The sequence below is a fragment of the Streptomyces sp. NPDC048111 genome (genome assembly GCF_043202815.1).
Classification (GTDB): Bacteria; Actinomycetota; Actinomycetes; order Streptomycetales; family Streptomycetaceae; genus Streptomyces.
In genome coordinates this window covers 818,965-934,307 of record NZ_JBIDBD010000001.1, presented here as the reverse complement: position 1 = coordinate 934,307, position 115,343 = coordinate 818,965, and the positions used below count along the sequence as shown (strand labels likewise).

86 protein-coding genes and 1 pseudogene (1 of these 87 running past the window's edge) are annotated in these 115,343 nt (G+C 71.6%); 39 read left to right on the top strand and 48 right to left on the bottom strand.

All coding sequences use genetic code 11. The annotated features are described in order from the left end of the window. On the top strand, positions 1–808 hold the 3' portion of the coding sequence (locus tag ACGF3I_RS04120) for an alpha/beta hydrolase (RefSeq protein ID WP_393129119.1). 719 nt of this gene lie to the left of the window's left edge; only the last 808 of its 1,527 coding nucleotides appear in the window; its start codon lies off the left edge, out of view; the stop codon is at positions 806–808. 114 nt (positions 809–922) lie between these two features. Here the strand turns inward: ACGF3I_RS04120 and ACGF3I_RS04115 are convergent, their stop codons facing one another. The 7 genes from ACGF3I_RS04115 to ACGF3I_RS04085 all read right to left on the bottom strand — a co-directional run bounded on the left by ACGF3I_RS04115 (position 923) and on the right by ACGF3I_RS04085 (position 7,410). Then, the gene (locus ACGF3I_RS04115; protein ID WP_393128960.1) at positions 923–1,975 is read right to left on the bottom strand and encodes an NAD-dependent epimerase/dehydratase family protein; all 1,053 of its coding nucleotides are present in this window, start codon (positions 1,973–1,975) and stop codon (positions 923–925) included. A gap of 104 nt (positions 1,976–2,079) precedes the next feature. Then, positions 2,080–2,781 (bottom strand): lysophospholipid acyltransferase family protein, encoded by a 702-nt coding sequence (locus ACGF3I_RS04110; RefSeq protein WP_393129118.1) that lies wholly within the window; start codon positions 2,779–2,781, stop codon positions 2,080–2,082. A gap of 157 nt (positions 2,782–2,938) precedes the next feature. Next, the gene (locus ACGF3I_RS04105; RefSeq protein ID WP_393128959.1) at positions 2,939–3,100 is read right to left on the bottom strand and encodes a hypothetical protein; all 162 of its coding nucleotides are present in this window, start codon (positions 3,098–3,100) and stop codon (positions 2,939–2,941) included. 63 nt (positions 3,101–3,163) lie between these two features. Then, positions 3,164–4,120: a cytochrome c oxidase assembly protein gene (locus ACGF3I_RS04100; protein ID WP_393128958.1), complete on the bottom strand. Its 957-nt coding sequence runs from the start codon at positions 4,118–4,120 to the stop codon at positions 3,164–3,166. A 104-nt stretch (positions 4,121–4,224) separates the two neighbouring features. Beyond that, on the bottom strand, positions 4,225–5,250 hold the full coding sequence (locus ACGF3I_RS04095; RefSeq protein ID WP_393128957.1) for a 6-phosphofructokinase: 1,026 nt from the start codon (positions 5,248–5,250) through the stop codon (positions 4,225–4,227). 160 nt (positions 5,251–5,410) lie between these two features. Then, positions 5,411–6,139, bottom strand: coding sequence for a type 1 glutamine amidotransferase (locus ACGF3I_RS04090; RefSeq protein ID WP_393128956.1), 729 nt, complete (start codon positions 6,137–6,139; stop codon positions 5,411–5,413). Positions 6,140–6,162: 23 nt separating this feature from the next. Further along, positions 6,163–7,410: a MurT ligase domain-containing protein gene (locus ACGF3I_RS04085; protein ID WP_393128955.1), complete on the bottom strand. Its 1,248-nt coding sequence runs from the start codon at positions 7,408–7,410 to the stop codon at positions 6,163–6,165. Between the two features lie 117 nt (positions 7,411–7,527). Here ACGF3I_RS04085 and def point away from each other — a divergent pair, with 117 nt between their 5' ends. Next, entirely contained in the window at positions 7,528–8,064 is a 537-nt protein-coding gene (gene def, locus ACGF3I_RS04080; protein ID WP_393128954.1) for a peptide deformylase, read from the top strand. 93 nt (positions 8,065–8,157) lie between these two features. Here def and ACGF3I_RS04075 read toward each other — a convergent pair whose 3' ends face one another. Next, positions 8,158–8,811, bottom strand: a complete 654-nt coding sequence (locus ACGF3I_RS04075; RefSeq protein WP_393128953.1) for a TetR family transcriptional regulator — start codon at positions 8,809–8,811, stop codon at positions 8,158–8,160. A 197-nt stretch (positions 8,812–9,008) separates the two neighbouring features. Between ACGF3I_RS04075 and ACGF3I_RS04070 the strand changes: the two genes are divergently transcribed. Continuing rightward, complete coding sequence (locus ACGF3I_RS04070) at positions 9,009–10,238, top strand: acyl-CoA dehydrogenase family protein (protein WP_393128952.1); 1,230 nt, start codon at positions 9,009–9,011, stop codon at positions 10,236–10,238. Positions 10,239–10,322: 84 nt separating this feature from the next. On the opposite strand, the gene ACGF3I_RS04065 is transcribed toward ACGF3I_RS04070, so the two are convergent. Genes ACGF3I_RS04065 through ACGF3I_RS04055 form a run of 3 tightly spaced genes read right to left on the bottom strand, consistent with a single transcriptional unit; the run spans position 10,323 to position 14,348 of the window. Next, entirely contained in the window at positions 10,323–10,811 is a 489-nt protein-coding gene (locus ACGF3I_RS04065; protein WP_393128951.1) for a glutathione peroxidase, read from the bottom strand. A 31-nt stretch (positions 10,812–10,842) separates the two neighbouring features. Next, positions 10,843–11,724 (bottom strand): acyl-CoA thioesterase, encoded by an 882-nt coding sequence (locus ACGF3I_RS04060; RefSeq protein WP_393128950.1) that lies wholly within the window; start codon positions 11,722–11,724, stop codon positions 10,843–10,845. A gap of 50 nt (positions 11,725–11,774) precedes the next feature. Beyond that, positions 11,775–14,348: a DEAD/DEAH box helicase gene (locus ACGF3I_RS04055; protein ID WP_393128949.1), complete on the bottom strand. Its 2,574-nt coding sequence runs from the start codon at positions 14,346–14,348 to the stop codon at positions 11,775–11,777. Between the two features lie 84 nt (positions 14,349–14,432). On the opposite strand from ACGF3I_RS04055, the gene ACGF3I_RS04050 reads away from it, so the two are divergent. After that, complete coding sequence (locus ACGF3I_RS04050; RefSeq protein WP_393128948.1) at positions 14,433–15,224, top strand: metal-dependent hydrolase; 792 nt, start codon at positions 14,433–14,435, stop codon at positions 15,222–15,224. Positions 15,225–15,795: 571 nt separating this feature from the next. Here the strand turns inward: ACGF3I_RS04050 and ACGF3I_RS04045 are convergent. Both ACGF3I_RS04045 and ACGF3I_RS04040 read right to left on the bottom strand, forming a co-directional pair. Then, a complete protein-coding gene (locus ACGF3I_RS04045) occupies positions 15,796–17,577 on the bottom strand; it encodes an ABC transporter ATP-binding protein (protein ID WP_393128947.1) in 1,782 nt (593 codons plus the stop codon). Further along, entirely contained in the window at positions 17,574–19,370 is a 1,797-nt protein-coding gene (locus ACGF3I_RS04040; protein ID WP_393128946.1) for an ABC transporter transmembrane domain-containing protein, read from the bottom strand. Before ACGF3I_RS04040 ends, ACGF3I_RS04045 begins: the two co-directional genes overlap by 4 nt. Positions 19,371–19,530: 160 nt before the next feature. Here ACGF3I_RS04040 and ACGF3I_RS04035 point away from each other — a divergent pair, with 160 nt between their 5' ends. Then, the gene (locus ACGF3I_RS04035) at positions 19,531–21,138 is read left to right on the top strand and encodes a peptide-N4-asparagine amidase (protein ID WP_393128945.1); all 1,608 of its coding nucleotides are present in this window, start codon (positions 19,531–19,533) and stop codon (positions 21,136–21,138) included. 46 nt (positions 21,139–21,184) lie between these two features. On the opposite strand, the gene ACGF3I_RS04030 is transcribed toward ACGF3I_RS04035, so the two are convergent. After that, the gene (locus ACGF3I_RS04030) at positions 21,185–22,630 is read right to left on the bottom strand and encodes a Gfo/Idh/MocA family protein (protein ID WP_393128944.1); all 1,446 of its coding nucleotides are present in this window, start codon (positions 22,628–22,630) and stop codon (positions 21,185–21,187) included. 193 nt (positions 22,631–22,823) lie between these two features. Then, a complete protein-coding gene (locus tag ACGF3I_RS04025) occupies positions 22,824–23,282 on the bottom strand; it encodes a MarR family winged helix-turn-helix transcriptional regulator (protein ID WP_393128943.1) in 459 nt (152 codons plus the stop codon). A gap of 116 nt (positions 23,283–23,398) precedes the next feature. On the opposite strand from ACGF3I_RS04025, the gene ACGF3I_RS04020 reads away from it, so the two are divergent. Continuing rightward, positions 23,399–25,210 (top strand): ABC transporter ATP-binding protein, encoded by a 1,812-nt coding sequence (locus ACGF3I_RS04020; RefSeq protein ID WP_393128942.1) that lies wholly within the window; start codon positions 23,399–23,401, stop codon positions 25,208–25,210. 406 nt (positions 25,211–25,616) lie between these two features. Further along, a complete protein-coding gene (gene mltG / locus ACGF3I_RS04015; RefSeq protein ID WP_393128941.1) occupies positions 25,617–26,450 on the top strand; it encodes an endolytic transglycosylase MltG in 834 nt (277 codons plus the stop codon). 59 nt (positions 26,451–26,509) lie between these two features. On the opposite strand, the gene ACGF3I_RS04010 is transcribed toward mltG, so the two are convergent. Next, entirely contained in the window at positions 26,510–27,592 is a 1,083-nt protein-coding gene (locus tag ACGF3I_RS04010; protein ID WP_393128940.1) for an NAD(P)-binding domain-containing protein, read from the bottom strand. 81 nt (positions 27,593–27,673) lie between these two features. On the opposite strand from ACGF3I_RS04010, the gene ACGF3I_RS04005 reads away from it, so the two are divergent. From ACGF3I_RS04005 to ACGF3I_RS03985, 5 genes are all read left to right on the top strand, one after another. After that, on the top strand, positions 27,674–28,099 hold the full coding sequence (locus ACGF3I_RS04005) for a YjbQ family protein (RefSeq protein WP_393128939.1): 426 nt from the start codon (positions 27,674–27,676) through the stop codon (positions 28,097–28,099). 156 nt (positions 28,100–28,255) lie between these two features. Continuing rightward, the gene (locus ACGF3I_RS04000; RefSeq protein WP_393128938.1) at positions 28,256–28,831 is read left to right on the top strand and encodes a hypothetical protein; all 576 of its coding nucleotides are present in this window, start codon (positions 28,256–28,258) and stop codon (positions 28,829–28,831) included. Then, positions 28,828–30,042 carry an MAB_1171c family putative transporter gene (locus tag ACGF3I_RS03995; RefSeq protein WP_393128937.1) on the top strand — a complete coding sequence of 405 codons (1,215 nt, stop codon included), beginning with the start codon at positions 28,828–28,830 and terminating at the stop codon, positions 30,040–30,042. Before ACGF3I_RS04000 ends, ACGF3I_RS03995 begins: the two co-directional genes overlap by 4 nt. Then, positions 30,039–30,995 carry a DNA-binding protein gene (locus tag ACGF3I_RS03990; RefSeq protein WP_393128936.1) on the top strand — a complete coding sequence of 319 codons (957 nt, stop codon included), beginning with the start codon at positions 30,039–30,041 and terminating at the stop codon, positions 30,993–30,995. Before ACGF3I_RS03995 ends, ACGF3I_RS03990 begins: the two co-directional genes overlap by 4 nt. A gap of 57 nt (positions 30,996–31,052) precedes the next feature. Next, the gene (locus tag ACGF3I_RS03985; protein WP_393128935.1) at positions 31,053–31,535 is read left to right on the top strand and encodes a DUF3574 domain-containing protein; all 483 of its coding nucleotides are present in this window, start codon (positions 31,053–31,055) and stop codon (positions 31,533–31,535) included. Positions 31,536–31,581: 46 nt separating this feature from the next. Here the strand turns inward: ACGF3I_RS03985 and ACGF3I_RS03980 are convergent, their stop codons facing one another. From ACGF3I_RS03980 to ACGF3I_RS03940, 9 genes are all read right to left on the bottom strand, one after another. After that, positions 31,582–32,133 carry a phospholipase domain-containing protein gene (locus ACGF3I_RS03980; protein WP_393128934.1) on the bottom strand — a complete coding sequence of 184 codons (552 nt, stop codon included), beginning with the start codon at positions 32,131–32,133 and terminating at the stop codon, positions 31,582–31,584. A gap of 126 nt (positions 32,134–32,259) precedes the next feature. Then, positions 32,260–35,103 carry an NHLP bacteriocin export ABC transporter permease/ATPase subunit gene (locus ACGF3I_RS03975; RefSeq protein WP_393128933.1) on the bottom strand — a complete coding sequence of 948 codons (2,844 nt, stop codon included), beginning with the start codon at positions 35,101–35,103 and terminating at the stop codon, positions 32,260–32,262. A gap of 1 nt (position 35,104) precedes the next feature. Next, entirely contained in the window at positions 35,105–37,384 is a 2,280-nt protein-coding gene (locus ACGF3I_RS03970; protein WP_393128932.1) for an NHLP family bacteriocin export ABC transporter peptidase/permease/ATPase subunit, read from the bottom strand. Then, complete coding sequence (locus ACGF3I_RS03965; RefSeq protein ID WP_393128931.1) at positions 37,381–38,187, bottom strand: HlyD family efflux transporter periplasmic adaptor subunit; 807 nt, start codon at positions 38,185–38,187, stop codon at positions 37,381–37,383. Before ACGF3I_RS03965 ends, ACGF3I_RS03970 begins: the two co-directional genes overlap by 4 nt. 150 nt (positions 38,188–38,337) lie before the next feature. Continuing rightward, positions 38,338–38,565: a type A2 lantipeptide gene (locus ACGF3I_RS03960; RefSeq protein WP_393129117.1), complete on the bottom strand. Its 228-nt coding sequence runs from the start codon at positions 38,563–38,565 to the stop codon at positions 38,338–38,340. 695 nt (positions 38,566–39,260) lie between these two features. Beyond that, complete coding sequence (locus tag ACGF3I_RS03955; RefSeq protein ID WP_393128930.1) at positions 39,261–42,401, bottom strand: pPIWI_RE module domain-containing protein; 3,141 nt, start codon at positions 42,399–42,401, stop codon at positions 39,261–39,263. Between the two features lie 85 nt (positions 42,402–42,486). Then, positions 42,487–46,161 carry a hypothetical protein gene (locus tag ACGF3I_RS03950; protein ID WP_393128929.1) on the bottom strand — a complete coding sequence of 1,225 codons (3,675 nt, stop codon included), beginning with the start codon at positions 46,159–46,161 and terminating at the stop codon, positions 42,487–42,489. Continuing rightward, positions 46,154–47,362 carry a hypothetical protein gene (locus ACGF3I_RS03945; RefSeq protein ID WP_393128928.1) on the bottom strand — a complete coding sequence of 403 codons (1,209 nt, stop codon included), beginning with the start codon at positions 47,360–47,362 and terminating at the stop codon, positions 46,154–46,156. The genes ACGF3I_RS03950 and ACGF3I_RS03945 overlap by 8 nt, the downstream gene beginning before the upstream one ends. After that, positions 47,362–49,092 (bottom strand): PD-(D/E)XK nuclease family protein, encoded by a 1,731-nt coding sequence (locus tag ACGF3I_RS03940; protein ID WP_393128927.1) that lies wholly within the window; start codon positions 49,090–49,092, stop codon positions 47,362–47,364. The genes ACGF3I_RS03945 and ACGF3I_RS03940 overlap by 1 nt, the downstream gene beginning before the upstream one ends. Before the next feature lie 239 nt (positions 49,093–49,331). On the opposite strand from ACGF3I_RS03940, the gene ACGF3I_RS03935 reads away from it, so the two are divergent. Then, complete coding sequence (locus tag ACGF3I_RS03935) at positions 49,332–50,822, top strand: serine/threonine-protein kinase (protein ID WP_393128926.1); 1,491 nt, start codon at positions 49,332–49,334, stop codon at positions 50,820–50,822. 62 nt (positions 50,823–50,884) lie between these two features. Here the strand turns inward: ACGF3I_RS03935 and ACGF3I_RS03930 are convergent, their stop codons facing one another. After that, positions 50,885–53,068 carry an N-6 DNA methylase gene (locus tag ACGF3I_RS03930; RefSeq protein ID WP_393128925.1) on the bottom strand — a complete coding sequence of 728 codons (2,184 nt, stop codon included), beginning with the start codon at positions 53,066–53,068 and terminating at the stop codon, positions 50,885–50,887. A gap of 182 nt (positions 53,069–53,250) precedes the next feature. Between ACGF3I_RS03930 and ACGF3I_RS03925 the strand changes: the two genes are divergently transcribed. The 4 genes from ACGF3I_RS03925 (at position 53,251) to ACGF3I_RS03910 (ending at position 63,638) form a co-directional block, all read left to right on the top strand. Next, positions 53,251–54,192 (top strand): serine/threonine-protein kinase, encoded by a 942-nt coding sequence (locus tag ACGF3I_RS03925; protein WP_393128924.1) that lies wholly within the window; start codon positions 53,251–53,253, stop codon positions 54,190–54,192. A 116-nt stretch (positions 54,193–54,308) separates the two neighbouring features. Continuing rightward, positions 54,309–55,847 carry a serine/threonine-protein kinase gene (locus ACGF3I_RS03920; protein ID WP_393128923.1) on the top strand — a complete coding sequence of 513 codons (1,539 nt, stop codon included), beginning with the start codon at positions 54,309–54,311 and terminating at the stop codon, positions 55,845–55,847. Positions 55,848–55,968: 121 nt separating this feature from the next. After that, the gene (gene drmD / locus ACGF3I_RS03915; protein ID WP_393128922.1) at positions 55,969–59,226 is read left to right on the top strand and encodes a DISARM system SNF2-like helicase DrmD; all 3,258 of its coding nucleotides are present in this window, start codon (positions 55,969–55,971) and stop codon (positions 59,224–59,226) included. After that, positions 59,223–63,638, top strand: coding sequence for an Eco57I restriction-modification methylase domain-containing protein (locus ACGF3I_RS03910; protein WP_393128921.1), 4,416 nt, complete (start codon positions 59,223–59,225; stop codon positions 63,636–63,638). Before drmD ends, ACGF3I_RS03910 begins: the two co-directional genes overlap by 4 nt. Before the next feature lie 66 nt (positions 63,639–63,704). On the opposite strand, the gene ACGF3I_RS03905 is transcribed toward ACGF3I_RS03910, so the two are convergent. Next, the gene (locus ACGF3I_RS03905; RefSeq protein WP_393128920.1) at positions 63,705–63,926 is read right to left on the bottom strand and encodes a DUF397 domain-containing protein; all 222 of its coding nucleotides are present in this window, start codon (positions 63,924–63,926) and stop codon (positions 63,705–63,707) included. Further along, positions 63,923–64,630 (bottom strand): DUF5753 domain-containing protein, encoded by a 708-nt coding sequence (locus tag ACGF3I_RS03900; RefSeq protein ID WP_393128919.1) that lies wholly within the window; start codon positions 64,628–64,630, stop codon positions 63,923–63,925. The genes ACGF3I_RS03905 and ACGF3I_RS03900 overlap by 4 nt, the downstream gene beginning before the upstream one ends. 497 nt (positions 64,631–65,127) lie before the next feature. Here ACGF3I_RS03900 and ACGF3I_RS03895 point away from each other — a divergent pair, with 497 nt between their 5' ends. The 6 genes from ACGF3I_RS03895 (at position 65,128) to ACGF3I_RS03870 (ending at position 78,741) form a co-directional block, all read left to right on the top strand. Beyond that, positions 65,128–65,433 (top strand): ATP-binding protein, encoded by a 306-nt coding sequence (locus ACGF3I_RS03895; RefSeq protein ID WP_393128918.1) that lies wholly within the window; start codon positions 65,128–65,130, stop codon positions 65,431–65,433. A gap of 113 nt (positions 65,434–65,546) precedes the next feature. Next, on the top strand, positions 65,547–69,590 hold the full coding sequence (gene drmA / locus ACGF3I_RS03890; RefSeq protein WP_393128917.1) for a DISARM system helicase DrmA: 4,044 nt from the start codon (positions 65,547–65,549) through the stop codon (positions 69,588–69,590). Next, positions 69,587–71,512, top strand: coding sequence for a DrmB family protein (gene drmB / locus ACGF3I_RS03885; RefSeq protein ID WP_393128916.1), 1,926 nt, complete (start codon positions 69,587–69,589; stop codon positions 71,510–71,512). The genes drmA and drmB overlap by 4 nt, the downstream gene beginning before the upstream one ends. Continuing rightward, a complete protein-coding gene (gene drmC, locus ACGF3I_RS03880) occupies positions 71,509–72,285 on the top strand; it encodes a DISARM system phospholipase D-like protein DrmC (RefSeq protein WP_393128915.1) in 777 nt (258 codons plus the stop codon). The genes drmB and drmC overlap by 4 nt, the downstream gene beginning before the upstream one ends. Before the next feature lie 106 nt (positions 72,286–72,391). Next, positions 72,392–72,808 carry a hypothetical protein gene (locus ACGF3I_RS03875; RefSeq protein WP_393128914.1) on the top strand — a complete coding sequence of 139 codons (417 nt, stop codon included), beginning with the start codon at positions 72,392–72,394 and terminating at the stop codon, positions 72,806–72,808. A gap of 224 nt (positions 72,809–73,032) precedes the next feature. Then, on the top strand, positions 73,033–78,741 hold the full coding sequence (locus ACGF3I_RS03870) for an AAA domain-containing protein (protein WP_393128913.1): 5,709 nt from the start codon (positions 73,033–73,035) through the stop codon (positions 78,739–78,741). A gap of 57 nt (positions 78,742–78,798) precedes the next feature. Here the strand turns inward: ACGF3I_RS03870 and ACGF3I_RS03865 are convergent, their stop codons facing one another. Continuing rightward, positions 78,799–80,997, bottom strand: coding sequence for a UvrD-helicase domain-containing protein (locus ACGF3I_RS03865; protein WP_393128912.1), 2,199 nt, complete (start codon positions 80,995–80,997; stop codon positions 78,799–78,801). Positions 80,998–81,181: 184 nt separating this feature from the next. Between ACGF3I_RS03865 and ACGF3I_RS03860 the strand changes: the two are divergent. Continuing rightward, positions 81,182–82,270: pseudogene (locus ACGF3I_RS03860) on the top strand (class I SAM-dependent DNA methyltransferase); the annotation flags it as partial. A 619-nt stretch (positions 82,271–82,889) separates the two neighbouring features. Here the strand turns inward: ACGF3I_RS03860 and ACGF3I_RS03855 are convergent. Next, positions 82,890–83,942, bottom strand: a complete 1,053-nt coding sequence (locus ACGF3I_RS03855; protein ID WP_393128911.1) for a chitinase — start codon at positions 83,940–83,942, stop codon at positions 82,890–82,892. A 271-nt stretch (positions 83,943–84,213) separates the two neighbouring features. After that, complete coding sequence (locus tag ACGF3I_RS03850) at positions 84,214–84,693, bottom strand: Lrp/AsnC family transcriptional regulator (protein WP_393128910.1); 480 nt, start codon at positions 84,691–84,693, stop codon at positions 84,214–84,216. Positions 84,694–84,931: 238 nt separating this feature from the next. On the opposite strand from ACGF3I_RS03850, the gene ACGF3I_RS03845 reads away from it, so the two are divergent. Together ACGF3I_RS03845 and ACGF3I_RS03840 are read left to right on the top strand one after the other, a co-directional pair. After that, entirely contained in the window at positions 84,932–86,425 is a 1,494-nt protein-coding gene (locus ACGF3I_RS03845) for an FUSC family protein (protein ID WP_393128909.1), read from the top strand. Positions 86,426–86,710: 285 nt separating this feature from the next. After that, the gene (locus ACGF3I_RS03840; protein WP_393128908.1) at positions 86,711–87,754 is read left to right on the top strand and encodes a lactonase family protein; all 1,044 of its coding nucleotides are present in this window, start codon (positions 86,711–86,713) and stop codon (positions 87,752–87,754) included. A 74-nt stretch (positions 87,755–87,828) separates the two neighbouring features. Here ACGF3I_RS03840 and ACGF3I_RS03835 read toward each other — a convergent pair whose 3' ends face one another. From ACGF3I_RS03835 to ACGF3I_RS03815, 5 genes are all read right to left on the bottom strand, one after another. Further along, positions 87,829–88,758, bottom strand: a complete 930-nt coding sequence (locus ACGF3I_RS03835) for a sirohydrochlorin chelatase (RefSeq protein WP_393128906.1) — start codon at positions 88,756–88,758, stop codon at positions 87,829–87,831. 121 nt (positions 88,759–88,879) lie between these two features. After that, positions 88,880–89,863 carry an N-acetylglucosamine kinase gene (locus ACGF3I_RS03830; RefSeq protein WP_393128904.1) on the bottom strand — a complete coding sequence of 328 codons (984 nt, stop codon included), beginning with the start codon at positions 89,861–89,863 and terminating at the stop codon, positions 88,880–88,882. Next, positions 89,860–90,537 carry a uracil-DNA glycosylase gene (locus ACGF3I_RS03825; RefSeq protein ID WP_393128902.1) on the bottom strand — a complete coding sequence of 226 codons (678 nt, stop codon included), beginning with the start codon at positions 90,535–90,537 and terminating at the stop codon, positions 89,860–89,862. The genes ACGF3I_RS03830 and ACGF3I_RS03825 overlap by 4 nt, the downstream gene beginning before the upstream one ends. A 108-nt stretch (positions 90,538–90,645) precedes the next feature. Further along, positions 90,646–91,734 carry a WD40/YVTN/BNR-like repeat-containing protein gene (locus ACGF3I_RS03820; RefSeq protein ID WP_393128901.1) on the bottom strand — a complete coding sequence of 363 codons (1,089 nt, stop codon included), beginning with the start codon at positions 91,732–91,734 and terminating at the stop codon, positions 90,646–90,648. An 89-nt stretch (positions 91,735–91,823) separates the two neighbouring features. Beyond that, on the bottom strand, positions 91,824–92,465 hold the full coding sequence (locus ACGF3I_RS03815) for a TetR/AcrR family transcriptional regulator (RefSeq protein WP_393128900.1): 642 nt from the start codon (positions 92,463–92,465) through the stop codon (positions 91,824–91,826). Positions 92,466–92,581: 116 nt separating this feature from the next. On the opposite strand from ACGF3I_RS03815, the gene ACGF3I_RS03810 reads away from it, so the two are divergent. Next, positions 92,582–93,403, top strand: a complete 822-nt coding sequence (locus ACGF3I_RS03810) for a class II aldolase/adducin family protein (protein WP_393128899.1) — start codon at positions 92,582–92,584, stop codon at positions 93,401–93,403. 17 nt (positions 93,404–93,420) lie between these two features. Here the strand turns inward: ACGF3I_RS03810 and ACGF3I_RS03805 are convergent, their stop codons facing one another. Next, on the bottom strand, positions 93,421–94,512 hold the full coding sequence (locus tag ACGF3I_RS03805; RefSeq protein WP_393128897.1) for an NADH:flavin oxidoreductase/NADH oxidase: 1,092 nt from the start codon (positions 94,510–94,512) through the stop codon (positions 93,421–93,423). Between the two features lie 107 nt (positions 94,513–94,619). Here ACGF3I_RS03805 and ACGF3I_RS03800 point away from each other — a divergent pair, with 107 nt between their 5' ends. Beyond that, positions 94,620–94,982, top strand: coding sequence for an ArsR/SmtB family transcription factor (locus ACGF3I_RS03800; protein ID WP_393128896.1), 363 nt, complete (start codon positions 94,620–94,622; stop codon positions 94,980–94,982). A 147-nt stretch (positions 94,983–95,129) separates the two neighbouring features. Here ACGF3I_RS03800 and ACGF3I_RS03795 read toward each other — a convergent pair whose 3' ends face one another. The 7 genes from ACGF3I_RS03795 to ACGF3I_RS03765 all read right to left on the bottom strand — a co-directional run bounded on the left by ACGF3I_RS03795 (position 95,130) and on the right by ACGF3I_RS03765 (position 101,094). After that, on the bottom strand, positions 95,130–96,479 hold the full coding sequence (locus ACGF3I_RS03795) for an FAD-dependent oxidoreductase (protein ID WP_393128895.1): 1,350 nt from the start codon (positions 96,477–96,479) through the stop codon (positions 95,130–95,132). Positions 96,480–96,573: 94 nt separating this feature from the next. After that, on the bottom strand, positions 96,574–97,176 hold the full coding sequence (locus tag ACGF3I_RS03790) for a TetR/AcrR family transcriptional regulator (protein ID WP_393128894.1): 603 nt from the start codon (positions 97,174–97,176) through the stop codon (positions 96,574–96,576). A 165-nt stretch (positions 97,177–97,341) separates the two neighbouring features. Then, entirely contained in the window at positions 97,342–98,046 is a 705-nt protein-coding gene (locus ACGF3I_RS03785; RefSeq protein ID WP_393128893.1) for an HAD family hydrolase, read from the bottom strand. A 47-nt stretch (positions 98,047–98,093) separates the two neighbouring features. Beyond that, complete coding sequence (locus tag ACGF3I_RS03780; protein WP_393128892.1) at positions 98,094–98,795, bottom strand: phosphatase PAP2 family protein; 702 nt, start codon at positions 98,793–98,795, stop codon at positions 98,094–98,096. A 151-nt stretch (positions 98,796–98,946) separates the two neighbouring features. Continuing rightward, positions 98,947–99,882 (bottom strand): M56 family metallopeptidase, encoded by a 936-nt coding sequence (locus ACGF3I_RS03775; RefSeq protein ID WP_393128891.1) that lies wholly within the window; start codon positions 99,880–99,882, stop codon positions 98,947–98,949. 93 nt (positions 99,883–99,975) lie between these two features. Beyond that, entirely contained in the window at positions 99,976–100,551 is a 576-nt protein-coding gene (locus ACGF3I_RS03770; RefSeq protein ID WP_393128890.1) for a DUF5134 domain-containing protein, read from the bottom strand. A gap of 156 nt (positions 100,552–100,707) precedes the next feature. Then, complete coding sequence (locus tag ACGF3I_RS03765) at positions 100,708–101,094, bottom strand: VOC family protein (protein ID WP_393128889.1); 387 nt, start codon at positions 101,092–101,094, stop codon at positions 100,708–100,710. A 73-nt stretch (positions 101,095–101,167) separates the two neighbouring features. Here ACGF3I_RS03765 and ACGF3I_RS03760 point away from each other — a divergent pair, with 73 nt between their 5' ends. After that, complete coding sequence (locus ACGF3I_RS03760; protein WP_393128888.1) at positions 101,168–101,716, top strand: GNAT family N-acetyltransferase; 549 nt, start codon at positions 101,168–101,170, stop codon at positions 101,714–101,716. 7 nt (positions 101,717–101,723) lie between these two features. Here ACGF3I_RS03760 and ACGF3I_RS03755 read toward each other — a convergent pair whose 3' ends face one another. The 3 genes from ACGF3I_RS03755 to ACGF3I_RS03745 all read right to left on the bottom strand — a co-directional run bounded on the left by ACGF3I_RS03755 (position 101,724) and on the right by ACGF3I_RS03745 (position 103,373). After that, positions 101,724–102,374: a glycerophosphodiester phosphodiesterase gene (locus ACGF3I_RS03755; RefSeq protein ID WP_393128887.1), complete on the bottom strand. Its 651-nt coding sequence runs from the start codon at positions 102,372–102,374 to the stop codon at positions 101,724–101,726. 109 nt (positions 102,375–102,483) lie between these two features. Continuing rightward, positions 102,484–102,609 (bottom strand): hypothetical protein, encoded by a 126-nt coding sequence (locus ACGF3I_RS03750; RefSeq protein WP_393128886.1) that lies wholly within the window; start codon positions 102,607–102,609, stop codon positions 102,484–102,486. A gap of 44 nt (positions 102,610–102,653) precedes the next feature. Next, positions 102,654–103,373 (bottom strand): PadR family transcriptional regulator, encoded by a 720-nt coding sequence (locus tag ACGF3I_RS03745; protein ID WP_393128885.1) that lies wholly within the window; start codon positions 103,371–103,373, stop codon positions 102,654–102,656. Positions 103,374–103,681: 308 nt separating this feature from the next. Between ACGF3I_RS03745 and ACGF3I_RS03740 the strand changes: the two genes are divergently transcribed. The 4 genes from ACGF3I_RS03740 (at position 103,682) to ACGF3I_RS03725 (ending at position 107,922) form a co-directional block, all read left to right on the top strand. Next, positions 103,682–105,082, top strand: coding sequence for a DUF6421 family protein (locus ACGF3I_RS03740; protein ID WP_393128884.1), 1,401 nt, complete (start codon positions 103,682–103,684; stop codon positions 105,080–105,082). Between the two features lie 35 nt (positions 105,083–105,117). After that, positions 105,118–105,873 (top strand): SDR family NAD(P)-dependent oxidoreductase, encoded by a 756-nt coding sequence (locus ACGF3I_RS03735; protein WP_393128883.1) that lies wholly within the window; start codon positions 105,118–105,120, stop codon positions 105,871–105,873. Beyond that, on the top strand, positions 105,870–106,931 hold the full coding sequence (locus tag ACGF3I_RS03730) for a threonine aldolase family protein (RefSeq protein ID WP_393128881.1): 1,062 nt from the start codon (positions 105,870–105,872) through the stop codon (positions 106,929–106,931). The genes ACGF3I_RS03735 and ACGF3I_RS03730 overlap by 4 nt, the downstream gene beginning before the upstream one ends. A 286-nt stretch (positions 106,932–107,217) precedes the next feature. After that, entirely contained in the window at positions 107,218–107,922 is a 705-nt protein-coding gene (locus ACGF3I_RS03725; protein WP_393128880.1) for a B3/4 domain-containing protein, read from the top strand. A gap of 4 nt (positions 107,923–107,926) precedes the next feature. Here ACGF3I_RS03725 and ACGF3I_RS03720 read toward each other — a convergent pair whose 3' ends face one another. Continuing rightward, a complete protein-coding gene (locus ACGF3I_RS03720; protein WP_393128878.1) occupies positions 107,927–108,658 on the bottom strand; it encodes a lysophospholipid acyltransferase family protein in 732 nt (243 codons plus the stop codon). 263 nt (positions 108,659–108,921) lie between these two features. Between ACGF3I_RS03720 and ACGF3I_RS03715 the strand changes: the two genes are divergently transcribed. The 6 genes from ACGF3I_RS03715 to ACGF3I_RS03690 all read left to right on the top strand — a co-directional run bounded on the left by ACGF3I_RS03715 (position 108,922) and on the right by ACGF3I_RS03690 (position 115,253). Continuing rightward, the gene (locus ACGF3I_RS03715; protein ID WP_393128877.1) at positions 108,922–109,245 is read left to right on the top strand and encodes a TlpA family protein disulfide reductase; all 324 of its coding nucleotides are present in this window, start codon (positions 108,922–108,924) and stop codon (positions 109,243–109,245) included. A 219-nt stretch (positions 109,246–109,464) separates the two neighbouring features. After that, complete coding sequence (locus ACGF3I_RS03710) at positions 109,465–109,974, top strand: flavin reductase family protein (RefSeq protein WP_393128876.1); 510 nt, start codon at positions 109,465–109,467, stop codon at positions 109,972–109,974. 199 nt (positions 109,975–110,173) lie between these two features. After that, complete coding sequence (locus tag ACGF3I_RS03705; RefSeq protein WP_393128875.1) at positions 110,174–110,959, top strand: electron transfer flavoprotein subunit beta/FixA family protein; 786 nt, start codon at positions 110,174–110,176, stop codon at positions 110,957–110,959. A 103-nt stretch (positions 110,960–111,062) separates the two neighbouring features. Beyond that, positions 111,063–112,025: an electron transfer flavoprotein subunit alpha/FixB family protein gene (locus ACGF3I_RS03700; RefSeq protein WP_393128873.1), complete on the top strand. Its 963-nt coding sequence runs from the start codon at positions 111,063–111,065 to the stop codon at positions 112,023–112,025. Between the two features lie 162 nt (positions 112,026–112,187). Then, positions 112,188–113,486, top strand: a complete 1,299-nt coding sequence (locus tag ACGF3I_RS03695; RefSeq protein ID WP_393128872.1) for a DUF6986 family protein — start codon at positions 112,188–112,190, stop codon at positions 113,484–113,486. 90 nt (positions 113,487–113,576) lie between these two features. Continuing rightward, the gene (locus ACGF3I_RS03690; protein ID WP_393128871.1) at positions 113,577–115,253 is read left to right on the top strand and encodes a serine/threonine-protein kinase; all 1,677 of its coding nucleotides are present in this window, start codon (positions 113,577–113,579) and stop codon (positions 115,251–115,253) included. The last annotated feature ends 90 nt before the right edge of the window (positions 115,254–115,343 follow it).

Genomic DNA, 115,343 nt, shown 5'->3' with positions numbered 1-115,343 from the left:
GGTCAACCCGGACCAGGACAACATCTGGTACCAGGCGAACCTGGAGCAGGACGTCGCCTTCCAGGCCCGCTGGAACGAGTGGGAGGACTGGGTCGCCAAGTACGACGCCACCTTCCACCTCGGCACCACCAGGGCCGCGGTCGAGAAGCAGTGGCTCAAGCTGCGCGCCGACGCCAAGAAGAGCCCGCTCGACGGCAAGGTCGGCCCGGCCGAGCTGCTCGGGTTCTTCCAGAAGGCCCCGTACTACGACTCGTACTGGGTGCCGGTCGCCAAGGCGCTCAGCGCCTACGCGGCGGGTGACTCCAAGCCGGTCGTCGAGGCCTCCGCCTCGGACATGACGGACGTCGCGGGCAACATCGCCTCCGAGAACGGCAACGCCGTCTACACCGCCGTCGAGTGCGCGGACGCCCAGTGGCCCACCAGCTGGCGCAAGTGGGACCGCGACAACACGCGTCTGAACAAGGACTACCCGTTCCTGACCTGGTCCAACGCGTGGATGAACCTGCCGTGTGCCACCTGGCCGAGCAAGCAGCAGAACCACCCGGTCAAGGTCAAGACCGGCAAGGGCCTGCCGCAGGTCCTGATCGTGCAGTCCACCAATGACGCCGCCACCCCGTTCCAGGGCGCCGTCGAGCTGCACAAGGCGTTCAAGAACTCGCGCCTCATCATCGAGAAGGGCGCCGGTTCGCACGGTGTGACCGGTCTCGTCAACCCGTGCATCAACGCGCGCGTGGACGCCTACCTGCTCACCGGCAAGACCGACAAGGCCGACTTCACGTGCACCCCGCACGCGACGCCCGTGCCGTAACCGTCGAGAGCTGAACCCGTCGGCGGCTGGACGAGTCGACGGGCGAGCGAGGAGAAGGGGCGGCCGGATTCCCGGTCGTCCCTTCTCCCTGTGTGCCGGGCGTCGCCCGTCCCGCTACGCCCCTCGTGCCGCGGCCCGGTCGGCGAGCCAGGCGTCCTCGGCCGCGTAGTCGAACAGGCCCGCGTCCGCATAGGCCCTGGCCATCTTCGGGAACGCCTCGCTCCACTCCCGCCCCGCGAGCCGGTCCGCCAGCCACTCGACCGTCGCCGGCAGGGACTGGACATAGCCCGTCACCGGCCGGTAGCCCAACTCCCGCTCGGCCGCCCTCATGTCGTAGACGACCGGATGCGGGAGCGACCACGGCGTGCTGCCGATCGTGCCGCGCGGTGGGGGCCCGTCCACCAGGACGAGTTCGGAACGCACGCCGAGCACCTCGTCGATCGCCGCGCTGATCTCGGCGACGCTCAAGGACTCGCCGTCCGCCGCGTTGAGCACCCGGTCCCCGGGCCGGCGCGCCGCCAGCCGGATCAGCTCCGCGATGTTGGAGACATGGGCCGTATGGAACCGGCTCTCGCCGCGATGGGCGAGCACCCGCACCGGCCGGCCGTCCAACGCCCGCTTCACGAAGTGCAGTTCGCGCGGACTCTGGCAGTGCGGGCCGTGGATCGCACCCGCCCGCAGCAGCGTGGCGGGGATGGGGGAGTCGAGCAACTCCCGTTCCAGCGCCACCTTCCGTGTGGCGTACGTCGCATCGCCCGGAGCCACGGTGGGCTGGGACTCCGGGATGGGGAGCGGGTAGTGCGGTGACCCGTCGGGCTCGTCCTGGGTGTCGAAACCGCGGCCCCGGTCGTCCTCGTACACGGCGCCGCTGGAGATGACCACCGCCGACCCGATCCGATCGGCGAACCCGGCCAGTTGACGCCCGTGCTCCTTCCCGTACGCCACCATGTCGACCAGGACGTCCACCCCGTCCCCGAGCGCCGCGCCCAGGGCCGCGTCGTCCTCGCGGTCGAGCCGCAGCCGGCGGACGTCCGCCGGCCAGCCGGTGTCCTCGGCCGGGCCTCTCGACACGGCCCGCACCTCCCAGCCGTCCTCGGCGAGGGCGCGCACCGCGGCCCTGCCGATCTGTCCGGTGGCGCCTATGACGAACGCGGTTCCTGTGCTCATGACCGGGACGCTACGCGCGCGCCGATCACGGCGGCCAGCCCGTTTCGCCGTGCGCGGATCCGCTCAGGGCCGAGCGGTGCGGGGAACCTTCCGGGGGCTCGGGCTCAGCGCATGAGGCCCCGGAAGCGCCGTGACTCCTCGGCCTTCACATCGGCCGCGTACCGGTCCACGTACTCCTGGCCCGACAGTTCCATGATCTTGTACATGATCTCGTCGGTGACCGCGCGCAGGATGGCCTTGTCGCCCTCCATGCCCGCGTAGCGGGAGAAGTCGAGCGGCTCGCCGAAGCGGATCGACACCCGCTTGATCTTCGGCAGCGTCTGGCCCGGCGGCTGGATCTCGAAGGTGCCGACCATCGCGCACGGGATCACGGGCGCCCCGGCCTTGAGCGCCATGACCGCGACGCCGACCTTGCCCTTGTACAGCTTGCCGTCGTGCGAGCGGGTGCCCTCCGGGTAGATGCCGAGCAGCTCGTCCCTGGACAGGACGCCGAGTCCCTCGCGGATCGCTGCCTGCCCGGCCTCCTTGCCCGACCGGTCCACCGGGATCTGTCCGACCGCCCGGAAGAACGCGGCGGTCAGCCGCCCTTTGACGCCGGGCCCGGTGAAGTACTCCTGCTTGGCCAGGAAGGTGATGCGCCGCTTGAGCATCGCCGGCATCAAGAAGTGGTCGGAGAAGGAGAGGTGGTTGCCCGCGATGATCGCCGCGCCCTCGTCGGGAACGTACTCGAGGCCTTCAAGTCTCGGACGGAACAGCAGTCTCAACAGGGGCCCGAAGACTGCGAACTTGAGGACGTAATAGAGCACCCGCGAACTCCTCACCATGCAGAAGGGTGGCCAGTGTAGGCGCGGGCCCGGTCCGCTGTAACCACCGTCGACCGGCACGCCGACGCCATGGGCGCGCCCGTGGCGGGTACACCGCCTCCCGGCGAGCCGCCCTGCTCGTGCGGCCTGCGGCGCGGGCTCAGGTGCTGCGTGACACCGCGGCCGTCCCGATCGCGGTGAGGCCGAGCACCACCCAGCCGAACCACAGCCAGCCGCTGCTGCCGAGCGCCACCGTGTAGCCCGTGATCACCACGAGCATCACCAGGGTGAGCACCATCATCGACTTCGTCGCACGGGGCATCGCGTCCCCTTCCTCCCGGCAGGTGCCGTGAGGTCCATCGTCCCCCCGCGACGGGGCGCGGCGCTACTGGCCGCGCGTGTTCAATGAGGCGAGGTAGGCGTTGTAGGCCTGCAGCTCCTTGTCACCGTCGCGCTCGGCGGCCCGGTCGGTGCGGCGCGCCTGGCGCTTCTCGGTGGCGTACCACTGGAAGACGAGGGCGATCAGGACGAGCACCGAGGGGATCTCGCTGAACGCCCAGGCGATGCCGCCGGCCGCCTGCTGGTCGCTCAGGGCGTCGATGCCGAGCGAGGACACCGGGTTCCTGTACGTGCCGATCATGGGCTCGGTCGCCATCATCAGGGCGATGCCGAAGAAGGCGTGGAAGGGCATGCCCGCGAAGAGCTCCAGCATCCGCATCACATAGCCGGGGCGGTGCGGCCCCGGGTCCACGCCCATGATCGGCCAGAAGAAGACCAGGCCGACCGCGAGGAAGTGGACCATCATCGCGATGTGCCCGGTCCGCGACTCCATCAGGAAGTCGAAGATCGGCGTGAAGTAGAGCCCGTACAGGCTCGCGATGAAGAGCGGGATGGTGAACGCCGGGTGCGTGATGATCTTCATGTACCGGCTGTGCAGCAGCATCAGGAGCAGTTCGCGCGGGCCCTTGCGGCCACGGGCGGCGACCGGCAGCGCACGCAGCGCGAGGGTCACCGGCGCGCCGAGCAGCAGCAGGATCGGCGACAGCATGCTGATCACCATGTGCTGCACCATGTGCACGCTGAACATGACCATGCCGTAGTCGTTGAGCTTGGTGCACATGACGAGCCCGATGGTCAGCACACCCACGGTCCAGAAGACCATCCGGCTGACCGGCCAGCTGTCCCCGCGCCGCCTGAGCCGGATCACGCCCCAGGCGTACAGGGCGAGGCCGAGCAGGCACCCGATCAGGAAGAAGGAGTCGGCCGACCACTCCAGGCCCCGCGCCAGCGTGAACGGCGGCAGGTCCATGTTCATGTCCATGCCGTGTCCGCTGTGATCCATCCGCTGACTCCTGATTCGTACCGGTTGTCCCGCACCAGACTAGAACCGCCCCCGGCCGCTGGTGCGGCCGGGGGCGGTTCCTCGCGTGCACAACCGTCCGGAAGCTAGAGGACGCACTCCGCCTCGGCGTACCGCTCGGCCGGGACGGTCTTGAGGGTGGCGGTCGCCTCGGCGAGCGGGACCATGACGATGTCGGTGCCGCGCAGCGCGGTCAGCATCCCGAACTCGCCGCGGTGGGCGGCCTCCACGGCGTGCCAGCCGAAGCGGGTGGCGAGCACCCGGTCGTACGCGGTGGGCGTGCCGCCGCGCTGGACGTGCCCGAGGATGACCGGGCGGGCCTCCTTGTTCAGCCGCTGCTCCAGCTCGATGGAGAGCTGGCGGGCGACGCCGGCGAACCGCTCGTGGCCGTAGACGTCGGTGCCGCCCACGTCGAACTGCATCGAGCCCTCGCGCGGCTTGGCGCCCTCGGCCACGACGACGATCGCGAACTTCTTGCCCGCCGAGAAGCGCCGGCCGACCAGCTCGGTCAGCTCGTCGATGTCGAAGGGGCGCTCGGGGACGACGATGGCGTGCGCGCCGGCCGCCATGCCCGAGTGCAGTGCGATCCAGCCGGTGTGGCGGCCCATGACCTCGACGATCAGCACCCGCTGGTGCGATTCGGCGGTGGTCTTCAGCCGGTCGAGCGCCTCGGTCGCCACGCCCACGGCGGTGTCGAAGCCGAAGGTGACGTCGGTCGAGGCGATGTCGTTGTCGATCGTCTTCGGCACGCCGACGATCGGCAGACCCGCGTCGGACAGCAGGGTCGCGGCCTTGAGGGTGCCTTCGCCGCCGATGGGGATGATCGCGTCGAGGCCCAGCTCGGCGACATGGCCCCTGGCCCGCTCCACGCCGTCGCGCAGATGCGCGGGCTGGACGCGGGAGGAGCCGAGGATGGTGCCGCCGCGGGCGAGGATGCCGCCGACCGCGTCCAGGTCGAGCTTGCGGTAGTCGGCTTCGAGCAGGCCCCTCCAGCCGTCGTGGAAGCCGATGACCTCGTCGCCGTGGTCGACCACCGCACGGTGCACGACGGATCGGATGACGGCGTTCAGGCCGGGGCAGTCGCCGCCGGAGGTGAGCACACCAATTCGCATTGCCCGGAGAACCTTTGCAACGTGGGCCGACGACCGGACCACGTCGTCCGGTTGGATCCCCGTCACCCTACCGGCGCAGGATGACGGGGCCGAATCGGAGGTCCGACTGATGGACGTCGTACGAAGGTACGAAGTGCACCGGGCGGGCCGGGCCGTGCGGCTACGCGGGGGCGGTCGCCGACGCGATGCGCTCGGCGCGCAGCGCCTCGTACCAGCGGTCGTCGGTGGGCGGCAGCGCGTTCACGTCGAGGGCGAGCTTGAGGAGCATGTCCGCGATCTGCGGGTTGCGCGCCAGGACCGGGCCGTGCATGTAGGTGCCGAACACGGTGTCGTTGTACGCGCCCTCCGTGCCGTCGCCCGTGCCGTTGCCCTTGCCCAGGCGCACCCGGGCGAACGGGCGGGCCGTCGGACCGAGGTGGGTGACGCCCTGGTGGTTCTCGAAACCGGTCAGCTGGGGGAGCCCGAGCCGCTCGTCGATGTCACCGAGCACGTCGCCCACGCAGCGCTCGCCCTCGCCGCGGGTCGAGATCACGTCGAGCAGGCCGAGGCCCTCCTGGCGCTCGCCGACGTCGTTGATGAACTCGTGGCCGAGGATCTGGTACCCGGCGCAGACCGAGAAGATGATCGCGCCGTTGGATGCGGCGCGGCTCAGGCCGGTGTCGCGGCGCAGCCGCTCGGCCGCGAGCCGCTGCGGCCGGTCCTCGCCGCCGCCGATGAGGTAGATGTCACCGGACGTCGGGATCGGCTGGTCGCTGCGGACGTCGAGCCGGTGCACGTCCAGGCCGCGCTGGCGGGCCCGGCGCTCCACGACCAGCGCGTTGCCCTGGTCGCCGTAGGTGCTCAGCAGGTCGGGGTAGACCCACACGAGGCGCAGGCTGTTGTCTGCCATCGCTTGCTTGCTCCTTGCTGGGGTCAGTTGCCGACGACGCGGCGGACGTCCTGGAACGCGGTGTAGTTGGCGATCAGCTCGATCCGCCCGGGCGGCGCCAACTGGGCGCATTCCTCCAGGCTTTCGCAGACCCGGAAGTCCAGGTTCGCGACTTCGAGGCGTACCGCCAGGTCCAGCTTGCGGTCGCCGATCACGAAGATCGGGTGGCCGGCGAGCCGGGTGTAGTCGACGTCCCACAGCCAGGAGGTGTCCGTGCCGTCGGCGCCGCGGGCGTTGACGGACAGGACGACCGGGGTCGGCGGCGGGTCGATCAGGGAAAACGTTTCGAGCCAGCCCGCCGGGTTCTTCGCGAGCAGCAGCCGCAGCTCACGGCCCTGGAAGGTGACCACGTCGTAGCGGCCCGCCACCGCCTGCACCTGGTACATGCGCTCCAGGGCGACCTGCGGCGGCACCCCGAACACCGCGGCGACCGCGGCGGAGGTGGCGGCGTTCGCCTTGTTGGCGCGGCCGGGCAGCTGGAGGTGGATCGGCCAGGCCGAGCCGTGCGGGTCGAGGACGTAGTCGCCGTTGAGGACCCAACTGGGCGCCGGGCGGCGGAAACCGCACTCGCCGCAGAACCAGTCGTCGCCGGGGCGCTGCATCACACCGCCGCAGGCGGGGCACGACCAGGCGTCGTCCTTCCACTCCTGGCCGGCCGCCACCCACACCACGTTGGGCGACGAGGACGCCGCCCACACGACCAGCGGGTCGTCCGCGTTGGCGATCACCACGGCCTTGGAACCGGACAGGCCCTCGCGCCACCTCTCGGCGAGCATCCGGGTCTCGGCGGCGCGGTCGAGCTGGTCGCGCGAGAGGTTGAGGAGCGCGATCGCCTTCGGCGTGACATCGCGCGCGACGCCCGCCAGATACTTCTCGTCCACCTCGATCACGCCGTACTTGGCGTCCGAACCGCCCGCGAGCGCCGACGTGATGCCGGCCGGCATGTTGGCGCCGAGCGCGTTCGACACCACGGGGCCGCTGGCCCGCAGTGCCTCGGCGATCAGCCGGGTCGTGGTCGTCTTGCCGTTCGTCGCCGACACCAGGACGACGTCCAGATGAGTGGCGAGCCGCCCGAGCAGATCGGGGTCGAGCTTGAGCGCGACGCGCCCGCCGATCACCGATCCACTGCCCCGGCCCGCCGCGCGCGACACCGCCGCGGCGGCCTTGCCCGCGGTCACCGCCAGCTTGGCTCGCGGTGACAGGGGCCCGGCACCTCCAACGTGTCCTGACATCGTCCTTGATCCTCCTTGCGCCTGGGTCGGGTGTCAGCCTATCGAGATCCGGTCGGCGGCCCGAACCGCGCCACCATCCGGAACGGCTTCCACCCCTTGGAACGTACTCTTGCGGCCATGCGCCACCGTCCCATTCCCGGCAGTTCCGGTTCCGTACGAGAGATGAGTCTCCTCGGCGACCGGGTCCTGCACGCCCCCTGCGAGCCCGTCACCGACTTCGGGCCCGCCCTGCGCCGCCTCGTCGAGGACATGTTCGCCACGATGTACGCGGCCGACGGCGTCGGCCTGGCGGCCAACCAGATCGGGGTGGCCCAGCGGGTGTTCGTGTACGACTGCCCCGACGACGAGGACGTGCGGCACCTCGGGTACGTCGTCAATCCGCGCCTGGTCGAGGCGGACGGAGTGGAGGTGCGCGGGCCCGAAGGCTGCCTCTCCCTGCCGGGGTTGGAGGCGCCGACCGCCCGTTTCGACCGGGCGGTGGTGGAGGGGGTGGACCTCTCCGGCGCGCCGGTGCGGGTCGAGGGCACCGGGTTCTTCGCGCGGTGCCTCCAGCACGAGTGCGATCACCTGGAGGGCACGGTGTACGCCGACCGGGTCACGGGCCGCCACGGACGCCGCCTCCAGCGCGCGATCCGCAGAGCCGGCTGGAGCTGACCTCCCCGGGGCTCCGCCCCCGGCTGCGCGAGGAGCGAGCACGGTCCGCAGCCGGAGTCGTTGCCGCCGGAGGGATCTCGGGCAGGGGCGGGGTCAGAAGCCGGGGCCGCCCACCCGGTCGCCCGCCCCGGCCAGCCGGCCCCACAGCAGGTCGGCCAGTGCCCGCACCAACTCCGTGCGGGAGCAAGGGCGTTCACCCAGCCACCAGTCGCCCGCCGCGTGCATCATGCCGACGATCCCGTGCCCCCACACCCGCGCGAGCACCTCGCCGCCCGGCCCGAGGTCGATCCGCTCGGCGATGACGACACCCAGGTCCTCGCCCATGCGGCGCAGCAGCGGCGCCGAGTGCCGGCCCACGTCGAAGCCCTGCTCGGATTCGGGCGCCGGGCTGTCCTCGGCGGGGTGCATCAGGAACCGGTAGACCTGCGGGCGGGCCTCGATGGCCGCGAGGTAGGTCTCCAGGGTCGCCTCGACCCGCTCGCGCCGCTCGGCCGGCGCGTCGAGCGCGGCCCGCAGCGCGGAGAGCAGGGCGTCGGTGTGGCGCTTGGCGAGCGCGCGGTAGAGGCCGCCCTTGTCGCCGAAGTGCCGGTAGAGGATGGGCTTGGTGATGCCCGCCTCGGCGGCGATCGCGTTCATCGACGCCTGGGGGCCGTCCCGGAGGACCACCCGGTCCGCCGCCTCCAGCAGTTCGCGCCGCCGGCGCTCCGCCGCCGTGCGCTGCCGGCCGCCCTGCTGTGTGGTCTCCATGGGTCTTCTCCCCGCCCGTACTGCGCGTCCCGCACTGTGTCCTGCGTCTTCCGTGGGTTTCCCGGTCTCGGAAGCCTTGCGCAACGTAACACTCCACCCGCACGTGGTGCTGCGGGGCCGGTCGTCGGTTGACAGGTGCTACCCGCCGGTAACAGACTGTGGTTACCGCAAGTAACGCTTGAAGTGGTGGAGGGGACATGGCCGAGTTCACGATGGATCTCAACGACGACCAGAAGCAGGTCCGGGACTGGCTGCACGGCTTCGCCAAGGACGTGATCCGTCCCGCCGCCGCCGAGTGGGACGAGCGCGAGGAGACCCCCTGGCCGGTGATCCAGGAAGCCGCCAAGGTGGGAATCTACTCCCTCGACTTCTACGCGCAGCAGTTCTTCGACCCGACCGGTCTCGGCATCCCGGTCGCCATGGAGGAGCTTTTCTGGGGCGATGCGGGCATCGCGCTCTCCATCGTCGGCACGGGCCTCGCCGCGGTCGGCGTCCTCGCCAACGGCACCGAGGAGCAGATCGGCACCTGGATCCCCCAGATGTACGGCGATGTGAACGACGTCAAGGTCGCCGCCTTCTGCTCCTCCGAGCCGGACGCCGGATCCGACGTCGCCTCGATGCGCACCCGGGCCGTGTACGACGAGGCCAAGGACGAGTGGGTCCTCAACGGCACCAAGACCTGGGCCACCAACGGCGGCATCGCGGCCGTCCACGTCGTCGTCGCGGTGGTCGACCCCGAGCTCGGCTCCAAGGGCCACGCCTCCTTCATCGTGCCGCCGAACACCCCCGGGCTCAGCCAGGGCCAGAAGTTCAAGAAGCACGGCATCCGCGCCTCGCACACCGCCGAGGTCGTCCTGGAGGACGTGCGCGTCCCGGGCAGCTGCCTGCTCGGTGGCAAGGAGAAGCTCGACGAGCGGCTCGCCCGCTCCCGCGAGCGGGCGAAGGCGGGCGGCGGCGAGCGCGTGAAGAACGCCGCGATGGCCACCTTCGAGGCCTCCCGCCCCGCCGTCGGCGCCATGGCGGTCGGCACCGCTCGGGCCGCGTACGACTACGCCCTCGAATACGCCAGGACCCGCGAGCAGTTCGGCCGTCCCATCATCGACAACCAGGGCATCGCCTTCCAGCTCGCCGACATGCGCACCCAGATCGACGCGGCCCGCCTCCTCGTGTGGCGCGCCTCCTGGATGGCGACCACGGGCAAGAAGTTCGAGTCGGCCGAGGGCTCGATGTCCAAGCTGTACGCGAGCGAGACCGCCAAGAAGGTCACCGCCCAGGCGATCCAGATCCTCGGCGGCAACGGCTTCACCCGCGAGTACCCGGTGGAGCGCATGCACAGGGACGCCGCGATCTACACCATTTTCGAGGGCACCAGCGAGATCCAGCGGCTGGTCATCGCCCGCACGCTGTCGGGCATGCCGATCCGCTGACCACGTACGCCACGCGAAGGCGCCCCTCCCTCGGACGAGGAAGGGGCGCCTTCACGTCGGCCCCGCCGGATGCGGCAGGCCGGATCAGGCCGGCAGGTTCGCCTCGATGAGGGCGACGACCTCCGGGGCGTCCGGCTCGGTGCGCGGGCGGATGCGGGCGGCCACCTCGCCCTGCGGGGAGAGCAGGAACTTCTCGAAGTTCCACTGGATGTCGCCGGCCTCGCCGTCCGCGTCCGCTGTCTTCGTCAGCTCCGCGTACAGCGGGTGGCGGCCCTCGCCGTTCACCTCGGTCTTCTCCAGGAGCGGGAAGGTCACGCCGTACGTGGCCGAGCAGAAGGTGCCGATCTCCTCGGCGGTGCCGGGCTCCTGGCCGCCGAACTGGTTGCAGGGCACGCCGAGCACGGTCAGGCCGCGCTCGCCGTACTGCTCCTGGAGTCGTTCGAGGCCCGCGTACTGCGGGGTCAGACCGCACTTGGACGCCACGTTCACCACGAGCACGGCGCGGCCCTTGTAGTCGGCGAGCGAGGTCGGCTCGCCGGTCAGGGTGCGCAGCGGGATGTCGTACAGGCTCATCGGTAACTCCTTCTGGAAAAAGGTGAGTTGATCACTCGGCGGCGGAGGTGAGAGGACGGAAGAGGCCTTCCTGGACCACCGACACCAGCAGTTCGCCCGCACGGTTGTAGATCCGGCCGCGGGCCAGGCCCCGCCCGCCCGTCGAGATCGGGGACTCCTGGTCGTACAGGAACCACTCGTCGGCGCGGAACGGGCGGTGGAACCACATCGCGTGGTCCAGCGAGGCCATGTCGAAGCCGCGCGGCCCCCACAGCGGCTCGACCGGGATGCGCACCGCGTCCAGGAGCGTCATGTCGCTCGCGTACGTCAGCGCGCAGGTGTGCACCAGCGGGTCGTCGCCGAGCGGGCCGACCGCCCGCATCCACACCGCGCTGCGCGGATCCGCGTCCTTGATCTCGCCGGGCGTCCAGCGCAGCCGGTCCACGTAGCGGATGTCGAACGGCTGGCGGCGGGCCATCCGCTCCAGCGCCTCCGGCAGCGCACCCAGGTGCTCGCGGATCTCCTCGGTCACCGTGGGCAGCGACTCCGGCTCGGGGAAGGCCAGGCGCGGCGGGAGCTGGTGCTCGATGCTGCCGGGCTCCGGGCGGTGGAAGGACGCGGTCAGGGTGAAGATGGTGCGGCCCTGCTGGACCGCGGTGACCCGCCGCGTGGTGAACGAGCGCCCGTCACGGACCCGCTCCACCTGGTAGACGATCGGCACGCCGGGACGGCCCGGACGCAGGAAGTACGCGTGCAGCGAGTGCACCGGGCGCTCGCCGTCCGTCGTGCGCCCGGCCGCGACCAGGGCCTGGCCGGCGACCTGCCCGCCGAAGACCCGCTGGAGGGACTCCTCGGGGCTGCGGCCGCGGAAGATGTTGACCTCGATCTGCTCCAGGTCGAGCAGGTCGACGAGTCTCTCCGCCGGGTTGGTCATGTCGTCGCGGTCCTCTCGGAACAGGGGGAGCGGGGGGCGGGGGAGCGGGGTCAGAGCTCGCCGACGGCGGTCACGCGCAGCACCGCGCGGCCCTCTTCGTCGGAGGCCGCCAGATCGACCTCCGCGCTGATGCCCCAGCCATGGTCGCCGTTCGGATCGGCGAACGTCTGGCGGACGCGCCACAGGCCGTGCGCCGCGTCCTCCTCGATCGAGAGGAGCTTGGGGCCGCGCGCGTCCGGGCCGGTGCCGAGGTCGTCGTACTCGTCCCAGTACGTGTCCATCGCCTCGCCCCACGCGTCCGCGTCCCAGCCGGACTCCCCGTCCAGCTCGCCCAGCGCCGTGAGGTTGTCCAGGGCCGCCAGCTCCACCCGGCGGAACATCGCGTTGCGCACCAGTACGCGGAAGGCCCGGGCGTTGGCCGTGACCGGCTTGACCTCGTCGGCCTTCTCCTGCGCCTCCTCGGCGGTCTGCACCTCGGGGTTGGCGAGCTGCTCCCACTCGTCGAGGAGCGAGGAGTCCACCTGGCGCACCATCTCGCCGAGCCAGGCGATCAGGTCTTCGAGGTCCTCGGTCTTCAGGTCGTCCGGGATGGTGTGGTCGAGCGCCTTGTACGCGCTCGCCAGATAGCGCAGGACGATGCCCTCGGTACGGGCCAGCTCGTACCAGGACGTGAACTCCGTGAAGGTGAGCGCCCGTTCGTACATGTCGCGGATGACGGACTTCGGCGACACCGGGTGGTCGCCGACCCAGGGGTGCGACTTCTTGTAGACGTTGTACGCGTGCCACAGGAGCTCTTCGAGGGGCTTGGGGTACGAGATCTCCTGGAGCCGCTCCATCCGCTCCTCGTACTCGACGCCGTCCGCCTTCATCCGCCCGACGGCCTCGCCGCGCGCCTTGTTCTGCATCGCGGCGAGGATCTGGCGCGGATCGTCGAGCGTCGACTCGACGACCGAGACCATGTCGAGCGCGTACGACGGCGACTCCGGGTCGAGCAGGTCGAAGGCCGCGAGGGCGAACGTCGACAGGGGCTGGTTCAGCGCGAAGTCCTGCTGGAGGTCGACGGTGAGCCGGATCGTGCGGCCCTCCGCGTCCGGGGTGTCCAGCTGCTCCACCACTCCGCCGTCGAGCAGGGAGCGGTAGATCGCGATGGCCCGCCGGATGTGCCGCAGCTGCGCCTTGCGCGGCTCGTGGTTGTCCTCCAGGAGGTGGCGCATCGCCTCGAAGGCGTTGCCCGGGCGGGCGATCACCGAGAGCAGCATGATGTTGGTGACCCGGAAGCGCGAGGTCAGCGGCTCGGGCTCGGAGCCGATCAGCTTCTCGAAGGTGGTGTCCGACCACGCCACGAAGCCCTCGGGCGCCTTCTTGCGGACCACCTTGCGGCGCTTCTTCGGGTCGTCGCCCGCCTTGGCGAGCGCCTTCTCGTTCTCGATGACGTGCTCGGGCGCCTGCGCGACGACATAGCCGGCCGTATCGAAGCCGGCCCGGCCCGCGCGGCCTGCGATCTGGTGGAACTCGCGGGCCCGCAGGGTGCGCACGCGGGTGCCGTCGTACTTGGTGAGCGCGGTGAACAGGACTGTGCGGATGGGCACGTTGACGCCGACGCCGAGGGTGTCGGTGCCGCAGATGACCTTCAACAGGCCCGCCTGCGCCAGCTTTTCGACCAGACGGCGGTACTTGGGCAGCATCCCCGCGTGGTGCACGCCGATGCCGTGCCGGACGTAACGCGACAGGTTCTGGCCGAACTTGGTGGTGAAGCGGAAGCTGCCGATCAGGTCGGCGATCTTGTCCTTCTCCTCGCGCGTGCACATGTTGATCGACATCAGCGACTGCGCCCGCTCGACCGCCTGCGCCTGGGTGAAGTGCACGATGTAGACGGGGGCCTGCCGGGTTTCGAGCAGCTCGGTCAGCGTCTCGGTGATCGGCGTCGTCACGTACTCGTACGACAGCGGCACGGGCCGGGTCGCCGAGCGGACGACGGTGGTCTCGCGGCCGGTGCGGCGGGTCAGGTCCTTCTCGAACATCGAGACGTCGCCGAGGGTGGCGGACATCAGGACGAACTGGGCCTGCGGGAGCTCCAGGATCGGGATCTGCCACGCCCAGCCGCGGTCGGCCTCGGCGTAGAAGTGGAACTCGTCCATCACGACCTGGCCGACGTCCGCGTGCTTGCCGTCGCGCAGCGCGATCGAGGCGAGGACCTCGGCGGTGCAGCAGATGACCGGCGCGTCCGCGTTGACGGAGGCGTCACCGGTCAGCATGCCGACGTTCTCGGTGCCGAAGAGCTTGCACAGGTCGAAGAACTTCTCCGAGACCAGGGCCTTGATCGGCGCGGTGTAGAAGGTCACCTCGTCCCGCGCGAGCGCGGCAAAGTGCGCACCCGCCGCCACCAGGCTCTTTCCCGAGCCGGTGGGGGTGGACAGGATGACGTTCGCCCCCGACACGACCTCGATCAGCGCCTCCTCCTGGGCCGGGTACAGGTTGATGCCCTGGCCCTCGGCCCAGGTCGAGAAGGCTTCGAAAAGGGCATCGGGGTCGGCACTCGGCGGCAGCTGATCGATAAGGGTCACGCCCCCATCTTGCCTGGCTCGGCACCGGAAGCGGGAACCGGCCGCCGAAGCGAAGATCATCGCAGGTAGGCTGCCCCGGCGGCCCGTCTGCGGACGGGGCGTCAACTGGGCGCGAGAGCACGAGGAATGGGGCGGGGCACGGCCATGATGGGACCAGCTCACTCACTGTCGGGAGCCGCGGCCTGGCTCGGCGTGGGCGCGGCCGCGGCCGCCGCCGGGCACGCGATGCCGTGGCCGGTGCTCGCGGTGGGGGCCCTGATCACCGCCGGTGCGGCCCTCGCCCCCGACCTCGACCACAAGTCCGCGACCATCTCGCGCGCCTTCGGGCCGATCTCGCGGGGTCTGTGCGGCATCGTCGACGAGCTGTCGCACGCGGTCTACAAGGCGACCCGGGGTCCCGGTGACCCCCGCCGCAACGGCGGTCACCGCACGCTCACGCACACCTGGCTGTGGGCCGTCCTGATCGGCGCGGGGGCCTCGGCGGCGGCGGTGTTCGGCGGGCGCTGGGCGGTGCTCGGCATCCTCTTCGTGCATCTGGTCCTCGCGGTGGAGGGCCTGCTGTGGCGGGCCGCCCGCGTCTCCAGCGACGTCCTGGTGTGGTTGCTCGGCGCGACCAGCGCGTGGATCCTGGCGGGCGTCCTGGACAAGCCGGGCAACGGCTCCGACTGGCTGTTCTCGGGGCCCGGCCAGGAGTACCTGTGGCTCGGCCTGCCGATCGTCCTCGGCGCGCTGGTCCACGACATCGGGGACGCGCTGACGGTCTCGGGGTGCCCGATCCTGTGGCCCATTCCGGTGGGGCGCAAGCGGTGGCATCCCGTGGGGCCGCCCAAGGGGATGCGGTTCCGGGCGGGGAGCTGGGTGGAGCTGAAGGTGTTGATGCCGGTGTTCATGGTGCTGGGTGGGGTGGGGGCGGCGGGGGCCCTGAACTTCATCTGACCCCGCCCCGCCCCTTCCCTAAACCCTCCGGGGGGATGGGTGCGTCGCGGGTGCGGGTGCGGGTGCGGGTGCGGGTGCGGGTGGGGGTGCGTCTGCGTTTGCGTCTGCGGATCGTGCGTGGCCGGGCGCGCAGTTCCCCGCGCCCCTGGGGAGCGGGCGTGGCCTGTGCGTCTGCATGCGGTACGTGGCCGACCGCGCAGTTCCCCGCGCCCCTGAGCCGCCCGCCGAAGCGACTCCGCAAGGCGCGGCCCCCTGGGGGCGCGAGGGCCTGCGCGCTCAGTTACGCACGACTCGCGGCCGGGCGAGGCGTGTGGGGCCGGCCCCGTCGGCGCTGCGGGCGCAGGGTTGCCTGGAGGGGCGCGGGGAACTGCGCGCTCAGCCACGCACGGTCCGCGGTCGGACGAGGGGTGTGGGCCGGGCCCGTCGGCGCTGCCGGCGCAGGGTTGCCTGGAGGGGCGCGGGGAACTGCGCGACCAGCCACGCACGGTCCGCGGCCGGATGACGGTCGGGGCCCCCGGGCCCGGGCGGGGGGCGCGTCCCGCACCGGGGTGGCGGCCCCGCGCCGCAGGGGCTAGCCGTGCCAGGAGTGCCACAGGGACGCGTACGCCCCGCCCGCAGCCACGAGCTCGTCATGGCTGCCCAGCTCCACGATCCGCCCCCGCTCCACCACCGCGATGACGTCCGCGTCGTGCGCGGTGTGCAGGCGGTGGGCGATCGCCACCACCGTGCGCCCGTCCAGGACCCGGGCCAGCGAGCGTTCCAGATGGCGGGCCGCGCGCGGGTCGAGGAGCGAGGTCGCCTCGTCCAGGACCAGCGTGTGCGGGTCCGCCAGGACCAGCCGGGCCAGCGCGATCTGCTGGGCCTGGGCCGGGGTGAGGGACAGCCCGCCCGAGCCGACCTCCGTATCGAGCCCCTCGTCCAGCCCCCGCGCCCACCCGTCCGCGTCGACCGCCCCGAGGGCCGCCCACAGCTCGGCGTCCCGCGCCCCCGTACGGGCGAGCAGCAGGTTGTCGCGCAGCGAGCCCACGAACACGTGGTGCTCCTGATTGACCAGCGCCACGTGCTCGCGCACCCGCTCGGCCGGCATCCGCGACAGCTCGGCCGCGCCGAGCGTGACCCGCCCCGCGCGCGGCGCGTAGATCCCGGCGAGCAGCCGCCCCAGGGTCGACTTGCCTGCCCCCGAGGGGCCGACCAGGGCGACCCGGGAGCCCGGCGCCACCGAGAGCGTGACGTCGTGCAGGACGTCCACGCCCTCGCGGTAGCCGAAGCGGACGCCGTCCGCCTCGACGTGCCGCCCCTTCGGACGGGCCTCCGCGTCCCCCGCCGCCGGCTCGATGTCCCGCACGCCGACCAGGCGCCCGATCGACACCTGGGCCACCTGCAGCTCGTCGTACCAGCGCAGGATCAGCCCCACCGGCTCCACCAGCATCTGTGCCAGCAGCGCGCCCGTGGTGAGCTGCCCGACGCTCATCCAGCCCTTGAGCACGAACACCCCGCCGATGGTCAGCACCGACACCATGATCAGCATGTGCGTGACGCTGACCACCGGGAACAGCACCGAGCGCAGGAACAGGGTGTACCGCTCCCAGGCCGTCCACTCCTCGACCCGCCGGTCCGACAGGGCGATGCGGCGCGCACCCAGGCGGTGCGCCTCCACGGTGCGCCCCGCGTCGACGGTCTCGGTCAGGGCCGAGGCGACCGCCGCGTACCCGGCCGCCTCCGAGCGGTAGGCCGAGGGCGCCCTGCGGAAGTACCAGCGACAGCCCACCACCAGGACGGGCAGCGCGATCAGGACCGCGAGGGCCAGCGGCGGGGCCGTGACGCCGATCGCGCCGAGCAGCAGCAACGCCCACACGACGCCGATCGCCAGCTGCGGCACCGCCTCGCGCATCGCGTTGGCCAGGCGGTCGATGTCCGTGGTGATCCGGGACAGCAGATCGCCGGTCCCGGCCCGCTCCAGGACGCTCGGCGGTAGCCCCACCGACCGCACCAGGAAGTCCTCGCGCAGATCCGCCAGCATCTCCTCGCCGAGCATCCCGCCGCGCAGCCGCACCGTCCGTACGAACACCGTCTGCACGGCGAGCGCCACCGCGAACAGGGCCGCCACCCAACCCAGTTGAAGATCGCGCGAGCCCGACGACAGGTCCTCGACGACGCCGCCCAGGAGGTACGGGCCGACCATCGACGCGATCACGGCGACGGCGTTGGTGGCGACCAGGACCGTGAACGCGCGGCGGTGGCGCCGCAGGAGCTCGCGCACATACGCGCGGACCGTCGCCGGAGTGCCCACCGGCAGGGTGGTGGCCGACTGCGGGGCCGCCGGGTCGTACGCGGGTACCGCCACGCCCCTCATGCCGATTCCTCCACCTTCTGCATCGTCTTGGACTCCTCGTCGGTCTCCCGCGTGACCACCGCGCGGTAGCGGGCGTCGGTGTGCAGCAGTTCGCGGTGGACGCCCACCGATGCCACCTCGCCCTCGTGCACGAACACGATCCGCTCGGCCAGGTCGAGCAGGAGCGGCGACGACGTGAACACGACCGTCGTGCGCCCCGCCCGCACCCTCTTGATGCCCTCGGCGACCCGGGCCTCGGTGTGCGAGTCGACCGCCGAGGTCGGCTCGTCGAGCACCAGCACCTCGGGGTCGGTCACCAACGACCGTGCCAGGGCGAGGCGTTGACGCTGGCCGCCCGACAGGGAGCGGCCCCGCTCCGTGATGCGCGTGTCCATCGGGTCCCCGCCCGGGTCGGCCGAGGCCTGGGCCAGCGCCTCCAGTACGTCCTCGCACCGCGCCGCCGCCAGCGCGTCCACCGCGTCGACCTGTCGCGAGGACGGCACGTCGAGCAGTTCGCGCAGCGTGCCCGAGAGCAGCACCGGGTCCTTGTCCTGCACCAGGACCGCGGTACGGGCCAGCTCCAGGGGCAGCTCGTCGAGAGCGGTCCCGCCGAGCAGCACCGAGGGCTGCCCGCCGGCGTCCGGGGCGTGGCCGCCGAGCCGGTCCGCGAGCCGTCCGGCCGCGTCCGGGTCGCCGCACACCACGGCCGTGAACCGGCCCTCGGGCGCGAGCAGTCCGGTCGCCGGGTCGTACAGGTCTCCGGTCGGATCCGCGTGTGGCCCGGACGGCACCCCCGTGTCCGTCCCGGCCGGGTCGGTGACCCGCTGGAGCGCGAGCACCCGCGCCGCCCGCTTCGCGGAGGGCCGCGAGAACGAGTACGCCATGGCGATCTCCTCGAAGTGCTGCAGCGGGAAGAGCATGAGCGTCACCGCGCTGTACACCGTGACCAGTTCGCCCACCGAGACGCGTCCCGCGAGCGCCAGACGCGCGCCGTACAGGACGACCGTGATGAGCAGCAGACCGGGCAGCAGCACCTGGACCGCGGAGATCAGCGACCACATGCGGGCGCTGCGCACCGCGGCCCTGCGGACCTCCTGCGAGGCCTCGCGGTAGCGGCCCAGGAACAGCTCCTCGCCGCCGATGCCCCGCAGCACGCGCAGCCCGGCGACCGTGTCGGACGCCAACTCCGTTGCCCGGCCCGCCTTTTCGCGCTGGACGTCCGCGCGCCGGGTGGCGCGGGGCAGCAACGGCAGGACGGCCAGGGCGAGTACGGGAACGCCGATCGCGACCACGATGCCGAGCGCGGGCTGGTAGACCAGCAGTCCGACGCAGATGATGAGGAGTGCGGCGGCGGCCGCGGCGAAGCGCGACAGCGCCTCCACGAACCATCCGATCTTCTCCACGTCACCCGTGGAGACCGCGACCACCTCGCCCGCCGCGACCCGGCGCGTGAGCGCGGAGCCGAGCTCGGCCGTCTTGCGCGCGAGCAGTTGCTGCACCCGGGCGGCGGCCGTGATCCAGTTGGTGACCGCGGTGCGGTGCAGCATCATGTCGCCGACCGCGATGGCGATGCCCAGCAGCACGTTCAGGCCCGCGGCGAGCGCGAGCCTGCCGCCCGAGCGGTCGACCGCGGCCTGGACGGCGAAGCCGACGGTCAGGGGCAGTCCGGCGATGCCGCACTGCTGGAGCAACCCCCAGCCCAGGGCCTTGAGCTGGCCGCCGAGCTGGTTGCGGCCCAGCCAGTAGAGGAAACGAGGACCCGAGCGGACGTCCGGTTCGCCTGGATCCGTGTAGGGAAGATCGCGAATCTGCATGGCGTCCGGAAGTCCTTGCATCGAGGGGTGGAAGCCGTGTCAGGTTCGCTCGTCCGGCCCGCGGATTTCAATCGATTTTTCCGCGTTGGGGCCCGGAATCCGCCAGGGCGGCGCGACCGGGTCTGGCGCCCGGACCGCGCCCGCGCTTCACTCTCCACCCATGAGACGACGAAGGATCATGTCCATGCTCGGCGGCCTCACCCTGGCCGCGGGACTGGTGCTCGGCGCGGGCCCGGCCGCCGCCGCCGACGGCCCGCCCGCCGAGTTCGGCACCGACTGGCACGACCCGCTGACCGCGGCGCCGCCGGTCGCCGTGCCCCACACGAAGTCCTGCCACGTCACCCTGGCGGACGCCCAGTTCCGCGACTACACGCCGTACCGGGGGACCTACACGCCCCCCACGGGCTGCGGCGACCGGTGGAGCAAGGTGGTGCTGCGCCTGGACGGCAAGGTCAAGGGCCGGCAGTACGACCGCCTCGGCTACCTGCACGTGGGCGGCGCCGAGGTGTTGCGGACCTCGACCCCGGAACCCTCGGTGGACGGCATTGCCTGGAACGTCGAGAAGGACGTCACGCGCTACAGCGCCACCCTCCGGTCCGCCCAGCCCGTCGAGATGCTCATCGGCAACACCGTCGACGACACCTACACCGGGGTCATCGACGTCCACGTCACCCTCACCTTCTACGCCGCCGACGCGCACACCGCGCCCGCCGCGACGCCCGACACGGTGCTGGCCCTCGACACCCCGCAGGTGACCACCCCGCGCAACGCCGAACGCGTCGTCGCCGAGGTGTACGCGACCGGTTCGGGCGGCGGCTGCGAGGAGTTCTGGTACCTCGCCGCCCCCGACCCCGCCCCGTACTCCTGCAAGGCGCAGGCCGGCCCCAACCGCGAGGTGCAGCTCAGGGTCGACGGCAGGCTCGCGGGCATAGCGGCGCCGTTCCCCACCGTATGGACGGGCGGCTGGTCCAACCCCTTCCTCTGGTACGTGATCCCCGCCCCGCGCGCCTTCGACGTGAAGCCCGTCGAGTACGACCTGACGCCGTACGCGGCCCTGCTCAACGACGGCCGCCCGCACCGTGTGGAGGTGTCGGTCACCGGAGTCCCGGCCGGGCAGGCCGGCTGGTCCACCCCCACGAATCTGCTGATCTGGCAGGACAAGGGGAGCAAGGTCGTCACCGGCGGACTCACCCGGCAGGAGGAGACGACGCCCGTCAACTCGGCCGTGTACAAGCCGGGTTCACCGGAACTGCGGCTCGACGCCAGGAGCGGCCACCGGCTGACCACCTCCGGATACCTCGACACCTCGCACGGCCGCGTGACCACCACGGTGGTCCGCTCGGTCTCGGCCGAGTCCGTGCACCGCTGGACCGAGGGCGAGAACACCGATGCCCTGAAGGGGAGTTGGCACGACGACCAGAGCGTGACGACCTCCGGCCGCGGTCCCGCGGTGACCGTCCGGGACAAACGTACGTACACCATGGACGGCACCACGACCATCGCCGCGGACGGCCGGCTGCGCACCGCCATCACCCTCGGCGACCTGGCGGACTCCCTCACTCTGCGCGGCGCCCGCCCCACCGCGTTCTCGCACCTCGACGACACCTATCGCGGCGACGCCTCGTGGACCATGAACGTGCCGCGCGACCAGCGCCACGCGGTCGGCACCTCGGCCGAGCGCTACCGCAGCTACGGCTCCGACGGCTGTTACGACCGGAGCCTGAAGACCGCCCAGGGCGCCCTCACCGAAGACGTCCGGCGCTGCTGAACCGGCGGCGCCCCCGGCCCCGTCGCGGGCCGGGGGCACCGCGGGCTCATGCCTCGGCGGGCTTCTCCGAGTCCATGCCGGGACGGGGCCGCCGCCATTCACCCCGGGTGAAGTCGGGGATCTGCTGCGGCAGACCGCCCTGTCTGACCGAGAGATGGCTCAGCGGCACCGGGGACGTCCAGGTCGCCGCGTCGTAGACGTCGAAGTCCGGCACCAGACCCAGCCGCATGCACTGCATGAGGCGGAACACCAGCATGTAGTCCATCCCGCCGTGGCCGCCCGGCGGGTCGGCGTGCTCCTTCCACAGCCAGTGGTCCCACTCGGCGTACCGCGAGAAGTCGCCCCACTCGTCGTTCTTGTGGTCCGGCTCGATGTAGATCCGCTCGGGATAGTCCTCGAACACGCCCTTGGTGCCGCCGAGGCTGTTGATCCGGCTGTAGGGGTGGGGCGTCGAGACGTCGTGCTCCAGGCGGATCACCCGCCCCCTGGCCGTCCGGACCAGACTGGTCGTGCGGTCGCTCCCGATGTACGACTCCTTCCAACTCGGGTCGTCGGCGGGCATGTTGGCGGCCCGGTACTGGGCGAGCCCCAGCGAGGGGGTGCCCATGCTGACGATGCTCACCGCCCGGTCGCCGCGGTTGAGGTCCAGGTAGTTGGCGACCGGCCCGAACCCGTGGTTGGGATACAGGTCGCCGCGCAGCCGGGTGTGCCAGAGGCGGCGCCAGGGGCCCTCGTAGTAGGCGGGGTCGAACATCAGGGCGCGCAGATCGTGCAGATACGCGCCCGCGGCGTGCAGCAGATCTCCGAACTTGCCGGCGTGCGCCATGCGCAGGACGCGCATCTCGTTGCGCCCGTAGCAGCAGTTCTCCAGCTGCATGCAGTGCCGGCGGGTCCGCTCGGAGAGGTCGACCAGGGCCCACAGCTGGTCGAGTTGGAGAGCGATCGGACACTCCACGCCGACGTGGACCCCGTTGCGGAGCGCCGATGCGGCGATCTCGAAGTGGGAGTCCCAGGGCGTCGCCACATGGGCGAAGTCGATGTCGCCGCGCCGCAGGAGCTGCTCGTAGTCGTGGTCGCCGTGGACGTAGAGGGCCGGTGCGGGCTGTCCGGCCGCGGTCACCTTGGCGGCGGCCTTCTCCGCCTTCGCCCGCACCGGGTCACACAGGGCCACCACCTTGACGCCCGGCACGGCGAGGTACAGGTCGATCATGGCGCCGCCGCGGTTGCCGAGGCCGATCAGCGCGACCCGTACCGCCGAGCGCCGCTGGAAGGGCACCCCGATCATGGTGTCGCCGCGGCGCGGGGGCTCCTGGGGCGCCGTCCGGTCCGCGGCCGGGCCGGCCGCTGTCGTCGCGGCCGGATCCACCGCGTGCTCCGCGGCCTCGGCCGGGCCGCCGAACGCTCCGAGCCCGAGCCCGGCCCCGGCGGCTCCCGCGGTCCACAGGAGGGAGCGCCGGGTGGGGTCGTGGTGCTCCGGTACTGCGTCGTTCATCGAGCCTCCTGGTGATCGACAGGAATTCCACGGGCTGACGTTTTGCGCGACCTTTGCTGAACCCAGGTAGCGACCTTGAAGGAAGGCCGCCGGGCGCGCAAGAGCCCCGCCGGTCTCTTGATACCGGCCCGTGGAGGCTTGATGACGATGTGTCAGGGGTGGCGGGGCGCGTGTCGCCCGCCCGGCCGCCCTGTCAGCAGGGGCGCTCCGGGGAGCCGTCCACCAGCGCCGTCAGCAGTCCGCCCAGGACTTCGCGCTGGTCGGCCGAGAGCGGGGCGAGGATCTCCTCCGCCGCGCCCCGGCGCGCGCCGCGCAGCGCGCGCAGTCTGGCGCGACCGCCGTCGGTGAGCTCGATGCGGATGACCCGGCGGTTGTTCGGATCGGGCACCCGGCGCACGTCCCCGCTCTCCTCCAGCGCGTCCACCAGGGTGGTGACGGCGCGCGGCACGACCTCAAGGCGGGCGGCCAGGTCGGCCATGCGGGGCGGCTCGCTCCAGTGGGCGAGGGTGCGCAGCAGCCGGGACTGCGCGGGTGTGATGCCCACCGGCTCCAGGTGCTGCTTCTGGATCCGGTGCAGTCGCCGGGTCAGCCTCAGCAACTGCTCGGCCAGCAGGCCGTCGGCGTCGGGGGCCCGGGAAATGTGTGGCTGCATACGGGAACAATAACAGGACCTGGTTCATTGTGAGTATAGGTAACAATGAGCTATGCTCTCCGAATCGTCATCGCGCCCGCCTCCGGCAGGCGCCCGCACCCCCGTCGAAGGAGCCCATGCGCCCCGAACCATCCACCTGGACGCCCCCGCCCCGCGGCGCCGAACCGCCGGAGCCGGCACAGATCCGCCGCATCCTCGGCCTCTTCCGCCCGTACCGCGGCAGACTCGCCGTGGTGGGCCTGCTCGTCGCCGCCTCCTCGCTCGTCTCCGTCGCCTCGCCCTTCCTGCTGCGCGAGATCCTCGACGTGGCCATTCCGCAGAACCGCACGGGCCTGCTGAGCCTGCTCGCGCTCGGCATGATCGCCACAGCGGTCGTCAACAGCGTCTTCGGCGTGCTGCAGACGCTCATCAGCACCACGGTCGGCCAGCGCGTCATGCACGATCTGCGCACCGCCGTCTACGCCCAGCTCCAGCGGATGCCGCTCGCCTTCTTCACCCGCACCCGCACCGGCGAGGTGCAGTCCCGCATAGCCAACGACATCGGCGGCATGCAGGCGACCGTGACCTCCACCGCCACCTCGCTGGTCTCCAACCTCACGGCCGTCATCGCCTCCGTGGTCGCGATGCTCGCGCTCGACTGGCGCCTGACGTGCGTCTCGCTGCTCCTGCTCCCCGTGTTCGTGTGGATCAGCCGCCGCGTCGGCCGCGAGCGCAAGAAGATCACCACCCAGCGCCAGAAGCAGATGGCCGCCATGGCCGCCGAGGTCACGGAGTCGCTGTCGGTCAGCGGCATCCAGCTCGGCCGCACCATGGGCCGCGCCGATTCGCTGACCAAGAACTTCGCCGCCGAGTCCGAGCGCCTGGTCGACCTGGAAGTGCGCTCCAACATGGCCGGGCGCTGGCGCATGTCCACCATCGGCATCGTGATGGCGGCCATGCCCGCCGTCATCTACTGGGCGGCCGGACTGGCCCTCGGCACGGGCGGCCCGGCCGTCTCCATCGGCACCCTGGTCGCCTTCGTCTCGCTTCAGCAGGGCCTGTTCCGGCCCGCCGTGAGCCTGCTGTCCACGGGCGTCCAGATGCAGACCTCGCTCGCCCTGTTCCAGCGGATCTTCGAATACCTCGACCTGCCGGTGGACATCACCGAGCCCGACGAGCCCGTGCGCCTGGCCAGGGCGGCCGGTGCGGTCCGCTTCGAGGACGTCGACTTCCGCTACGACGACAGGCAGGAGCGGCCGACCCTCTCCGGCATCGACATCGCCGTCCCGGCCGGCAGCAGCCTCGCCGTCGTCGGCCCCACCGGCTCCGGCAAGTCCACGCTGAGCTACCTCGTGCCGCGCCTGTACGACGTGAGCGGCGGCCGCGTCACCCTGGACGGGGTCGACGTGCGCGACCTCGACTTCGACAGCCTGGCCCGCTCGATCGGCGTGGTCTCCCAGGAGACGTACCTCTTCCACGCCTCGGTCGCCGAGAACCTGCGCTTCGCCAAGCCGGACGCCACGGACGAGGAGCTGGAGGAGGCCGCCCGGGCCGCCCAGATCCACGACCACATCGCCTCGCTGCCCGACGGTTACGACACCCTGGTCGGTGAGCGCGGATACCGCTTCTCGGGCGGCGAGAAGCAGCGCCTGGCCATCGCCAGGACGATCCTGCGCGACCCGCCCGTCCTGATCCTCGACGAGGCCACCAGCGCGCTCGACACCCGCACCGAACACGCGGTGCAGCAGGCCATCGACGCGCTGTCCGAGGGCCGCACCACCCTCACGATCGCCCACCGCCTGTCCACCGTGCGCGACGCGGACCAGATCGTCGTGCTCGACGGCGGCGCAGTGGCCGAGCGCGGCACGCACGAGGAACTGCTGGCCCAGGACGGCCAGTACGCGGCGCTCGTCCGCAGGGACGCGGAGCTGGCCCCGGTCCGTGGCTGACGCGCCCGCCTCCGCCCGGGCACACGGCGACGCCGCCGCTCCCGTGGGACGGGGGAGCGACGGCGCCGGTCGTGACGATCGTCAGACGAGCCAGCCGATGAAGTGGAGGACGCCGGCGAGCAGGTCGGTGATGAGGTTCATGGTGGTGCTCTCTCCTTGTACGGGTCATGCCGTGGGCATCGTGGGGATGCCGCTGTGGGACTGCGCAACCCCGGTCTGCAGCCCGTCGCTTGCGCCCCTCAAGCATCCTTCGTCACAAGGGAGTTGAGCAACGATCGGCGTGACGATCACGCGTACCGGCGAACATCCGATCCCCTGTTCGTGTGTTCCCGGGCCGCCGGGTGCGATGCGTGTCGGCACCTGTCGAATGTCTGATTTGTCGGATCTGTAGGGGTAGCGTGCCGCCATGAGCGACACCGCCTACCGCCGACAACCCCGGCTGACCCGCCGCGGCCGACTGCTCCTGCTGCTGCTCGCCCTGTTCCTGGTGGCGGCCGGCGTGGCGCTCTTCCTGCTGCTGCGGGGGACCGGCGCCCCGCCCCGGCCGCTGCTCGTCCCCGAGGGCTGGCGGGCGAGCCAGGTGTACGAGGCGGTCGACAAGCGTCTCGGCGTCGCGCCCGGTACCGCCCGGCGGGCCGCCGCCACCGCCCGGCTCAAGCTTCCCGCCGAGGCCCGGGGCAATCCGGAGGGCTACCTCTACCCGGCGACCTATCCGGTGGCCGACGACTCGACCCCCGGCGGCCTGCTCGCCTACATGGTCGAGACCGCCAACCGGCACTTCGGGCAGGACCACATCGCCGAGGGTGCACGGCGCTCCGGCCTGACGGTGTATCAAATCGTGACCGTGGCCGGGATCGTGCAGGCCGAGGCCGACACCAAGGCCGACATGGGCAAGGTCTCCCGGGTCATCCGCAACCGGCTGGCCCGGGGCATGCCGCTCCAGATGGACTCGACCCTGAACTACGCGCTCAACCGCTCGACGCTGGCCACCACGACGGGCGACACCACGACCGACAGCCCGTACAACACCTATGCGCACAAGGGCCTGCCGCCCACCCCCATCGCCAACCCGGGCCAGGAGGCCATCGAGGCCGCCCTCGATCCCACCCCGGGCCCCTGGCTCTACTTCGTGACGGTGGCGCCCGGCGACACCCGCTTCACCGACGACTACGCCCAACAGCAGCGGAACGTAAGGGAGTTCAACGAGAACCAGCGGAAGACGGGCGGCGCGACGGGCTGAGCGTCACCCGGACGTGAGGCGACCGTGACCGTGCGGCCCACCCCGGCCGCCCGCCTCCGTCACACCCCCACCGGCCGGCGGTCGAGCAGCCGCTTGATCTCCCGTACGGCCGCCCGCCCGGCCCGGTTCGCGCCGATCGTCGAGGCCGAGGGGCCGTAGCCGACCAGCTGGATCCGCTCGTCCCGGGCCGCCCGCGTTCCCTCCAGGCGTATGCCGCCGCCGGGCTCGCGCAGGCGCAGTGGCGCGAGATGGTCGATGACCGGCCGGAAGCCGGTGGCCCACAGGATGACGTCGGCCCCGATCTCGCGCCCGTCGTCCCAGGCCACCCCGTGCTCGGTGATCCGGTCGAACATCGGCAGCCGGTCGAGCACGCCCGTGGCCCGGGCCGCTCGGACGGCGTCGTTCAGCGGCAGCCCCGTCACCGACACCACGCTCATCGGCGGCAGTCCGCGCCGCACCCGCTCCTCGACCAGGGCGACCGCCTCGCGGCCGGCCGCCTCGTCGAAGGGGCCCTCGCGGAAGACCGGTGGCCGGCGCGTCACCCAGGTCGTGTCGGCCGCGACCTCGGCGATCTCCATCAGGTGCTGGGTGCCGGAGGCGCCGCCGCCGACCACCACGACCCGCTGCCCGGCGAACGCCGCGGGCCCCGGATAGGTCGCGGTGTGCAACTGCCGCCCGCGGAACGTCTCCTGGCCCGGATAGCGCGGCCAGAACGGCCGGTCCCAGGTGCCCGTGGCGTTGAGCAGGGCCCGCGCGGCCCAGACGCCCTCGGAGGTCTCGACGCGCAGCCTTCCGCCGTCCCCCTCGCGTACCGCGCTCACCTCCACCGGCCGGTGCACCCGCAGATCGAAGGCGTCCTCGTACGCGGCGAAGTAGGCGCCGATCACCTCGGACGACGGGCGGTCGCCGTCGGCTCCGGTCAGTTCCATGCCGGGCAGGGCGTGCATCCCGTGCACCTTGCCGTAGGTCAGCGAGGGCCAGCGGAACTGCCAGGCGCCGCCCGGCCGCGGGGCGTGGTCGAGCACCACGAAGTCCCGGCCGGGCTCCAGGCCGGCCCGCCGCAGGTGGTACGCGCCGGACAGGCCCGCCTGCCCGGCGCCTATGACCACCACGTCCACCTCGCGTACCCCGAAGTCGTTCACGGTTCTACCAACCGTGTGCGAAGCCGGGATCTTCCCCGGCCGTGGCGCGGCTGCCCGTGTACCCGCAGGAGGGAGGGGAAGATGGGGGACATGTCCTTCACCAGCCACGTCCTGAACATCACGACCGGCTCCCAGGAGACGGTCACCGACCTGACCGGGGACTGCGCGGAATTCCTGAGCCGTCGGGCGGCGGGCCGCGACGGCCTGCTCAACGTCTTCGTTCCGCACGCCACGGCCGGCATCGCCGTCCTGGAGACCGGCGCGGGCAGTGACGACGACCTGCTCGCCGCCCTGCACACCCTGCTCCCCGCGGACGACCGCTGGCAGCACCGGCACGGCAGCCCCGGCCACGGCCGTGACCATGTGCTGCCGGCCCTGGTGCCGCCGCACGCCACGCTGCCGGTGGTCGACGGGCGGCTCGCCCTCGGAACCTGGCAGTCCGTGTGTCTGGTGGACACGAACAAGGACAATCCGAACCGGCAGGTGCGACTCAGTTTTCTCGGCTGAGTCAGGTGAAAGCAACTTCAACAGTGGGTGAGTTGAGGGTGTGGCATCATGGCCGCGTCGTCCGCCCGGGACCGGGAAGCCGAATCCCGGGAATCACTCGAATCAGCATGGCAACACAGCCTGCTTCTCCAACGTGGAAGGCGTGGAAGGCCAAGGATGAAGGTGTCTGGCTCTGCGTTACCGTCGGCGGAGGACCGTCGGCTCAGGCGCCGTCTCAAAAAGGTTCGTCAAACCTGTGAGGCGCTGCTCGCGGACTGGGGCATGGAGCACGGTTGCGGCATCGATGAACTGCACCGCTATCTGAGCGCGCAGAGCAAGCGGCCGATCCATCTCATCCCGATGCCCTTCCCGGAACGCCATCTCTTCGGCCTTTGGCTGAAACTCGACGATTTCGACATCATCGCTTACGAGAAAGCCGCGTCGCCCTCGCACAAAGAGCACATCATCGCGCACGAACTCTCGCACATCGCCTTCGCGCACCGGGGTTCCGTGGAATTCGATCACAGTGATACGAGTCAGTTGTTCACAGAGGTCGAACCGGCGGTGGTGCAGAGCATGTTGATGCGTTCTCGATACAGCGACGACGAGGAGCAGGAGGCCGAGACGATGGCCTCGCTGATTCTGGCCCGCGCCACCAAACGCTGGCTCGAACCGGCCTGGGGCGTGCCCGAGGAGGCCGCCGAGATCGTCGCGCGCATCGAGAACGGCGTCGGCCACCCGGACCCCTCATGAACGCCGTCAACACGGTACTGACCTGGGTCTGCGCCCTGGGCGGCCTGGCCGCGTTCGGCTACCGGCTGCCCGATCTGCTGCGCAGACGGCAGGACGTCGCCCTGTGGGCGCTCTGCGTCTACTTCCTGTGCTCCGGCATCAGCTTCCTGGTCGACCTGGACGCGCTGCGGGTGCACATCTCCAATTTGTTCGGGCTGCCCAACATCACCTCGCTGATCGTCCAGGTGGCCGTCGTCGTCCTCACGGCCGCTCAGCAGGTCGTCCTCGTGTACTGGTCGTCGCCGCCGGAGGAGGCCCGCACGAGGGCCGGGCGCCGGGTGCTGTTCTTCGGGGCCGCCCTGTGCGTCCTCGTGGTCGCGTCCCTCGCGGTCAGCCCGGTGGCCAGCGCCAAGACGGCCACCTCCACGATCCTGCTCAGCATCCAGGACGCCCGCTACGCGCTGTACATGTCGTTCTACCTCGTCATCTGCGGTGTGGGGCAGTTCGAGACGGTCCGGCTCTCGCTCCGTTTCACCAAGATGGCCAACCGGCAGTGGCTCAAAGTGGGCATGCGCACGGTGACCGTCGGCGCCAGCCTGATCCTCGTGTACTGCGTGACCCGCAGCATCCAGATCGCGGGCACCCAGCTGAACTACGACGCCTCCGCACTCGACCCCATCCAGTGGTCGTGCGGCACCATCGGCGCCCTTCTCCAGATCACCGGCTGGACCATTCCGTCCTGGGGCATCCACCTCACCCGGGCCGGCGGCTGGCTGCGCAGCTACCGCTCCTACCGGCGGCTGCGACCGCTGTGGTGGGCGCTGTACCAGGCCTCGCCGGACATCGCCCTCGACCCGCCCCGCTCCTGGGCCCGCGACCTGGTTCCGCCGCGCGACCCGCACTACAGCCTCTACCGGCGCGTCATCGAGATACGCGACGGCCAGCTGATGCTCCGCACCTCCCTCTCGCTCGCCGACTTCTCCCGGGTGGCCCGCTCGCTCGGCCTGCCCGAGGACCCGACGTCGCCCCTCGGCGAGGCGCTCCAGGTGCGGGCCGTGCTCGACCGGCCCGCCGAGGAGCGGGAGGCGGAGGCGGACGCCGCCGACATCCCGGCCCGCCCGCCCTACGACGACTTCCGCGACGAGGTGGAGTGGCTGACCCAGGTCGCCGCCGCGTTCACGGCGCTCACCCAGGGCCGGGCGGCGCGCGCCCCCGCCGGCGCCGCGTCATGAGCCCGGCGCCCGGCCCCGGCGCCAGGACGCCGGGCGTCCCCGCGCCCGCCGACGCGACGGCCTTCGCGCTGAAGGCCGTTCAGGACCTGGTGGCACTGGACGCCGCCCACGGGGCGAGCGCGGCGCTGCCCGCCGTGCGTGAACTGCTGCGCGCCGTACCGCAGTTGACGGACGGGCCCGACGCGACCGCGCGCGACGCGGACGGCGAGCTGCTCGCGGCGCTGGCCGAACTCTGCGAGGTGATCGGCTGGATCCTGTTCGACGCGGGCCGGAACGACGCCGCCCACCGCATGAACGTCCGCGCCCTGTCCCTGGCCGAGCACTGCGGCGACCGGGCCACGGCCCGCCTCGTGCTGCTCAACGACAGCATGCTGCACGCCCGCGCCGGCCGCCCCGTGGCCGCCCTCGACGCCGCCGCCCGGGTGGCGGGGCCCCGGCCGCTGCCGTCGCTGGTCGCCACCCTGGTCCTCGTGCGCCGGGCGCACGCCACCGCGATGCTCGGCGCCGGCGCCGAGGCCGGCCGGCTCATCGCGCGCGCCCGCAGCCGCTTCCTCGACGGCGCCTCGCGCCACGATCCGGCCTGGGCCTGGTGGATCGACCAGGCCGAACTCACCGGCCACCACGGCTGGGTCCTCGCCAGGCTGCACGACTGGGACCGCGCGATCCCGCTCCTGCACGAGGCCGCCACCGCACCCGGGCCCTCCTACCGGCACCTGTTCACCGCCGAGTTACTCGCGGCGCTGAGCGGCGCCCGCGCCTGGACCGAGGCCGAGCGGCTCATCGCCGAACTCGCCCCGCGCGCCGGTGACATCGGCTCGGTGCGCACCACCGAGACCCTCGCCAGGACCGCCATCCGGCTGCGCGACTGCGCGGCGGCTCCCGTGAACGTACGGGACGCGGCGGTCTTCCTGCTGGAGTCGGTGCCCGGCGGTCAGGACGCTCCCTCCCGCTAGGGCCCGGCAAGGCATCATCCGCACCATCCTCACCAGAACCCGACAGACAGGGATCACATGCTGCACATCAGGGTGTCCACGCCCGCGGCCGCCGCTCTCGTGGCGGTCGCTCTCCTGCTGACCACCGGCGGACCGGTGTCCGAGGTCACCTCCACCCGGCCCGTCGCCCCCGTGGCGCAGACGCAGGCCGCGCCCGCAGCCACCACCGGCAGCGCCTACCGGGCCACGCACCTCTACTTCGGCACCGGCCGCCACAACGGCGAACCACCCATAACCGACGAGCAGTTCATGAAGTTCGTCGCCGATGTGATCACCCCGCGCTTCCCGTCCGGGCTGACGATCCAGCAGGGCCGCGGCCAGTGGCGTGACAGGACCGGCAGCATCAACCGCGAGATCTCCTACGAGCTGACGGTGCTCTATCCCGAGCGCGAGGCCCGCACCCACGACCCGGAGATCGAGTACATCCGCCGTCTCTACTGCTCGATGTACGGCCTGGAATCCGTCGGGCGGGCCGACGTCAAGGCACAGGCCGACTTCTGATCCCTCCTGGGCGATCCCTCTCAACGTCCCCCGCACGGGCGGGCGTTCAGAGCGCGAGCCGACGGATCACGAAGAGCAGCGCGCCGAGCAGTACCAGGACCGCCCCCGCGACGAGCGAGCCCAGATCGGTGACCCCGGCGAGGGCGACGGGGCGGCCCGCCGCCCGCGCGACGCTCTCGCGCGGCCCCGCCGGGGCGGCCCTGGCGTCGGCCGCGCGGTCCGCCCCCGCCCCGCCGGCGGACGCCGACGGCGCGGGGGAGGCCGGGGCGCAGTCCAGCACCCCGGCCACCTCCTGACGGAAGCCGCCGGGTCCGAGCACCGTGAACCGGTAGCTCTGGCCCGCAGCCACCGGAACCAGAATGGTCCGTGTCCCGCCCGGCGCCACGGACGCCGCGACCCCGGCCAGCCGGAAGGTGAACGCGGTGTCGCCCCGGTTGCCCGCCGTGACGTCCACGCCGCCCCGGGCGCAGTCGTCGACGGCGGACACCGAGGGCTCCGGGCCCCTCGCGGGCAGCGCAGCCGCGGTGCTCAGGGCCGTACCGGCGGCCACCAGCGCGACGGCCCGGCGGACGGCCCACTGCTTCGGTGTGTGCCTCACGAGGGGCCCCTTCGGGCTGGGGAGGACGGTGTGACAGGACGCCCTCCAGTACGCGCGGAGCGGAGCCGGTGTTCAACTGTGGCCGCCCACCGCACGCGGCCCGACGTCCGCTCCACGGGCCGTCGTTCAGGCCAGCTGACGCCGGACCAGTTCGTGCAGGGGCCCGTGCGGGTCGGCGAGGAGCTGGGCGGGCGGGCCCTGCTGGACGATCCGCCCCTCGGCCATGACGATCACCCGGTCCGCGTCCAGGACCGTGGAGAGCCGGTGGGCGATCACGAACCGGGTGGCCCGCAGGCCGCGGGTGCTCTCGGTCACGATGCGCTGGGTCTCGTTGTCGAGCGCGCTGGTGGCCTCGTCGAAGAAGAGCACCCGGGGCCGGCGCACCAGCGCCTGGGCGATCATGAGGCGCTGGCGCTGACCACCGGAGATGGCGCCGCCCCCGGAGATCATGGTGTGCAGTCCCATCGGCATCCGTTTGATGTCCTCGGCCAGGCCCGCCATCGCGGCGGCCTCCCACGCCTCCTCCTGGCTGAACACCTCCGCCCCGCAGATGCAGTCCAGGATCGAGCCCGACAGCGGCTGGGCGTTCTGCAGCACCACCCCGCACTGGCGGCGCACCGCCGCGCGGTCGAGGGCCGTCAGGTCCTGGCCGTCGTACAGGACGCTGCCAAAGGTCGGATCGTCGAAGCCGATGAGCAGCCTGAGCAGCGTCGACTTGCCGCAGCCGCTCGGGCCGACGACCGCCACGAACTCGCCCGGAGCCACCGTCAGGGACACCCCGTCCAGGACGAGCGGCCCGTCGTCGCCGTAGCGGTACGACAGGTCCCGGGCCTCGATCCGACCGGACAGGACACCCGGTTGGGTGCTCGACGCGCGCACCTCGGGAGCCTCGTCGAGAACCGGCCTGATCTGCTCGAACAGCGGGAGCACCGCCGCCGCCGAGACGAGCGCGCCGGTCAGCTGGGTGACCGAGGTGAGCAGCATCGTCACGGCCGTGTTGAAGGTGAGGAAGGCGCTCGCCGACAGCGCGTCGCGGGCCGGTCCCGCGAGCAGCACGAAGAGCACCAGTGAACACAACGGCAGACAGACCGAGTTGAGGACCGTCGTCAGGTTCTTGATCCGGCCCGCCCGCTGCTGGAGCTCGCGGCTGCGCGCGAACTCGCCCGCCCACGCGCCGTACGCGAAGCTCTCCGCCGCCGCGACCCGCAGCTTGGGCAGACCGCGCAGGGTCTGGAACGCCCGGTTGTTGAGCTTGTTGCCCAGCTCGATGAGCCGGCGCTGCCAGCGCAGTTCCCACAGGCCGAGGGCGAGGAACACGGCCCCGATGACCACCAGCAGCGCGATCGCCACCAGGGCGAGCGGCACGCTGAAGCACAGCAGCAGGGCGAGGTTCATCGCGCCGACCGTGCCCGCCTGCACGGCGACCGGACCGATGCCCGACATGACCCGCCGGATCGCGCTCACGCCCATCGCCGCGCTCGCCAGCTCACCGGTGGAGCGTCCGGTGAAGAACGTGGTGGGCAGCCTCAACAGGCGGTCCCACACGGCGGGTTGGAGGGTGCTCTCGATCCGCCCCTCCATCCGCAGCACGGTGAGGTTCTGGAGCAGGGTGAACGCCGCCGACACGATGCCCGTGACGACGACGGCGAGCGAGACCTGCACGATGAGGCCGTTCTGTGCGCGGGGTACGTACACGCCGAGCACCTGCCCCGTCGCGATCGGCACCAGGGCCCCGAGCCCCACCGTCACCAGCGACGCCAGCAGCAGCCGGCGCAGGTCGGGGCGGGTGCCGCGCAGGGCGAAGCGGAGCAGGGCCCACCGGCCGAGCGGGCGGTCCGGCAACGGCCGGTAGAACATGACCGCCCGCCCCTCGAACTCGCCGGCGTTGTCCGCGTCCACCCGGGTGCGCCGGCCGGACACCGGGTGCACCGCCTCGTAGCCGCCGCGCCGCCACAGCAGTGCGACCGGGGTGCCGCTCACCCGGTGGCCGAGGAGCGGTCCCGCGTCCTGCCGCCACCAGCGGCCGTCGAGCCGTACCGGCCGCGTGCGCACCCGCGAGGCGACGGCCACGCGCTCGACCGGGTCGATCCGGTCGCCGCCCGCGCCGCCCGGCGCCGGGTCGGCGAGCGTGATCCCGGCCGCCTCCGCGACCAGGCGGCAGGCAGCGTACGTCGCGTCGTCGCCCGCGCCTGCGGTGCGTGAGGCCGCCCTGCCGGTGCGGCCGATGGAGGTGAGCAGCGCCCGGTCGGCCTCCTCGCGGACGGCCTCGCCCGCCCGGATCCCGGCGGCGGCCCGGTCCTCGTGGGCCCGCTCCACCCGTTCGATCCAGCGGTCGAGCGCGGACAGCAGCCGGTACTGCTGATGGACCATGCCCTGCCACAGCGCCCCGTCCACCAGGAGGTCGCCGGCGGCCTCCGCGCTGAACGCCGCCCCGTACTGCACACTGCCCGGCGCCACCGGAAGCCACAGGATGTCGTCGTCCGCGACCGTCTCGTCGAGCGTGGTGCGGCCGTCCAACGGGGCCTCGTACAGCACCCGTTGACCCCGGCCGACGCCGAGCGAGAAGGCGTGCTCCAGCAGGCTCAGGGCGGCGTCCGAGGTGTCGTAGTGGCTGGGGTGCGCATCGCCGTACGCGTCGGGGTGCCGGTACAGCTCGCGCAGCGGGATCCGGCGCAGCTCGCACGCGCGCAGCGGGCGCCCGACCAGGGTGTGCTGGGGGCCCTCGACGGGCCCGAGCAGCAGGGTGCCCGGTTCGAGCCGCCCGAGGAAGTGCCAGTGGCCCCGCGCCACGGGGTCGACCGCGAACAGGTCGAGCGCCCCGCCGACCACCAGCCACAGCACCTGCGGCCCCTCCAGCGAGAAGCCGCGCAGACCGGCGCAGTCGATGGGCTGCCCGAGCCCGCCGAGCGCGCCGACGACGGCGTCCCCTCCGGTGGCGCCGGCGTCGGTGTGCGGCTGTACGAAGGCCACCTCAGTGCTCCCTGACCAGTTCGGCGTACGGGCCGCCGGCGGCGACGAGGTGCTCGTGCCGGCCGCGCTCGACGACCACGCCGTGGTCCAGCACCACGATCTCGTCGCTGTCGCGGACGGTGCTGAGCCGGTGGGCGATGACGACGCAGGCGCAGCCGCGGCGGCGCAGGTTGTCGATGATGACGTGCTCGGTCTCGGCGTCCAGAGCGCTGGTGACCTCGTCAAGGACCAGGACGCTCGGCCCGCGCACCAGGGCCCGGGCGATCTCCAGGCGCTGGCGCTGGCCGCCGGAGAAGTTGCGCCCGTCCTGCTCGACCCGGCCGTGGATCCCGCCGGGACGGCGCGCCACGACCTCGTACACGGCGGCGTCCCGCAGGGCCGCGACCACCGCGTCGTCCGGGATCGAGGGGTCCCACAGCGCCACGTTGTCCCGTACCGTGCCCTCGAACAGGAAGACGTCCTGGTCGACGAAGGAGACGGAGGCCGCGAGCGCGCCGCGCGGGATGTCCTCCAGGCGCTGCCCGTCGATGCGGATGCTGCCCTCCCACGGCGCGTACAGCCCCGAAATCAGCCGTGACACCGTCGACTTGCCGCTTCCCGACCCGCCCACGAGCGCCACCTGCTGCCCCGGCCCGACGGACAGTGAGAACCCGGTGAGCAGCGGCTTGTCGAGCGGGCTGTAGCCGAACGTGATGTCGTCGAGGGTCACCCGGCCGGTGAGGCGGCGGGTGCTCGCGGCCGGCGCCGGGCGGGTGGCGAGCGCGTCCACGGGGAAGTTCTCCACGTCCTTGAGCCGGGCCACGTCCGCCGCGAAGTCCTGGATGCGGCCCGCGACCCCGTTGAGGCGGGTCACCGGTGCGGTGAAGCGCGTCACCAGCGCCTGGAACGCGACGAGCAGACCGATCGAGAGGTGGCCCTCCACCGCGCGCAGCCCGCCGATCCACAGGATGAGCGCGCTGTTGAGGGTGGCGAGCGCGGGGGCGGCCACGCCAAGCCAGGCGCTCGGCACCCCCAGCCGCTGCTGCTCCTCCAGGGTGGTGGCGTGCTGCCCCGCCCAGCGCCGGAAGTAGCCGTTCTCGCCGCCGGTCGCCTTCATGGTCTCGATCAACTGGAGCCCGGTGTACGAGGTGTTGGTGAGTCGGGCGCTGTCGGCCCGCAGCTTCTGGGTGCCGGTGGCCCGCAGGCGCACCACGACGCGCATCGCGACGACGTTGAGCAGCGCGATGCCCACGCCGATGAGGGTGAGCTGGGGGTCGTAGGTCCACAGCAGGACGGCGTACAGCAGCACGACGACGCCGTCCACGGCCGCCGCCGTCAGATCGCGGGCGAGCGTCTCGGCCACCGCGTCGTTGGACTGGAGCCGCTGGACCAGGTCGGCGGGGCTGCGCTGGGCGAAGAACGTCACGGGCAGGCGCAGCAGATGGCGGAAGAAGCGGGCGCTGCTGAGGGTGGAGGAGATGACGCGTCCGCGCAGCAGGTTGGCCTGCTGGAGCCAGGTGAGCACCGCGGTGAGCGCCACCAGGGCGCCCATCGACGCGAACAGCGCGCCCAGCAGCGTCTCCTGATGGCCTATCAGGAACTGATCGATGTAGGTGCGGCTCAGGGCGGGCAGCGCCGCGCCCACCGCGACCAGGAGCAGACTGGCGAGCAGCGCGGCCAGCATGGTGCCCGTGGTGCCGCGCAGACGGGCGGGCAGCGCCGCGAGCACCCCCGGTCTGCGCCCGCCGCGCCGGAAGCCGGGACCGGGCTCCAGGACCAGGACGACTCCCGTGAAGCTGGTGTCGAAGTCCTCCGCCGGGACGAAGCGCCGTCCCTTGTCCGGGTCGTTGATGTGGACGCCCCGCCGTCCCAGGCGCCGTCCCGGCCCGTCGTACACGACGTAGTGGTTGAACTCCCAGAACAGGATGGCGGGCGCCCGCACCTCGGCGAGCGCGGCCGGCTCCATCTGCATGCCCTTGGCGGTGAGGCCGTAACTGCGCGCCGCCTTCAGGAGGTTGCTGGCGCGCGAGCCGTCGCGCGAGACACCGCACGCGATGCGCAGCTCCTCCAGCGGGACGTGGCGGCCGTGGTGCGCCAGCACCATGGCCAGGGAGGCGGCGCCGCATTCCAGGGCCTCCATCTGGAGGATGGTGGGGCTGCGCACGGTCCGGGGGCGCCGGGTCCTGGGCGCCTGCCGGGCGCGGGCGCGGCGGCTGCCGCCCTGTGGCCCTTCGGGGCGCCGGCGGCCGTGGCCCGGGGGCGGCAGCTGCGGCGCGGCGGGCGGGGTGTGCGGTGCGGTCACGGGAGCAGCCAATCGATGGGGCGCTGGTCGGCGAGGTGCACGGTGCCGGTGGCCAGGGTCATGGAGTCCACGGCGTACGGGGGTCCATCGGCCGAGGACCAGCGGTAGCCGGAGGCTGTGCCCGCCGTGCGGTCGAGGCGCACCAGCACCGCCACCGGCCTGCCGTCCCGGGAGAACTGGGCGGCGAGCTGGGCGTCGCCGAGGAACGCGGCGATCTGCTGCGGCGTCTGCGCGGCCCGGCCCACCGCGGCCACCGTGCCGCGCAGCACCCCGTAGCGCTCCGTCGGCACGGACTGCACCGCGAGGTCGACCGGGGCGCCCACCGGGACGCCCGCCCCGCTGTCGCCGGGCACGTACAGCATGACGACCAGGGGATCGTCGGGCCCGCCGGTCCGCTCGATGCTCGCGACGTCCGTGCCGGTGGCGACGATCGCGCCGATGGTGGCGGAGAGGCTGGTGAGACGGCCCGCGGCGATGGCGCGGACGGTCCGGTCGCCCTGTGCGGTACGGACCTCGAGGAGCGGGGCGCCGGCGGCGAGGGTCCCGCCCTGCCGGGCGAACACCGCGGTCACCTGGCCGGCGAACGGGCTCTGCAGCACATAGCTGCCCTGCGCGTGGGTGAGGACGCCGGGTGCGTCGAGCGTGGAGGAGACCGATCCCGTCACGGCCCAGAAACACGCGACGGCCATCACCGCGACGGTGACGAAAAGGGCGAGACGGCCCTGTGGGCGCGCGAAACGCACCGGCAGGTCGAGTTCCTCCGGCGACTGGAGTTTGGAAAGGGCCTGCTGTCGGAACTGCACGGAACTCTTTCCTTACCCGCGAAACTTCCGCAAACCGTGAACCATCCTCAATGCGTGAACCATCCGCAAACCGTGCACACCATTCGCGAACCGTGCACACCATCGGCAAGGAGCCCCGGAACCGAAGGGTTCCGGGGCTCGTGCGTGATCTCAGAGACCGGCGACGAGACCGGTGGCCAGGCCCGTGACGGCGCCCGTGTTCACGCCGGTGACCGAGCCGACCAGGCCGGTGACCGAGTTGACGATGCCGGAGACCGGCAGGACGGAGTCGGCGGTGCCGGTCACGTTGCCGAGCGCGGTGCCCACGAGGCCGCCGGACACGTTGTCCAGGTCGGCGTCGGAGATCTCGAGGGTCTCGACCTGGGGAGCGTTGTTCATGGGAGTACTGCCTTTCATGGGGACATTTCCTATCGGGAACTCCTTGCCGGAACTCCCGCAGTGGCCAGGATCAAAACACGCCGACGGCGTGCACAGCCAATCGCCATGAGGCATCACGGGCTCGGAACCCGTCTCCGAATTGCCGTGACGTGCAGGCCCGTTCATGAGTTGGGGGCATTTTCTTCACGAGCTTCACGGGATGAATTCCGGAAGCCCGTTCCGCACAATTCTCAACTGGGACACTCCCGCCCCAATGCCCCCCGCTCCGGCGGACCGCCAAGGGGCGCCAGCGGCCCCGGTGACGGGTCGGCGCACAGGGTGTGCAGATTCTCGGAAGGCCGCCTTCCGCTTGCCGGTGAGGCACGACGGCCCGCCATCGGATCCCGCACGCCGAAGGGCTCCGGACCGCCTGGTCCGGAGCCCTTCGGGTGTGTGCGGCGGCTCAACGCCCCTGGAGCGCCTTGGCGTTGTTGCCGAACGTGGGAGTCGGGGTTTCTGCCTGCGGTGTATGTCGTGGGACCGCGGTGGATCCAGCCGGGATCCAGCAGCGGCGAAACGGTGTGGTGTGAGAGCGGCTTCGGTGCCGTCCGCCGCGTGGGGACCTTGGACAGGTCCGCCAGGTTCGAAGGGGTGACTCTTTTCGGTGCGTAGATGCCGGATCCTCTCGTCCACCTCCGCGTTTCCGGCGACAGTGGTCAGGAGAAGAGAGCGAGCTGCTCGTCCTCCGGTGCCTGGCCGAGTCCGGGCTCCTCGGTGCATTCCGGGTCCAGGTCTGCGGGTTCGGCGTCCGCGGCCTCTGCGATGACGCCCAATGCGGAAGCCACCCTGGGTTCGTTCGCGTTGCTACTGCTCTTGGCTTTGGCGATAGCCGCTTCTGCCCAGGAGGGTTCCTCGGCTTGAATGTCGGCCTCGCCCCCAGCGACCGTCGGCAATACGTAGTGTTGGGCGAGGCTCGCCAGGTGCAGAGGCAGTGGCAGGGAGAGGGCGTCCAGATAGTCAGGTGCCTGACGGAGCTGATGCAGCGCCAGGGCGAGGGCTTCGGGTGAGTCACCGTCGCCCGGGTGGCAGCCCAGGATGGCGATCTCCACCATGCCCGGGTTCCAGGCGGGGATATGGGCGTCGATCGTTGGTTTGCCCTTGTTCGGTCCTTGCCGTAGTGGCCGAGGAGCGATCTTGTCGGCCTCGACGGCGGAGTCTCTGAAGGTGCTCGCTTTGGGAGTGGTGCTGTAGAAGATTCGACCCGAGGACTGGATCGCGTCTTCGGCCTCCACCCACAGTCCCTGGGGCAGGCCGTTGACCTCGCCGGGGGCCGCGTTGCCCCACCACTGAGGAGTCTCCCGGCCCGCCGCAGTACGGACGCGGATCAGCCGTAGGTCCGGATCGATGCCTACCGGCTGTGCGTGGCCGGTCTTGATCAGGTCCTGTTCGGCCCGGCCATCCTGGAGCCAGGGCCAGTGCAACCGACTGTTCTGGGAATGGGTGAGCAGTGCGGTCGGTCGGCCCCGCAGGGAACGGATCATCTTCTGGAGGTAGCGGGCGGTGGCTCGGCGCTGCTCGTCCATGTTCTGGTGCCACACCCGGTACTTCGAGTGCTGGCGGGGGAGAGCTACGGCCTCGGTGCCGCTGGGCGACCCGACCTCAAGGGGTTCGGTACCCGTGGCCGTCGCGGTCGGGTCAGCATCGGTCACCTCCGGGATCTCGGCGGTCTTGACCAGTCCGAGCAGGAAGTGGGGGTACGGGACCCACTGGCCGGTCCGCTCTTCCCAGCCCGTGACAGCGGCCAGGCCGCTGCCTGGTGCGAGCGGCGTGACCATGACGGACACCGGCGTGTGGCGGGGCAGTCCGGTGGGGCCGTCCTTGCGCCGCTTGACCATGTGCGTGGCGACGTAGCGCAGGTCGTCGGGAAGCGCGTCGCCGAGGGTGTGTTCCGGCAGCACGCGCACACCGAACTGGCGCAGGGCGTCCTCCCATCCTGAACGGACCCGGTGGGCGAGGTTCTTCTCGGAGTTGTACCCCTTGGCCTTCTTGGGAACGAGCGCGAACTGGGTGAGTACGCCCGCATCCGCGCAGCCGAGCCGGAGCGCGTACTTGGGGTCGTCCAGGCGATGGGCGAAGTCCTGACGACGGTCGATCTCCACGAGAGCGAAACCGGGACGGAGCGGGACGGCTCCGTCGTCGGCTAGGAACGATTCGACCGCCTTACGACGACGGGCGATCCCCGCTTCGAGTGCTTTGCCCTTCGGCCGGGCCTCAGGATCAATGCCAAGGGTTTCGGTGATGCCCGAGGTGGTGCGCAGGCAGCGGAGGCGGAGTGTGAGTTCGGGAGTCTTCCATTCGAGGACGACCGGACTTCCGGGGGCCGCCAGTTCGTACACCTCCTCGGCTGTGGCGAGGTCCGGTCGGCCCACGCCTCCCGCAAGGCCGAGGACTGCGGTGAGCATGTCGACGGCAGCTTCGCGGAAGGGGGCGGACTGCCACAGCAGACGTGCCTCCACCAGGACGCTGCCGCCCGTGACCGCCTCGGCGGGGTCCTGCCCCTCATTGATCCTGGCCGCCACTGCGAGCGCCGTCCGCCGGGCGGAGGCCTCGCGCTCCGTCTCGACAGCCTTTTCCGATCCCTGGGGCTTGGGTCGAGCATTGGCAGGGGCGGGGCTGCCCGCGCCAGCCCGGCCGAGGGAGGGGACCCTGCGCAGCGACTCCGGCAGCGCCTGCTCGGCCCACTCGACGATCTGGGAGCGCTGGTGCGACATGAGGCCCGTACCGATTCCGTGGGCGCCCATGTGCGTGCTGTGGACGACCGAGGCGCGGGTGCCGGGGCCGTCGCCGATCCATTCCTCGGGTGCGGTGAGCAGACTGTCCGGATCAGGGAAGGGACGGCTGAGTGCGAGCCTGCCGAGGATGCAGGCGGGGCCGTTGTTCTTCCAGGAGTGGCTCTGGGATTCACGGTTCCACGTCAAACGTGCCACCGCGTACCGCTCGCTGGTGGGCGTGCCGGGAAGCCAGGGGATGCCGGGCAGCAGGCAGACGGAAGTGTCGCGGCCGTACGGCAGGCGCAGTCTCTGCTTCTTCACATCGAGGCGGGTCGCCCAGCGGCGCACTCCGGTGTGGAGGTGGAGACGCGGCCTGGGATCGAAGGGGACGGTGTGCAGCGAAATGTTGAGCACGATGGAGAACCACCATTCGCGTCCCTTGACGATGTGCGAGAGGGGCTGGGAGAGCAACTCGGCGCCCTGCTGTCGCGGGCCGCGAGGCACGGCGCGGAAGTGCAGGCTGCCGGCGCTGTGCTCGTAGGGGCCCAGGGCGAGGACGCGCCGGGCCAGCGCATCGGTCGCGAGCTGGTACTGGCGGTCGCGCGGGGCGGCGGTCCCGCCGTCGGTCGTGGGACAGCCGAGCAGGTCGACGGTGACGTCCTGCCACTTGGGCGGGCAGGCGCGCAGTGCGATGTGGGTGTCCATGACGGCGCGGTGGTGTCCGGGTCCGGGCCGCAGGTCCTGGAGCCAGGGGCCGGTCAGCCGGTCCAGAGTGTCGCCGGGCAGGGGGTGGGGGGCGTCCCACGGCGCGTACAGCCAGAAGTCCTCGGCCTGTTGGAGCGGGTCCCGGGAGCGTCCTCGTACGACCAGGTCGGGGGCCAGGCTCTGGAGGACCCCGTTGAATCCGGCGACGGGTGCGGTACGGAACGGCTCGCGCTCGGGCTCCCGGCCGAGGTTGCAGAGGTCCAGGATGCTTGCGTGCCACTGCTCGGGTGCGGGTAGAGCGCGGTAGCGGACGGTCCAGGGGGCGGCGTCGGGCTTGAGGACGTAGGCGGCTCGGCTGACGTCACGGTATTTGGCGGCCATGGGGGTTCACTGTCTCCTTGTGGTGGGGGGCGAGGTGGTTCGCGGTCGTCGGTGTGCAAGGAGTGGCGCGCGGGGGAGCGGCCCGTTAGTTTCCGGAGCTCAGTCCGCACAGGGCTTCGTAGAGCGGGAGGTACAGCGTGCGTACCAGCGCGGGATCGGCCGCGTCGTCGAACGAGTGGGGAGCCGTCGCATCGTTGAAGTAGGGAGCGAGGACGTCGCGGAGTTTGACGAGCAGGCCGTCGTCGTTGCGGCGGCGACCGCTTCGGGTCGCCGCAGCGGGCGGGACCCCGGCCTCGGCGAGTGCGGGGGCGAAGGCCGCGTCGACGAACACCACGCGTGCGGGTACCCCCCCTCGCACGAGGCGGCCGATGACCTGCCAGATGGTGACGAGCTGATCCCAGGCGAAGGAGGTCTGTTCCGCGTCGCTGAGCCGGGAGTAGATGTAGCGCCGGGAGAGCAGTCGACGCCATTCCTTGCGGGCCGCGAGGCGGAAGGCGAGCCCGGCGGCATCCAGGTCCGCCGCGTCGGCCACCAGTTTGCTGAAGGTGCCCCCTTCGGAGTCCGGCCGGTCGCGGACGAAGCGGGTGACCCAGTCGTTGACGGCGAAGACGGCCAGGGAGAGGTCGTCGGGACGAGGGTGCGGCCGGGCGAGAAAGAGCACGGTTCCGAACGCCGCCTTGTGGCTCTGGTTGAGGATGTTGTGACCTCGCTCGATGGCCATCAGGGGAGCCACCAGGACCTCGGCGTCCTCGTCCTGGGCGAAGGCTGCCAGGTCACCGCGTCGTACGGCGGTCGCACTGGTGAAGTCCCCGGTGGCCGTGTCACCAGGGCCGGGGTGGTCCAACTCCGCCTTGTCGGAGGCCAGGACTCGCACTTTCCCCCGCCAGCGCGGCATGCGTTCGAGGAGGTCGGCGGCGACTCTGGCGTCGCGGTAGCTGCCGACCAGGACGAGCGCCCGGCGTCGCTCGCCGTCCTCGATCTTCCTCAGTTCGCCGTCGAGGAGCGAGGTGTCGCCGGGAGACGATTTGCCGAGCTGGGTGATCATCTGGGACAGCACTCGCTCGCGGGTGTCGAGACGTGCTCCGGACAGGGTGAGCGGGGCTCCTTCACCGTCGTAGAGGAACAGGGTTCTGAAGAGGGTCCTGCGGATGGAGTCGACCGCGGCCGGGCGCGGCTTGAGGATCGCTTTGACCGGGGCCATGACGTGCGCCCGGGTCGAGGTGCCCGCCCAGCTCGTGCCGGACATGAGGAGCACATGCGGTCCTGGCCGGCCCACGGCGGCATCGGCGCCCAACGCGGGCAGGTTGAGCAGGAGTTCCCGGCCGACCCCCGCGCACCGGAAGAAGCGCAGCGTGCCGCTGCGCCGGTCGTCGCCCGTGGGCCCTCGTTCGGGGTCCTCGGGCAGGTACTGGAAACCGAGGACGTTGCCCATGGGGGCCTCGGGCACCACCGGCGCGTAGTCCAGGGGAGGGCGACGGGAGAGTTCGTTGTCGGCGGTGTCCAAGTGGAGGACCGCTTCGGCCTGCGGCCACAGAAAGGTGACGCGTTCAAGGCGCTGGTGGAGCGCGGCGAGTACGAGAGTGAACTCCAGGCGCCTGGCCTCCCGCTCCAGCCAGGGCTCGGACCCCCAGGTGTCCACGGGGTCCCGGTCGGGCCGACCGGGGGCCGGGTCCTCCTGGCGCAGCGAACCATCGAGGAGGGGTGAGCCGGTGAGGAGTTCGTCCAGTACGGAGCGGACGCGCTGTCCCGTGGTCGTCTGGTCGAGGTTGTGCAGGAGGTCTCCGGCCCTGCGAATCAGGGTGTCGGTGAGAGCACTGTGCGGGCCGCGGTCCCCGAGCGGGTCGTCCCGGAAGGCATCGAGATCCGCGACCACGGCGCTGCGGCGGGCGTCCCACGGCTCCGCCCCCGGGGGGCTCGGTACGGCGGCCGTGAGGGAGGCAGACTCGTCCTGCGTGTCGTACACCTCGGAGTCGCAGGAAACGCCGTCCGGGAGGGAGCCGTCCGCACGGAGACGGGGGTACCACGTGTTGATGAGCTTCTCCTGGAGGGTCCAGGCGCTGAAGTACTCGATGTCCGCCCACCGGAGGATGTCGTCCTCGGTGATCAGCCTGCGGTAGAGCCGGTTGGCGGCGACGTGGACGATGTCCAAGGAGGCCGACCAGCGTTCGACGTCGCGCGCCGACAGGGGGAGACGGCCCTGCCTGGCCAGCTCGTCGATCTTGTGGATGCCGAGTCGGTCCAGCCAGGATTCGGGGCCGCGCACGATCAGCGTGGCCGACGGCGCGAAGGCGGTGTCGAGCTGCATCTGCACGCGGTCCGCCTCGTCGACGATGACGATGTCGCTGCGCAGGCAGGCCAGTTCGAGATGGCGCAGGCGCTCCGCGTTGAGGTGGCGGGGCACGGCACTCTGGAGGAGGCTTGCCGGGTTGGCCACCCAGATCAGGGCGTCGACCAGGTCGCGGTCGGTGGCATGCCGGGGGCAGGCGCTCCACACGGGGCAGCCGTGGTCGGGCCGCAGCGGCGCCGCTGCCTCGCGCAGCGACGATCCGTCCGTACCGTGGCCTTCGTCTGTGTCGTGCCGGTACTCGGGCAAGGGGATGTCGTCGGCGGTCGCGACGCGCGCCTTCTTCACAGGGTGCAGTTCCGTGCAGGGGGCGTCGACGTACCGCAGGGGTTCGGCCGCCTCCAGGCCGCGTTGCGCGTCCAGGACGCACACCGTGCTCAGGAGGTCGAAGGCCGGATCGTCGTGCTGGAGCAGGGAACTCTGGCCGCGTGCGGCGAGTCGCCGGTGCAGCCGGGAGGCGTGCTGCTCGCGGGTGGTGACGCCGATGACTGGTGCCGCGGACAGCCCGAGGCCCTGGAACAGGCCGACCAGGGTGAGCTGTTCGGCGACGTCTCCGACGACCAGAGTGGTCCGCAGACCCTGACGCGCGCCCCAGACCGCGATGAGGTGCATCAGGGTGCTCTTGCCCGCCCCCACCATGCCGACCAGGTGGAGCAGCCGGTCCAGGCGCAGCACGGTGGCCGCTTCGAAACGCACCCCGTCGGCGGACAGGACATCGAGTTTCAGATCGGCGAGGCGCTGGACCCAGTTCCCCGACGGGCGCCCTCGGCCGGCTTCGGTCTCCTCCACCCATCGGGCGGTGTCGGCGAGTTCGGCCAGCGGGATGTCCAGGGGGCGGCCCGAGGTGCGCGGGACCAGGCTCAGGTCGTGGCCGGTCGGCGCGGGGAGGCACAGCTGCTCGGGAAGGATCACGGAGGCCGGAATGTGCCGTTCGGTGAACCGCGCCTGTCCTGCCGGAGCGAGCGTCAGCGGGCGCCGGTCGAAGCCCGGGAGCTGGGACAGGGCACGTTCGTACGTCGCGAAGCGGCCGCCCGCCACGGTCGGCTCCACCCGCCGGGGCGGCCCACCCCCCTCGGGGAGCCGATATCCCCGGAGCCGTTCGGGCAGTTGGGTGTACGCCTCCAGGCTCTGGTGCCACATACGGCGCCGCCGCAGCCGCCACAGCAGGTGGCGGGCCACGTCAAGACGGGCGCGCTGCGCCGGTGAGGCGGCGAGTCCCGCGGCCACGGCGAAGGGGTAGCCGCCCAGCAGCGTGTAGAGGCCGCGCGCGTCGCGGGAGGGGTCGATGCTCTCCAACAGGAAGATGCCGAGTTCCACCTGGCAGAGCAGGGAGGGCTTCACCTCCTGGTTCTCCTGGGGCCAGACCGGCTCCAGGGCCTGGGCCAGCGGGAGGTACCACTCGCTGCTGTCACGCACGGTCTGGTCCGTTCTTGGAAGGGGGCTGTGGTCGGGGGGAGTGATCCTTCAGCTGGGGGCCCCGCGCTCCACCGAGGCGGGCGGCGGCGAGTGTTACCAGCTGGTCGTCGGTGAAGAGGGGCAGCCCCCCAGCCACGGCCAGGCGATTGCGCCGGTACGTGCCGAGGTAGTCGCGGTGGGCCTCGGCCTGTTCGCGGGGGACCACCCAGCAGGCCTCGTCGTACGGCGGTTCCGCGCGCACCGGCTGTGCGGCACGGCCGAGCAGCCCGGGATGCTTCCAGTCCTTGACGTCGATGGCCCAGACGTGACCGTCCGGGAAGCTGATGCGCAGGTCGTACGCGTCGAAGCCGGGCCAGAGTTGAACCTGGAGCCCGAGAGCGGTCAGTCGTGCCTGCAGCTCCACCTCGGCACGGCCCGGACCGGTGACGAACTGCCGGAGCGGGCGGGCCAGTTGCAGCAGCCCGGCCGCTTCCGCCCCATAAAGCGTCCGTCCGTGCGGCGGTGCTCCCCTGCGTCGGCACCGGTCGCGTTCGCACCACCAGCCGCCTCCGGCGAGCGGAGTGAGCAGGGTCAGGCAGCGTCCACAGGTGATGTACGCGCCCCCGTACTCGTAGGAGACGGGGACTGCCGCGTAACACTGGTCGAGAAGCTCTTGCACGGGGGCGAGGTAGAGGTCGGTCTCCGTCTCGAAGCGCTCCACCCCCGTAAGTACCGGGCGCTCGACCAGGAGCCTGCGGAAGGCCACGTACGACTCGGGCGAGGACGCGTTGCGGCACAGGCGCATCGCCGTGTGGACGACCTCCCGATCGAAATGGGCGGCGCCCCCGTCCCTTCCCCTGATCCACCACTCGTGGCACAGCTGGGTGGGGACCAGGGCTTCGGGATCCACCAGGAAGTCGTCCGGCCCGAAGGCGTCGGGCGGCAGGTCCAGGGGCCAGTCCTCCAGGGGGCGGCTGTGACACCAGAAGAGCAGCTCCGGAAGGCTGCGCGGAACCTCCTCCACGCCCCGCATCAGGCAGGCGAGGACGGTCCGGTCCAGTGCCCGTTGGGCTTCGGCCGGGTAGGGCAGCGAGAAGGCGGAGAGGGTGCCGAGGTCGGCGAGCTGGATCACCGCGCCGGCCAGGGTGTGCACGAGGCGAACGTCGGGATAGTCGAGCCAGTTTCCGTGCGCGCCGGTGGGGGTGTGAGAGGCAGGGGACATCAGGACTCCCCCTTGTGCAGGGGCGCTGTCGCAGCGAGATGGGCGTTGCCCGGCCGGCACCAGCCGAGAGCCTCGCAGCCGGTGCAGTGCCGACCGGGAGTGGCCGGGTAGTCCTGGTCGACCGCCCAGGGGCGGGCGAGTTCGGCGATCACTTCGCGGGCTTCCTCGACGACCCCGGGGCGCGAGGGATCCAGCTCTTCGAAGGTCACGTCGTCGGTATGCAGCAGTTCGAGTTCCACCCGGGAGCGCGCGACGTCTCCACCCAGAACCCCGGCGGCCAACATCAGTACACCGAGAGCGAGTTGAGGGTAGAGCTTCATCAGTGCCTCCCCCTCGTAGAGGTACCGGCTAGCCGTCTTGGTCTCCCGCCAGATCCATCCCCCGTGCCGGGTGTGGAGCAGGTCGGGGGTGGCGATCACGACGAGGTCGAGCACCGGGTCGTAACACGCCACCTGGTGCTGGACCCGTACCTCCTCCGTCGGGGCGAGCCCGTCCAGCGGGCAGTAGAAGGCGTGCTGTTCGAGCATGGCGGCACCGTCGACCGCCTCCTTGCCGCTCAGGTGCAAGAGGCCCGCGCCCCAGGACGCCGGGTCTGCGGGTCCGGGGAAGTCCGCGCAGCTTCGATACGGCGTGCTGCCGTGCCGTTGGTTCAGGACGTCGTCGACCACGCGGCCTCGCCGCACCTCGGGGCTTTCCGCCCTCGCGGAACGCAGCTTGAGCTGCCGGGTGGCGTGGAATTTCGCCGGGCAGTCCCGATGGGCGCGCAGGTCGGACACCGAGAGGCTGCGCCGGGGTCGTGGGGACTCCGGCGGCGCGACGGTCAGCAGGTCGGGGGTGCGCGCTATCGCGTCGCAGCGTGCTAGCGCCTTGCAGTCGATGCAGCCGCTTCCGGGGCGGACGCCGGTCCCGTCGACGGCCAGGCTCAGCGCGGGCCACCCCACTGCGACGAAGCGCCGCCTGGCCTCCTGCTGGTCCCAGTCGAGCAGTTCCTTGTGCGCACCATCCCCGCAGCCGAACTCGATGACCCGGACCCGCTCGGGGACGGCCGTACGGTACGGTTCGAGCCGCTCGGCCGGGACTACGGTGTACCGCTTGCGCCACCCCCCGCTCACCGGCCTCCCCTTCGCGGCGACGTACGCGGCCACGGCCTTCTCCGCTTCGGGGCGGTCCTCTTTCGCCGGGCCGAAGGTCAGCAGCCACAACTCCCGGGTGGAGCCGTCGAGCGCGGCGTACCGGCGCCCCCAGGCCGTCGTCTCGTAGGTGTCGGCGCCCCGCCCGTCCACCGGACCGGGGTCCTTGCCGAGTGCCCAGGCGTCGCGGACGGGCACGGTGAGGGGGAGTCCGGCGGCGTGTCGCGCGCGCTGGTCGGCACTGCGCGCCGCGAGATGGTGCCGGATCGCACGGGCCGACCAGGACAGCAGCAGCGGGTGGCACTCCCGCCGTCGGTAGAGACCGAAGGTCCCCCTGGTGTGCCGGAGTTCTTCGAGGACCTCCGTCGGGTCCCTGCGGTCGTGCTCGATCAGGTCGAGTGCGTCCATGAAGACCTTGAGGGTGAAGTCCTGGAACTTTTCGGAGAGTTCGGGCGTCTCGGGCTGCGAGGTCAGCATCGGGCGGGCGTCGCTGCTGCGCTTCGTCGGGCAGTCGCGGGGGTCGAGCCGGGCCGCACCGAGGTTCGTGCGCACCAGCGTGACGTCCCCACCGGTCCCGGCGGGGCGCGGCCAGCTGCTCATGGTCTCCTCCAAGCGGCAGGGCAGGACTCCGTGGCTCGGTGTCCCGACGCGAAGTGCGCCGGGCTCCGAGAGGCCAGCATGACACATGATCGACTGTGAACTGAGTCTATGCACGAATCTTGTAAGTTGGCCCTACACTGAGCACAGCCGTCACTCACAGAGCAGACGGACCCCAAGGCCCGGCACGTCACGCGCTACTGCTGTGACGTCCCCGGGACGCTTCGGAGCAAGGGGCGGACATGAAGAAGGACGACGTGCTGGGCGGCCGATACCGGCTGCTCAAACGTCTGGGCAGCGGCGGCATGGGAGTGGTCTGGCAGGCGGAGGATCTGCGGGACGCCGGGCGGCCGGTGGCCGTCAAGTGCCTGCGCGCGTCGGGCGAGCTTCTCGCCTCGCTGGACGGCGACGACGCCCACGCCGAGCTGACCCGCATACGCGGACGCTTCCGGCGTGAGGGCGCGTTGCTCGGGCGGCTGCGGCACCGGGGCATCCCCGAGCTGTGCGGCCAGGGCACGTTCGACGGCGAGCCCTATCTCGTAATGCGCCTGGTTGACGGCATGGCGCTGCACACCTTCCTGGACCGGTACACCCCCACCATCGAGATCGCCGCCGCCATCGGGGTCCAGATCGCCGAGGCGCTCGCCCATGCCCACGACCTGCCGGTGGTGCACCGCGACCTCAAGCCGTACAACTTGATCATCGACGGGGACGGCGTGGTCGTCCTCATCGACTTCGGCATCGCCAAACCGCTCTGGCCCGGCGTCACGGACTACACGCAGAGCGGCTCCACGGTGGGCAGTCGGGGGTACGAGGCCCCGGAGCAGATCCTGGAGCGGCAGATCACCCCGAAGACCGACCTGTACGCGCTGGGCTGCATCCTCTACCACCTGCTGACAGGTCACCCGCCTTTCTACGGCGACCGGCTGAGGGACCAGCACGTCCACGACGAGCCGATCTCGCCGACCTGCCACATCGGGCACATCCCGGACGAGCTGGAGGCGCTGGTCCTCAAGCTGCTCGCGAAGGAACCGCAGGGCCGGCCCGCGGACGCCCGTACCGTCGCCGAGGTACTGCGCCGGTTCGCGCCGCGCCCCGGCGCCGCGGCTCCCTCTCCCCGGTTGGAACCGGACCCCACACGTCCGTTGAGGCTCCCGGAGGCGTACGCCGCGCAGGCCGAACCGGTCGTGCCGCAGGCCGCTCCTCGTTCGAACGGCGGGCACCGCACTGCGGGGTTCCTCAGCCGCAGGGAGTTCCTGAAGCTCACCGAAGAGGCCGTTGCCGAGACCGAAGTCGGGGAGCCCGCCAGCGCGGTGAGCCGGTTGGCGGAGCTCCTGCCCAGCGCGCGCCGGAGCTGGGGTTCCTCCGACCCGCAGGTCAGAGCGGCCCTGCGGGTGGCCGCGAACGGCATGCGGATCGCCGGACGTTGCCAGGAGGCGGCCACACTCTACGAGGTGTTGGCCGCGGTGTCGTCCGGCGGTGGCGTGCACCCCGATGATCTGGCCGACCACCTGGAAGGTGTGCTCGGCGCGGCGGAGTGCCGTATTCCGTTCGGTGACCTGCTGCCGGCGGCCGCCGCGCGGGTAGAGGTGCTCGAAGCGCTTCCCCGCCTGACCGGCGCTCGCGCGGAGCTGCTCGCGGAGAGGTGCCGTGAGCTCGGCACCGAGCTGGAGGAACTCCGTTTCGAGGCCGAGAAGCAGCGGGAGCGGGAGGGGGGTTCGGGCTCTCCGTAAGCCGTATGAGAGCCTCCCCCCCCAGCCCCGGGGTGCACGGGACTGTCTGCCCGGTCGCGTCCCTATTGCACGGGGACGCGACCGGGCGCGGGCGTTTGACCTGCCGGGTCGGTTCGCCGTGCCGGCCGGTGCAACCCGCCCGCCGCGAGCGCGTCGCCGAAGCCCCGTACGAGATCCTCACCGACCGCCGCCACCGAGCGCAGGGATTCCTCCAACGCCAGGAGTTCCCTGAAGGCGGCCGCGTACGGCTCCTGTTCGGGGAGGGAGAGCTGGAGCACCTGCAATTTGCGTACGTCGATACGTGCCGAACTGGAAGTGTGGGAACCGGCCTGCCGCGCGTTCGCCGGAGCTCGCAGGCAGCCCGCGAGGAACCAGGGGTCGAGGAGTTCGGGGTCCGGCCGCAGAGCGTGGAGCTGCGCCCCGAGCACGAGAGGGGTGTCCTTCTGCACCCATACCCGGAACGCCCGCTCGACGCCCACCACGACGACGTCCCCGGGCTCTGCGACGGTGACCGAGCCGCTCGCTACCCCTGCCTCCACCTCGTCCCAGGTCAGCCAGCCACCCGGCTGCCCGTTGAGGATCAGGTCGGGAACGCTCAATACCGGCACGGCGCCGCGTGACTGCGTGTCGATGACCAACAGGTCGTCGCGTCGCAGCAGTTCACCGGAGGGCGTCTGTCCCTGCCGTGCCTTGAGGGCATGGGCGCGGTCCAGGTCCGCGACCGTGACCGTGGAAGCGGCGTCACCGCCCCCGGACAGGTCGATCCCGCTGAGGAACCGCGTACGCCGGCGCACCTGGCCGATCAGCCCGTCCAGCCGCCCCCAGGACTCACGGAGCACGTCATGGACCTCCCGCGCCGTCTCGGGTACGTGACGGGCGGGCGTGAGGTCCGTTTCCTCGTCGAGCAGTTCCACCACGGGTACGGTGACGCACCGTTCGGGCAGCGGAGCCTGTGCCCCGCCCTGCCGCTCGCCGCCCCAGGAGTGGGAGCGCACCGCATCCAGGACGCGACCGCTCAGCCGGGGCCAGTCGATGCCCTGGGCGCCCTTGGCGGCCCCCGGCCGTTCCACGGCGTCGAACAGGAAGAGCCGGTCGCCCGACGCCGTCCGGCCATCGGCGCCGGGCGCCCTGAGGATCCACAACTGGAGCGAGACGCTGTGCGGTTGAGCGGCCCCGGCGGGCAGCGCGACGACTCCCCTCAGGGCGCCCGTACGCAGCAGCGCTCCTCGGATGCGCCTGCCCGCGCGCCGGGAAGCCACCGCGGGCGGCAGCAGGATGACCGCCACACCGCCGGGCGTCAGCCGTGCCAGTGCGTGCTCGACCCAGGCGAGTTCGGGCTCGGTCCTAGGGGGGAGCCCGTACGCCCAGCGGGGGTCGGTGGCCAGTTCCTCGTGCCCCCAATCGCGTGCGTTGAAGGGCGGATTGCACAGGACCACATCGGCCCGCGCGTCGGCCTGCGGGTCGCCGCGGAGCGTGTCCCCGGCCCTGATGTCCACCCTTGTCTCCGTGTGGGCCGAGCCCCTCTCCGCGAAGCCCAGGCGGACCGCTGTCAGGGCGGCGAACACCGGGTCGACGTCGGCCCCCAGCAGGGCCGAGGCCACGGGGCCCGCCCCTCCCTCCGCACCGCCCACGTGTTCACCGGCAGCCAGGAGCAGTCCGCCGACCCCGCACGCGGGGTCGAGGACGGTCATCTGGCCCGCCCCGGCACCCGCGTCCGCCCGCACGGAAACGGCAATGTCCGCCATCAGCCGGGCCAGCGGTTCCGGGGTGGTGCTGACCTGCCGCACATGAGCGTCGAGCCAGCGCGACAGCAGGAAGCCGAAAGTCTCCTGGCCGCCTTCCTGGCGTGCGGCCTCCACTGTCTCGTCCACGACCCGGGCGGCCTCCGGCGGCAGCGCCGATTCGCCGGAACCGGGCCGGTGTGCGGTTACGGAGTCCTCCGCACGCTCCGGAGAAAGGATCCGCCCGCCGGCTTCGGCGAGGGCCGCGCCCATGACCGCGCGGTCGCCCAGTGCCTCGTAATGCGGCCACAGCCGTTCCCGCAGACCGATCCGTTGGATCTTCCCGTTGGCGTGCAGCCATTCCTCGACGTCGGCCAGGGAGAACTGCGGGCTGGCGTCCGTCCCGCCGACCGGTGTCGGAAAGGAGTCGTGACGGCGCCGCCAGTTGCTCACGGCGGCCCGGCCGACGCCCGCGATACGTGCGATTCCCGCCAGCGTGACGGGTGCGTCGTGAGGCTCTGGCATGAGTTTCTCCGAGCGAGGGGGCGAGTTTCGGCGAGTTTCGGACAAGCCTGCCACGGGACGGCCACACCGTAGCCCAGCCACCCCGTACCTGGTCAACGTTGACAGAGTTCACAGCGATTGTCTCGCGGGCATGTCCCTTTGGCCCTGGCCGCCCCTACACTGAGCGACCAGGAGGTCTGATCATGGAATGCGTGGGGCGCGGAACCGTCCTCGGCGAGCGCTACTGCCTGGAGCAACCCCTTGGCCGCGGCTCCATGGGGCAGGTGTGGAGCGGCCTCGACCGGCATCTGCAACGCCGGGTGGCGGTGAAGACCCTGGCTTCCGACCGGTTCGACGATCCCGCTGACCGTGCGCGCCTTCAGCGCCGTTTCGAACGGGAGGCGAAGGCGTCGGCGGCGCTCGACCACGACAACGTCGCCACCGTGTACGACGCCGACATCACCAGTGAACTGTGCTGGCTGGTCATGCAGCTGATCGACGGAACCACACTGGGCGTCGTCCTCGACGAGCAGGAGCGCCTGCCACCCGACGCTGCCGCGGCCGTCACCGCCCAGATCTGCTCCGGTCTCGCGGCAGCCCATGCGGCGGGCCTGGTCCACCGGGACCTGAAGCCGGAGAACGTGATGGTCAGGCGCGACGGCGTGGTGAAGATCCTCGACTTCGGCCTCGTCAAGCACATGACGGAACAGGGTGCCCGGCTCACCGCGAGCGGCGAGTGCCCGGGAAACTTCCGCTACGCGTCCCCGGAGCTGCTCACCGGCTCCTCGCCGCTCGACGCCCGCAGCGACCTGTACAGCGTCGGCTGTCTCCTGCACCACCTCCTCGTCGGATCGGCGCCCTTCGCCACCGAGCCGCCTGTCGTTCAGCTGCGCAGCCGCCTCACGGGCCCCCCGCCTTCCCTGGCCACCCTTGGCGTCGACGCCCCGCCGGGCCTCCAGGGCTTGGTCGCCGCGCTCCTCGCGCCCACGCCCGCAGACCGCCCGGCTTCGGCCCGCGAGGTGTACGCCGCGCTCGGTCCGTATCTCCCCGTCTCCCGGTGCGGTGACGCGCCGACGCTCGCCGCGTACGGTCCCGAGGACCCGCGCCGCCCGTTCGTCCTTCCGCAGGGGCCACCCCTCGACTGACGGCGACGACGGGGTGACGGAGCGCGAGACGCGGGGCGTCAGGATGCAGGGTGCACAGATCGCGGGGCCGAGGCGCGTTGGACCGGCCGGACGCAGGTGATACGGGGGAAGAGGCAATGGGCACGATGATCCGGGAGCGGTATGAGCTGGTGCGCCGGCTCGGCCGGGGCGGCATGGGCGAGGTGTGGTCGGCCCGCGACCACGAGCTCGACCGGCAGGTCGCCCTGAAGTTCATGCACCGCGCCGACCACCAGAGCGACGCCGCACTGCGGGAGGAGCGCTTCCACCGCGAGGCCCGCTACACCGCTCGGCTGGGGCACGCCGGCGTCCCCGCGATCCACGACAAGGGCAAGCTCCCCGATGGTCGGCTGTTCCTGGTGATGGAGTTGATCAAGGGTGACACCCTCACCAAACTCCTCAAGGAGTACGGGAGTTGTCCCGTCGACCAGGCGCTCTCGATCACCGAGCAGATCGCCTCCGTGCTGGTTGCCGCCCACCGCTCGGGGCTCGTCCACCGCGACCTCAAGCCCGCCAACCTCATGCTGACCCCCTCCGGCAAGGTCAAGGTCCTCGACTTCGGTATCGCCGCCGCGCTCACCCCCTCGTCGCAGGAACCGCCCCTGACGAATCCCAGCGGCGGCGCCGTCGGCACCCCCGGCTTCATTTCCCCCGAGCAGGCCGTCGGGCAGCCCGCCACCGATCGCAGCGACCTGTACGCACTGGGCTGCGTCCTGTACGAGATCCTCACCGGCCGCCCGCCGTTCCGCGCCGAGACCCCGCTCGGGGTCGCCTACCAGCATGTGTACGAAGTCCCGCCGCCGATCGCCGAGTTGAAGCCGGGAGTTCCGGACGCCCTCGCGGATCTGGTCATGCAGCTGCTCGCCAAGGAGCCCCAGGCGCGCCCGTCGGCGGGGGAGACGGTCGTGGCCGTCAGGGCGATGCGCGAGGCGGCACAGGCGGCTGCCCACAGGACGACGACCGCACTGCCACTGCTTCCCGGGGAACCGGTATCGACCCCGGCCGCCCCGGCCGCACGCTCGACTGCCGCGCCGCCCCGCCGCCCGTCCGCTGCTGCGCCGTCCGACTCCGGCCGCGCCGCGCGCGCGGGAGTCGCGCCTCCTCCTCCGCCCCACGGCCAGTCCGTCGCGCCGCCGCCTCCGCGCCGCGTCGTCACCATCGCCGACTACGGCCCTTTCTCGGGTCCCGAGGAGATTCGGGTCCTGGTGGCCGAGGGCCTTGAGCTGCTCGCCGCCAAGGACTACAGCCGGGTGTACGAGAACTGCCGCAGCCTCCACGAGAAGCTCGCGGTCACTCCGGCCGCGACGGACGAACTGCGTCTCGCCTGCTGGTCGCTTCTGGCCACCAGCCTGGCCAAGCTCGGCCGCGCGGCCGAGGCGCTCAAGGAGTACGAAGAGATCGTCCCCCGCCGGTTGGAACTCTTCGGCCAGACCGACCCCGCGACCCAGAAGGATCGCCTGGCCTTCGCCAAACTCCTCGGGCAGGGCGGCCGTTACGCAGAGGCGTACGAAGAATTCAACCTGTTGCGGACCGACCTCATGGCGCACCGGCCCGACGACCCCCGGATCGCCACGATCGATGCCTTCATCGCCCGCCTGCGCCGCCTCCTGACCGCAGCACAGCAGCGACAGCAGTAGGCCCCGCATGCCTGGCCTCGCACCCAGGCCCCGCGCCTCCCTCCCACCCTCTACGTCCGTTTTCACCGCATTGCATAGAGTTGACGCCCTACGCCGAGCCCCCAGAGAAGGCCGCTCCCCGATGACACAGACCGCCCCGTCGCCCCGTCGCACCCCCGCCGCCGCTTCCGCGCCCGCATCCGGCGAAGTGCTTCCGCAGCCCGGCGCCCTCGTCGAGGTACGCGGCCAGAGCTGGGCGGTCGTCAGCGTCGACCCCTCTCCCTCGGCCGGCAACGCCACCCCCACCACGCTCGTCCACCTCCAGTCCGTCGCCGACGGCCGCTTCGGCGACACTCTCTCGGTGCTCTGGGAGGTCGAGCCGGGCCGCCGTATCCTGCCCGCCGGTTCCCTCCCCGACGCCTCCAGCGGCCGCTTCGACCCGCCCTCCCGCCTCGCCGCATTCCTCGACGCGGTCCGCTGGTCGGCCGTCGCCTCGGCCGACGCCAAGAACCTCCAGGCCCCGTTCCGCTCGGGCGTCGCCGTCGAGCCGTACCAGCTGGAGCCCGTCTCCCGCGCCGTCGGCGCCCCCCGCGTGAACCTCCTGCTCGCCGACGACGTCGGCCTCGGCAAGACCATCGAAGCCGGTCTCGTCGTCCAGGAGCTGATGCTGCGCGGCCGCGCACACCGCGTGATGGTGGTCTGCCCTGCCGGTCTGACCCTGAAGTGGCGCGACGAGATGGCCGAGAAGTTCGGCCTGGACTTCACCATCGTCGACTCCCAGCATTGCGCCACCCTCCGCCGTACCCACGGCACGGCCGCCAACCCCTTCCGGGTCCACCCGCTCACCATCGTCTCGCTGCCCTGGCTGCGCCGCCCCAAGGCCCAGCGCCTCCTGGACGAGGTGCTGCCGCCCGACACGGGTCAGGACATCGGCCCCGGCCCCGACCGCCGCTTCTTCGACCTGTTGGTCCTCGACGAGGCCCACCACGTGGCGCCCGCCGCCCCCAAGCAGGTGTACGCCGTCGACTCCCAGCAGACCAAGCTGATCCGCCGCCTCGCCCCCCACTTCGAGCACCGGTTGTTCCTCTCCGCGACGCCGCACAACGGCTACTCCGAGTCGTACACCGCCCTCTTGGAGCTCATCGACAACCAGAAGTTCCTGCGTGGCGTCGAGCCCGATCGGGCAGCCCGCGACGAGACGGTCGTCCGCCGCCTCAAGAACAAGGTCACCAAGCCCAACGGCGCCCCTCAGTTCCCCACCCGCCGGACCAAGCAGCTTGAGGTCGAATACACCGACCGCGAACGCGAGATCCACACCCTCCTCTCCGACTTCGCGACCCTCCGCAAACAGCGCATCACCCCCAGCGCCCGTGGCGGACGCCGCGCCGCCGACCTCGTCACCCTTCTCCTCAAGAAGCGCCTCTTCTCGTCCCCCGCCGCCTTCCAGCGCACCGTCAAGGTCTACCTGGGCCACCTGGAGGACTCCACCGCCCGCCCCGCCACCGGCGCCGACGACGTCCCCGAGTGGCTGGAGGACTACGCCGACCTCGCCGCCGAACTCGACGACGAGGAACTGGCGGGCGCCGAGGACTCCGCGCTGACCCTCTCCACCCGCCTCACCCCCGACGAGGACGAGGGCGAGCTGACCCTGCTGCGCGAGATGCAGCGCTGGGCCCTCACCCACGAGGCCAACGCCGACTCCAAGGCGGCTCGCCTGATCTCGTACCTGAAGGGTGTCTGCCTCTCGGACGGCCATTGGACCAATGAGCGCGTAGTGATCTTCACCGAGTACCGCGACACCCAGAAGTGGCTCGTCGACCTGCTCCGCCAGGAGCAGCTCACCGACGGTGGCCGCGTCGCCCAGCTGCACGGCGGCGTCGACAAGGAAGAGCGCGAGCGCATCCGCCTCGGCTTCCAGTCCCAGCCCAGCGTCGAGAACGACGAGTCCGAGGAGGGCCGGGTCCGCATCCTTATCGCCACCGACGCGGCGGGCGAGGGCATCGACCTCCAGCGCCACTGCCACCGCCTGATCAACTACGACATCCCCTTCAACCCCAACAAGCTCGAACAGCGCATCGGCCGCATCGACCGCTGGGGCCAGCGCAAAGACCCCGAAATCTTCCACTTCGTCGGCGCCGGCTGGCAGCAGGCCAAGGCCGGTTCGTACGAGGCCGACCTGGAGTTCCTGTCCCGCCTTGCGAAAAAGGTCGCCCAGGTGGAGGCCGACCTCGGCGAGGTCAACGCCGTCATCTCTGACGCCGTCCAGCGCCGGATGACCGGTGACACGACCCCCGTCGACCTGGACAACCTCAAGCCCCGCCCCACCTCGGGCCGCCGGCCCGCAGGGAAGATCGCCGACGAGCAGAACGTCACCGCCCAGGCCGTACGCCTGAAGAAGCAGTACGAAGAAACCCGCGACACCCTCGGCCTGAACCCCGCCAACATCCGCCGCGTCGTCGACACCGCGCTCGCCCTCGACGACCAGCCGCCGCTCATTCCCACCGGACACGACGACTTCGAGGGCGACGTCTACGACGTTCCGCAGCTCACCGGCACCTGGGAGCGCGCCACCCGCAGCCTGCCCCACCCACTGCGCACCGCCGAGCGCCGCCCCGTCACCTTCGACAGCGAGGTCGCCTCCGAGGGCCGCGACGACGTGGTCCTCGCCCACCTCAAGCACCCCCTGGTCGACCTCTCCACCCGGCTGCTTACGGCGGCCGTCTGGAACGCCGACTTCGTCGGCCTGCACCGCACCGCCGCCGTCGTCAGCGACGACCCGGCCCTGGAGACCACGCTGGTCAGCGCGTACGCCCGGTACGTCCTCACCGGCACCGACGGCACCCGCCTGCACGAGGAGATCCTCTGGGCGGGCGGCTGGTTCGGCGATACCGGCCGTTTCCGCCGCTGGGAGTCGGTGAACGCCCAGCGCGAGGTGCTCGCCCGCGCCCTCACCCACGGCTCCGACGCCGCACCGCACCTCAAGCAGCAGCTCGCCGGCGACTTCGGCAAGCTCCGCGACCCGCTGCGCCGCTCCCTGGATGCCCGCGCCGCCGAACTGGGCGAGAGCCTCAAGCGCCGCCTCGCCGAGCGGAAGGCCGACGAGGAACGCCGGATCACCGCCACCCTGGACCGCTTCGAGGCAGGCGTGCGCGCCCAGCTCGCCCAAGAGGGCGACGAGGTCGGCCAACAGATGGCGCTCGTCGAGAGGCACGAGGTCAGCGAGGTCGAGCGACGCCAGTACGCCGAGGACAAGGACCGCTGGCAGGCCCGCCTGCGTACCCTCGACGCGGAACGTGCCCGGGAGCTGGCAGCCATCGAGGCGCGTTACCGTGCCCCCTCCCCGCACCTCTTCCCCGTAGCCGTCGTCTTCGTCGTTCCCGCCAAGGAGGCCCGCAAGTGAGCCGCCGTACCCCCGCATCCGCATCCGGCTCCGCTTCGGCTTCCGCTTCGGCCGGCGGGCCCCGTGGCCCCGTCGACCGCGCCGCCCGCGGTCTGGCCGCCGCCCGCGCGAAGGCGCTCGACGGCGTCGGCCAGCACCAGGAGTGGCTGGACCTCACCGACGTCTCCGGCCCCTTCCTCACCCTCCCCGTCCTGCTGAAGACCTGGCCCCAGCTCGACACCCCCGAACGGGACCGGTTCGACCGCCTGCGCGCCCACCACGCGGACTGGCTGACCGACCCGGTCGCCGGCCAGGGCGCCTGGATCACCCACCTCACCCGTGACCTCCTCGAATGGGGCGACGCACTGACGATGCGCCCCGGCCAGACCGTCGACGGTGACGAACCCCTCCTGGACCGCTTCACCGTCCATGTCGCCGAACACGACGCGACCCTGCGCGCCGACTTCTGCCTCACCGACCCCGGCACCGACGCACTCGCCGAGCCGGACACCGCATCCGCCGCCAAGCACGTACGCCTGCTCGGCATGGTCCTGCCCCCCGGCACCGCGCCCACCCTCCGCGACGGCGGCGGCGGTACCTGGGCCGCCACCCCCGCCGACCGCCTCGCCCGCCTGTGCCGCCAGCACAACGTCCCCCTCGGTCTGGTCACCGACGGCCGCTGGTGGTGCCTGGTCTGGGCCCCGGTCGGCGGCGTGACCAGCACCGCCGTTTTCGACACCATCAGCTGGAACGAACGCGCGGACCGCAATCTCGTACGCGCCTGGGTCTCCCTCCTGCGCCGCTCCCGCTTCTTCCAGTACAACGACTCCGAAACCCTCACCGGTCTCCTGCGCGAAAGCCTAGAAGCGGGCGAGGAAGTCACCACCGCCCTCGGCATCCAGGTCCGCCAGGCCGTCGAACTCCTCGTCGACGCCATCGGCCGCGCGGACGCCCGCGCCATGGAGAAGGGCGCACCGGGTCTGTACGCCGACGGCGTCAGCGCGGGCCAGGTCTACCGGGGCTCGGTCGCTGTCATGATGCGCGTCGTCTTCCTCCTCTTCGCCGAGGAGTGCGGCCTGCTCCCCGCCGACAACGAGGTCTATGCCCGCTCCTACTCCGCCCGCTTCCTGCGCACCGAACTCAAGGCACGCGCGGACGCCGAAGGCATGTCGTCCCTGGAGCACACCACCTCCGCCTGGCACCGGCTGATCGCCCTCTTCCACGCCGTCCACGGCGGCGTGAACCACCCCGAACTCTCCCTCCCCGCCTACGACGGCTCGATCTTCGACCCCACCACCTACGCGTGGCTGGAGTCCGACGCCCACCCGCTGCCCATCGACGACCTCACCGTCCTGCACATGCTCCAGGCCGTGCAGGAGGTCCAGGTCGGCACGGGCAAGAACCGCGAGTCCCGCACCCTGAGCTTCCGCGCGCTGAGCGTGGAGCAGATCGGTTACGTGTACGAGGGCCTGCTCTCGTACGGGGGCGAGCGCGCGACGGAAGAAATCGTCGGCCTCATCGGGCCGGTCGGCAGGGAACACGAAGTGCCGCTGCGTGCGCTGGAGTTGATGGCCGAGCAGAGTCGGGGTGACACCACAAAGCTCGCCAAGCTGATCTCCGACGCCTACAAGGAACCGAAACCCGGCATCGGCGCCGCCGGCAAGATCGAGAAGCTGCTCGCCCCGCTTACCGACTCCGAACGCGAGCTGGCGGACGACAAGCTCTTCGCCGCCTGCAAGAACCGCGAACTCACCGAGCGCCTGCTGCCCTTCTTCCGCCTCCTGCGCCAGGACCTGCGAGGACTGCCGCTGGTCATCCCGGCCGGCCGCCTGTACGTCACGGAGTCGGCCCTCCGCAAGAACACCGGCACCCACTACACCCCGCGCAAGCTCGCCGAGAACGTCGTCACGCACGCCCTGGAACCCCTGGTCTACCTGCCCGGCCCGCTCCAGACCGCTGAGCGGAGCGAGTGGGTTCCCAAGTCGGCTGCGGAAATCCTTGAGTTGAAGGTCGCGGACATCGCGATGGGCTCGGCGGCGTTCCTGGTCGCCGCGTGCCGCTACCTCGCGGACCGTCTCATCGAGGCGTGGGAACGCGAGGAGGACAACGAACACCACCAGGCCGCGATCCGCTACCGGGCGGGCAGCCAGGTCGACGCGCGAACGGCGGTCGACGCGGAGTCGGACGAGGTGGTGATCGAGGCGCGCCGCCAGATCATCGAGCACTGCCTGTACGGGGTGGACATCAACCCGATGGCCGTCGAGATGGCGAAGCTGTCGCTGTGGCTGGTCTCGATGGACCCGAAGCGGCCGTTCACGTTCCTGGACGACCGCCTGGTCGCGGGGGACTCGCTGCTCGGGGTGACGAGCCTGGAGCAGTTGAAGGCGGTCCATCTGGACGTGGGGAAGGGGGAGTTGCTCGGTTCCTTGGCGGGAGCGGAGGAGCGGGTCAAGTCCGTTGCGGACGAACGCAAGGCCATCACCGAGATTGCCGGGGACGGCATTGCTGCCCTGGGGAAGAAGCGGAAGCTCCTGGGTGAGGTCGTACGGCACACGGCCCGGCTGCGGCTGATTGGCGACCTGCTGTCGGGCGCGGCGCTGGCGACGTGCGCTTCGGGGCGTACGGAGTGGTACGAGGGCGGGGACCGGCTGCGGGACCTGTTCCCGACGGCGGCGAAGGTTGCGGCGAAGCTGGGGAAGGAAGGGGCAGCGGAGCAGGGGGAAGGGAGCGGGCTCGGGGAGTTCGTGGAGGCTGCGCAGGACAGGGCGCGGGAGTGGCTGGCGAGTGAGCTGCCGGAGGAGGGTATGGATCGAGAGCCGGTGCACTGGCCCTTGGTGTTTCCAGAGGTGTTTGTGGACCGGGGTGGGTTTGATGCGGTGATTGGGAATCCGCCGTTCCTGGCCTGCCGCGACATCAGTTCAACTTCTGGTGAGGCATATCGAGAATACCTTGTGGAGTACGTAGCCAATCGCGTGCGAGGTAGAGCCGATTTGGTGACCTACTTCGAGCTGAGGGCGCACGAGATTGTGAACAGGAACGGGCAAACGGGGCTTCTGGCGACTGGGTCGTTCTCGACAGGAGATAACCGAAAGGTTGGACTCGATCAGCTTGTCCGGCAAGGTGTCGAAATTCGTGCAGCTGTGTCGAGTGCTCGCTGGCCGACCAAGTCTGCTGTATTGAAGTACTGCACGGTGTGGACGTCGGTCTCGTCTATTGCGGCGTCGGCGACTCGTCTACTCGATGGTTTGGTTATGCCAAATGGGATCTCGACGTCGCTAAACCCTGGAACACGAGAGAGTTCCTGGGTTGAGTCGCTTGTCCGAAACAGCGACTTGGCGTTTCAAGGGGCGATCGTACTGGGATCAGGTTTTACGCTTTCGTGTGATAGGGCTCAGGAGTGGATTTCGGAAGATGCCCGCTATGAAGATGTTCTCTTCCCTTACCTCAACGGTAAGCGCGTAAATCAAAGCCCCAAGCATGACACGGATCTCTGGGTGATCAATTTTCATGAATGGCCAGAGAGTAGGGCTAAGCTCTACCCCAAGGCGTATTCTCAGGTATTTGGTGAAGTGAAGTCGGAATGCGAGAAGCGTGATCCCATTTCGTATGCCGGGCTCGCTGAGCGCTGGTGGCAATATTGGCGTCCGCGTGGTGAATTGACCAAAGCCTTGGTTGGTATGGAGAGGTGTATTGTCTTGGCGCGGTCCAGTGAGCTTGCACTCCCTGCCTTCCTTCCGGCACGGCAAGTCTTCTCGGAAAAACTAGCTATCTTTGCTTCAAGCGACCTGGCGCTTTTCTCTCTACTTTCCAGCTCCCTGCACTATTGGTGGGCTATTGATCGTGGGATTGTGCAACCCAAGGTGCCGAATTATGCTCCCACGGATGTTTTCGAGACTCTACCGCTCCCCGATATGGGTGATGGGCTAAGGGCAGTAGGGAGTCGCCTCCATGCCTTTCGGGAAGAAATTATGCTTCGTCGGGGAAGTGGGCTTACCGATACCTATAACCTCGTCCACGACACCGAATGCGACGACCCCGACGTCGCCGAACTCCGCGCCATTCACGTGGAGGTCGACCGAGCTGTCATCGCCGCCTACGGCTGGCACGACCTCCTCGATCCGACCGGGCAGACGCCCCCGGCCGACCCCACCCACCTCACCGTCCCGCTCGACCACGGCTTCCACCCAACCGACCAGGGCGACCGCTACACCATCGGCCTGCTCGCCCGTACTGAAATCATCGACCGTCTCCGCCAGTTGAACCACCAGGCGTACGCGGACGAGGTCTTCCTCGGCAAGCACAAGAAGCCGAAGAAGCACCCGGATATGCCCCCCGCTTCCGCCAACGCCCGCGCTCAGCGCGCTGCACGACCGATCGGCGCCCAAGGCTTCGGCGACGACGGCCTCTTCCCCCCTGACAACGCCCTCTTCTGAGTCGAGATCGACATGGGTGTGCCCTCCGCCGGGACGACCGGCGGAGGGCACACCCAGGGGTCGGTATCAGCGGCGGAGGTTGTCCTCGCCGCTCGCGAACGAGATGAACGACTTCCACTCGCCGACCGCCACTTGAAGTTCCGCTCCGCGCACATTCTTTGAGTCGCGGACATGCACACCGACCGGCGTCATCGCGACCTCCACGCAGTCCCCGCCGCCCGAGCCGCTGTAGCTGCTCTTGAACCAGTCCAGCCGCGTGAAGCCCGCCTCGACCTGCTCGCTGCTCATTGCTCTCCTGCCAGACGTTCGATGAGTCGTGCAGACGCCTCGGTGCTCAGAGCCTGCGTCCGCAGCTTGCCATAGCGCATCGCGAACGCACTCACCTTCCCGGGGTCCGTGACCACCACGCCCACTTCCTGCGACTCTACGTAACCGACCTGCCGGTGTTCCGGTGTCTCCAGCAGTACCAGCGGCCCGTTGAGGCCCGGATGGAAGCCCCGATCCGCGGGCATGATCTGGATCTCCACATTCCGGAGCTTCCCCACATCCAACAGGTGCGTGAACTGGCCCTTCATGACCGCGCGATCGCCCACCACACTGTGTAGCGCCGACTCTCCGATGATGAAGCTCAGTTCCACCGGAGATGTTCGGGTCAACAGCTTCTGACGGCTGAGCCGGGCGTCGACGTGCTGATCGATGGTCTCGTCGTCCAGCGGCGGGCAGTGCGCGGAGAAGAGCGCCCTTGCATACGCCTCGGTTTGCAGCAGCCCCGGAATCAACAGCGGATAGTACGCGAGCCTGCTCAGCGCTTCCGCTTCGATCAGCGCGAAGTCCTGGAAGAACAGGGGCAGCTTCGCGCGGTCCACGTCCTCCTGCAAGACCGCCAACGCCCCACCCGCCCCCGATACTTCCTCCGCCTGCTCGGTGAACCGTGCCTTCGCCGGCCGCCGCCCCTGCTCGATCGACGCGGTCTGCTCGTACGAGTACCCCACGGCCTCCGCCAGGGCTCCTGGCTCATGCCCGCCTTCTCGCGGAATAGCTTCAGTAGCTTGCCGTAGCCGACCCAGATCGCCGGCCGGGCGTCATCAGGCTGTCGTCCCCGCCGTGCCCGCGCTCCGGCCCGCCCGCCTAGACCACTCCTCGGAACCATCCGCCTCACGCTCCCGCTCCCGCGCCAAGCCCCGTACGATCCGGTACCAACGCGCCCCGCCCGCGCCCGGTTACGGCCCGTATCCCGTACAAAACAACGCCCCACCCGTACCCGCCCATTCGGTACGCACGGATGACCTGGTCAAGCTATCCGCGTGACGGGACGGGTGCTCCATGAAGCCGCAAACTCCCCTTCCCGCACTGCCGATTCGCCCCACCGCCCCTCAATCCGCCCCATTCCGGATGCAGTTCAGTTCCACCCTGCGCGGCGCCCGCCTCGCCCGCCTGCGAGTACCTCGCCGAGCACGGCATCGGGCACACCACCGAAACCTCCTACGCGGTGGCCACCGTCGTAGCGGAGTTCGCGGCAAACGCGATCACCCACGGCCGCACCCCCGGGGGCGACTTCGAGGTCAGGCTCGCCCTCGCCGCAGACCTCGTCCGTATCGAAGTCGCCGACACCCGCCACCACCGCTTCCCGCGCAACCCCCGCCGACGGTCACCTCCCCGAACCGCCGTCCCCGTACAGCACCTCCGTCGATGGACTGCTCCTCGTCGCGGCGACGGCCGACCGCTGGGACTGGTTCGTACGGGACAACTGCGCCAAGACCGTCCGGGCCGAAGTGCTCCGGCAGCCGGACAGTAGGGCCCCGGCAATCGACTTGTGAACTGAGTCAATGACCTGCATCCTGCTCCAGGGTCGATTGTCAGTGACCCCCGATAGTCTCTGGATGTCGCCTCACCCGTACGGAAAGGGCCGTGATCCGCTCCATGCCCGCACAGTCCACGCCTCCCCCTGCTCCCACGGTGCCGCACCCGCTCAACGAGGTGCCGCACACCTTCCGTTCCGGAGGCTCCTACGACGTCCGTGGCGACCTCGGCACGTACATCCGTCGCGATCTCCTCGGTCCCTGGGACGGGGAGACGGAACAGCTGCCGCAGCGTTCCGCCGGACCGCGCGACCGTTACCTGGTGGGGATGCTCGGGCCCCGGCCGGGGGACGGCACTCGCAAGCGGATCGCCAGGGACGCCGCACAGCAGGGCGACATGGAGCAGGGCGGAGATGCGGAGGGAGACGACGGTGAGCTGCCCGAGCAGTTGACCCCGCAGGCGTCGGGACGGATCTGGGCGTCCTCGATGGGCATGTCTTTCGTCGTGCCCGCCTCGATCGGGACGCTCACCCTGACCGCCTCCTGGGGGCGGTACGCCCTGACCGACGCCCGCATCGAGAGCGAGCAGACGGACAAGGGGGAGCAGGATGCGGAGGGCGAGGGGGCGCCGGGAGGGGCCGTTCCTCCCCGCACCCGCCGGGTGTGGGAGCGCCAACAGGTCACCCACACCCGCGACATCGACGTCACCCGGCCCGGGAACCTCACCTCCGAACCCCTCGAAGGGGAGCCCGACAACGGGATCGTCCTCGACGTGAAGGTGTGGGAGCGCGCCGGCGTCCCCGGCACCGAGGACCTGCGGGTGGTCGAGGTCTCGTTGGTCAACCTTCTCGAAGAGCTCAACGAACACCGTGACGGGAACTGGCTGTTCCAGACCGGTCTCGCCGCCACCGCCTTCGTCGACGACACCACCGCCGTCTTCCTGCCCGTCGACGACCCGCTGACCGCCGGAGTGGGCAAGGGGGCCGCGGCCGAGGACGCCGAGGAGCGCCGCCTGCGGCTGCTCTACCGCGACAGCCTGCGGCACGCCGTGGGCCGCAACGTCGCCGTCCAGGCCGAGGTGCGGTCCGGGGAGCGGCGGGCGTACCGCATCGAGACCACATGGCTGCCCGAGTACGACGTACGGGACACCACTGCCCCCGACCTCGCCACCGAACAGCGGCTCACCGGCCTCGAACTGTCCATGGACGCCCTGGCCGACCTCGCCGTCCCCCACCGCCGCACCGAGCTGACCGCCGCGCTGTCACCGCTAGCCGACGGGTACCGCCTGTGGCTGGCGGAGCAGCGGCAGAAGGCCGACACGCTGCCCGAGGACCTGCGGCGGGCGGCGGGCGCCGCCATCGACGAGGCCGAGGACGTCTGCCTGCGCATCGGCGCGGGCATCGCACGGCTCGGCTCCGAAGGCCCCCTGGGCGACACCGCGCTGGAGGCGTTCCGCTTTGCCAACAGGGCCATGGCGCTTCAGCGCCGCAACACCGCCATCGCCGCCGAGCGGGCACGCCTGGGAGTCGAGGACGACTTCGCCTCGTACGAGACCGTACGTAAAAGCGTCTACGGCAAGGGTGCGGGGGGCGCGAGCTGGCGGCCCTTCCAGCTCGCCTTCGTGCTGCTCAACCTCGACTCGCTGACCGACCCCGCCCACCCGCACCGGGGCACCGGCCGGGACGCCCTCGTCGACCTGCTGTTCTTCCCGACCGGCGGTGGCAAGACCGAGGCATACCTGGGCCTCGCCGCCTACACCTTCGCGCTGCGACGCCTCCAGGGCGTGATCGGCTCCGGTACGGAGGCGCACAGCGGAGAGGCCGGTGTGGCCGTGCTCATGCGGTACACGCTGCGGCTGCTCACCGCCCAGCAGTTCCAGCGTGCCGCCGCCCTGGTGTGCGCGGCCGAGAAGCTGCGCCGCGACGAGTACGGCAAGGAGTGCTGCGAGCGTGCCGAGTGCGCGGCGCGCGGGGCGTGTGAACACCCCAAGCGCTGGGGGAGGGAGCCCTTCCGGATCGGCCTGTGGGTGGGCACCTCGGTCTCGCCGAACTGGTACCCCGAGGCCCGCGAGCAGATCGCCGGGGCGCACGAGAGCGGCAGCGACAAGCACGCCCGGGTGATCCAGGTGCTGAGCTGCCCGTGGTGCGGGCAGGGCCTCAAGGCGCACCGGGACATGAAGGGGGACGACGACCGCCGCCGGGTGCTGCTGTACTGCCCGCGCGGGGAGGGTGCTGAGGAGGCCCGCTGCCCGTTCTCCTACCTGAGTTCCCGCAAGGAAGGCATCCCCGTCCTCACCGTCGACGAGGAGATCTACCGGCTCGCCCCCGCCATGGTCATCGCCACCGTCGACAAGCTCGCCCAACTCCCCTGGAACGGCTACTCCGGGCTGCTGTTCGGCCGCGTCACCACCTGGTGCGAACGCCACGGCTACCGCCACGACGACCTCGACGAGAAGACCGACTGCGGCAGCCGCCACAACAAGCGCGGCGACCTGAGGGCCACCACGGCCCGGCCGGTCACCCGGCTGCGACCGCCGGACCTGATCATTCAGGACGAGCTGCACCTCATCTCGGGCGCGCTCGGCACCACCGTCGGACTCTTCGAAGCCGCCGTCGACCAGCTCTGCACCTGGAGCCACACCACTGCCGAAGGGCAGCGCGTCGAGACCGGGCCGAAGATCGTCGCCTCGACGGCCACCACCAAGCGCGCCGCCGACCAGGTGCGCGGAGTCTTCGGACGGCAGGTCGCCGTCTTCCCGCCCCAGGTGCTGGACGTCGGCGACACCTTCTTCTCCCGGCAGGTCCAGCTGAGCGGCAGCCACCCCGGCCGCCGCTACCTCGGTATCTGCGCCCACGGCACCCGCCTCAAGGCCGCCGAGATCCGCGTCGCCGAGATCCTGCTGCTCGGCGCCCAACAGCTCTTCGACGACTACGGCACCCCGGCCGACCCGTACATGACACTCGTCGGATACTTCAACGCCACCCGCGAACTGGCCGGCATGCGCCGTTACCTGGACGACGACATCACCACCCGAGTGCGTCGCAACGGCAGCCGCAAGGGCCGGGACACGATCGCGGACCGCATCGTCTCCCGCACCGGCATGCTGGAGATTCAGGAGCTGACCTCCCGCATCTCCTCCGCCGAGATCGGTGCCACCCTCAAACGCCTGGAGTCCGGCTTCGACCCGGACTACGAGACCTCGGCGCGGCGGCGGGCCCTCATCGCCGAAGCCCTCGAAGCCCGCAGGGACAAGCGCGATCCGCGTGCCCTGCCCACTCCCGGGCTGAAGCGAGCCGTGGACGTGGTGCTCGCCACCTCCATGCTTCAGGTCGGTGTGGACGTCTCCCGGTTCGGGCTGATGCTGGTGGTCGGCCAGCCCAAGAACACCGCCGAGTACATCCAGGCCTCCTCCCGCGTCGGCCGTGACGCCAAGCGACCCGGCCTCGTCGTCACCCTCTACAACTGGTCGCGCCCCCGCGACCTGGCCCACTTCGAGGACTTCGGGTACTACCACGCCACCTTCTACCGCCAGGTCGAAGCCCTTTCGGTGACCCCCTTCACCCGGCGCGCCCTCGACCGGGGCACCGCCCCCACCTATGTCGCAGCCCTCCGCCAGGCCGCCTACGAGCACTCCCGCAACGGCGACGCCGCCACTCTCGACCTGGACGGCGAGATCGCCGCCCGCGTCGAAGAACGTCTCCTGGAGCGTGCGGAGCGGGTCGACGGCGAGCGGGCCAGGGAGTACCTGTCCGACCGCATCGAGGCCCTCAAGGACGAATGGCGCAGCCGCCGTTCGGCCGGCGGCTCGCTCGGCTACCGCAAGGAGAAGAAGAAGGACGCCCGTTTCACGCCCCTCCTGCGGCGCGCAGACGGAGCACGCTGGGACGTGCTGACCGTCCCGATGTCCATGCGCGAGACGGAGAACGAACTCAACCTCCTGCTTCCCGGCAGTGGCCCGAACGGAATTTTCCTGGACCAGCCCTCGCACGGCGGCCCCCGCTGGAACTTTGGCGCGGGCGGAGCGCCGGGCACGGGGGACGACGGCGTAGACCTGGGCGACAGCCCCGTCGGTAGCGACGAGTACGGACAGCAGCCGGGCACCGGCAGCACGGCGAACGACAAGCGCAACGGCAAGGGACGGGGAAATCGATGAGCTACTTCCGGAAAGTCGGCTCGGCCCGGCCCAGCCACCTGATGTTCACGGCCGGGGTCGGCTCCCTCGTCGACCTGCCCAACTTCTCCGTCCTCGTCAAGGGACTCGACTTCTGGAGTCACGCCGGCCTCGCCGACTCCGTCATCGAGGAACCTCGGCTGCGCGCCGCCGTCAACCGTTCCCTCCAGCTCTACGGCGAGCACCAGATCACCGAACTGCGCGCCGCCCCCTGGCTGGAAGGCGGCGACAACGACCCCAAGGGCCTGGCCGCCCAGGGCGTCGGTGTGCCGGTCAGCCCGTTCCCGCAGTGGCTGCGCTGCACCGCCTGCGACGAACTCGCGCCGATCGACACCGAGGCGTTCACCTTCGTCAACAACAACCCGCGCGCCCCGCACGAAGCGAAGTTCGTCCACGACTGCCGCACCAAGGGCAAGAAGCCCCTGGCGGTGGCCGCCCGCTTCACCCTGGTCTGCACGGCGGGCCACCTGGACGAATTCCCCTACCTCCCGTTCGTCCACCACGGCGGCGAATGCACCCACGCACCGCGCCCCCGCCTGCGGATGCGCGACCACGGCGGCAACCAGGCCGCCAACGTCACCCTCGAATGCCTGGCCTGCGGCACCCCGCGCAACATCCGCGACGCCATGGGCGAAAGAGGGCGCCGCAACCTTCCCGCCTGCCGTGGCCGCCACCCCCACCTGGGCACCTTCGAGCGCGAGGGCTGCGACCAGGAAGCCATTCTGATGGTCGCCGGCGCCTCCAACCAGTGGTTCCCCATCACCCTCAGCGCCCTCGCCCTGCCCCCCGGGAACACCGAACGCGTCGCCGAACTCGTCGAGGAGCGCTGGCCCGAACTGAAGGGCATCACCTCCACCGCCGTCTACGACGTGCTCGCCGCGACCCCGGCCTATGGCTACCTCAAGGAGTACGACCCGGGTGTGATCATCGACGCGGTCCAGGCCCGCCAGCGCTTCCTCGACTCGGACCCGTGGGACGCCGTGCCCGCGCCTGCCGCCGTGGCAGCGGACCTCCTGGGTCCGGAGTGGGCCGTCCTCGCCGCCGATCAACTTCCCACCCCCACCGACGACTTCGCCCTGGAGCCCGTCGTCGTCCCGGCCGCCCTCGACGGGCTCTTCTCCCACGTGCGTCAGGTCCAGCGGCTCCGTGAAGCCCGCGCCCTGACCGGATTCACCAGGCTCGACGCCCCCGACCCCGAGGCTCCCGAGATCGCCACGCCCGTGCGGCTCAGCCGTGGCGCCCAGCAGTGGGTGCCCGCCAGCGAAGTGCGTGGCGAGGGCGTCTTCCTGCGCGTCAGCGAGGACCTCATGGCGGAATGGGAGGGCCGGGTCGCCAAGTCGGCGGCCATGGACGCGCACCGCGAGGCATACCGGCGCTTCCGCACCAACCGCAAGTCCGACCGCATCACCGGCGGCTTCGACGACATGCACGGCTGGCCCGGTGCGCGCTACCTCGCCCTGCACACCCTCTCCCACCTCCTCATCCGCACTATCGCCCTGGAGTGCGGCTACAACTCCGCCTCGCTGGCCGAACGGATCTACGCGGGCGATGCCGAGGACCCGCGCACCGGCATCCTCATCTACACCGCCGTTCCCGACTCCGAAGGCACCCTCGGCGGTCTCGTCTCCCTCGCCGAACCCGAACCCCTCCAGCGCATCGTGCGCCGCGCCCTCAACGACGCCTCGCACTGCTCGTCCGACCCGCTGTGCTCCGAGCGGCTCCCGCAGCACCCGGCGGACTTCCTGCATGGTGCCGCCTGCCACGTCTGCCTGTTCGTCTCCGAGACGACCTGCGAACGCGGCAACCGCTACCTGGACCGCCGCTTCCTCGTCCCGCTCGGCGACGCCGGTGCGGAAGGCGACGCGGAGGGCCTGGTGCTGACCCCGGTGGAGCTCCGGCCGTGAGCCGCCGCGCGTTCGAGGCCACGGCCCACGTGCTGGTCGACGCCCTCGGCCCGTCCCGTACCAAGGACGTGGCCGGAGTCCTCGCCCGGGGCAGGGGCCTCGAACACGCCCTGTCGGCCGTCCGGTTCGCCGGTTCCGCCGAACCGCTCACCGCGCTCTACCGCGCGGCCGACGAGGCGCACCTCCCGTACCCCGAAGCCGCCGCCTACCTCCGGGGCTACGTCGCAGGCTGGACCCGGCGGCGCGACGAGATCGACGTCCGTACGGTGTGGAGCGGCCCCGCCACCCCCGGGGTGCCGGTCCGGGCGACCGCCCAGGTCCTGGTCGAGGTGGTCGCCTCCGCTCGCATCGAACTCCTCGCCATGACGTACTCCGCCCGCGCCTACCCGCCTCTGGCTGCCGCGTTGAGGGCGGCAGTGGCGCGCGGGGTGGAGGTGCACATCGTCGTGGAGACTCACCGGGGCGCGGGTGGACTGCTCAGCGGCCCGGAACCCGCCGCCGCGTTCGCCGGCATCGCGGGCGTGCGCCTGTGGCACTGGGACCCAGCGGCGCGCGAGTCGCCCCGGGCCCGGCAGCACGCCAAACTCGCCGTCGCCGACCGGCGCACCCTGTTCCTGGGAAGCGCGAATCTCACCCAGTCCGGCGTCCAGAAGAACCTCGAAGCCGGAGTGCTGATCCGCGGCGGCTCCGCCCCCGAGCGGGCCGCCGACCACATAAGGGAACTCCAGCGCCGCCACATCCTGAAACCGCTTCCACCTGCTGCCCCCGTGTGAGGGAGTGACCAGCCACCTCACACGGGCCCCGATCTCGCCGAAAGGCCGGCGGCCCCTTTTCCGGAAGCCGGTGCGGGGTGCCACCGGTGGTTCGTAGCCTGGAGACATGAGCGCCGAGCGCCGCAGCGCGTCCACCAGGAGCGCCGCCCCAGCCCGCGGCCGCACCTCGCCCGCCGCAGAGGCGAAGCAGTGGGAGGCGCTGGCCGAGCAGAACCCGCAGGACCGGGAAGAGCTCCTGGTCGAGGCCGCCGGAGCGTGGGCGCGGGCCGGTGACGTGGAGCAGGCGCTCGCGACGTACGACCGGTTGCGGGTGGCAGCGGGCAGGGTGGAAGACCTCGTCGAGTACGCCCGTGCCGAGGGCCAGAACCTGGCCCAGCCGTCCGCGCGGGCGGGGTGCGCCGCCGAGCTGGCAGCGCGTGGTTCGGGGGAGCGGTGGCCGTCGGCGCGCAACGGGCCTTGTTGGTGCGGGAGTTCCCGTAAGGACAAGAAGTGTCATCGTGGTCCGTCGGAGTCCGGGGCCTGATCCGCTTAGCGCCGCGGTGAGGGCTGTGAACTTAGTTCACGGAGTTGCTATGCTCGTTGAGGCTCGACCGGAGATGCGAAGATAATGTGAATGTCAACGCCCGGGTGGGGCGTCAGCAGTGCGCACACGACGACCTGCGGACTGTGTCCGCTGCCGGGCGGTGCAGGACGATGGGTTCGTAGGGTGCGATCGCGCGCTCCTACATGTTTGTTTGGGGGTTGGGCGTGAGCGAGCGCGGCGAGGCCGACAGCGATGCGATCTGGCAGGTCGGGACTACGTACACGTACGGCGACGGACTCCAGGTGCGGGTCGAGGACGTACGCCCGTACCGTCCCGGCGCCCCGGCGAACCTGATCGACCACCGGCCGGGCGACGACCTGGTGGCGTGCACTCTGGTACTGACCAATGGCGGCAGGTCCTGGCTGGCCCTCGACGGGCTGAGGATGCTCGTCACCTGTGGCCCGCGGGGGCGCATGGCGCGGCAGGTCGACGAGTACGACAACTCCCAGCTCGACCCGTCGGACCCGCAAGGCAGCCTGCGGCCGGGGCGTACGACGTCGGTGCGGTGGGGGTTCAGCGTGCCGCCGGGGACGGGCGAGCACCTGGACCTTGAGGTCGTGATTCCGTCCGAGGACGGGGAACGTCCCAGTGTCACGTTCAGCACGGTGGCGGCGACCGCTGCCCCCGCTCCCGTGGCTCATCACCCGCACGTGGGTGCCGCCGTGGACACACCCACCGCCCAACGCATCCCCGCCGAGTCGCGCGCAGCGGACCGGCCCACACCCCCGGCCCCGCCTTCCGCCGGCCGTGGAGGCGACCTCGACGCCCGCCGCGTGCAGCAGATCTTCCGCTTTCTCGCCGAAGCGGAGGAGACCCGAGTCCGTCCGGTGCGCACGCTGGACACCGCGGCCGGGGCGGTCTGGTTCGACGAGCTCCCCGACGACACGGGTGTAGCGGTGATGACCGAAGGCCCCCTGTCCGACGCGCACGGAGGGCCCGCGTGGCTCACGGTACGACGGCCTCGGCGTGAGGAACCGCCGATGCCGCACCGTGTCCTCGCGCCCTGGGTGGACACCACACTCGCCCGCGACTTCCAGCTCGGGCAGACCCCTCCCCTGAGGCGTCGCATCGAGGCCGAGCCGACCGCCTACGCGGCCGGTGTCCTCCTCGGCAAGACGTACACGGAACTCGACGACCACCCTGGCCGCGAGAAGATCGAGAAACGGTACGCCGAGTGGGGTGCCGAGTGGAGCGCGTGGGCCGAACGGCGACGCGCGATCGACCCACTGGTACGGCTCTACGACAAGCTGCACAAGATGCACGAGGACGCTGCCAACCTCGGCGAGAGCTACGAACTCGTCCTCGGTGTCGGCAGACTCACCTGGCAGTCCCTCGACGGCCAGCGTGTGGAACGGCACCTGTTCGTGCACCGGGCCGCACTCCAGCTCGACCCCGTCACCGGCACGCTCACCGCCACCCCGGACCCCAGCGCGCCCGGTGTGCGGTTCGAGGAAGCCATGCTGGACGGCGAGCAGCGCGTGAAGAGCGACGTCCGGGAGGAGATCGCCCACACCCTCGACACCGCCGCCGACGCCTCCGAGGCGGAGCACCTCGAAGCCCTGCATCTCGCACTGGGCAGCTGGACCAACGCCGTCCACTCCGCCGCCCAGTACCTGCCTGGCGTCGAGCGGCACAAGCCGCGCAGCCTGGACGTTCCCCAGGTCTGCTTCGCGCCCGCGCTCGTCCTGCGGGAACGCAACCGCCGGTCCATGCTCGACGCCCTCCAGGCCGTCGCCGGACAGGTTGAGCAAGGCATGCCGCCGACCGAACTCCTCGCGTACGTCGCCGGACGCGGCGGCGCCCAGACCGTAGCCGATCTGGGCGGCGAGCAGCCCGCGCACACGCCCGCCGAGGTCTTCTTCGCGCTCCCCGCCAACGAGGAGCAGCGCACCATCGCCGAACGCCTCCACGACAACCGCCTCGTGGTCGTCCAGGGCCCACCCGGCACCGGCAAGACCCACACCATCGCCAACCTCGTCACCGACCTGCTCGCCCAGGGCAAGCGCGTACTGATCACCAGTCACACGCCGCGTGCCCTGCGCGTGCTGCGGGACAAACTCCCTGAGTCCGTGCGCGACTTGTGCGTCAGCCGCACCGAGGACGGCGCCGCCGCCCAGCGTGAGCTGGAAGCGTCCGTGCACACGATCCTCTCCCGCTACTCCGGCTACGACCCCAAAGCGTCACAGCGGGAGATCGACACCTTCCAAGCCCGGCTGAACGCCGCCCGCACGCGGCAGAAGCAGCTCCTCGACGACCTCGCCGCGGTCCGCGAAGCGGAGACCTTCCGCTACCCCGCCGAGATCGGCGACTACGCAGGAAGTCTCCAGGGCATCGCCGAACGTCTTGCGGCCGAACGCCCGCAGCACGAGTGGCTGGGCCCCGTCCCCGAAGGCCCGCCCACCCTCGAACCGGCCGCGGCGCTCCGCCTGCTGCACGCCGTCCGGGACTTCACGCCGCACCACCGCGCCCTGGCCGCCGACGTTCCCGGTCCCACGGACCTGCCGACCGCAGGGGAGTTCGAGACCGCGGTAGCCGTCGTACGCGAGGCGGAGGCGGTGCACGCGGAAGCCGCCCGGGACACCACGGCACGGGCCTATGACAGCCAGGTGCGGGGACTCGGCGAAGCCGCCCAGCAGAAACTGAGCGACGCGCTGCACACGTTCTCGGCGGCCCGATCTCGCGCGGGATCGCTCGCGCAGCCCACGGGAGGCCAGGCCCAGGCGGCACTCGGCCAGGCCGCCGCCGGCGTCGACTGGGAGATCCGCAGCCGCCGTGCCGAAGTGGCCCACGCGCTCGACACCGCCCAGGGTTGTGCGGACGCGCTCGGCACCGCACTCGTCACCGGACTCGAACATCTCGACCCCAACGTCGCCCTGGGGTTCGCCACCACCCTGCACGACGGCCTCGGGCAGGGGCAGCGCCTGGCCGGCATGTTCGGAAAGCCGAGCAAGCTGGGCAAGGCGGTCGCCCCGTTCGTGGACGGGGTCAAGGTCGACGGTCGCGCCCCGACGGACCAGGCCACCGCCGCCGTGGCGCTCGCCCGGGTCCAGCTCGAACTGCACCTGGCCCGCATGGAGCGAGAGGGCGGCCACCCGACCACCCCCTGGCAGGGGCACAGCTCGCGGCTCGCCCGGCTCCAGCAGGACCTCAAGGTCCTGGACGCCCTCATCGCGGTGGTCGACGCCCGTACCGAGGTACTGGCCGCAGCCGCCACGTCGCCGGAACTTGCCGCTGCTCACTGGCACGAGCCCGCCGTCGAGCAGGCCGTACGTGCCCTGCTGCGGGTGGCCACCACCCTCCGTGAGGCGGAAGAGGCCAGGCAACTCATCGCCGACGCCGAGCAGTTCCTCCACTCCTGGCTCGACCGGCCGGGTGTGTCCACCGCAGTCGCTCGCGCCCACGACGCGGTCCGGGCCCGCGACCCCGAGGGGTACCGGACGTTCTGCGAAGAGCTCGCGGAGGTGCGCGAGGCAGTGCGGCTGCGAGCAGCACGGCAGTCCGCGCACGACGAAGTGCACGGCGCGCTGCCCGACTTGGCCCGCCGGATCGAGGACTGCCCGCAGGACCCCGCCTGGGACACCCGGCTGCCGACACTCCACCAGGCGTGGGCGTGGAGCGCGTGGTGTTCGCGGATGGAGCGGATGACTGCGCCGGGCGTCGAACAGGACCTGCGCGGGCGGCTCACCGAGGCCGACGACGAGGCCCGCATCACTCTTGCCAGGCTGGCCACCGCCCGTGCCTGGCACCGATGCCTGGGCCTGCTCACCGGAGACCAGTCGCTCGCGCTGTCGGCATACCAGCACGCGGTCAGGAAGATCAAGGGCAAGTACCAGCACCGCTACCGCCGCGACGCCCAGGAGGCGCTGCGGGCCGCCCAGGGCGCCGTACCCGCCTGGATCATGCCCTTGCACCAGGTCGCGGAGACCGTACCGCTGGACCGGCCGGGAATCTTCGACGTCGTCATCGTCGACGAGGCGAGTCAGTCGGGCCTGGAAGCGATGCTGCTGAGCTGGCTCGCCGACCGCATGGTGGTGGTCGGCGACGACAAGCAGGTCAGCCCCGCCAACGTCGGACTCAAGCACGAGGAGTACTTCCAGCTCCGCGACCGCCTGCTGCCGACCCTCACAGAGACCCGGCGGAGCCTGTTCGGCCCCGACACCAGCTTCTTCGATCTGAGCCACGCACTGTCGGCGGGCCGCGGCACGCTCATGCTCCAGGAGCACTTCCGGTGCATGCCGGAGATCATCTCCTTCTCCAACCACCTTTGCTACGCGGACAAGCTCCAGCCGCTGCGCCAGTACGGTGCGGACCGGCTCACCCCCGTGCGGACGGTGTATGTCGAGGGCGCCGCGGAGTCAGGCAGCGGTACCCGGCTCGTCAACAAGGACGAGGCGCGGGCTCTCGTGGACGCCGTCGTGAAGTGCTGCGAGGACCCCGCGTACGCCGGGCTGACCATGGGCATCATCAGCCTCCGCAGCAGCAACGGCCACCTCACCGAGCTGGAGAACCTGCTGGCCGAGCGGCTCTCGTACGAGGACCGGGAGGACCGGGGTATCCGGGTCGGCAAGCCCGAGGACTTCCAGGGCGACGAGCGCGACGTCGTGTTCGTCTCCTGCGTCAACTCGGCCACCACGAAGAGCGGAACGGCGCAGGGCGGATTCACCGGGAAATCGTACGAGCAGCGGCTCAACGTGGCGGCGTCCCGGGCGAGGGACCAGGTGTGGATCTTCCACAGCGTGACCGTGGGCCAATTCCACGAGAACGACCTGCGCCGCAAGTGGATCGACCACGTCGGCCAGCCCGCCGAACCCGAGGCAGCGGTAGCCGTGCCGGGGGAGGTGCTGCCCGACGTCCGCCACGAGTCCTTCGACAGTCTCTTCCAGCAGCAGGTCTATCTGGAGCTGGTCGGCCGCGGCTACCGGGTACGGCCCCGCTACCGGGTCGGACGCCACCGACTCGACCTCGTCGTGGAGGGCGGTACCCGGCGCCTCGCGGTCGCCTGTGACGGAGATGTCTTCGCGGAGGGTGAGAACGCGAGCACGGCGGCCGCCCGCCAGCGCGATCTGGAACGTGTGGCCTGGGTGTTCGTACGCATCCGGGGCAGCCGCTTCGCCTTCGACCGGGAGCAGGCTCTCGCGCCGTTGTGGGCGGAGTTGGCACGGTTGGGCATCGAGCCCGAGCGGCGTGGCGGACCGGCGATCGTACAGGGGGAAGCCCTTGGTGCGACCGAGCGAGAAGCGGTGCACGAGGAGCCTGCAGCTGTCCCGTCCGAGCAGGACGAACCATCCGCAGCGGATGAACCCGCCGAGGGGGTGGAGCCTGGCGACCCACTTGAGGGTCAGATCTCCCTGGACCTCGTTGCAGACCCCTTCGGGGATCCCTCCGTCGACCAGGAGGAGCAGCTCGCCAACAGGCCGCTGCCCGGGCAAGGGGGAGTGTTCCCCGTCCCCTCGGTCCCCGTCTCCGTCTACACGCGCCTCTTCACCGAGATCCAGCAGCTCCAGAGTGCGCTGCACGCCGACGACCCCTCGGCGTCCGGGGGCGCTCCAGAAGAACGCCGGCTGCGGGCCGACCGACGCGAGCGCAGGCGTGAACACCTGGAGACTCTGCGGGCGTTCGTGGACGAGGTATCCGTGGACGGCGAACCGCTCGCCGTCGCTGTACCGGGAGCCCTGCTGGAGCTGGAATTCGACGGAGAGGCCGACACGGACACCACGTACGTCCTGGCCGAGTTCGCTCCGGAGGGGACCCGGGCGGTGCCGCCCGCACTTCCGCTGGGAGCCTGCCTGGTGTTCCAACCCGTCGGGGCGGAGTGCGCGTACGAGACCGACGGCCAGACCCGGACAGTACGGATCCTGTCTGTTCGCGCCTGAGCACGGTGCGGGGGAGGGCGTCGGACAGGATGCCCGACGCCCCCTCCCGTACGGAACTCAGCCGGCCACCGGGTCCAGCAACGGGCTGCGCTCCCCGTTCCACGACACCACCAGCGCGTCGCGTGCCCGCGTGCACGCCACGAACAGCAGGCAGTGCTCGGCCAGCAGGTCCTGGCGGTGCTGCACCGGGTCGACGGAGGCCGGGGTCACCTGCTGGGCGTACGGTAGGACCGACGACGTCAGGCCGACCACCGCGACGCAGCGGAACTCCAGCCCCTTCATCGCGTACATCGTGGCGACCCGGACCCCCTCGGCCTCCGGCCCGGGATCGTCCTTCACCGCCACCACCGGCACCCCCTCCCGGCGCAGTCGGGAAATCACGGTGTCGGCAAGGGTGTTGAAGCGAGCGCACACCGCGATCTCCGACGGCTTCACCCCACCGTCGATCCAGGCCCGCACCTGCTGGGTCAGGGCCGTCAGTTCCTGCTGCTGGGTGGCGTGACCGACCGCGTCTGGCATCCGGCCGTGCAGCTCGGAGCGGTAACCGCGCAGCGTGTCGGCGGACGCGTCGTCATGTCCGTCCTCGCCGAGTCGCACCACCGACTGTCCGTCCAGCAGCGAGGTCGACCAGCGCAGGATCTCTTCCGTGGAGCGGTAGTTCACCCGCAGCCGGGCGGAGCGGCCGGTGATGTGGATGCCAAGCGAACGCAGCGACACCTTGGTGTCGTAGATCCGCTGATGCGGGTCGCCGACCAGGAACAGGTCGTCAGCCTGCGAGGCCACCACCGCGCGCAGCACCCGCCACTGGGCCGGGTGCAGATCCTGGGCCTCGTCCACCACTACGTGCCGGTACCGCGGCCCGGACAACACGAGCAGACCCGCAGCCCGGTCGCAGATCATGGTGTACGTGGCCTGGTCACGCGCCAACACGTCCTTGGCGAAGCGATCCATCACTTCCCACAACTGGGCACGCTGCACATGCCCGAGCTGAATGCCGCGGCCCGGCCGCCGGCAGGTGAGATACGCCTCCTTGGTACGGATGCCCTGCGCCAGCACCACATTGCGGTACTCCTGCATAAGGAACTGAGGCGTCCAGCCACCCGCCTCGCCGCGCAGCGCCCGCTCCCAGGCAGCCTTCTCGCTGCCCGTCGTGAGCACCTTCGGCACGCTGCCCCGGGAATCGCGAACGATCCGGGAGGCCAACGAGTCCACCGTGGTGACGTCCACCCGGTCGAGCAGGTGGGCGTCGGCGTCCCCGATGAGCAGCGCCAGGCTGTCCCGCAGCGAGGCGGCCATGGCCCGGGTGAAGGTGGTCAACAGGACGCGATCGTCCGGACCACCCTGATGCAGCAGGTGTCGTACCCGGTGCAGGGCCACCACGGTCTTGCCGGTCCCGGGGCCTCCGGTTACCTGGGCAGGCCCGTTGAATCCCGCGTGCAGGGCGTGGCGGCGCTGCGTCGGGTGGAGGAAGACCCGCCAGCGCACCAGGTCTTCGGTCAAGATGCGCTCCAGCTCCTGCGGCCCGGAGACCTCGACCAGCCGGTGCGGGGTGTTCCGGACCGCCTCGGCGAGGGTGACGGTCTCACGCTCGTCGGCCGAACGGACCGTCTGGCCGCGCGGCGCGATCAACTGCTCCCACACCTCCTGGGGCCGGAATCCCTCTGCGAGGTACTCCAGGACCTCGTACTGGTCGGCGGGAAGAATCGGGGGCTTCATCAGTCGCAGGTTGTCGATGTCCACGCACAACCGGGCGAGACCCAGCACCTGCTCATCGATGCCCAGGTCGCGCAGAACGGTGTTGGAGTGCGCCACGAACAGCCGCTCGGGTTCCGGAGCACCGGTGACCGATTCCCGCGCCGTCTTCTGAGCCTCCGACGCCAGATAGGTCTCCATCTGTTCGAGGACCTCGATGTTGCGGACCTCCAGACCACCGGTGGCGTTGTTCGCTGAGAACACCCGCTTGCACGCCCAGTTGATCGCTGCGTCGTGCGACGCCACGCGCAGAAGGGTGTACAGATCGCTGCCGTCGTCCGGCGCGAGCAGTACTCCGCGCACGCCCTGGGTGATGCGGATCGTACGGACCCGGGAGTCCCGTGCCTGCTCCAGCTTCTCCAAGTGCAACCCCTTGCTGGAGTGCAGGGTGTGCACGTCGAGCGAGCGGAAGTGCTGTACAGCGTCCCGCACTTCCTTCTGGACGGGGCGCTGCAACGAGATCAGATCGGTGAAGAAGTCCTCGGACAGGGCGAGTCGGGGCATACGGGTGCCTCCTTAACGGTGGAGCGCCGGTTGCTCCGCAGGGCTCTTACAGTACCTTCTGTGTACATAGTCAACGCAAGCATTCGTGAAGATGATTGGGTCCGTGTGTACGGTGTCCCGTATGAACGAAGACGCCGCTCTCCCCGCCGGCCCGCTGGTCACCGGCGCCGAGATTGCTCGTATCGGCCCGACGAGGTACGGACAGGACGTCGATCCACGCAGTACCTCCTTCGCCCGGTCGCGCGCCCACCTCACTGGCCGCTCCAAGTTCAACGTCGCCACCGGTGACTCCCTCCGGCACGACCAGTGGCCCGAGCTGCGCGCCGACCTCGTGCTCTGCGATCCGCCCGGTGCTGTCACGCACTGGGGGCGGGGAAACCTTCTGCTCGACTCCCGGTGGGAGCTGGGCACCCCTTCGCGGGCCGAAGCGGAACTCGCTTGGCTCCAACACGCCTACGCCCACACCGTTCCCGGCGGTCGTGTGCTCATGGTCATGCCCGCCTCGGTCGCCTACCGCCAGGCGGGACGCCGGATCAGGGCCGAGCTGATTCGCCGCGGCATTCTCACGCAGGTCGTCGCGCTGCCGCCCGGCACTGCCGCCGCGCACGCGCTGCCCGTACACGTCTGGCAACTGCGTCGTCCACAGGGCCGCGGCGATACCGTCACGTCCGTGCGCATGATCGACCTCACCGGGAACGACCCCGACGGCTCCTTCGAAGCGGGTTCAGGGCAGATGGCTGACGTACCACTGATCGATTTGCTGGACGACGTGGTGGACCTGACCCCCGGGTGCTACGTGGGGGAGTCGCACCGGAATTACGGAGCCGCGTACTTCTCCCTGCGCGCGGAGTTGGCCGATCAGCTGCGGGAGATCGTCGCACTGCTTCCGGCGCTCGCGGGCGCAGGAGGCACCGGCGTGCTGGACGGTCCCACCGTCAGCGTCGCCGAGCTCGCGAGGGCCGGTCTCGTGGAGTACGGCGATCCGGAGCCGGTGTCGGTCAGCGGGCAGCTCGACACCGATTACCTCCAGGGCTTTCTGCGGAGCGCCTCCCACACTCGTCGCTCCACGAGATCCAGCGGTACCTTCCGGTTCGACGGCAAGGGTGGCCGGATTCCGCAGATGGACATCACGGAGCAGCGCCGTTACGGGGCTGCCTTCCGCTCGCTCCAGGAGTTCGAGACGCGGATGCGCCGGGTGACGGAGCTCAGTCAGGAGGTGGCGGCACTGGCACGCGACGGACTCGGCTCCGGCGCGCTCGCTCCGGTGCGGTGATCGAGTCCGGCACGCGCTTCGCCGGATCGCATCCGCCATGGGCGGTCTCTCTGCCAAGCGGTGTCGCAGGTCAGCCCCTCCTCCGCCTTCTGTGGTCCGGCCCTCCGTCCGACCCTCGCCTGCCGACGGGTGCGAGAGCTGGCGACACTGGCCGAGCTGTACCCGCAGGGCCGAGAAGAGTTCCCCGTATAGGCCGCCGGGATGTGGGCCCGCGCCGGTGACGTGGAGGGCGAAGACGCGTGGCCCCGGGGGGCTGTCGGCAGAGCTTCCTCAACGCGGCGCCGAACCGGGCGTCAGCTCCGTGACCAGCGGCGCGATCCATGGGCCTTTGGCCTCAAGCCCCCGCCGACACAACCCCACGCGGTCGCTAACGGGGTCGCTTTCGGCGGGTACTGGCTGTGACTAAAGCCCTGGCCGCGCACGGGCGGGCGCGCCGTCCTGCCGGGCTGTCCCACTCGCCATCATCTGGCCACGATCCAGCTGGCGCGTGGAGAACGACAGGTGATGACGGGTGACGAAGCATCAGATCATTCAGCAATATCCAGCCACGGGGATGCGGGACGGGTCCGCCCCGGACGGGGCGGACCCGTGTGACCGGCTGGTTTGACATGTCGGCCGATTAGCGGGATTGCAGCGCCTTGACGTTGTTGCCGAACGTCCAGTTCTTCGAGCCGTCCCAGTTGAGGGACCAGGTCATCAGGCCCTTGAGCCCGCCACCGTAGGAGTTCCAGGCCTGCGAGACCTGACTGGTCGTCATGTACCCGCCGCCCGCGCCCGGCTGGGCGGGCAGGCCCGGCACCTGCTTGTCGTAGGGGACCTTGATGGTCGTGCCCTGCACCACGAGGCCCTTGTTGAGGCAGGAGGTCTGCGCGGTGAAGCCGGCGACCGTGCCGGCCTCGTAGGAGTCACCGGAGCAGCCGTACATGCTGCCGTTGTAGTACTGCATGTTGAGCCACCACAGGCGCCCGTTGTCCGCGTACTTCTTCACGATCGGCAGATAGGCGCCCCAGATGGAGCCGTACGTCACGCTGCCCCCGGTGACGTACGCGGTCTCGGGCGCCATCGTGAGGCCGAAGCCCGCGGGCATCCGGGCGAGCACGCCGTCGATGATGCGGATCAGGTTGGCCTGCGACGCCGAGAGCGTGGTGATGCTGCCGCTGCCCACCAGGCCGGTCTCGATGTCGATGTCGATGCCGTCGAAGTTGTACTCCTTGAGGATCGGCACGATCGACGCCACGAACCGGTCGGCGACCGCGCTCGAACTGAGGTCGATGCCGGCCGCGGCTCCGCCGATCGACATCAGGACGGTCTGACCGGCCGCCTTGGCCTGGCACATCTCGGCCGGGGTGGGCACCTTGACGGTCGCGTCCATGCCGTCCTGCCACAGCACGGTGCCGTCCGAACGGATCACCGGGAAGGCCGCGTTGATCACGTTGTAGCCGTGGGCGGCGATGCGCGCGTCGGTGATCGGGATCCAGCCGAGCGGCGGATGCACTCCGTTGGAAGCGCCGTCCCAGTTCTCCCAGTAGCCCTGGAGGACCTTGCCGGCGGGTCTCGTCTTCATCGCGCAGGTGTCGGCCCGGGGCGCGCTCGGCGCCGCGGCCACCGGTGCCTGCGTGGCCAGGGCCAGGACGAGCCCGGCTCCCAGCAGACGCCATGTACGACGGAACATGCTGTGCTCCTTGCCTCCGGGAGCGCGCGCGGGGAACGGGGCTCCTGGACCGTGGGGGGACCTGAGGAGGTGCTGGGCGTGGCGGCCGGGCCGTGGCGGCGTGGCGGCTGCCACATCGTGGTGCCGTGGGGTGGCGACCACACCGTAGATTGGTCCAGACCTTCCGTCAATCGCTGGGACGGAACCGGGCGGAGGCCGCCCACGGGCCCTCAGTTCCCTTGCCGGTGGCGGCAGTTGAGGTTCGGCACCGATGGTTTTCGGCCCCGCTCGCTCACTGCGCGGCGGCGGCCCGGCCCACCGATTCCACCAGCGGGAGCAGTCGGTGCGGCACGCGCTCGCGCAGCGCGACCTCGGTACGGGTGCGCACCACGCCGGGAAGCTGGATCAGGCCCTGGATGACGTCTTCGAGGTGCCCGTTGTCGCGGGCGGCGACCCGGGTCAGCAGATCGCCCCCGCCGGTGATGGAGAACGCCTCGATGATCTCCGGGACCGCGGCGAGCGCGTCGCCCACCTCGTCCAGATGCCCCTGGGTCACCTCGATGTGCACGAAGGCGAGCACCGGGTGGCCGAGGGCCGCGGGGGAGAGCACCGGGCCGGTGCCGGTGATCACGCCGTCCCGCTCCATGCGGTCGAGGCGGGCCTGGAGCGTGCCGCGCGCGATACCGAGGAGGCGCGCGTACTCGCGGACGCTGGTGCGCGGCTGCTCGATGAGCAACCGCAGGATCCGGGTGTCGAGTGTGTCCACCGTCACGTCCCGATGGCTCCCTTCTGGCTCTGTCAACAGAGAGGTGACTATACCAATGGCCCAGTGGATCCGAGCTCGGTTGAGCCGACGGCCCGTCGGATGGTTTCCTCTTGAAGCGGCTTGAAATGGGCTTGCGAGAAGAGGGCGCCGCGCGGCGCGCGGGACGGCGACGACGCCGGTCCGGGTACGCGGCGCCTTTGCCATGTCTGAAGCGATGGGTACGTAAGGGGGCGCGGCGACCGCCGTGAAGAAGATCTTTGTGGCTCCGGACCCGGGGCTTCTGCGACTGAGGGTGTCCCTGCGAGCGGTGCTCGGCGTCGGTCTCTCGGTGACCGCCGCCGAACTCTGCGGGTTCTCCCTCGCCGCGTCGATCACCGCCGGCCTCGCCTCGCTGCTCGCGCTGTTCACCGTCGGCGACGCGGGTGTCCGCGCCCAGGCCGCCACCACCGCGCTGCTGCCCGCCGTAGGTTTCCCCGTGCTCGCCCTCGCCGCCGCACTGCACGGCGCTCCCCTCGTGCGGGACGCCGCCTGGCTCGTGGTGATCTTCGCCGGGGTGTACGCACGGCGCTGGGGCCCGCGCGGGCACGCGCTCGGCATCTTCGCGTTCATGATGTTCTTCACGGCCCAGTTCCTGCACGCCGTCACCGGCCAGCTGCCCGAACTGTTCGGGGCCGTCACGCTGGCGGTCGCGGTGTCGGCGGCGATCCGGTTCGGGGTGTGGTGCATCGAGCGCCGCACTGCGCTCCCCTCGGCCCCCGCGCCGCTCACCGGCCGGGGGCTCGCCCGGCCCACCACCCGGCAGGCGTTCCAGGTGACGGTGGCCTGCGCCATCGCGCTGGGGGTGGGCCAGGTGCTGTCCGGGGACCGCTGGTACTGGGCCGTCGCGGCGGCATGGTGGATCTTCGTCAACACCGCGTCGCGCGGCGAGACCGTGGTGCGGGGCTTTCGCCGGGTCCTCGGCACGGTGGTCGGCATCATGGCGGGGCTGCTCATCGCGATCCCGCTGCACGGGGCGCCGGTGCCGACCGCGGCCCTGGTCGCGGTCTGCGTCTTCGGCATCTTCTACACGGCCGCCCTGTCCTACACCTGGATGATGCTGGCCGTGACCGTGATGGCGGGCCTGCTCTACGGCCTCCTGGGCGTGCTCAGCCCCAGCCTGCTGGCGCTGCGGGTCGCCGAAACGGGGGCGGGGGCGCTCGGCGCGGCGCTCGCCGTGCTCCTGGTGCTGCCGGTGACCACGCACGCCACCACCGACGCCTGGATCCAGCGGACGCTGCACTGCGTCCACACCTGCGCCGCCGAGGCCGCCGCCCGGCTGGCCGGGACGGCCGGGGCGGACCCGGCCCGCCATGTCGCCGAACTGGAGCTGCTGCTCGGCCGGGTTCGGCTGTCGCTGGCGCCGCTCGTGCATCCCTTCACCCCGCTGCGGGCCCGCAAGGCGCGGGCCCGCCAGGTCGTCGAGCTGCTCGACCGCTGCGCCCACGAAGTGCGGGGTCTGGCCGCCGTCGCGGCGGATCCGGACGCCTCGCACGACGCACGGTTGGCCGCCGCGTGCCGCCGCGTCGAGGCGGCCGTGCACGCGCTGACCCTGGCGGAGGCGACCCCGCACGAGGCACTCGCCCCGGCCGCCGCCGCCCATCACCCGGCGGCCGAACGGGCCCTGGCCCACCTGCACGGCCTGGAGCAGGCCCTGAAGGCCCTCGCCGACCCGCTGCGCGGCCCGGTCGCCCCGGCCTGACCCTGGTCGTTCCGGCCTGGCCCGGTCGCCTTGGTCTGGCCCGGCCGCTCCGGGCCCGGTCGTGGCCTGGCCCGGCCACTCCGGCCTGGCTTGACTCGCTTGGCTTGGCCTGGCCCGGTCGCTCCGCTTGATGCGTCCCCGCGAGTGCCCGGTCCGCGCCCCGCGACCGCCCTCGCAGCGCGAACCCCCACGCCTGGTCTAGACCGCCTGCTACGGTCGCCGCAGCACAGCGGTGTGCGGGCGGCTCCCGGTCGCGGGGGCGGTCTCGGCGGAGAGGGGTAGCAGGTGGGCACGGACAGGGCCGCGCGGGCGTACATCGGGTCGTTCACCACGGCGGGCGGGCACGGGGTGACCGCGGTCGCCGTGGACGGGGAGACCGGGGCGCTCACCCCCCTCGGCTCGTCGGCCGCGCTGGCCAACCCGTCGTACCTCGTTCCCGCCGACGACGGCAGCGTCCTGTACGCCGTGGGGGAGAGCGCGCGGGGCACGGCCGCCGTCTTCGACCTCGGCACGGACGTGCCCCGGCCGCTCGGCGAGCCGGTGCCGGTCGAGGGCGCGGGACCCACCCATCTCGCGCTCGCGGCCGGGCACCTGCTCACCGCCAACTACGACTCCGGCAGTGTCACCGCGCTGCCGCTCCGGCCGGGCGGCGGCCTGGGCCCCGCCTCTTGTGTGCTCGCCCACCACGGCTCGGGCCCGGACCCCGACCGCCAGCGCGAGCCGCACGCCCATCAGGTGCTCGCGGATCCGAGCGGGCGCTGGGTCGTGAGCGTCGACCTCGGCACCGACTCCGTACGCGTCTGCGCCCTAGACCCGGCCACCGGCACACTGAGTCCGCACACCGAGACCGCGCTGCGCCCGGGCAGCGGCCCCCGCCACCTGGCTTTCCACCCCGAGGGCCGCCATGCCTACGTCCTCAACGAACTGGCGCCCACCCTGACCGTGTGCGGCTGGGACGCGGAGGCCGGCCGTCTCCGGCCGCTGCACGAGGTGCGCGTCGTGGCGGACGGCGTGGACGTGCAGACCTACCCGTCCGAGGTCGTCGTCGCGCACGACGGCCGCTTCGTGTGGGCGGCCAACCGCGGGCACGACTCGATCGCGGTGCTCGCGCTGGACGACTCCGGCGCACAGGCCCGGCTCGTCACCACCGTGGACTGCGGCGGGCACTGGCCGCGCGATCTCACCCTGGACCCCACGGGACGCCGTCTGTACGCCGCCAACGAGCGCTCCGGCGACGTGACCTGGTTCGACATCGACGCGGCCACCGGCATCCCGGTACGGGCGGGCTCGCTCGCCGCGCCCGCCGCCTCCTGCGTGGTCTTCGGCTGACCGCCCCGGCCAACGGCCGCGGGGCCCGCACCGGCGATCCGGTGCGGGCCCCGCGTCACGCGTCGTGCGTACGGTCAGTGCACCGGCGAGCCCTGCGGCTGCGGGGTGATCCCGAGCGCCGCCGCGTACTGGGACAGGACCAGCTTGCCGATCGCCGGGTAGGCGCCCAGCGCCTCGGCGACCGGGCACTCGGCCTCCTTGGCGGCGGCGTCGAGCAGACCGTCGCCCACCTCCGGGCCGATCAGGTACGGGGCGACCGCGAGCTGGGCGGAACCCGAGCCGCGCAGCTGCGCGGCCATCGCCGCGATGGCGCCCTCCTGGTCGAGCGCGGCCGCCATCACCGGCACGGCCAGGCGCGCGGCCAGCAGCATGCCGGTGATCCCGGCGGCCTGCACGGCCTCCTCGCCGCCGACCGTCGCCAGGATGATCCCGTCGGCCGCGGTCGCGACCGTGAAGAGGCGGGCGCGGTCGGCGCGGGCCAGACCGGCCTCGGAGAGCCGCACGTGCAGGCCCTCGGCGAGCAGCGGGTGCGGGCCCAGGACGTCGGTCAGCTCGGCGGTGGCGCGGCTGTCCGTGATCGCCTGCCGGACCCGGCGGATCAGGGCGCTGTCGGGGCCCGCCAGCAGCGGCACGACCACGGCGGACGGACCCTGCGGGTCGGCCGCCTCGCGGCCGGCGGCACGCGCCTGCTCGACGCGCGCGGCGCGCTCCGCCTCGGTGTGGGCGAGAACGGCGTCGAGGGTGGGGTACTCGGCGGCGTCGGCCTCGGTGGCGTCCAGGTATCCGATGCGGGCGTGCAGGCCGGGCAGCTCGGAACGGGCGATGCTGATGACTTCATCGGCCAGGCTGCGCACAGCCGGGCCGGGAGCGCCGGGAACGGCGAGAACGAGCGCGGGCGCGCCCTCCGGAGCAACCACCGGTTCCGGGCGGCGGTGCCGGCCGGACTGACGGGGTCGCGGCATTCGTACGGGCAGGCCGGATGCAGGCCCAGTGGGGGTGCTCATGGCGTCGCATGCTACTGGTTTTGCGTGGGCGGCTGTTCGGGGAGGGGACAGCTGAGCGGTATCTGCCCCGATTTTCCCGGAGAGTGGCATAAAGCTCAACTGTCCTGATCTGTCTTCGCCCTTACTCGGTCGCGATCCACATCATGCGGTCGTCCGGTGGCAGCCGGGAGGCGCCGTGGGCGAGGTCCGCGGCGATGAGCAGGGCGCCGTCGAGCGGATCCCCGGCGGCCTCGACCGTCACGGCCCGCGGCAGTTGGCGGGCGAACTCCGCGCGCAGCGGCGCGAGCAGCGGCTCACCGAGCTTCAACAGGCCGCCGGTGAGCGCCACTTGAGGCCGGCCCGTGATGTCCGGCGGGCAGACCGCGGCAGCCGTCGCGCCGATGTGCCGGGCCGCCTCGCGCAGGATGCCGGCCGCCACCGGGTCCACGCCGGCGCAGGCCGCGACCTCGGGTGCGAACGAGGCGAGTACGGCGGGCCGGTCGGCGCGCGGATACAGCAGGCCGGGCAGCTCGCCGGGGGCGCCGAACACCGCCTCCAGGCGGCCGAGCAGCGCCGCCGAACCGTCCGGGCGCCCGTCGTGCCGGCGCAGCGCCGCTTCGAGGCCGGCCCGGCCGATCCAGGCACCGCCGCCGCTGTCGCCCAGCAGATGGCCCCAGCCGTCGGCCCGCCGCCAGTGGACGAGGTCGGTGCCGAGCGCGATCATCCCGGTGCCGGCCGCGACCACCGCGCCGGGCCGGGGCCCGAGCGCGCCCGCGTACGCGGTGACGGCGTCCGCGGCGAGGGCGAGGCGCCGCACGCCGAGTGCGGCGGACAGGGCGCCCGGCAGTTCGGCCCGCAGCGCTGCCCCCAGCGTGGCCATCCCGGCCGCGCCGACGGCGACGGCCGTGATCCGGTCCGCCCCCGTCCGCAGGCTCAACTCGGCCACCGCGGGCAGCAGTTGACCGAGCAGATGCCCGGCGTCGATCCCGGCCGGGCCGGTGCGCACCGGCTCCTTCGAGACGACCACCTCGGCCGGCGAACCCGGCTCGGCCCGGCGCAGCGCGAACCGCACGCCGGACCCGCCCGAGTCGACGCCGAGCACCCAGGGCGCTCCCCGGTCGCTCACGGCAGCCGCCAGTCGACCGGCTCGGCACCCAGGCGCTGGAGGAGTTCGTTCGTACGGCTGAAGGGACGCGAGCCGAAGAAGCCGCGGTCGGCCGACATGGGGGAGGGGTGGGCCGACTCGATCGCCGGGAGGTCGCCGAGCAGCGGGCGCAGATTGCGCGCGTCCCTGCCCCACAGGACCGAGACCAGCGGGGTGCCGCGTGCGACCAGGGCCCTGATGGCCTGTTCGGTGACTTCTTCCCAGCCCTTGCCCCGGTGGGCCGCGGGCTTGCGGGGTGCCGTCGTCAGCGCCCTGTTGAGCAGCAGCACGCCCTGCCGCGTCCACGGCGTGAGGTCACCGTTGGACGGCCTCGGCAGCCCGAGGTCGGAGCCGAGCTCGCGGTAGATGTTCTCCAGGCTGCCCGGCAGCGGCCGGACCTCCGGTGCCACCGAGAACGACAGCCCCACCGCGTGCCCCGGCGTCGGGTACGGATCCTGGCCGACGATCAGTACCCGCACCTCGTGGAAGGGCTGCTGGAAAGCCCGCAGGACATGCGCCCCTGACGGCAGGTACGTACGCCCCGCCGCGATCTCCTCCCGGAGGAAGTCGCCCATCGCGGCGACCCTTCCGGCCACGGGCTCCAGTGCGTCCGCCCAGCCGGGCTCGACGATCTCTTTCAACGGTCGTGCTGCCACAAGTCGTCACTCTACTGGCGCAGCACGCCCTGCCTTCACGCCCCGTCAGCCGCCCGCGCGGTCCGGTCACTCGGCCCGGTCATCCGGCCCGACGACCCGGCCCGTCCCTCAGCCGATCACCGCCGCCCGTACGCACAGCACGTCCGGCAGATGGGAGGCGAGCAGACGCCAGCTGTCGCCGTCGTCGGCGCTCGCGTACACCTCGCCGTTGCGGTTGCCGAAGTAGACGCCGGCCGGATCGGCGTCGTCCGTGCAGAGCGCGTCGCGCAGCACCGTGCCGTAGTGGGCCTCCTGCGGCAGGCCCGCCGTGAGCGGCTCCCAGGTGCGGCCCGCGTCCTCGGTGCGAAAGACGCGGCATTTGTTGTCCGCCGGGACGCGGTCGGAGTCGGCCGTGATCGGGAAGACGTAGGCGGTGTCGGCGCGCCGGGGGTGGGTGGCCGCCGCGAAGCCGAAGGTGGAGGGCAGGCCGGCGCCGATGTCCGTCCACTCCTCGCCGCCGTTGTCGCTGCGGTAGACGCCCCAGTGGTTCTGGAGGTAGAGGCGGTCCGGATCGGCCGGATCCTGGGCGACCTTGTGCACGCACTGGCCGAACTCCGGGTCGGGATCCGGCAGGAAGGCCGCCGAGACGCCCTTGTTGGCGGGCGTCCAGCTCTCGCCGCCGTCCTTGGTGCGGAACACGCCCGCGGTGGAGACCGCCACCGTGAGCGCCCGGGTGTCGCGCGGGTCGGTGACGATGGTGTGCAGCCCCTCGCCCCCGCCGCCGGGCACCCAGCGCGAGCGGGTGGGGTGCTCCCACAGCGGCCGGACGAGCGAGAAGCTCTCCCCGCCGTCCTCGGAGCGGAACAGCGCGGCCGGCTCCGTCCCCGCGTAGACCACGCCCGGCTCGTCGGGCCCGGCCGGGCACAACTGCCATACGCGCTCCAGTGAGGCGCCGGTGAACTCCGGGAACTTCACGGCCGGTTGCTTCGGCTCGGTCCAGCTGCGGCCCAGGTCGTCGGAGTGGAAGACGGACGGCCCCCAGTGCGCGCTGTCGCCTCCGACCAGAAGGCGGGGGGAGGATCTGTGCCGGGTGTCGATGGCGACGGAGTAGATGGCCTGGGCGTTGAAGTGCGGGCCGTCGAACTCCCAGGCCCCCTCCCTTCTGCGGCCCAGGAAAAGCCCTTTGCGCGTACCCACGGTGAGCAGTACCTCGGTCATGCCGGTCCCTCCAAAACGCCGTTGTTCCGGATAGTGGCCAGTGTGCACCTCGCCACTGACAACGGCCCCTACGGCGGAGAAACGGCAGGTCAGCGGAGTTTCGCAGCCCCGTCTGCCCGATCTGTGACCGCCTCCGTGACCCCTTCGACGAGGAACGGCAGGAACCGCTCGGCCAGGGCGCCCGGCGCCAGAACGTCCGGCTCCACGTAGCTCTGTCCGAGCGCACCCTCACGCAGGGCGACCACCACCCGGACCAGCTCGGTCAGCTCGACGCGCGGCCTCAGGCCCGCCCGGGTCAGCAGGGCGCCGAGCAGGGCCGCCGCCTCCTCGCGCAGCCGCGCGTCGTGGTCCGCGAGCCGCGCGGCCGCCCGGGGGTTGCGGATCGCGTACAGGGTGAACTCGGTGGTCACCAGGAACCAGGTGCGCTCGTCCGGCTCCACATGGGCGAGCAGCGCGGCGATCCGCGCCACCGACAGGTCGTGGTCCTCGGTCCGTGCGGCGAGGCCCGCGATCCGCTCCAGCTCGCGCGCCGCGTGCGCGTCGAAGAGGGCGAAGAACAGCTCCTCCTTGGAGGAGAAGTTGGAGTAGAAGGCGCCCCGTGTGTACCCGGCGCGGCGGCACACGTCCTCGATCCGGGCCGCCCCGAACCCGGACTCGGCGAACACGTCGAGCGCCGCCTCCAGCAGCCTGGCCAGCGTCTGCGGCCGTCGTTTCGTCGTTCCCTTCGGCACCGCTCACTCCCGGACCCTTGACAGCGCGTGCGCCCTCGGAAAGCATCCAGGCGCGTATCGGATACGTGAATGTATCCGATCCCGTGGCCCGGCCACCCCCTCCAGGAGGAACGCTCATGACCGACGTCAGCAACCCGGCTCCCGCCGAGGTGATCGCGGACGCTGCGGGCCCGCTGCCCGCCGGGCTCACCATCCCCATGCCGCCCGTCTTCGACGACGTCGAGGCGGAGCGGCGGTACCGCAAGGAACAACTCGCCGCCGGATTCCGCCTGTTCGGGCGGTTCGGCTTCTCCGAGGGGGTGGCCGGACACATCACGGTCCGCGACCCCGAGCACCCCGACCGGTTCTGGGTGAACCCCTTCGGCATGAGCTTCAGCCGGATCAGGGCCTCCGACCTGATCCTCGTCGACCACGAGGGCAACGTCGTGCACGGCACCCGCGCGGTGAACCGTGCCGCCTTCGTCATTCACGCCGCCGTGCACCAGGCGCGCCCCGACGCGCTGGCCGCCGCCCACTCGCACTCCCTGCACGGCAAGGCGTTCTCCTCGCTGGGCGTTCCGCTCGACCCGATCACCCAGGACGCCTGCGCCTTCTTCGAGGACCACGGCCTGTACACCGACTACCGGGGCGTGGTCAGCGACGCCGAGGAGGGCAAGCGGATCGCGGCGGCCCTCGGCGCGTACAAGGCGGTGATCCTGCAGAACCACGGCCTGCTGACCGTGGGCGAGTCGGTCGCCGAGGCGGTGTGGTGGTTCATCACCATGGAGCGGTCCTGCCAGGCGCAGCTCCTCGCCATGGCCGCCGGCACCCCGCGGCACATCGACCGTGACACGGCCCTGCACACGCGCGGTCAGCTCGGCGGCCACTTCGCGGGCTGGTTCCAGGCCCAGCCGCTCTACGAGCAGATCGCCCACTCGGACCCCGACCACGTCGACTGACCCCCGGTGGGGGGCGGTCAGACCGAGCGGTGGTACTGCTCGGGGACCCGCACCTCGGCGCCGAGCTCACGGGCCGCGAAGCGGGCCCAGGAGGGGTTGCGCAGGAGTTCGCGGCCGAGCAGGGCCGCGTCGGCCTCGCCGTTGGCGAGGATCTTCTCGGCCTGGCCGGGCTCGGTGATCAGACCCACGGCGGCCACCGCGAGCGGGCTCTCGCGGTGCACCCGCTCGGCGAACGGGACCTGGTAGCCCGGCTCGACCGGGATGCGGACGCCCGCGGCGTTGCCGCCGCTCGACACGTCGAGCAGATCCACGCCGTGCTCCTTGAGCAGGGCGGCGAGCCGCACGGTCTCGTCGGCGCTCCAGCCGCCCTCCTCCAGCCAGTCGGTGGCGGAGACGCGGAAGAAGAGCGGCAGCTCCTCGGGCCACACCTCGCGCACCGCGTCGGTGACTTCGAGGGCGAAGCGGGTGCGGTTCTCGAACGAGCCGCCGTACGCGTCGGTGCGCCGGTTGGAGTGCGGCGAGAGGAACTGGCCGATGAGGTAGCCGTGGGCGCCGTGGATCTCGACGACCTTGAACCCGGCGTCCAGGGCGCGGCGGGCCGCGTCCGCGAACTGGCCGGTGATCTCCTTGATCTGATCGGTCGTCAGCTCGGTGGGTACGGTGTGCCGTTCGTCCCAGGCCAGCGGGCTCGGGCCGAGCGGCTGCCAGCCCTCCTCGCTGTCCGGTGCGAGCGGGGCGCCGCCCCGCCAGGGCCGGTCGGTCGATGCCTTGCGCCCGGCGTGCGCGATCTGGATGCCGGGCACGGTGCCCTGGCTCTCGAGGAACGCGGTGATCCGGCGCAGCGCCGCGACCTGGGCGTCGTTCCAGATGCCCAGGTCCGCCGGCGAGATGCGGCCCTCGGGGCTGACGGCGGTGGCCTCGACCAGGATCAGGCCGGTGCCGCCGGCGGCGCGGGCCGCGTAATGGGCGAAGTGCCAGTCGTTGGCCACGCCCGCGTTCGGCCCGAAGACTTCGGCCGAGTACTGGCACATCGGCGCCATCCAGACCCGGTTCGGGACGGTGACGGACCGCAGGGTATAGGGCTCGAAGAGGGCACTCGCAGCAGACACGGCAAACTCCAGTCGACGCGACCCCGGCGCCGGTGTGGTGCCGGGAAACGCTTCGTACGATAGCCCTCGTAGTACGGGGGATGTCAAACTACGACGAGTCTCGTACAATGGCGCTCGTGACCACCGAGACGAACACGCGTGAACTCGCCCATCCGACGCGCGACGACATCCGTCTGGAGGGCATCCTGCACGCGCTCTCCGACCCGATGCGGATGCGGGTCGTGCGGGCGCTCGCCACCACCGACGACGAGCTGTCGTGCTCGCACTTCGTGCTGCCCGTCACCAAGTCGACGACCACCCACCACTTCCGGGTGCTGCGCGAGAGCGGTGTGATCCGGCAGGTCTACCGCGGCACCGCGAAGATGAACGGCCTGCGCCGCGCCGACCTCGACGCCCTCTTCCCCGGACTGCTCGACACCGTCCTGGACGCGGCGGGCCGGCAGGCCGGGCGCCTCGGCGACGACGGCTGAGCCGACGGCGGGACGGGTGCCCGGGCGGCCACCGGCGGGCGGTGCCCCCGCGGCGGCTCGCGGGGCGGTGCCCAGGACGGGGGCTGACGGGGCAGGTGCTCGCGCCGGACGGATCAGGCCGTCCCGTCGGTGCCCGCCCCGCGCGGCTCAGGCCGTTCCGTCCATGGACGCGGCCAGCAGCCCGTCCCAGTCCGCGATCTTCACCGAGCGGCGCCCGAGTGAGCGCCCGAGCGCGGCCTCGGCCCGCTCGATCGCGAGCCAGCCCTGCCACGTCACCGGCCGCAGCCCCAACTCCCGCAGCGCGTCCAGGGGTTCGGCCGCCACGGTGCGCGCGGCCAGGAGCGGGACGTCCTGGAGGAGGGAGCTCACCGTCTCCTTGGCGCAGGGGCGGTTGGTGCCGATCACGCCCGTGGGCCCCCGCTTGATCCAGCCCGCGACGTACTCGCCCGGCGAGGGCGCCCCCGCGCGCAGCACCCGGCCCGCCGCGTGCGGCACCGTCCCGGTGGCCGGGTCGAAGGGCAGACCCTGCGGCGGCACCCCGAGGTAGCCCACTGCCCGCAGCACCAGATGGGCCGGGACGTCCTCGTACGTGCCGGTGCCGAGCACCCCGCCGGTGCCGTCCGGCTCCGTGTGCTCGAAGCGCACCGCGCCCACTCGGCCGTCCCGCTCCAGGATCTCCACCGGGCGCAGGTAGAAGCGCAGGTTCAGCCGACGCACTCCGGGCCGTGCCGGACGCCCGACCCAGCCGCGCATCACCTCCACATTGCGGCGCACCGGCCCCGGCAGTGCGGCCGGGTCGACGAAGTCGGGGTCCCGGGCCAGTTCGTCGACGCGCACCGTCACGTCGGCGCCGGGCAGGGCGCCCAGCTCCCGCAGTTCCTTGGTGGTGAAGCGGGCCTGCGAGGGGCCGCGCCGGGCCGCCATGTGGACTTCGCGCACCCGGCTGACGGCCAGCGCGCCGAGCGCCGACTGCGGGACGTCGGTGGGCCGCAGTTCGTCGGCGCCGCGGGCCAGCATGCGCGCCACGTCGACCGCCACGTTGCCCGCCCCGATCACCACCGCCGAACGGGCGCCGAGGACGAACCGCTCGGGGTCGCTGTCGGGATGCGCGCTGTACCAGGACACGAACTCGGTCGCCGAGAAACTGCCCGGCAACTCCTCGCCGGGGATGCCCAGACGGCGGTCGGACTTGGCACCGACGCAGTAGACCACCGCGTGGTAGAGCCGCCGCAGCAGCTCCGGCGGGACTCCGCCCTCGCCCACCTCCACATGCCCGAGGAAGCGGATCCGGCCGTCCTCCAGGACCGCGCGGAGGTTGTTCTGCAACGACTTGATCTTCTCGTGGTCCGGGGCGACCCCGTAGCGGACCAGGCCGTACGGACACGGCAGCCGGTCCAGGACGTCCACCCGGATGTCCGGGTCCGCGCTCTGCTCCACCAGGCTCTGGGCGGTGTAGACACCGCTCGGCCCGGATCCTACGACGGCGATGCGCAGCATGGCGGGTACTCCTTGGACGAGAGGACCGCAGAAGACCGCAGGGTCTTTCAGGATGGCACCGCCGGGCGCACGGCGGGTAGACGTGCGCCGCCGCTCAGGGGGCGGGGCCGGGCGGAACGCCCAGTTCCCAGTCGAGCCCGTACCGCTGGAACAGCTCGGCCCGCAGTTTGGCCGCGTCCATCGGGGCGCCCGGCAGCAGTGCCGCGAAGACCGCCCCCATCAGATTGGCGCGCAGCAGCGGGTACTGCGTGTCCACGTCGTCGCTGCCGTACCGCTCGACGGTGTCGCGCAGCAGGGCCGCGAGGCGCTGCTGCTCGGGGCACTGCACGAAGCCCTGGGCCTGGAGGATTCCCGCCATGTGGGCCCGCATGAGGACCGGCTGGGAGTGGGTGAGGCCGAGGATGGCGTCGATCGCCCTGGCCAGCCGCTCGCGCCCGTCCTCGGTGCGCGGCTCGCGCTCCAGGCCCGCTTCGAGGGTGAGGTGCATCAGCCGGTGGACCGCGGACTGCAGCAGCTGGCGCTTGCCCGGGAAGTAGTACGACACCAGGCCCCGGGCCGACCCGGCCCGGTCCGCGATGTCGCCGAGGGTCGTGGCCTCGTAGCCGCGTTCCGCGACGAGCTCCACCGTGGCTTGCAGCAGCCGCTCGCGAGAACGTCTGCGCAATTCTTCATTGACCGATGCGCTGCGCGGGGACATCCTGTAACTCCTGCGTTGACTGGCTCAGAGCCAATATACTCAGGGTGTCGCAGGGCGGTACCCCTTTGCCGGGGTCTGACCTGGGCGAAGGCTGCTCGTTCGGGGTGACGCGGGGGATCACCCCGGACGGGTAGCCCTTTTTCGGCCCTTCTCGCCGCCCTGGCCTCAGCGCCCCGCGGCGGCCAGCGACAGCACCGGCAGCAGCGCGTCGGGACGCCCGTCCGCCGGCAGATGATCGACGAAGTGCACCGCGCAGCCGAGCGCCGCGGCGCCGCCGTCGGCCCTCCGGTCGTCCCCCACCATCAGCACCTCGCCCGGCGCGAGCCCGAGCCCCTCGCAGGCCGCTTCGAACAGCCGGGCCGACGGCTTCTGCACCCCGTGCTCGAAGGACAGCGCGTAGGCGTCCACGAAGTCGTCCAGGCCGTGGGCGCGGAAGACCGGCCGCAGGTCCCAGCCGATGTTGCTGACCACCCCGACCTTGACACCGCGCTCCCGCAGCCCCGCGAGGACCGCCCTGGTGTCGGGGTACGGACGCCAGGCGGCGGGGGTCATGTGGCGGTCGTAGAGCAGGTCGTACAGGCGCGGATCGGGCAGCGCCACCTGCCGGGCCAGACCGGTGTACGTCCGCCGGTGGAGTTCACCGCTGCGGTCGCGCACCGGCCACAGCTCGGCCAGGTGCTCGGGTATGCGCAGTGGATTGGCGCCGCCGGGCAGGGCGCCGGCTTCCTCCAACTCCCGTGCCAGAGCGGCGCTTTCGGGCTGCGGCAGAGCCAGGTCGCAGGCGTCGAGCACCGCGTCGAGCCAGTCGGCGACCGGCTCGACGCGGAAGAGGGTGCCGGAGAAGTCGAAGAGAACGCCCTTGATCGTCATGCGCGTGATCCTCGCGTGCCCGGCGGGGCCGGTTCAAGGGCACCGGTTCAGGAGCACCGGTTCGGGAGCGACCGGTGCGCAAGCGGCCGGTTCAGGGGCATGTGGCGGTGGGCCGCGGCGGCCAGCGCGACGATCACCACGCCGATGAGCCAGCCGCCCACCACGTCAGAGAGCCAGTGCACCCCGAGGAACAGCCGGGTGAAGCCCACGCCGAGCGCCGAGAGCGCCCCGGCGGCGAACACGGCCGTCCGCGCCGTGCGCCCCGCTCCGTGCAGGGCGCACAGCCAGGCGAGCAGGCCGAAGGCCACCGTCACGGTCAGCGCGTGGCCGGACGGGAACGCGGCGTAGCCCGCGGAGGCCACCGGGTCCGTCCAGTGCGGCCGGTCCCGGTCGACGGCCGCCTTGAGCCCTTGCTGTACGGCCGTTCCGAAGGCGCTCGTGGCGGCGACCCAGAGCGCGAGGAGCCGGTCGCCGCGCCGCACCAGCACGACGACGACCACCGCGAGCAGGGCGCGCATCGCCCAGGGGTCCCAGACCCAGTCGCTCAGGATCCGGACGGCGTGGGTCAGGCCCGGGTCGGCGACCGCCCGGCGGTGCAGGCCCCGCGCGATCGACCGGTCGAGCGCCATCAGCGGTCCCCACTCGGCCACCACCAGGACCAGCAGCACGGCGGCGAGCACCGCACAGGCGAGGCCGACACGGAACGGCACGGCCGGGCGGGGGCGGGTCTGCGGGGCATCGAGCAGCATGGGGAAGATCCAAGCCGATGCGGCGTGCCGGGGCCAGAGCGCGTACGCACCCGGGCTCGGCGCGGGGGCGGGGCGGGGCGGGTGTGCGGCGGCCCTTGACGGGCCCGCAGCGTCCCCGGGTGGTGGACGCGGTGCGGCGCGCGCGGGGCCGTCAGCGCAGGGCGTGCAGGCCCGGGACGAAGGCCACCAGGAGCGGCACGGCGGGCACCAGCGCGGCGTACGCCGTCAGGCGCAGGCGGTGGACCGCGGGCAGGCGCGGGGCCGCGGCCAGGAGGCGGTGCACGCGCCGGGGGAGCTGGCCGTCCGGCGCGGGGCAGGGCCCGAACACCCCGCGGTCCTCGTTGAGTTCGACCAGGGCCAGGGCGATGGTCAGCCGGCCGAAGCGGCGCGACGCCACGTCGTCGGCGGCCAGCTCGACCAGGCGGTGCATCTCGTCGCGGAACGCGGCGAACACCGGCACCTGCGGAAAGCCGCGGGCGAGCGCGCCCGAACAGTGCAGCAGCCAGTCGTGCCGGGCCCGCGCGTGCCCCAGCTCATGGGCGAGCACGGCATCGAGCTGACGGCCCTTCAGGCGCTGAAGTGCCGCCGTGGTGATGACCAGTTGGGGCGTCTGGCCCGGCAGCCACCAGGCGTCGGGGCGGGCCGCCTCCAGCACCACGAGACGCTCGCCCGACGGTTCCTCGCCCGGCAGCAGCGGCGAGCGCAGCCGCAGCTCCGCACGGCGCCGACGGCGCCGCGCCCAGCTCTCCCTGACCTCCCGGGTGAGCATCGCCCCCGTCCAGGCGCCGCCGAGGAAGAGCACCACGGCCAGCGCCGCCGACCAGGGCCCGTACGGCCCGAGCCCATACGCGTCCACCACGGCCCGCGGCGCGGAGGCGAACACCTGGCCGCGCACGGTCCGCCAGGCGGACGCGGCACTGAAGACCATCGCGAGGCCGAAACAGAGCAGCACCGCCGCCACCACGCACTGCCACACCCACAGCGCCACCACCGGCTCGCGCTCGACCCAGTCGGCGCGGGCGAGCAGTCGCGGGGCGGCGACGGCGGAGATCAGGCCCAGCACCAGCAACGCGAGGGAGACCGTCATGGCCTCAGCCTATGAGCAGGGCCGTCGTCATAGGTATGGCCGCGGGCGTCAAGTGACGCACGCCACCCGTACACCCGCGCGTGCCGGGGAGCCTCAGACCGTGATCAGCATCGCCAGCATGGCGATCCCCATCGACAGGCGGCAGGCCAGCGCCAGCTCCGGCCGGGCGCCCCAGGAGACCGCCGCGGCGGGCACGCCGCCGATCACGCCCCCCGCCGCGCCCGGCAGCAGCCGCAGGCCCGTCGACAGGACGTAGCCCGCGAAGTACAGGAGCAGCACCCCGGTGAGCAGGGGGACCCCGCCCGCCGAGTGGCCCGCGTGGCCGCCGTGCACGCCGGCCGCGCCCTGCGCCGTCATCGCGAGCGCCATGTAGACCATCGCCAGGGATCCGACGACATGGTGCAGATGGTGGGCCCCGCCCCGGGCCGCCCACAGGGCGCGCAGCGCGGTGCCGCCGAAGACCACGACGTACCCGGTCAGCATCCACGGCGGCGGCGTGAGGAACGCGGCCGGCACCGCCATCGCCGCCATCCCGAACCCCATCACCGCCTCGCCGCCGGCCGCCCTGCGAGCCCCCTCGAAACCGCTGCGCATCCGCAGCAGACAGTACGAGCCGGTCGCCGCGCACAGCGCGACGAGCAGCCATCCGGGCAGCACCGGACCGTGCACGGCGTACCTCCCCGCTCGATGTGACGCCCTGCCGAGTCATCGATGCCCTCGCGCGGTGCGGCATACGCGGGCGCAGGGACACACAAGGGGAGCGCGCGGGAGATCGTCGCCGGTCAGGGCGGGGGGAGCGGCGGGCCCAGGGGCGCGGCCGGTGCCTCAGGGGCGGAAGCGCAGCGGGTGGTCGGCGGGGACCTCCACGACGGCGATGCGCACCCCGTCCGGGTCCTCGATCCACATCTCGATCAGCCCCCACGGCTCGCGCACCGGCGGCCGGGCGATCGGCACGCCGCGCGCCACCAGCTCCTCGTGGGCCGCTTCCGCGTCCGCGACCTGGAGCCACAGCTGGAGGCCGGGCGCGGGCGGCCGGTCGGAGCGGCCCGACACCTCGAGGAAGCCGCCGCCCAGGAAGTACACCGTGCCGCGCTCGGGACCCGTACCGAACTCGCGGTAGACGGGCAGGCCCAGCAGCTCGCCGTAGAAGGTGCGCGACCGCTCGGGGTCGGTGGGGCGCAGAAGGGTCCGGCTGCTCAGTACATGCACCATGGCAAGGCACCCTAACGGGCGGGTTAGGCTCGGGAGGCCGTCTGGGAGCAATCGATGAGCAGGAGACCGCACGATGGAGACCGCCGGCCGCGCCGCCGCAGAGCTGACCTACCGGGACGCCACCGAAGCCGACGTCGAAGCGCTGGTGCCCCTCATCGAATCGGCCTACCGGGGCGATGCCAGCCGCGCCGGCTGGACCACCGAGGCCGACATCCTCCAGGGCCAGCGAACCGACCCCGACGGGGTGCGGGCCGTCATCACGTCACCCGGCAGCAAGCTGCTCACGGTGTGGCGCGACGGCGTCCTGGTGGCGTGCTGCCAGCTCGAACACCGGGGCGAGGCGGCCTACTTCGGAATGTTCGCGGTCTCCCCCGCGCTGCAGGGAGCCGGTCTCGGCAAGCAGATCATCGCCGAGGCCGAGCGCATCGTGCGCACCACGTGGGGTGCGACCGAGATGCACATGACCGTGATCTCGGTGCGCGACGAGCTCATCGCCTTCTACGAGCGGCGCGGCTACCGCCGTACGGGAAGGATGACGCCCTTCCCGTACGGCGACGAGCGCTTCGGCCTTCCGCAGCGCGACGACCTCGCCTTCGAGCTCCTGGTCAAGGAGCTGGGCTGACCGTGTCCTAGGCGGTGAAGCGGCCGGTCCGGCGGATCTCGGGACGGTCGGTCGTCACGCCGTCGAGCTGCAGGGCCCGCGCCAGGCGCAGGTGGTCCTGGGTGTTCACGGTCCAGCCGATGACCTTCAGGCCCGCCGCGTGGGCGCGCTCCACGGTCTCCAGGGTGAGCCGGCCGATGCTCAGGACCAGGCTCGTCGCGCCGATGGCCAGCGCCCGGTCCACGAGGTCGGGGCCCCAGTCGTCGTCGACCAGCGCGGTGCGCAGACCCGGCACGAGCCGGGAGACCTCGGCGAGCGCCGCGTCGTGGAAGGACAGGACCTCCACCCGGCCCACCAGGTCGCGCCGCAGGATCACCTCGGCGAGCGCGCGGGCCGCGGTGACGTCCTTGATCTCCGCCTGGATCGGAGTCTTCACCGCGTCGAGCACTTCCTCGAACACGGGGACGCGCTCGCCCTGGCCCGCGTCCAGCTCGCGCAGCTCGGCGAGGGTCAGTTCGCCGATGCGACCCCTGCCGTCCGTGGTGCGGTCGACCTCGGCGTCGTGCATGACGACGAGGGCGCCGTCCTTGCTGAGGTGCAGATCGAGTTCGATGGCGTCCATGCCCGCGCGTTCTGCGTGGACGAAGGAGCGCAGGGTGTTCTCCGGCTCGACACCCATGACCCCGCGATGACCGATGGTGAGGAACGACGTCAAGACAGGCCTCGCTTCCGTCGACGGCGGTGTGGCGCGCGCGACGCGGTCCCGGTGCGCACGCGGCAGCCGCAGCCTAACGGCCCGCCACCGCAACCGACCCCGGCTCGCGCGGGCCGTCGGAGTCGTCGGCCCGGGTTGACGCGATACCGAGGACGAGCCCGGTGATCAGTGCTGCGACAAGGACGGCGCGGGTGCTCATGGGCGCGGCTCCGGGATGCGGTCGGCGGGCGGGAGGCCCCCGTCCTACCTGTACGCACCCTCCGCGGGCCAACCCGTGTCACCCGCCCGTGGGCGAGTCCCCGCGGCCTTGACGCCCCCGTCGCCGCCGCCCCGGCCGGGGTCGGGCCAGCCGTCGTGGCTGACCGGATCCGTACCCCGCGGCGGTACGAGCCGGTCCAGGTCGGCGAGCATCGCCCGGGCCAGCTCCAGCTCGGCCAGCTCCCGCAGCTCGCTCCAGCGCAGCGCGATCCGCGGATGCGCCCACTCCTCGTTGTCCTCGGCCCGGGCGAGCGCCGCCCGCACCTCGGTCAACCGGGCCTCGGTGCGCGCGAGATGGTCCTCGACCAGGGCGCGCAGCCGCTCCGGCGCCGCCAGGTGCCCGAGCCAGATCCGCAGCACCAGCGGATGCTTGAGGACCGGCGGGCCCGCGGCGTCCGCGGCGTCGGCCCAGGCGGCGAGCGCGCGCCGGCCCGCCTCGCTGATCGCGTACTGCCGTCTGGAGCGCCGCCCCTCGGGCCCCGAGCACCGCGACGTGGCGTAGCCCAGCGCTTCCAGGCGGCGCAGCTCGGCGTAGATCTGGCTGATCGCGGGGGACCAGTAGAAGAACCTCAGGGAGGAGTCGGCCCACTTCTTGAGCTCGTAGCCGGTCCGCTCGCCGGGGAACGAGAGCAGTCCGAGCACGGCCCAGGCGGTGGCGGGCAGCGGCGGCGGGTCCTGATCGGCGGGGGGCTGACGGCTTGTCATATGCCGCATTGAAGTGAGCGCCCGTCGCGGACACAACCCCCACCCGGCCCGTGACATCCTCCGTGATCCTCGGCCGGCGGTTGGGGGATCCCACCGGCGCACCCGCGGACGCGGTGTGACCTCCGGGAGGCACGGCGTGATGTCGATCACCTCGACACCGCAGCCATAGCCGTGCCATTGCGTGTGCACAGGAAGATGAGCGGCGCAACGCGAAGATCGCAGGATAATTTGTCGTCCCTCCTCTTGAGGGGAGTAACCGAACGCGGATACGGTGTCTTGACGCGAGGTTCTCCTGTGGAGGAAGTGACATGACGGAAATTCTTGTGCAGGACCCGGCCGTGGGGGACGCATTGCCCGACCGGCGGGTGGTCGACGACCCCGCGTGGCCCGCGCTCAAGAATGCCGTCGAGGAGATCCGGCCCTGGCAGGCCAAGGACGGCTCGATCGACTTCGACGCCGAGGGCGCGCCCGCCCGCGCCACCGTCGAGGCCGTCCTCGACCGGGTGATAGCGGCGGTCGAGCAGCTCTCCCCGCTGCTCCCGCACGACGCGGCCTACCACCGCGCGCTGGTCGCCGACCTGCGCAAGTGGTCCGACAGCGCCTTCGACGTGCCGGACTTCCTGGACTCGCTGCTGGCGTTCCACCCGGCCGCCGACCGCGCCGACGGGCTCCAGCGCCTGGTCGTCTTCCCCATGTACACGCAGAACGGCAACCCGGACCGCAACCTCGAAGCGGTCGTGCTGCGCATGGTCTGGCCCGAGTGGCTCGCCGACCTCGAAGCCACCCGCTACGACAACCCGCTGTTCTGCGGCATCACCTTCGAGGACTTCACCGCGGGGTACGACACCCACTCGGCCGTCCTGTTCCCCGAGACCATCGCGGTGCGCGAGGCCCCGGCGCGCTTCACCTGGGGCGGCATCTTCTGCGACCGCGAGGCGGCCCGCTTCCGCGCCGTCACCCAGGCGTCCGTGGACATCCTGGGCCTCGAACTGCCCGAGGACATCCGGGAGTTGGTGGCCGACCAGGAGCGCTGCGAGAAGGCCTTCGTGCTCTGGGACATGGTCCACGACCGCACCCACAGCCACGGCGACCTGCCGTTCGACCCCTTCATGATCAAGCAGCGCCAGCCGTTCTGGATGTACGGCCTCGAAGAGCTGCGCTGTGACCTCACCGCCTTCAAGGAGGCCGTGAAGCTGGAGGCCGAGGGCAACCAGCACGGCCGTGACGTCCAGTACGCCGTGCTCTTCGACCGGATGTTCCGCTTCCCCGTCTCCGGCGACCGCGTCCGCAACTACGACGGTCTCGGCGGCCAGCTCCTCTTCGCCTACCTGCACAAGCACGACGTGGTGCGCTGGACGGACAACAAGCTGCACATCGACTGGGACCGCGCCCCGCAGGTCACCAACGAGCTGTGCGGCGAGATCGAGAAGCTCTACCGCGACGGCATCGACCGCCCGAAGCTGGTCCACTGGTTCGCCGCGTACGACCTCGTCTCCACCTACCTCGCCCCGCACCCCGGATCGCGCTGGGCCAAGGGCCCCGACGCCCTGGACCTGACGCAGCCGCCCCGCAAGCTGGTCGACGACGTGCTTCCCGACGAGTTTCCGCTCAGCATGTTCTATGAGGCGCTCGCCAAGAAGCTGAAGAACGTGATCGCCTCCACCAAGGGGATCACCGCCGCTTCCGCCCCGGCCGGGGCCGCCGCGTGAGCTCTCGTACGGAAGCTTCGGAAGGGGCGAGGAAGATGAACAACGGACCGCTGAACGGAGCCGTCGTCGCGGTGGCCGGCGCGGCCGGGCCCGCCGGCCGGGCGGCCCTGCTGCGGCTCGCCGAGGCGGGCGCGGTCGTCGTGGGCGCCGACGCGGACGCCCAGCGCCTGGCCGAGGCCGTCGACGCGGCGCGGTACGCGCACGGCGGGGCCACCGTCACCGGCGACACCGTCGACCTCCTCGACCTCCAGGCCACCCGGGACTGGGCCGGCCGCATCCAGAAGGACTTCGGGCGCGTCGACGGCGTGGTGCACCTGGTCGGTGGCTGGCGCGGCAGCAGCTCCTTCCCCGAGACCGACCTGGCCGACTGGGAGCTTCTGGAGAAGCTCCTGGTCAAGACCGTGCAGCACACCTCGCTCGCCTTCCACGACGCGCTGCTCCAGAGCGACCGGGGCCGGTTCGTCCTGATCAGCCAGTCCGGTGCGCACAAGCCCACCGCGAACAACGCCGCCTACAACGCCGGCAAGGCCGCCGCCGAGGCCTGGACGCTGGCGCTGGCGGACGCCTTCCGCAAGGCGGGCACCGCCGAGGGGGCCGACGGCCCGCGCGCCGCTGCTGCGATCCTGGTGATCAAGGCATTGGTGCACGACGCGATGCGCGCCGAGCGACCCAATGCGAAGTTCGCGGGCTTCACCGACGTCACGGAGCTGGCCGACGCCATCGCCGGCGTGTGGGACAAGCCCGCCCAGGAAGTGAACGGACAGCGCCTGTGGCTGACCCCCAAACCGTGAGGACGGACGCGCGCTGCCACCACGACCCGGCGGTGCGCGGCTTCGCCAGCGACAACTACGCCGGCGCGCACCCCGAAGTCCTCGCGGCCCTCACCCTGGCCAACGGCGGTCACCAGATCGCCTACGGCGAGGACGACTACACCGACCACCTCCAGCGCGTCATGCACAGCCACTTCGGCGCGGGCGCCGAGGCGTACCCGGTCTTCAACGGGACCGGCGCCAACGTCACCGCACTCCAGGCGCTGACCGACCGCTGGGGCGCCGTGGTGTGCGCCGAGTCCGCGCACATCAACGTGGACGAGGGCGGTGCGCCCGAGCGCATGGCCGGCCTCAAGCTGCTCACCGTGGCCACGCCCGACGGCAAGCTGACGCCCGAGCTCATCGACCGCCAGGCCTGGGGCTGGGAGGACGAGCACCGTGCGATGCCGCAGGTCGTCTCGATCACCCAGAACACCGAGCTCGGCACCGTCTACACCCCCGACGAGATCAGGGCGATCTGCGACCACGCCCACGAGCGGGGCATGAAGGTCCACCTGGACGGGGCGCGGATATCCAACGCCGCCGCCTCCCTGGACATGCCGATGCGCGCGTTCACCAACGCGGTCGGCGTGGACGTCCTGTCGTTCGGCGGCACCAAGAACGGGATGCTGTTCGGCGAGGCGATCGTCGTCCTGAACCCGGACGCGGTCCGCCAGATGAAGCACATCCGCAAGATGTCCATGCAGCTGGCCTCCAAGATGCGCTTCGTCTCGGTGCAGCTGGAGGCCCTGCTCGCCAAGGACCTGTGGCTGCGCAACGCCCGTCACGCCAACGCGATGGCCCGGCGTCTGGCCGAGGGCGTGCGCCAGGTCGACGGCGTGGAGATCCTGCACGAGGTCCAGGCCAACGCGGTCTTCGCGCGCCTGCCGCACGACGTGAGCGAGCGGCTGCAGAAGCGCTACCGGTTCTACTTCTGGGACGAGGGCGCGGGCGACGTCCGCTGGATGTGCTCCTTCGACACCACGGAGGACGATGTGGACGGCTTCCTGCTGGCCCTCAAGGAAGAGATGGCCCGCTGAGCCGCCGCCGCCCCCTCTGAGGCTCCGAACACCGATACGGCCGATCGTGACGTCATGGACGCGCGGTCGGCCGTATGCGTGCGCCCGTGCCTGTGCCCGTGCTCGTGCCTCTGCTCGTGCTCGCCGTCCGCCGTCCGCAGGGAACGGCCATGCGTAGTCCAGCGAAGTGAACCACCCGGTGCTTTACGATGTACTTCGTCCGGCGGTCACGCCGGCGCTCGGGGCCGCTCGGGACCGGTCGTCGCCCGGCCGGCCCACCTGACCGAACTGTGAGGCACCACCGATCATGACGCTCACGCTCACCGTCTCCGAGGACGTCCTGGCCATCGCGCCCGGCTTCACCTACGTCGCCGTGGAGGCGACCGGGCTCGTCAACGGGCCCAGCGACAGGGCGAGTTCGGAGCTCCTGGACGACGCCGCACGCCGCCTCGCGGCCCGGCTCGGCGGCCGGGCGCCGCACGAGGACCCGCACATGGCCGCCTGGCGCGCCGCGTACACCGCCTTCGGCTCCAAGCCGAACAGGACCCGCAACTCGGCCGAGGCGCTCGCCAGAAGGGCGCTCGCCGACGGCGGCCTGCCCCGGATCAACCGGCTCGTCGACGCGTACAACGCGATCAGCGTCGCCCACCTGGTACCGGTCGGGGGCGAGGACACCGCTCACATCAAGGGCGCGATGCGACTGGTCCGGGCCACCGGGGAGGAGTCCTTCACCACCGTGGCCGGCGGCGAGGCCGCCGTCGAGCACCCGGACGCGGGCGAGGTGGTGTGGTGCGACGACGAGGGCGTCACCTGCCGCCGCTGGAACTGGCGCCAGGGCGTGCGCACCCGGCTCACCGAGGCGTCGGGCGAGGCGCTCTTCCTGCTGGAGTGCATGGCCCCGCACGGCGACCTGGTGACGGCCGGCGCCGAACTGGCCGAGCACCTGGAGAGGCTGAGCCCGGGGGCGCGGATCACGGTCCGTCCCCCGGTCGCCGCCGGCGCGCAGGAGTGACGATTCAGCCGGCCGCCTCGGCGGCCTTCACCTGCTCCGGCGTCGGCGCCGTGCCCCCGAGGTGCGCCGGCACCCACCAGGTGTCGCTCGCGTCCTTGGGGCGTACGGGATAGGCGCGCTGGGCGGCCTCCAGCAGCTCCTGGCAGCGCTCGCGCAGCCGCCGGGTGATGGCGCCCGCGTACTGGTCGGCGGGAGCCTCCACGGGCTCACCGACGCGGATGGTGACCGGGATGTGGCTGCGCTTGAAGTTGCGTGCCCGCCCCTTGGTCCACACCCGCTGCGTGCCCCACAGGGCCATCGGGACCAGCGGCACCCCGGCCTCCTGGGCCAGGCGCGCGGCGCCCGACTTGAAGCTCTTCAGCGTGAACGACTGCGAGATCGTCGCCTCCGGGAAAACCCCGATCACCTCGCCGGAGCGCAGTGAGGCCAGGGCGTGCTGGTAGGCGTCCTCGCCCTGCTTGCGGTCGACCGGGATGTGCTTCATGCCGCGCATCAGCGGACCGGAGATCTTGTGCCGGAACACCGACTCCTTCGCCATGAAGCGCACCAGGCGCTTTTGGGGCAGCGCCGCGAGCCCCGTGAAGATGAAGTCCAGATAGCTGATGTGATTGCTGACGAGCACCGCCCCGCCCGTGCGCGGGATGTTCTCCGAACCCTGCGTGTCGATCTTCAGGTCGAGCGCCTTGAACATCGCGAGAGCGGCGCCGATGACCGGCCGATAGACGAGTTCTGCCATCTGAGAGGAGACCCTTCGTGTGCCCGGGGAGGGTGCTCCCGGAGTCATAAGTTACGCGCCCGTAGGTTTTGGGCTTTGGGCAGATGGTGCCCGATGTGAGCCGGGCTGACCAGTCCTGGCGCCGTGCGCGGGGGAGATTCTCGTCACGTCTTCGCAGGTCGGGGGCCCGGGAATCAGTACGGGCCGCCACGTGCTGCAACGGTACGGCAGTGGAGGTAGTGGCCGCGTGAGGACGCGGACGCGCGACGCAGGTGGGAGGCGGTGTGGTGGACGACAGCGGACGCAGGCTGGGCGAGGCCGAGCTGGGGGCGCGGCTGGGGCGGCGGGCCACCCTGGTGCAGTTCTCCAGCGCGTTCTGCCGGCCCTGCTGGGCCACCCGGCGCACCCTCGCCGAGGTCGCCGCCATGGTGGACGGCGTGGCCCATGTGGAGATCGACGCCGAGGAACGGCTCGTTCTCGTACGGGAACTGGGCATCGAGCGCACTCCTACGGTGCTGGTGCTCGACGCGGCGGGGCGCATCGTGCGCCGGGCCGCGGGGCAGCCGCGCCGCGCCGATGTCATCGCCGCGCTCGGGCAGGCGGTGTGAGCGGGCACGGGCCGTGCGCGCGGCGCACCGTGAGTCATCTCCCACCTCCCCGGAGGCACTTGACTGGGGCGGCGCGGAATCGTCAGTCTGACGATGTGCCGACAGAACTCCTTCTCCCTTGCCGCGCCCGCGTGTACCGCACCCTGGACGCGAGTACCCGCTGTCCGGGCCGCTGATCGCCCGCAGCCCGTGTCGCACTCTCCGCAGAAGGACCACTCCATGACGGCTTCGCCCGGCCTCGGTACCGCTCAGACCGCCTCTCCCGAACTGCTCAAGTCCGTCTTCCGCCGGCACGCGGCCGGTGTCGCCGTGATCACCGCCCGGGGCGCGGGACGTCCCGTCGGCTTCACCGCGACCTCGCTCAACTCCGTCGCCGCGGAGCCCCCGTTGATCTCGTTCGGGATCGGCACCGGCTCCTCCAGCTGGCCCGTGGTCGCCGAGTCCGACCACATCGGCGTGCACATACTCGGCGAGCACCAGCGGGATCTGGCGGCCACGTTCGCGCGCAGCGGCGCCGACCGGTTCGGACCCGCCACGAGCTGGCGCACCGGCCCCGAGGGCGTGCCCGTGCTCGACGGCGTCCTGGCCTGGCTGGTGTGCCGGGTGGTGGCGCGCGTTCCGGCCGGCGATCACCGGATCGTGCTGGCCCAGGCGGTGGCCGGCGACCCGGCCGGAGCCGGCCGTCCGCTGCTCTACCACCAGGGCCGCTTCAACGCGCTGCGCGACTGAGAGTTCCCCCACCGGGCGATTACTCACCGTTGCCAAGGTCACAGTTCAAAGCGCTTGCTTACTGGGAACAAGCTGGGTGTACTGGCGAGTAATATTTCGTTCGGAGCGCCGGTCGCCCCGACCGGAAACCGCCCCATCAGGCGCCTATGCTGCGTGCAACAAGGCAGCCCAGAAATGACGATGCAGTAGGAGAGCCGGCGTGAGCTTGAGGATCGTTGTCTGTGTGAAGTACGTGCCCGACGCCACCGGCGACCGGCACTTCGCCGATGACCTGACCGTCGACCGCGACGACGTCGACGGCCTCCTTTCGGAGCTCGACGAGTACGCGGTCGAGCAGGCACTGCAGATCGCCGACGAGGCGGACGACGCGGAGATCACCGTGCTGACCGTCGGCCCCGAGGACGCCAAGGACGCGCTGCGCAAGGCGCTGTCCATGGGTGCCGACAAGGCCGTCCACGTCGAGGACGACGACCTGCACGGCACCGACGTGATCGGCACCTCGCTGGTCCTGGCCAAGGCCGTCGAGAAGACCGGTTACGACCTGGTCATCTGCGGCATGGCGTCCACCGACGGCACCATGGGTGTCCTGCCGGCGCTGCTCGCGGAGCGCCTGGGCGTTCCGCAGGTCACGCTGCTCTCCGAGGTCTCCGTCCAGGACGGCACCGTCAAGGGCCGCCGTGACGGCGACACCGCCTCCGAGCAGCTGGAGGCGTCCCTGCCGGCCGTCGTCTCGGTGACGGACCAGTCGGGCGAGGCCCGCTACCCGTCCTTCAAGGGCATCATGGCCGCCAAGAAGAAGCCGGTGGAGTCCCTGGACCTGGGCGACCTGGACATCGACGCCGACGAGGTCGGCCTGGGCGGCTCCTGGACCGCGGTCGACTCCGCCGCCGAGCGCCCGGCCCGCACCGCCGGCACGATCGTCAAGGACGAGGGCGAGGGCGGCAAGCAGCTGGCCGCCTTCCTTGCGGAGCAAAAGTTCATCTGAGTGTCCCGGCCCGGTGACCCCGGGGCCGACCGCACTCGCGGCTCGCCGAGCCTGCCCCTCAACTGCCCGTCTTTTCTTCGCACTTGCAGGAGATTGAAGTCCCATGGCTGAAGTTCTGGTCTACGTCGACCACGTGGACGGCGCCGTCCGCAAGCCCACCCTCGAACTGCTGACGCTGGCCCGTCGTATCGGCGAACCCGTCGCCGTCGCGCTCGGTGCCGGTGCCGAGAACACCGCCGCCGCGCTCGCCGAGCACGGCGCGGTCAAGGTCCTCACCGCGGACGCCGCCGAGTTCGCCGACTACCTCGTGGTGCCGAAGGTCGACGCGCTCCAGGCCGCGTACGAGGCCGTGTCGCCCGCGGCCGTGCTCGTCCCGTCCTCCGCCGAGGGCAAGGAGATCGCGGCCCGTCTCGCGGTCCGCATCGGCTCCGGCATCATCACCGACGCCGTCGACCTCGAAGCCGGCGACGAGGGTCCGGTGGCCACGCAGTCCGCGTTCGCCGCCTCCTTCACCACCAAGTCCCGGGTGTCCAAGGGCACCCCGGTCATCACGGTCAAGCCGAACTCGGCCGCCGTGGAGGTCGCCCCGGCCGCGGGCACCGTCGAGGCCCTCCCGGTCTCGTTCTCGGCCCAGGCCACCGGCACCAAGGTCACCTCGCGCACCCCGCGCGAGTCGACCGGCCGCCCCGACCTGACCGAGGCCGCGATCGTGGTCTCCGGCGGTCGCGGCGTCAACGGCGCCGAGAACTTCTCGATCATCGAGGCCCTCGCCGACTCGCTCGGCGCGGCCGTCGGCGCCTCGCGCGCCGCGGTGGACGCCGGCTGGTACCCGCACTCCAACCAGGTCGGCCAGACGGGCAAGTCCGTCTCGCCGCAGCTCTACATCGCCAACGGCATCTCCGGCGCCATCCAGCACCGGGCCGGCATGCAGACCTCGAAGACCATCGTGGCCGTCAACAAGGACGCCGAGGCCCCGATCTTCGACCTGGTCGACTACGGCGTGGTCGGCGACCTGTTCCAGGTCGTCCCGCAGCTCACCGAAGAGGTCACCGCCCGCAAGGGCTGACCTGCGAGTTCTTCCGGTCCCGGGGCCGCGTGGTGATCTTCACCGCGCGGCCCCGGGTCGTTTCGGACAACCATTGACGCAGGAGGAGCGGCCTATTAACTTCGCTATACGGATTGTTGATTCCGTGAAGCGGAAAAGTTTCGACCGTGTGGAGGGTGCAGGATGGGTCAGCAGGAGCAGGTGGCGACGAGCCTCGCCGGCGTCGTCAGCGAGGAGATCAGCGCCTCGCTCGTCGCCGTGGACGAGGAGCTCGCCCGCCGGTACCCGGGCGACCCCGGCACCCGTCAGCCCGTGCACACCGTCTACGTACCCGGTGACGTCTTCGACGCGGGCACCATCCGCTCCTGGGGCGACCAGGCGCTGGCCGCGCTGGACGAGCACGCACCGGACGCCGCCTCCTTCGCCAAGGTCCTCGGCATCTCCGACGAACTCGCCGCCCCCGTGTACGACCGGGTGCGCGCCAAGCTGACCCGCGAGCCCATCGAGGACCTGCGCGTCGACTTCGAGGACGGCTACGGCCCGCGCCCCGATGCCGAGGAGGACGCCGACGCCGCGCGCGCCGCCCGCCTGATCGCCGAGGCCTTCGAGAACGGCACCGCCGCCCCGTACATGGGCATCCGGATGAAGTGCATGGAAGCCGCCGTGCGCAACCGCGGCATCCGCACCACCGACGTCTTCCTCACCACGCTCATGCGGCACGGCGGCCTGCCCGAGGGCCTGGTCCTGACGCTGCCCAAGGTGACCTACCCCGAGCAGGTCACCGCCTTCGTGCGGCTGCTCGCCGCCTTCGAGAAGGCGCACGGACTGCCCGAGGGGCGGCTCGGCTTCGAGATCCAGATCGAGACCAGCCAGTCGATCCTGGCCGCCGACGGCACCGCCGCCGTGGCCAGGATGATCGACGCCGCCCAGGGCCGCGCCACGGGCCTGCACTACGGCACCTTCGACTACAGCGCGTGCGTCGGCGTCTCCGCCGCCTACCAGGCCAGCGACCACCCGGCCGCCGACCACGCCAAGGCGGTCATGCAGGTGGCCGCCGCCGGCACCGGGGTGCGGGTCTCGGACGGCTCGACCAATGTGCTGCCCGTCGGCTCCACCGAGCACGTGCACGAGGCCTGGCGCCTCCACTACGGCCTCACCCGCCGCGCCCTGGCCCGCGCCTACTACCAGGGCTGGGACATGCACCCCGGCCACATGCCGACCCGTTACGCGGCCGTCTACGCCTTCTACCGCGAAGGCCTGGAGCAGGCCGCGGGCCGCCTCGCCGCTTACGTCGCCAAGACCGAGGGCGACGTCATGGACGAGCCCGCCACCGCCAAGGCGCTCAGCGGCTACCTGCTCCGCGGCCTGGACTGCGGTGCCCTCGACAACGCCGAGGTCGCCCGCCTGACCGGCCTGACGCGCCTCGACCTGGAGGCGTTCTCCTCGCCCCGCCGCGGCAGCCTTACCGTCACCGCCCCGTAGCCGGACCGCGACCGGAGGGCCACCCGGAGGCGTCACTCCTGCCCCGTACTCTGTACGCGACCACAATCGCGACACAGGGACGGGGCAGCGGTGTCTACGGGGGAGAGCCAACTACTGGCCGGCCGGTACCGGGTCGTCGGACGGCTCGGCCGCGGCGGCATGGGCATCGTGTGGCGGGCCCACGACGAGGTGCTGGGCCGCGAGGTCGCCGTCAAGGAACTGCGGACGTTCAGCGACGCCTCGGCGCCCGAACTGGGTGACCTGCGGCTGCGGATGCAGCGCGAGGCGCGGGCCGCGGCGCGGGTGCGCCACCCCTCCGTGGTCGCGGTGCACGACGTCACCGAGCACGAGGGCCGCCCGGTCATCGTCATGGAGCTGATCGACGGGCCCTCCCTCGACGACGTGCTGCGCGAGCGCGGTGTCCTGGAGCCGCGCGAGGCCGCGGCCATCGGCGCGGAGGTCCTCGAAGCGCTGGCGGCGGCCCACCGGGTCGGTGTACTGCACCGCGACGTGAAGCCGGGCAACGTGCTGCTCGACGCCTCGGGCCGGGTCGTGCTCACCGACTTCGGCATCGCCGCCATGGACGACCCGGGCGACGGCTCGGCCACCCACCTCACCCGCAGCGGTGAACTGGTCGGCTCCCTCGACTACTTGGCGCCCGAGCGGGCCCAGGGCCAGGAACCCGGTCCCGCGTCCGACGTCTGGGCGCTCGGCGCGACCCTGTACGCCGCGCTCGAAGGGGCGGCGCCGTTCCGGCGGACGTCCACCTGGTCGACGCTCAACGCCATCGTGGTCGAGCCGCTGCCCGAGGCGGAGCGGGCAGGGCCGCTCGGTCCCGTGCTGCTGCGTCTCCTGGACAAGGATCCGGCCCGGCGTCCCGACGCCGCGACGGCGGCCCGTCTCCTCGCGCAGGTCGCGCAGGCTCCGGGGGAGGGCTCCACTGCGGTGCGGACCGCGCCTCTCCAGGCCGCCGCGCCCCCGCGCAGCGCGACCGTGCGCGACGTGCTGCCGCACCGGCCCGCCGGCTTCGGCCCGCCGATGGCGCAGCCTCCCGGCCCCGGTGGATCCGGCCCCGTCGTCACCCACACCCCCGAGCCGGAGCGGCCGGCCGCTGCCGGGCGGGGCCGGGGCCGGGTCCTGGTCGCCGCCGCGGTGGCCGCGGTGGTGCTGGCCGGGGCGGGCGTGGGCTACACGGTGCTGAACCACGAGGACGCCGGGGGCGGTGCGGCCGTGGCGGGCTCGGCGCCCGGAACGACACCGGGCACCCAGGACGACCCCGGCGACGCCGCACGCCTGGGCGGCACGTCCGCCCCTTCCGCAGGAGCCGCCCGCACCCTGTCGCCGTCCACCTCCACCGGCCCGAAGGCCTCCGCAACGCCCAAGGACGGCAAGGCCAAGGAGCCCGACCCCAAGAACCCCCTCCCGACCCCGACCCCGACGTCGAGCACCCCCGCCACCCCTGGCTCCGGCTCCGCGCACCCGGCGGGCAGCTGTACGCCGATCGCGGGCGGCCGGGTCAACTGCCAGGTGTGGCGCACCGCGAAGTCCATACGCGCGGACGGCGCGGCGGCGGGCGTCCTGAACGCGGGCACCAACTACTTCTACTGCCAGACGAACCTGGGCCGCCGCGAGACGTACGGGAAGTGGACCAACACGTGGTGGGCCAGGACCGACGACGACAGCGGCAACCGGAACGTGTACGTCAGCGTGGTCTACCTGAAGGGCGGCAACAACAACGAACCGGTCCCCACCCTAAAACCCTGCTGACCCCCGCCAAGGGCACGGGGCACGGGCCCACCGAGCACCCCGTCCCGCCACGAACCCCGCCAGGGGCCCGGGTCGACGAAGCACCCCCGT

Excerpts from the sequence above, each read along its gene's own strand:
- ACGF3I_RS04115 (WP_393128960.1), bottom strand. The coding sequence starts at position 1,975 with ATGAGCACAGGAACCGCGTTCGTCATAGGCGCCACCGGACAGATCGGC.
- ACGF3I_RS04105 (WP_393128959.1), bottom strand. The coding sequence starts at position 3,100 with ATGCCCCGTGCGACGAAGTCGATGATGGTGCTCACCCTGGTGATGCTC.
- ACGF3I_RS04100 (WP_393128958.1), bottom strand. The coding sequence starts at position 4,120 with ATGGATCACAGCGGACACGGCATGGACATGAACATGGACCTGCCGCCG.
- ACGF3I_RS04095 (WP_393128957.1), bottom strand. The coding sequence starts at position 5,250 with ATGCGAATTGGTGTGCTCACCTCCGGCGGCGACTGCCCCGGCCTGAAC.
- ACGF3I_RS04090 (WP_393128956.1), bottom strand. The coding sequence starts at position 6,139 with ATGGCAGACAACAGCCTGCGCCTCGTGTGGGTCTACCCCGACCTGCTG.
- ACGF3I_RS04085 (WP_393128955.1), bottom strand. The coding sequence starts at position 7,410 with ATGTCAGGACACGTTGGAGGTGCCGGGCCCCTGTCACCGCGAGCCAAG.
- def (WP_393128954.1), top strand. The coding sequence starts at position 7,528 with ATGCGCCACCGTCCCATTCCCGGCAGTTCCGGTTCCGTACGAGAGATG.
- ACGF3I_RS04075 (WP_393128953.1), bottom strand. The coding sequence starts at position 8,811 with ATGGAGACCACACAGCAGGGCGGCCGGCAGCGCACGGCGGCGGAGCGC.
- ACGF3I_RS04070 (WP_393128952.1), top strand. The coding sequence starts at position 9,009 with ATGGCCGAGTTCACGATGGATCTCAACGACGACCAGAAGCAGGTCCGG.
- ACGF3I_RS04065 (WP_393128951.1), bottom strand. The coding sequence starts at position 10,811 with ATGAGCCTGTACGACATCCCGCTGCGCACCCTGACCGGCGAGCCGACC.
- ACGF3I_RS04060 (WP_393128950.1), bottom strand. The coding sequence starts at position 11,724 with ATGACCAACCCGGCGGAGAGACTCGTCGACCTGCTCGACCTGGAGCAG.
- ACGF3I_RS04055 (WP_393128949.1), bottom strand. The coding sequence starts at position 14,348 with ATGATCTTCGCTTCGGCGGCCGGTTCCCGCTTCCGGTGCCGAGCCAGG.
- ACGF3I_RS04050 (WP_393128948.1), top strand. The coding sequence starts at position 14,433 with ATGATGGGACCAGCTCACTCACTGTCGGGAGCCGCGGCCTGGCTCGGC.
- ACGF3I_RS04045 (WP_393128947.1), bottom strand. The coding sequence starts at position 17,577 with ATGAGGGGCGTGGCGGTACCCGCGTACGACCCGGCGGCCCCGCAGTCG.
- ACGF3I_RS04040 (WP_393128946.1), bottom strand. The coding sequence starts at position 19,370 with ATGCAGATTCGCGATCTTCCCTACACGGATCCAGGCGAACCGGACGTC.
- ACGF3I_RS04035 (WP_393128945.1), top strand. The coding sequence starts at position 19,531 with ATGAGACGACGAAGGATCATGTCCATGCTCGGCGGCCTCACCCTGGCC.
- ACGF3I_RS04030 (WP_393128944.1), bottom strand. The coding sequence starts at position 22,630 with ATGAACGACGCAGTACCGGAGCACCACGACCCCACCCGGCGCTCCCTC.
- ACGF3I_RS04025 (WP_393128943.1), bottom strand. The coding sequence starts at position 23,282 with ATGCAGCCACACATTTCCCGGGCCCCCGACGCCGACGGCCTGCTGGCC.
- ACGF3I_RS04020 (WP_393128942.1), top strand. The coding sequence starts at position 23,399 with ATGCGCCCCGAACCATCCACCTGGACGCCCCCGCCCCGCGGCGCCGAA.
- mltG (WP_393128941.1), top strand. The coding sequence starts at position 25,617 with ATGAGCGACACCGCCTACCGCCGACAACCCCGGCTGACCCGCCGCGGC.
- ACGF3I_RS04005 (WP_393128939.1), top strand. The coding sequence starts at position 27,674 with ATGGGGGACATGTCCTTCACCAGCCACGTCCTGAACATCACGACCGGC.
- ACGF3I_RS04000 (WP_393128938.1), top strand. The coding sequence starts at position 28,256 with ATGAAGGTGTCTGGCTCTGCGTTACCGTCGGCGGAGGACCGTCGGCTC.
- ACGF3I_RS03995 (WP_393128937.1), top strand. The coding sequence starts at position 28,828 with ATGAACGCCGTCAACACGGTACTGACCTGGGTCTGCGCCCTGGGCGGC.
- ACGF3I_RS03990 (WP_393128936.1), top strand. The coding sequence starts at position 30,039 with ATGAGCCCGGCGCCCGGCCCCGGCGCCAGGACGCCGGGCGTCCCCGCG.
- ACGF3I_RS03985 (WP_393128935.1), top strand. The coding sequence starts at position 31,053 with ATGCTGCACATCAGGGTGTCCACGCCCGCGGCCGCCGCTCTCGTGGCG.
- ACGF3I_RS03960 (WP_393129117.1), bottom strand. The coding sequence starts at position 38,565 with ATGAACAACGCTCCCCAGGTCGAGACCCTCGAGATCTCCGACGCCGAC.
- ACGF3I_RS03955 (WP_393128930.1), bottom strand. The coding sequence starts at position 42,401 with ATGGCCGCCAAATACCGTGACGTCAGCCGAGCCGCCTACGTCCTCAAG.
- ACGF3I_RS03945 (WP_393128928.1), bottom strand. The coding sequence starts at position 47,362 with ATGTCCCCTGCCTCTCACACCCCCACCGGCGCGCACGGAAACTGGCTC.
- ACGF3I_RS03940 (WP_393128927.1), bottom strand. The coding sequence starts at position 49,092 with ATGAGCAGCTGGCCGCGCCCCGCCGGGACCGGTGGGGACGTCACGCTG.
- ACGF3I_RS03935 (WP_393128926.1), top strand. The coding sequence starts at position 49,332 with ATGAAGAAGGACGACGTGCTGGGCGGCCGATACCGGCTGCTCAAACGT.
- ACGF3I_RS03930 (WP_393128925.1), bottom strand. The coding sequence starts at position 53,068 with ATGCCAGAGCCTCACGACGCACCCGTCACGCTGGCGGGAATCGCACGT.
- ACGF3I_RS03925 (WP_393128924.1), top strand. The coding sequence starts at position 53,251 with ATGGAATGCGTGGGGCGCGGAACCGTCCTCGGCGAGCGCTACTGCCTG.
- ACGF3I_RS03920 (WP_393128923.1), top strand. The coding sequence starts at position 54,309 with ATGGGCACGATGATCCGGGAGCGGTATGAGCTGGTGCGCCGGCTCGGC.
- drmD (WP_393128922.1), top strand. The coding sequence starts at position 55,969 with ATGACACAGACCGCCCCGTCGCCCCGTCGCACCCCCGCCGCCGCTTCC.
- ACGF3I_RS03905 (WP_393128920.1), bottom strand. The coding sequence starts at position 63,926 with ATGAGCAGCGAGCAGGTCGAGGCGGGCTTCACGCGGCTGGACTGGTTC.
- drmB (WP_393128916.1), top strand. The coding sequence starts at position 69,587 with ATGAGCTACTTCCGGAAAGTCGGCTCGGCCCGGCCCAGCCACCTGATG.
- ACGF3I_RS03875 (WP_393128914.1), top strand. The coding sequence starts at position 72,392 with ATGAGCGCCGAGCGCCGCAGCGCGTCCACCAGGAGCGCCGCCCCAGCC.
- ACGF3I_RS03865 (WP_393128912.1), bottom strand. The coding sequence starts at position 80,997 with ATGCCCCGACTCGCCCTGTCCGAGGACTTCTTCACCGATCTGATCTCG.
- ACGF3I_RS03855 (WP_393128911.1), bottom strand. The coding sequence starts at position 83,942 with ATGTTCCGTCGTACATGGCGTCTGCTGGGAGCCGGGCTCGTCCTGGCC.
- ACGF3I_RS03835 (WP_393128906.1), bottom strand. The coding sequence starts at position 88,758 with ATGAGCACCCCCACTGGGCCTGCATCCGGCCTGCCCGTACGAATGCCG.
- ACGF3I_RS03820 (WP_393128901.1), bottom strand. The coding sequence starts at position 91,734 with ATGACCGAGGTACTGCTCACCGTGGGTACGCGCAAAGGGCTTTTCCTG.
- ACGF3I_RS03810 (WP_393128899.1), top strand. The coding sequence starts at position 92,582 with ATGACCGACGTCAGCAACCCGGCTCCCGCCGAGGTGATCGCGGACGCT.
- ACGF3I_RS03800 (WP_393128896.1), top strand. The coding sequence starts at position 94,620 with ATGGCGCTCGTGACCACCGAGACGAACACGCGTGAACTCGCCCATCCG.
- ACGF3I_RS03795 (WP_393128895.1), bottom strand. The coding sequence starts at position 96,479 with ATGCTGCGCATCGCCGTCGTAGGATCCGGGCCGAGCGGTGTCTACACC.
- ACGF3I_RS03790 (WP_393128894.1), bottom strand. The coding sequence starts at position 97,176 with ATGTCCCCGCGCAGCGCATCGGTCAATGAAGAATTGCGCAGACGTTCT.
- ACGF3I_RS03785 (WP_393128893.1), bottom strand. The coding sequence starts at position 98,046 with ATGACGATCAAGGGCGTTCTCTTCGACTTCTCCGGCACCCTCTTCCGC.
- ACGF3I_RS03780 (WP_393128892.1), bottom strand. The coding sequence starts at position 98,795 with ATGCTGCTCGATGCCCCGCAGACCCGCCCCCGCCCGGCCGTGCCGTTC.
- ACGF3I_RS03775 (WP_393128891.1), bottom strand. The coding sequence starts at position 99,882 with ATGACGGTCTCCCTCGCGTTGCTGGTGCTGGGCCTGATCTCCGCCGTC.
- ACGF3I_RS03765 (WP_393128889.1), bottom strand. The coding sequence starts at position 101,094 with ATGGTGCATGTACTGAGCAGCCGGACCCTTCTGCGCCCCACCGACCCC.
- ACGF3I_RS03760 (WP_393128888.1), top strand. The coding sequence starts at position 101,168 with ATGGAGACCGCCGGCCGCGCCGCCGCAGAGCTGACCTACCGGGACGCC.
- ACGF3I_RS03755 (WP_393128887.1), bottom strand. The coding sequence starts at position 102,374 with ATGGGTGTCGAGCCGGAGAACACCCTGCGCTCCTTCGTCCACGCAGAA.
- ACGF3I_RS03750 (WP_393128886.1), bottom strand. The coding sequence starts at position 102,609 with ATGAGCACCCGCGCCGTCCTTGTCGCAGCACTGATCACCGGGCTCGTC.
- ACGF3I_RS03745 (WP_393128885.1), bottom strand. The coding sequence starts at position 103,373 with ATGACAAGCCGTCAGCCCCCCGCCGATCAGGACCCGCCGCCGCTGCCC.
- ACGF3I_RS03740 (WP_393128884.1), top strand. The coding sequence starts at position 103,682 with ATGACGGAAATTCTTGTGCAGGACCCGGCCGTGGGGGACGCATTGCCC.
- ACGF3I_RS03735 (WP_393128883.1), top strand. The coding sequence starts at position 105,118 with ATGAACAACGGACCGCTGAACGGAGCCGTCGTCGCGGTGGCCGGCGCG.
- ACGF3I_RS03725 (WP_393128880.1), top strand. The coding sequence starts at position 107,218 with ATGACGCTCACGCTCACCGTCTCCGAGGACGTCCTGGCCATCGCGCCC.
- ACGF3I_RS03720 (WP_393128878.1), bottom strand. The coding sequence starts at position 108,658 with ATGGCAGAACTCGTCTATCGGCCGGTCATCGGCGCCGCTCTCGCGATG.
- ACGF3I_RS03710 (WP_393128876.1), top strand. The coding sequence starts at position 109,465 with ATGACGGCTTCGCCCGGCCTCGGTACCGCTCAGACCGCCTCTCCCGAA.
- ACGF3I_RS03700 (WP_393128873.1), top strand. The coding sequence starts at position 111,063 with ATGGCTGAAGTTCTGGTCTACGTCGACCACGTGGACGGCGCCGTCCGC.
- ACGF3I_RS03695 (WP_393128872.1), top strand. The coding sequence starts at position 112,188 with ATGGGTCAGCAGGAGCAGGTGGCGACGAGCCTCGCCGGCGTCGTCAGC.